Raw genomic sequence first — 115,343 nt, 5'->3', positions numbered from 1 at the left:
CGACTCACCGGTGGTGGTGGCCGAGGTGTAGAGCTGGCCGATCTCGACGGGCTTGAGTTCGCGCCCGTAGAGCTGCACGTCGCGGACCCGGCCCGCGAACCAGTTGACCGAGGCGCCGGCGGCCTTGCCCCTGCCGATCGCCACGCCCGTGGTGCTGGCCATCGGCGTGGGGTCGGTCACCAGAGTGCAGTTGAGGCAGATGCCGCTGACCTCGACGTCGTTGACGTACAGGCTCATGTTGCCGAGCGCGTCCATGATGCCGACCAGGTGGGTCCAGGTGCCGGCGGTGGCCGGAGTGGGGTCGCTGGCGACGTAGTTGGTGGCCGTACTGGTGTCGTTGCTCGCGCGCACGAACGCCCAGGACTTCGTGGTGTGGTTGTACTCCAGCTGGAAGGCGCTGTTCTGGGCGCCCTGCTGGCTGACGACCGTGAAGTCCTTCGTGGTGCTGGTGGCGCTCAGGTAGGCCCACGCCGAGACGGAGAAGGCCTTGGTGGTGTCCACGACGGGTGTGCCGCTGGTGAGGACAGCGCCGGAAGTGCCGTTGAACGAGGTGTAGTTGCTGCCGGGCGGGCCCCAGGAGGTGCCCGTGGACGGCGTGCCGGTGAAACCGTTGCCCGAGGAGTCGGCGGCTGTGACCGCGCCCGCGTCGAGCGGCCAGTAGCCGGTCGGCCCCGTGGTGTCGGTCCGTACGGACTGGGCGATCCGGTTCCCGGCGGCGTCGTAGGAGTAGCCGATCTGCCGGGTCTGCCCGCCGCCGGTGAGGATGCGGGACAACACGTTGTCGTCCGGGTCGAAGGTGTTGACGGTGATCCGGTTGACGCCGGACGGGTCGACCACGGTCTTGGCGGTCCGGTCGGCGGCGTCCACGGTGTACTGGGTCTGCTTGAGGCAGGCCGTGCCGGACCAGACGTCGCACTCCCAGGTCATGTTGCCGGCGGGATCGTAGTCGTAGGCCTTGGTGGTGGTCGCGACGGACGTGCCGGAGGCGTCGGTCTGGGACTGGAGCAGGTTGTCGTCGAAGTAGCTGTAGGCGGTGGTCCGGCCCATGGAGTCGGTGACGGACGCGAGCCGCCCCGCCGGGTCGTAGGCCCGGGACTCCACGACCAGGTCGGTCGGGTCGGAGGGGGCGGTCGGGTCGCCGGTCCAGCCGAGCAGGGTGGTGGTGAGCAGCCGGCCGGTCGGCGAGTAGGCGTAGCGGTAGGTGGTGCCAGCCGGGTTCGTCTCGGTCGTCCTGCGGCCGAAGCTGTCGTACGTGTACGCGGTGACCTGGCCGGCCGGGTCGGTGGCGGTCTTGACGCGGTCGTTGTCGTCGTAGACGTAGGCGGTGGCGCGGGTGGCGTCGTGGCCGGTGGTGTCTGCGGTCGACGTGCCGGTCAGGTCGCCGTCCGCGTCGTACGTGTAGGTCGTCTTCGGGGTGTGGGTGACGCCCCTGACCGCGTCGGTGGTCGCCGGACCGGTCTCGGTGAGGGTCCGGCCCAGCGCGTCGTAGGTGTACGTGGTCTGCACGCCGCCGACCGGCGCGCCGGAGGAGCTGAACGTCACCGGGTAGGCGTCGGAGCTGACCGCCTTGGTGGTGAGGTGGCCGAGGAAGTCGTTCAGGTAGTAGGTGACCTGGCCGGACGGGTCCGTCTCGCTGCAGACCTTCCCGAGGTGGTCGGTGCCGCAGTAGTGGTAGCGGGTGACCTTGCCGCTCGGGTCGGTGACCGTGGCGAGCATCCCGTACACCTCGGTGTACGCCACGCCGATGTTGTCCGTGAAGCTCTCGTTGTCGTTGTAGTACGTGTATCTGGTCTTGCGGCCGCTCGGGTAGTCCGGTGTCGGGGGCGTGGTGACGGAGGCCAGGGCGCCGAACGGGGTGTAGGTGTAGGCCGTCCGGTAGGCCGGGTTGGCGGTGCCGGTCGCGCCGGAGCGGGCGTCGGCCGCGTAGAGGACCTTGCCGTTGAGCGGGTCCATCGGGTCGGCCGCGTTGGTGTGGTAGCTGAAGTACGACGTCTGGCAGGAGTTCACCTGGCGGCAGGTCGTCGTCGCCAGGACGTTGCCGTACGCGTCATGCTGACGGCTGGTCGAGTGCCCGTCCGGGTCGGTGACGGCGTCCTGGAAGCCGAGGGAGTCGTAGGCGTACGTCGTCCGGCCGCCGCCCGCGTCGGTGACGGCGGTGGTGCGGTTCCCGTTCGACGGGTCGAAGGTGTACGTCTCGGTGTGCTGCGCGGGGTCGGTGACCGTCAGCGTGGTCGACGGCATGAGCATGGTGGCCGAGCCCCTGGCCGTGTACAGGCCGAGCGGGGCCTCCACGCTGCTCTGGCCGAGGTCGGTCTGGTAGATGCCGACCTGGCCGATCTCGCCGTTGAAGTACCCCTGCGCGTTGGCCGGCGGCTTCGGCCAGGAGCCGGCGACGTATCCGGCGCCGACGCTCACCGTGGTCTCGCCCCAGGTCTTGACCTGGCCCGCGATGGACTTGCCGGTGCGCGTGGCCTGGCTCTGTCCGTCGAGCCACAGGGTCTGGCCGGTGCCGCTCGCGGTCATCACGACCAGGTGCCAGTTGCCGTCGTTGACGGCCGCCTTGGAGGCCATCGGGGAGAGGCTGCCGTCCCAGAACTGCCCGTGCAGCAGACCGTCCGTGCCGATGTAGAGGGCCGGGGTGTAGCTGGTGGGCACCGAGCCGATCGGGGCGTTCTGGTACGAGAGGAGGACGCCGCCCGCCTGCTTGGTGTTGAACCATAGGGCGACGGAGGCGTTTCCGCTGCTGTCGTCGAGGGCTCCGGTGGGCAGCGACAGGGAGGAGTCGGTGCCGTTGAAGCCGGCCGCGGTGTCCCCGCCGGGGCCGAAGACGCCGGGTTCGCCGAGCATGACGTCGTTGTAGATGCCGTCGGACGCACCGCCGGCCGAGTTGTCGACGCCGTACTGGTCGGCGGCGGTGAGGCCGGACGACTCGGTCATCGGGTAGTCGTGGGCGGGCCGGGTGCCGCGGACGGCGCCGTAGTAGTAGTCGTTGCTGCCAGTGGTGACCGGGGTGGCCAGCTGGTAGGTGCCGCCGTCGGCGTCGGTGACGGAGGAGGCGCGGTCGGTCAGCGGGTCGTAGCCGACGGCGAGCGCGGTCTTGCCGGAGGGCAGGGTGGTGCCGGTCAGTTCGCGGGAGGCGAGGGTGGCGGAGGCGTACTCCTGCTGCACGGCGGGCAGGCCGAGCGGGTGCTGGAGGAAGGAGACGTCCTCGATCTGGCCGTTGAACCAGCCCAGGGCGTTGCCCGAGGGGACCGACGGCCAGGATCCGGCGAGTTCGCCGGCGCCGACGGTGGTGTAGGGCCAGGCACCGAAGCTGATGGTGGTGCCGGTGAGGGTGGCGACCTTGGCGCCGTCCAGATACAGGGTCTGGTCGGTACGGGCGCCGGACAGCACCGCGTAGTGCCACTTGCCGTCGTTCACGGCGTTGGGCGAGGCCATCGGCGCGGCGTGTCCGTTCCAGAACTCGGCGTGGAGCTTGCCGTCGGTTCCGACGTACATCGAGGGGACGTAGCCGGAGGTGACGGCGGTACCGGGTTTTCCGCTCTGGTACGAGAAGAGCGTCCCGCCCGCCTGCGTGGTCTTGAACCACATGCCGACCGCGAGGTTGCTGGCGTTGGCCGGCAGGTTGTCGGGCAGCGCCAGGTAGGAGCTGGTGCCGTTGAAGGAGGCCGCGGTGGCGGGGGTGCCGGCGAGCGGGCCCGCCTGGCCGAACGTGACGTTGGCGGCGGTGGCGTCGGTGGTGCCCTCGTTCGCGACGACACCGTCCTTGGCGGTGGCCGAGCCGGTCGCGTCGCCGAGCCGCCAGTAGTCCGTGGGGTTGGAGTCCAGGACCGTCGAGGCGAAGTGCGACCCGGAGGCGGCGCCGGAGGTGTAGCTGTACTGGGTGCAGGCCGTCGCGGTGGAGCTGCTGCTGGCGGGCGGGCAGACCGAGGTGAGGTCGCCGGCGGCATCGTAGCCGTACGTCCAGGGGTTGCGGGTGGTCGCGAACAGGCCCGGCTTGGAGGTGACCTTGTCGACGTGCGGGACGTTCTTGACGGTGCCGTCGGAAGCGGTGACCTGCTGGACGTCCCAGGTGAGCTGGAGTGTGACACTCATGTCGCCCGGGTTGTGGTCGCCGTTGTCGTAGCCGTTGTCCTGGTTGAGCAGGTAACCGAACGCAGTCGGCTCCTCGGGCTTGACGGTGCTGCCGTCCGGAAGGGTGAGGGTGACCGTCTGCCACACGACGTCCAGGCCGTGACCGTTGCGGTTGCCGTACTGGGTCAGACCCCAGTAGGTCTGGCCGGTGACGGGATCGGTGACCTGGTTCTGGAAGAAGTACCGCGTGCCCGACTTCTCCGTCAGCATGAAGCCGGAGGTGCCGTACCCGGACGCCGGTGCGGACAGGACGGCGTAGTCGCCGGCCGGCGGGCTGTAGGTGCCGTCGCCGTTGGCGCCGAACCGTTCCTGGCGTCCGTCCGCCAGGGTGATCACGACGTTGCCGGAACCGTCCGCGTCCTCGGTGGCGCGCATGTCCAGCAACGACGACCAGCCCGCGCCGAACGCCTTGAAGGCACCGGGGTCGAGGCTGTTGTAGGTGCGCTGGACGCTGAGCGTCGGGCCGTCGGACGGGCCTGGGATGGTCGCGTCGGTGGTCTGCGTCGAGTAGTCGCCGAGCTGCGGGTCCACGCCCTTGACGGTGGCGTCGTACGGGGCCGCGCCGAGGTGTGCGGTGACCAGCGGCTGGGGTGCGGCCGGGATGGTGAAGTAGTCGGGCGCGGACCACAGCGAGGCGGCGTTGCCGTCACTGACCTGGGCGGTCCAGTAGAACGTCTTGCCGTAGGCGAGCTTGCCCGCCGGGACGGTCCACACCGACGTGGTCAGCGACCCCGAACTGGCCAGGGCGGTCGTCGAGCCGTTGGCGTAGACGTTGAACGAGTAACTGAGCCCGGTACCCGGGTAGTTGTCCGCGTCGTGTGCGGTCACGGCCAGCGTCGGGGTGAGACTGAACACCGAGCCGTTGTTGCCGGGCGTGAAGGTGTCGACGATCGGCGGGTTGTTGACGACCGGCAGGGAGTAACAGGTCTGCGGGACCCCGTAGGTGGAGAACAGCGTCCCGTTGTAGGACATGTCCCAGCAGATCAGATACGTCTTGCCGGCGGTGAGCGCGGGAATGGACGCGGTCACGGTGACCGGCTTGTTCGGTGCGACCGTCGAGGGCATCGCGGCCGGGGTCGCGGCGGGGCTGGTGAGCAGGGTGCGGGTGGTGCCGGAGACGGTGTAGAGCTGGTACGAGAGCTTGTAGCCGTTGGTCGGGGTCCAGGTCGCCGTACCGCGGTTCTGCACGGTGACCTTGCCCCAGCCGGGCTGGTTGTTCCACGGCGAGGCGTAGCTGACCTCGGAGTAGGAGGCCCCGGCGCCGTTCGGCGTGTACTCGATGGCCAGGTAGGGGTCGTCGGCGTAGAACTCCTTGGCCGCCGCCGCGGTGGACGCCGCGCTGAGCCGCAGACCGTAGTTGGGCGCCCAGCCGTGCGCCCAGTTCATCACCGTCTTGGTGTCGAGGCTGATGCCCTCCCACTGGCGGCCGTTGGAGCAGTCGGTGCCGGCCGCGAAGGAGGCGGTGCCGATCTGCGCGCCGGCCGCCGGCCCCGGGTAGGTGTCGATCTTCGCCGGGTCCCAGGAGGCGGAGACGGGGGCGACGTTCACCGCCTCGGCCGAGCAGGCGCCGGTGGTGTCCAGGCCGGAGTACTCGGTGTCCAGCCAGAGCGTCGAGTTGACGACGTAGTCGTTGGCGAACTGCGTGCCGAAGCCGCTGAACTGGAGGAAGGAGTCGTAGTCGTGACTCTGGTACTTCCCGACGTACAGCTGCCCGTTGCCGTGGAAGTTCTGGGTGACGCCGGACTCGACGTAGGTCGAGGAGGAGGCGTTGCCCTGGCCGGTCGGGTTGCCCGCGGCGGCCGCGGTCCGGTAGGAGGCCGCGTCGGCCGTTCCCGGGGTGACCGTGCCGGTGGCGCCGGCGGGGATGCGTGCCCAGGTGCCGTCGGACTTGCGGTAGTTGACCGCGCGGGTGTGGACCTGCGCGGTGTAGGTCCCGTCGGCGTTCTTGAAGACGGTCGTGGTGGCGGTGTCGAGCTTGGGCTGCTCCACGCTGGTGGACGCGACAAAGCCCCGATGCTTCTTCGCCGCCGGTGCGGCGACGGGCTTCGGGGCTTTGTGGATCCGGCTGCCGGAGTTCACCGGGGCGCTCTTCGCGCCGTGGGCCTTGTACGCTCCCACCGCGCCCTTGACCTGGCCGGGCCGGGAGTTGGGCAGCACGGTTCTGGCTCTGCTGCTGGTCGCCGAGGCCGGGACCGCGTGCTTCTTGCCCGCCGCGGTGCCGGTCTGCTGTCCCGGAGTGGCCGGGGTGGCCGCCGTTCCCGGTAACGCCTGGGCCGCCTGACCGCCCTGCACCCCGACCAGCGCGGCGACCGCCACGAACGCCGTCGCTCTCAGTGCCGTCGGCACATGCCGGACGGATCTCCACAAGCGGCCCATCATCGTTGCCCCCCAGCGATGCCCAACATCCAACTCCGGACAGCCGGATCTTCTATCAGCGGGACGACGGCCCGGGACAGCCATATAACCCGGGCCATTGGCGTCAAAGACCGGCATTGCGCACCAAGGTTGACCAGTACATTGCAAGCGCTTGTAGCTTTCCTGGCCAATTCCCGCCCCACTCTTTCCAGTTGGCGAGTAAGGCTGCTCTCACAGGACATCAGAGGGGCTGCGGGGGCAGATGAGACCGGGATCGTCGGGGGCTTTACGCGCCTGCGCATACGCCGCCCTGCCGCTGCTGCTCCTCGTGGCCGCCGCACCTCCGGCCGCCGCACGGCAGTCCGCCGCACCCACCCCGCTCAGCGCCGAATGGCCGCTGGACGGGCAGCACTTCGACGCCTCCCGGGTCTGGCGGCTCAGCCAGGGGGCCGGCGTCACGGTCGCGGTGGTCGACACCGGGGTGAACGCCCGGCACCCCGATCTGGCGGGCCGGGTCCTGCCCGGAACCGATGTCACCCAGCAGGCAGCCGACGGCCGGGTAGACCTCTCGGCCGACTCGCACGGCACCTCGGTCGCCGGAGTCATCGCGGGCTCCGGCGGCACGGGCAAGGGCATGGCCGGGCTGGCCCCCCGGGCGACCGTGCTCCCCGTCCGGGTGAGCGCCGACAACGCCGCGGATCCGCTCGCCCTGGCCCGGGGCATCGTCTACGCCGCCGACCACGGCGCAGCGGTCATCAACATCTCCATGGTGACCACCGACCCCGACCCGCAGATCCGCGACGCCGTCGCCTACGCCCGCCGCCATGACATCGTCGTGGTCGCGGCGGCGGGCAACAGCGGCCGGGCGGGAAACCCGGTGACCTATCCGGCCGCGTTCCCCGGCGTGGTCGCCGTCTCCGGCACCACCCGGGCCGGCGGCTTCTGGACCTCCGGCGAGTCCGGTTCCTACATCGCGCTGGCGGCCCCGGCGGTGGACATCTACTCCACGAGGAACAGCGGCGGCTACCTCACCAAGGACGGCACCAGTTATTCGGCTCCCTATGTCTCCGCGGCCGCCGCGCTGCTGCGGGCCGCGTACCCGTCGGAGAGCGCCGGGCAGATCATCGCCCGGCTCGTCGGCACCGCCGACCGCCCCGGCGGGGGTTCCGGCCGTGACGACCGCTTCGGCTACGGCATCGTCGACCCTCTGAAGGCCCTGGACGCGCCGGCACCTGCCGCCGGCGCCGATCCGCTGCTCACCGCCGCCGGGGACGGCGCGCCGAAGGCGGCCGACACGACGGGCGGCGTTCCCGGCGGAACCGTCGCGGTCATCGGCGTCGTGGCGGGGCTGATCGCCGCGGGGGCGGGTGGCCTGTTCGTCCGCCGCCGCTCCCGTCGTCGTACGTGATCCACAGGAGGAACCCCATCAGCATGCGGCTCCCGGCTCTCTGCGCGCGGCCCGTCCACCGCTTCACCGGTCTCGTACGCGGCCACCCGGTCATCGCGGCGGCCACGGCCGCCGTCCTCCTGGCGGCCCTGTCGCTCACCGCGCTGCTCGCCGGGGGCCGGAGCGCCCAGCCCCGGGCCGCCAACGTCTCCCGCAACTTCCGCGCCTGTCTGCTCGTCTCGCCCGCGGGCGCCACGGACGCCCGGCTCAGCCAGGCGTCCTGGCAGGGCATGCAGGACGCGGCGCGCTCCGGCGGGGTCAACGCCCAGCGGTTCGAGGCTCCCACCATCGACGCCAAGGCCGCGCTGCCGTACATCAACGGCGCCGTGCAGCATCACTGCGGGCTGATCGTCACCGTCGGCGCCGGCATGAGACCCGCGACCGAGGCGGCGGCCCGCGCCAACCCGCACCAGGAGTTCGTGATCGTCGGCGCCACCTCGGCGCGCCCGCACGTCTCGGCCATCGCCGCGCCCGACGACCCCGGGAAGGACCAGGCCGGAAGGGAAGTGGCGGACAAGGTCAGCGCCTTCATCGCCGCCCGGCGCTGACCGCTCGGAGCCGGTCGGGGAGCGTGACGCCCCGCCATGGGACGTGACCGGCCCGGGGCACCCCCGGACCGGTCACTCCATGCGCGTCAGAGACCGCGAGGCACGGGGCCGGGTGACGTCAGCTCGTCGTGACGGTCGGCTCGGCGGCCTGCTTGGGCTCCGGCTGCGCGGGGGCCACGACCGGTTCCGCCGCCATCTGCACCGACGTCGGCTCCACGGGCGCCGCCGCGGCTGCCTCGTCGGTCTTCATGGCCTTCGCCTCGCTCTTCAGGATGCGCATCGACTTGCCCAGGGCCCGGGCGGTGTCCGGCAGCTTCCGGGAGCCGAAGAGCACGATGAAGACGATCGCGACGATCAGCAGGTGCCAGGGTTCGAGTCCGTTGCGGAGCATGACCGCCCCCTCCCATTCTCACGTTGTTCCGTGCCGACGAAGAGTGCTTCACGCGACTCGGCCGGGCAGCGACGATTGCTACATTGCGCAACTGTACAACCCGCTTGGGAAACAGTGGCCGAACCCGGCCCTACGACTGTGCCGGGTGGCGCCGGTCGTGGCGTGCCCGCGCCGCCCGCAGCGCCAGGGCGTACAGCCCCAGGACCGCGGCGAGCAGTGCGTGGTAGGCGATCGGCAGCCCCGTCATGCCCACGGCCGCGCCCAGGGGGCCGGGCGGCAGCAGCAGGCCGACGGCGGCGAGCGCGGCGGCGGCCCGGCCGACGGGCCCGGAACGGCTGCCGCCCCGCAGCAGGAACATCACCAGGGCCTGCGTGAGCAGGTTCTCGGTGAACCAGGCCGAGTGGAAGACGGCCTGGTCGTCGAGGGCGTCCGGGCCGCGCAGGGCGAGCGCGAGAACGCCGAAGGTGGCGAGGTCGGCGATCGCGTTGAGCACCCCGAAGCCGGTGATGAACCGCAGGAAGGCACGCGGCCGCAGCACGGTCGGGCGGCGCAGGACCTCAGGTCCGGGGCGGTCGTGGGCGAAGGCGAGCTGGGCGGCGTCGAAGCAGAGGTTCTGGGCGAGCACCTGGACCGGGAGCATCGGCAGGAAAGGAAGGAGCAGTCCCGCGCAGAGCATCGCGATGACATTGCCCAGGTTCGAGGAGAGCGTGACCCTCAGATACGAGGCGATGTTGGCGCCGCTGTGCCGGCCGGCGGTGACGGCGTGCCCGATGGCGCCGAGATCCTTCTCGGCGAGCACCACGTCGGCGGTCTCGCGGGCGAGGTCCACGGCGCCGCGGGGCGCGATCCCGACATCGGCCGCGCGCAGGGCGGGGATGTCGTTGACCCCGTCCCCGAGAAACCCGACGGTGTGCCCGGCGGCACGCAGCCCGGCGACGATCCGGGCCTTGTCCTCGGGGGTGCAGCGGGCGACGACGACAGGGCCGCGGACCGGCCCGGCGCCCACCGGCTCCGGCACGCCCGCCGCCGGACCGGCCCCGGCGACCGCCCCGTGCTCCCCCCGGCGCGGCGGGTCCGCCGGACCCCGGACGTCGGCCGCCACTGCCACATCGACGGCTCCCAGCCCCAGGTCCCGGCAGGCCCGCGCGGCGGTGGCCGGATGGTCGCCGGTCAGGATCCGGATCGTGATGCCTAGGCCGGTCAGGTCGCGCAGGGCTTCGGCGGCGCCGGGGGCGACGGCGTCGCGGAAGGTGACCAGGCCGTGGAAGGTGAGGCCGTGTTCGTCGGCCGCGGTGTAGGGGCGGGTGCGGGCCGGGAGCCGGGCGGTGGCGACGGCCAGGACCCGCAGCCCGGCTCCTGCCTCGCGGGCGGCGAGGGCGAGGAGACGCTCGCGTTCGGCGGAGCCGAGGGCGCAGCGGCGCAGGACGTCCTCGGCGGCTCCCTTGGTCACCAGGACATGGGTGCCGAGGGCGCCGGCGACGACGGCGGTGGCGGTGCGCCGCTCGGGGTCGAAGGGGACGGCGCCGATGCCGTCGTACTCCTCCCCCACCGGTCCGGCGGCCGTGAGCAGGGCCTCGTCGAGGGCGTCGGGGGCGGGCAGGTCGGCGAGTTGCAGGGTCCACCAGGCGCCGACGGCCGCCCAGCGCAGCACCTCGGGGTCGTCGGCGCCGTCGGGTCCGAGGGCGCGTTCGACGACGGGCCGGTCCTGGGTGAGGGTGCCGGTCTTGTCGATGCAGAGCACGTCGACGGCGCCCAGGTCGTGCAGCGCGGGCAGCCGCCGTACGACGACCTGGTGGGCGCGGGCCAGCAGCGCGGCGCCCCGGGCCAGGCAGGTGGTGACGATCACCGGCAGCATCTCAGGGGTGAGCCCGACGGCGACCGCGACCGCGAAGGGCAGCGTCTCCAGTCCGCGGCCGCGCAGGGCGGCGTTGGCCATGAGGACCAGCGGCGGAGTGAGCAGCATGAACCGGACGAGCACCCAGGAGATCCCGTGCACGGACCGGTCGAAGGCGCTCGGCTCCCGCGGCGGGGCCGCGCCCTGGGCGACGGCGAACCGGGTCCGCTCCCCTGTCTCCACGACCACCGCGGTGGCGCTGCCCGAGGCGACCCCGCTGCCCTGGAAACAGAGGTACGGCTCCTGGAAGGGCCCTGGGTCCGGACGCGGAGCCGCGGTGGGGACCTCGACGGCGGCCTTGGCGACGGGCGCCGACTCGCCGGTGAGCACGGCCTGGTGCACGGTCAGCCCACGGGCGCGCAGCAGCCGTACGTCGGCCGGGACCAGGTCGCCGGGGCCGAGCCGGACGACATCGCCCGGCACCAGTTCGGCGACCGGGACCTCCCGGGCCCGCGGCTCCGCGTCCGGGCCGGCCCGGCGCAGCACGGTGGCGGTGCCGGCGACGAGGGCGCGCAGGGCTGCCAGCGAGCGGTCGGCACGGTGTTCGCCGGCGGCGCGCAGTCCGCAGCTGACCGCGACCAGGGCCAGGATCACGACGGCCGTCCCCCAGGAGGCGACGAGGGCGGAGACCAGACCGAGGGTGAGGAGGACGGCGGTGAAGGGGTCGCGCAGGGCACGGGCGCCGCGCAGCGGCCAGGAGGCGGTGTGCGGGCGGGGCGGGGTGTTCTCGCCGAGGTCGGCGAGGCGGGCCGCGGCCCCGGCCTCGGTCAGCCCGCGCGGTCCCGTGTCCAGCCGGCGCAGCACCTGCAGCGAGGTGGCGGCCTCGCCCTCAGAGACCATGGAGCCGTCGGGGGGCCGGTAGCCCGGCACCGGTCGTGCGGGCGGTGAGGCGGCCGACGAGCAGGCGTACGACGTCGACGACGTCGGGGTCGTCGACCAGGTACACCTGGCGGCGGCCCTCCCGGCGGGAGCGGACGAGGCCGGCGAGCTTCAGCTTGGTGAGGTGCTGGCTGACGGCGGGCAGCGCGCCGCCGACCCGCTCGGCGAGGCCCGTGACATCGCTCTCGCCCTGGGCCAGCGCCCAGACGATGTGCAGCCGGGCGGGCGAGGCGAGCAGCCCGAAGGCCGCGGCCGCCTCCGTGAGCACGTCCGCGGTGGGGTCCTCGTGGCCGCTGCCGGGCACCGTCGTGGTCCTCCTGTCCACCGCGTCGAGGGGACCCGTCGCGGATCGGTCCGAAGCGACCCGTCGCGGGTCGCAGGACAGTTTAGGACGCGGGAACTTATCGGCCACCGCGCAAGTTTCTACGGTGTTGTAGAAGTAATTTCTTGGCAAGCAGGTCTCTTACCGACCGAGGAGTGAGTGCGCATGGCCCTGTGGGACCGCATCAAGGAGTCCGCGACGCAGATGCAGACCCAGCTCGTTTCGAAGAAGAACGACCTGAAGAGCGGTGCGTTCCGCGACGCGAGCATGGCGATGTGCGCGCTCGTGGCCGCCGCCGACGGCACGATCGACCCGGCCGAGCGCCAGCGGGTCGCCCAACTCATCTCGACCAACGAGGTGTTGCAGAACTTCCCGGCGGACGACCTGCGCCGCCGCTTCGAGGAGAACCTCGACAAGCTGACCACGGACTTCGCCTTCGGCAAGGTGAGCGTGCTCCAGGAGGTCGCGAAGGCGAAGAAGAAGCCGGCCGAGGCGCGTGCCGTCATCCAGATCGGCATCGTGATCGGCGGCGCGGACGGCGACTTCGACAAGACCGAGCAGGCCGTGGTCCGCGAGGCCTGCTACACCCTGGACCTGCCGCCGCACGAGTTCGACCTCTGACCCCTCACATCCGCCGGCTCGCGGCCCAGCAGAGTGCGGTGAGGGCCGTGGCCGCGGCACAGGCCGCCGCCGCCGAACCGTCCAGATAGGCACTGCCCAGCACCGCCACTCCCAGCGTCGCCCCCAGTTGCTGTACGGCGTTCAGCGCACCCGCCGCCGAGCCGACCTCCTGGGGGCGCAAGGGCTTGAGGGCCAGCGTGAAGAAGGCGGGGGTGAACAGGCCCGCGCCCAGGCCGACCAGGGCCAGCGCGGGCAGGAGCGGCCAGGGGTAGTGGGCGGTGGTGGTGGCGGTGGCGTAGACGGCCGCGGCGGCCGTCAGGCCGATCAGCACCAGGGCCAGACCGTACGGCATCATGCGGCGCCGGGCACCACGGCGACCCGACAGCCATGACGACACCGCCAGACCGATCGACCACGGCGTCAGGCTCAGGCCTGCCGTCAGTACGCCCTGGCCCGCCTCCAGCTGGAGCTGGAGGACCACCACGGTCATCAGGCCGTTCGTCACCGCGAAGAACGTCGTCGAGGCGGCGAGGGCGGGCGGGAAGCCGCGGTGGGTGAAGAGGGTGGGTTCCAGGAGAGGCGCGGCCGTGCGGCGCTGGTGCAGTGCGAAGGCGGTCAGGGTCAGCAGGCCGAGCGCGAGCAATGCCCAGTCGTGCGGCGGGAGTTCGATGAGGTCCGTGCCGATCAGGGGGTAGACGAGCAGCCCCGTGCCGGTCGCCGCGAGTGCCGTGCCCGGCCAGTCGAGGGCGGGGCGGTGCGGGGCGCGGTCCTCCAGGAGCCTGGGAGACAGGGCGAGGACGACCAGGGCCACGGGGACGTTCACCAGGAAGGCGGCCCGCCAGGAGGAACCGAACAGGTCGGCGTGGGTGAGGACACCGCCGAGGACCGGGCCGCAGACGGCCGCGAGGCCCATCACCGGGCCGATGGTGCCCAGCGCCCGGGCCAGCTCCTCGCCCTCGAACATCGCCTTGATCAGTCCGATGGTCTGCGGAATGATCACGGCCGCCGCCGCGCCCTGCACCGCGCGGAAGGCGATCAGCAGGCCCGCGGTCGAGGCGAGTGCGCAGGCGACGGAGGCCGTGGTGAAGAGCGCGACGCCGAGGACGAAGAGGCGTCGGCGGCCCGCGATGTCGCCGAGCCGCCCGCCGGTGATCAGCAGGACCGCGAAGGGCAGGGTGTACGCCGTGCTGAACCACTGGACGTCGGAGAGGGAGCCGCCGAGGCCGCCGTGCACGGCGGGGGCGGCGACCTGGACGATCGTCGCGTCCAGGAGGTTCATCGCCTCGGCGAGGAGGAGGGCGAGGAGGGCGGGCCATCGCCAGGGGCGGGGGGCCGGGGTGGTGGGGGTGTGCGTGGATGTGGTTGTCATGGGGGCAGCGTGCGTATCGCGAAGCGGGGGCCGACGGTTCTGGATGGGAAGTGGAGGTTTTCTTCCATCGGCAGCGGTGTTCATGACGGAATCACACGCGTTGAGCCATGGCCGCGGGTGCGTTGGGGCTGATCGCGCCCGCGCGGCGGAGCCGCGGATTTGATACAGCCCCGCGCCCCCGGGAAAGGTCGGCTGCTCAGACGTCGGCCAGCAGTGGCAGTAGCTCCATTGCTGTCGTCACGTCACCTGTCAAGGCGCGGTCGTCCATGTCCCCCGGCAGAGCTGCCGCAGCCACCCTGTACGCGGGCACCGTCGGCTCGACCGGGCCCAGCCGCAACGCTCGTACCGCCGCCACCAGTTCGCAGGCCAGTACCACCGGGTAGGCCTCGGCCGCCCGTTCCGCCTGTTTCGCCGCCTGGCCCGCGAAGCTCGCCGCCTCCTCCAGGCCGTGGGAGAGGACGGTGTGGCCCGCGGATACCGGGGCGGCGCTGGAACGGAGCTCAGCGAGGGCCGAGTTGGCCGTGTACTCCAGGATCATCGTGCCGGAGCTGCTCGCCGGGCCCGCGGTCAGGAAGGCCGGCAGGCCCGTGAGGTCGGCGCGGGTCAGGGCCTGGAGGCGGGCGGCGGAGAGCTGGGCGGTCTGGAGCAGGGCGAGGTCGAGGCCGTCCAGGGCCAGGGCGAGCGGGGCCGCGAAGAAGCCGCCGTGGTGGTAGAGGTTGCCGTCGGGGGCCAGGACGGGGTTCTCGGTGGGACAGTTGATCTCCGTCTCGATGATGTGGCGGAGTCTGTCGGCTGCCTCCAGGGCCGCGCCGTGGACCTGGGGGAAGGCGCGGAAGCCGTAGGGGTCCTGGATTCGGCGTCCGGTGGTGAGCGGGCGGTCGGGCATCGCCAGGAGGCGTCGCACCTCCGCCGCCGCCCTGGCCGGTCCGGGGTAGGGGCGCAGGGCGTGCACCTCGGGGGCGTAGGCCTCCGGGGAGCCGGAGACGGCGGCCAGGGAGAGGGCGGCCACCGCGTGGGTGGCCCGCAGCAGCACGTCCAGGTCGTGGCAGGCCAGGGCGGCCCGGCCCAGGGCGAGGGCGTTGCTGCTGAGCAGGGCGAGCGAGTCGCCGGGGTGGAGGGTGACCGGGACGGGCAGTTCGGCGTCGGGGGACGCCGTGAGCCAGGGGCGTTCACCGATCAGGGTCAGGCCCGTCTGGGCCAGGGCGGTGAGGTCGCCGGTGCCGACACCGCCGTACTCGTTGACGGCGGGGTGCACGCCGAGGCGCAGGGCGTCGGTCAGCGCGGTGACGACGGATGGGTGGATGCCGGAGCCGGCGGCGAGCAGCTGGTTGGCGCGGACGGCCAGCAGCGCGCGGGCCTGCCGGGCCGGCAGCAGCGGGCCGGCGCCACCGGCGTGGCTGCGCAGCAGGCGCAGGGTGTGGCCGGCCGCGTCGGACGGGTCGACGACGACGGAGCGGTGGGCGCCCACACCGGTGCCGCGGCCGTACCAACGCCCCTGCGCGGCGAGGCGGTCGGCACTCTCGTGGGCCCGGCGGACCCGGTCGAGCGCCGCGGACGGTACGACGGGGCCGGCAACGGCGTCGGCGAGCCGGACGAGTCCGGTCAGGCCGAGGCCGTTGCCGTCGAGTACGACACGGTCCAAGGAAGGTCCAGGGAGGATCCGTGGAGGGCCGGACACGGGTCAGCTGGAGAGGCCGACCTTCTTCAGCCAGGCCTGGGCGACGTCCAGCGGGTCCTTGTTGCCCGACTGCACCTGGGTGTCCAGGTCCAGCAGGGCCGCGGTGTCGAGCTTGGCGGAGACGGCGTTGAGGGCGTCGGTGGCCGTCTGGTTCAGGGCGCTCTTGTAGACCAGGGGCTGGACGTTCTCGAAGCCGAAGAGGTTCTCCGGGTCCTGGAGGACGACGAACTTCTCCTTGGTGATGGTCGGGTCCGTGCTGAAGATGTCGCCGGCCTGCACCGCGTTCTTCTTCAGGGCGGCCTCGGTGAGCGGGCCGCCCGCGTCGAGCGCCTTGAAGGACTTGAACTCCAGGCCGTACACGGACTTCAGGCCGACCAGGCCCTGCTGGCGGGTCTGGAACTCCGGCGAGGCGCCGATCACCAGGTCCTTGGCGATCGTCTTCAGGTCGGCTATCGAGGACTTCTCGGTGAGGTTGTACTTGGCGGCGGTCGCCGCGTTGACCGTCACCGTGTCCTTGTCCTGCGCGTCCGCCGGGTCCAGCAGCGTCAGCTTGGAGTCGAGCTTGGCCTCGATGGCCTTGGTGGTCTCGTCGACGGTCTTCGGGGCCGCCTTCGGGTCCAGGTAGGCGAGCAGGGCGCCGTTGTACTCCGGCAGGACCGAGATCGAACCGTTCTTGAGCAGACCGTAGGTGGTCTCGCGGCTGCCGATGTTCGACTTGTAAGTGACCTTGACGCCCTTGGCCTTGAGTGCTTCGCCGTAGATGTCGGCGATCAGGATGCTCTCGGCGAAGTTGTTGGAGCCGACGACGACGGTGTCACCGCTCGCCTTGCTGTCCGACAGCGGGTCGGACTTGCTGTCGTCGGAGGAGGAACAGCCCGCCAGCAGGGCCGTCGTCGCGGCGAGCGCGACGGCTGCCACGCCTCGGTATGTCCGGATTGACCTGCTGGGAAGGGTGTTGGAAGTCACGGTTGCCGTTCCGGGAGCTGTGGGAAGGGGGGGTGCTGCGAACCACTCCGCACGATCCAATCCAGCCGGTTCTCGGTCAGTCAAGTATCTCCGGGTCACTGATTGGCTTCAATCCGTGGCCAGTTGTGGACGGAGAGCGGTCTCTTTGTAACGGATTCTTGATAAAGAGCAAGCGGAACCGAGCTTCAAGGACGCTGTAGTCTCACCGCAGTTGATATCGGTCACAGCGGTGCACGGGGCCCGCTACTCGGTGTCGTTCCGCAACAGCTCGGGGTGAAGACGCCCCCCAGACCAGACACCCTCATGAAGGAGGCCCGGTGTCCACGAACCAGGTGGACGCGCCCGTCCGGCCCGCCCAGGCGCGGGGCGGGATACGGGGTTTCGCCGACCGTTGGCCCTTCCGGCGCAAGCTCAACCTGCTGGTCGGTGTGCCGCTCGCCGTCATCGCCGTACTGCTGGCGTATGTCTTCACCGACCTGGTGCAGCAGTCCACCAGCGCGGAGGACGCGGCGCAGACGGTCCGGGACAGCGCGCAGGTGGCAGGCCTCGTGGACAAGGTCGAGGCGGAGCACCAGCAGGCGATCCTGCTCTCCGCGCGGTACGAGTCGGGCGACGCCAAGCCCTCGGCGGCCGCCTACCGCAAGGCCCAGGACGCGGTCAACTCCCAGGTCACGAAGGTCCGTGAGAGCTTCGGCGACCGGCTGCCGGGCACCGAGGCGGATGCCCTGCGGCAGGTCGAGGGCCTGTCCAGCCTGCGGGAGTCGGTCGAGCAGGCCTACCTTCCGGCCGACAACATCGACCCGGCGTACAGCAACGCGTCCAACGACCTGATCGACGGCCTCGGACTGGACCGCGACACCGACCTCGCCTCCACCTTCACCGGCAACCTGCTGGACTCGCTGCTGCGCGCGGACGCCGCCCACGGCGCCTTCGAGACCAACGTGCTCGCGGCGACCACCGGCGACACCAACGCCCTGATCGAGTTCACCAGCGCGGTCGGCGCCTACGACCTCTACCAGCACCAGGCCGACCGGTTCACCCGGTTCGCCACCGAGGGGCAGGCCCGGCAGCTGGCCGACATCGAGCACACCAAGGCCCAGAGCACCATCGCCGAGTCCTTCGCCGAGCTGCAGATCGATCCGACCAAGCTGGATGCCGGCAGCCAGGACGAGATCCGGCTGGCCGTCAAGGACGCGCTCAGCGACTACCCGGCCTACCTCGACCAGGCCGCCGCCCGGCTGACCATCACCACCTCGCTCATCGGCCAGATCGCCGACCGGGCCGACACCGCCGCGGACTCGGCCAAGTGGCGCGCGATCTACCTGCTGAACGCCTCGCTGCTCGGCTTCGTCCTCTGGATCACCCTCGCGGCGCTGGTCCGCCGCTCGGTGATCCGCCCGGTGCAGGCCCTGACCGGGGTCGCGCACGAGGTCGCCGAGGTGGCGGGCCGCGAACTCGCCCGCGTCGCCGACGACGACGCCGAGGACTCCGGTCCGCCCCGGCTGCGGGACATGCCGGTCACCGCCCGCGACGAGATCGGTGACCTGGCCGAGGCGTTCAACCAGGTGCAGACCACCGCCGCGGCTCTGCTCGAACGCCAGGTGCTCAGCCGCCGCAACACCGCCGAGATGTTCGGCAACGTCGGCCGCCGCGTCAGCAACCTGACCACCCGCCAGCTCGCCTTCATCGACGCGGTCGAGCGGGCCGAGACCGACCCGGCCCTCCTCGAACGCCTCTACTCCATCGACCACATCGCCGTCCGCCTGCGCCGCAACGCGGACAGCCTGATGCTGCTGGCCGGCATCCGCGAGACCGTGCTGGCCGCGGGCCCGACCCCGGTGTCCAACGTCGTCCGGGCCGCGCTCGGCCAGATCGAGGGGTACCAGCGGGTACGGCTGTACGCGGGCACGGACGCCATGATCGAGCCGGACATCATCGGCGACCTCACGCTGATGGTGGCCGAACTCCTGGAGAACGCGGTGTCGTTCTCACCGGCCGGCAGCCCCGTCGAGGTCACCGTCCGCTCCAGCGACGCGGGCGCGCACATCGTTGTCACCGACCACGGTCTCGGCATGAGCGCCGAGCGGCTGGCCGAGGAGAACCAGCGGCTGATCCGCCGTGAGCGCCTCGACCTGGTGCCGACCAAGGTGCTCGGCCTCTTCGTGGTGGGTGCGCTGGCCCGGCGCTGGGAGATCGGCGTCGAGCTGACCCGGACCCCGGGCGGCGGTGTCACCGCCGAAGTGACGCTGCCCGCTCGCCTGTTGCTGACGATGAGCGCGGTGGCGGACACCTCCGGCACCCCGGTCGCCGTGGAAGCCGCGGCACCAGCGGCACCGGTGGCGGCCGCCGAGCCGACCGGCCCGACCCCCGCCGTCACGGTGCCGGCCGCCGCGGAACCGGAGAGCCCGCTCCCCCGCCGGCTGCCGCGCCGCGAGCCGGCCGCCGAGCCCGCCGCCGAGCAGCCGCGCATCCCGGCGGCCCGTTCCGGCGAGCCCCTGGCCGACCCCGACCAGGATTCCGGCGACGGGCCCCGCCCACTGCGCCGCCGGGTACGCGGCGCGACCCTCCGCACCACCGTCGGCGCCGCCCAGAGCCTCGCCCAGGCGCCGCGCACCCGCGACGCCGAGGCCGAACGGGACGCGCTGGACGAGTTCGAGGCGGCGGTGGAGCGCGCCCGGCGCGAGAGCGACACCGGAAGCCACGAGCGGCCCAGGCCGCACATCGACCCCACGCACCCCCCGCAGGACCAGAACCACCTTCCGGAAGGAGCCGAGCAGTGAGCACGTCGACAGGTGACACCCCGACGGGCGGCGTCACGCCGACCGACCTGCAGGCGGCCGCAGCCGACTTCACCTGGCTGCTGAACCGCTTCGCCACCGAGACCGCAGGCGTGGTCGACGCGATCGCCGTGTCCTCCGACGGTCTGCTGATCGCGGTCTCGGAACTGCGTGAGCGCGCCCACTCCGAACGGCTGGCCGCGATCGTCTCCGGCATCACCAGCCTGGCCGCCGGCGCCTCCGGCAACTACGGCCTGGGCGGCCTCAACAAGGTCATCATCGACCTGGAGGGCGGCCATGTGATCGTCTCCGCGATCGGCAGCGGCGCCGTGCTCGGCGTGGTCGCCGACAAGGAGGCCAAGCTCGGCAACATCGCCTACGAGATGACGCTGTTCGCGAACCGCGCGGGCGCGGCGCTCAGTCCGCAGCTCGTCCTGGAACTGAAGAACAGCGTCGGCGTCCCACAGACGCGCTGACCGGCACCGCCGGTCGGCACGCCGAGAAGGCCGAGAGAGGAAGACACAGCCATGGCGGACGGCACCCCGCCCCCGGGCCCGGACCCGGTCGGCCCCGCCCCCGCCGTACGGCCGTTCCTGGTCACCGCAGGCCGGGTGGCGGACAGCGCCTCCGGACCGGCGATGCCCGTCGAGACCCAGGTGGTGGCCACCGCCGCCGGGCTCGCCGTGCTGGACCGGCTCTCCTTCGAGCAGCACGACATCGTCGCCGCGTGCCGGATTCCGCAGTCGCTCGCGGAACTGGCGGCCCGGCTGCGGCTGCACCTGAACGTGGTACGGGTGCTGGCCGAAGACCTGCGCGAGGCCGGGCAGCTGACGGTGCACGTGCCCGACTTCGAGGCCACCCACGACTCGTCCGTCCTGCGCAGGGTTATCGATGGCCTGCGGGCCATCCCCGACTCCCGAGGGGTACTCCGTGACACCGACTGACTCGCTGACCCGGGGCGCCGGGCGTACGGCCGTCCGGCCGCCGCTGCCGGTGAAAATGGTCATCGCGGGCGGTTTCGGCGTGGGCAAGACCACCGCCGTCGGCTCGATCTCGGAGATCGAGCCGCTGACCACCGAGGCGTCGATCACCGAGGTCGCGGCGGGTGTGGACGACCTCACGCTCACCCCGCGCAAGACGACCACGACCGTGGCGATGGACTTCGGCTGCATCACCATCGACCCGACGCTGAAGCTGTATCTGTTCGGCACGCCCGGGCAGGAGCGCTTCGGCTTCATGTGGGACGACATCGTGGAGGGCGCGCTCGGCGGGCTCGTCATCGTTGACACGCGTCGCCTCGACGACTGCTATGCCGCCGTCGACTACTTCGAGCACAAGGGGATTCCGTTCGCCGTCGCGATCAACGCGTTCGACGGCCGCGTCGAGCACACGCTGGACGAGGTGCGGTGGGCGCTGGATGTCGCCGACGGTACGCCGCTGGTCGTCTTCGACGCGCGTGAACGGGGTTCTGTTCGGGATGCGCTGCTTGTCGTCCTGGAACTGGCGCTGGCGCGGAGTGGCGGGTAGTCGCGGCTGTGGGGAACTGCGGACCGGTTGTGGCTGGTCGCGCAGTTCCCCGCGCCCCTACGGGGCGCTAACTCCGCCGTACGCCGGGAGAGACCGTCAGTCTCTGTACCGCCCAGAAGATGCCCAGCGTGGCCAGGGCCATCGCCGCCACCAGGGTCGCGCCGCCCACGACCTTCTCGTAGTTCTTCTGGTAGAGGCCGTCGATGATGTAGCGGCCGAGGCCGCCCAGGCTGACGTACGCCGCGATGGTCGCCGTCGAGACGATCTGGATGGCCGCCGAGCGCAGGCCGCTGAGTACCAGCGGGAGGGCGACCGGGAGTTCGACCTGGAAGAGGATGCGGGTCTCCGGCATGCCCATGCCCCGGGCCGCGTCCACCGGGGACGGATCGACCGAGCGCATCGCCTCGTACGTCGTGACCAGGATCGGCGGTACGGCGAGGATCACCAGCGGGATCATCACCGGCAGCATGCCGAAGCCGAGCCAGATGAACATCAGGACCAGCAGACCGAAGCTGGGCAGCGCCCGGCCGGCCGTGGCGATCAGGGCGAGGGTGTTGCCGCCCCGGCCGTAGTGGCCGGTGATCAGGCCGATGGGCAGGCCGATGACCGCCGCGTAGGCGAGGGCCTCCAGGGAGTACTGGATGTGTTCCCAGAGGCGGGTGGGGATGCCGTCGTAGCCGTGCCAGTGCGAGCTGTCGCTGAAGAAGGCGTGGACGAAGTTGAGGACGTTCACCGGGCGCTCTCCTTCGGCATCCAGGGCGTCAGCACACGGCGTACGAGGACGAGAGCGGCGTCGGCCAGGATGGCCAGCACGGCCGTGGTCACGACCGAGTTCACCGCCAGTTCGGGGCGGTGGTAGATGTTCGCGTCGTTGAGCAGGTTGCCGAGGGCGCCCTGGTTGCCGATCAGCATGCCGACGCTGACGAGGGAGATGCTGGAGACGGTGGCGACGCGCAGGCCCGCGAAGATCGCGGGGACGGCGATCGGCAACTGCACCTGGAAGTAGCGCCGTACGGGGCCGAGGCCCATGGCGGTCGCGGCGGCCAGGGTCTCCGCCGGGACCGAGCGGACGCCGTCCACGATCGCCGGGACCAGGACCACCAGGCTGTACACCGCGAGCGGGATCATCACCGTCGTCTCGGTCTGGCCCGTGTAGTCGATGAGGACGACGAAGAAGGCCAGCGAGGGGATCGCGTACAGGATCGTGGTCACGCCCAGCACCGGCGGGTACAGCCAGCGGAAGCGCACGCAGAGCTGGGCGATGGGCAGGGACACCAGCAGACCGGCCAGGACCGGGACGAGGGCCTCGCGCAGGTGGAGGCCGATCAGCCCGAAGTAGGTGTTCTGGAGGTCGCTCGGGATGTCGAAGAAGCCGCTCATCCCCCGACCCTCGCGTCGTCGCGGCCCTCGGCGTGGGCGGTGCGGATCGCGGCGCCGATGACCTGCTGGGAGACGACGCCGACGGCGCGTCCCTCGCCGTCCACGGCCACGGCCCAGCCGGTCGGCGAGAGGACGGAACCGTCGAGGGCGGCGCGCAGCGAGTCCTTGCCGGGCACGAACGGCCGCCCGTACGGGACGAGTTGCTCCGGCTGGATCGAGCCGGCGGTGAGGGTCCGCGGCTCGCCCCAGCCGAGCGGTCTGCCGTCCAGGTCCGTCACCAGGAGATAGGGAGTGTCCGCCGAGGAGCGCGCGGCGAGCTTGCCGGCGTCGGCGTCGATCGCGACGATCGGGGTCCGCTGCAGCTCAAGGCCCGCGGACGGGAAGAAGGACAGCCGCCGGATGCCCCGGTCGGCGCCGAGGAAGTCCTCGACGAAGGCGTCCGCCGGGTCGGTGAGCAGTTCGGCCGGCGGGGCGAACTGGGCGAGGTGGCCGCCCGTGCGCATCACGGCGACCATCGTGCCCAGCTTGATCGCCTCGTCGATGTCATGGGTGACGAAGACGATGGTCTTGCCCAACTCGTCCTGGATACGCAGGAGTTCGTCCTGCAGTCCCTTGCGGACCACCGGGTCGACGGCGGAGAAAGGCTCGTCCATCAGCAGCACCGGCGGGTCGGCGGCGAGCGCCCGGGCCACGCCGACGCGCTGCTGCTGGCCGCCGGAGAGCTGGTACGGATAGCGCTTGGCGAGCGCCGAGTCGAGCCCCACCCGCTCCATCAGCTCGGCCGCCCGGGCCCGCGCCTTCTGCTTGTTCCAGCCGAGCAGCCGGGGCACGGTGGCGATGTTGTCGATGATGGTGCGGTGCTGGAAGAGACCGGCGTTCTGGATGACGTAACCCATCGACCGGCGCAGGGTGTTGACCGGCTGCGCCTGGATGTCGGCGCCGTCGAGGAGGATGCGGCCCTCGCTGGGCTCCACCATCCGGTTGATCATCCGCAGGGTCGTGGTCTTGCCGCAGCCGGAGGGGCCGACGAAGACGGTGATCGAGCGATCCGGTATCTCCAGGGAGAGCCGGTCGACGGCGACCGTACCGTCCGGGTACCGCTTGGTGACTGAATCTATCCGTATCAAAACGCCGAATGCCCTTCGGGTTTGGCAGAGAGTGCCCGGTAGTCGACCACGGTCGCCGTGGCGCAGGCCGTTGCGGACAGAGTCTAAACCGCAAGTGTTTCAGTACTTTGGCGACTGACTGATCCTCTTCAGTTTGTGACCTGCCGACGTCACACTGTGCGGCACCTGTGAGTTCCCTGATTCTCATTCCCCGCTCAGTGAAGCCTCAGGACCGCCCAAGACAGCACCCCGATCGTCATGGTCATGAACGAAACGAACGCGGGAGGCGTCCGGCGCCGATCGGTCGAGATCGTGGTGCCGGTCCACAACGAGGCCCATGTCCTCGCCGGCAGCATCGGCCGTCTCCACGCATACCTCGAAGACTCCTTCCCGTTCCCGTTCCGTATCACGATCGCGGACAACGCGAGCACGGACGCCACCTGGGCGGTGGCGACCGGCCTGACCCTGCGCCTGCCGCACGTGCACGCCCGGCGGCTTGAGCAGAAGGGCCGGGGCCGCGCCCTGCAGCACGTGTGGAGCCGGTCCACCGCGGACGTCGTCGCGTACATGGACGTCGACCTGTCGACAGGGCTCGAAGGCTTCCTGCCGCTGGTCGCCCCGCTCCTGTCCGGGCACAGCGACCTCGCCGTCGGCAGCCGGCTGCACCGGCAGGCCGCCGTGGTGCGCGGCCCGAAGCGGGAGTTCGTCTCGCGCTCCTACAACCTGCTGCTGAAAGCAGGGCTCGGGGCGCGCTTCTCGGACGCGCAGTGCGGCTTCAAGGCCGTGCGCACCGAGGTCTTCCGGGCGCTCGCCCCGCACATCGAGGACACCGCCTGGTTCTTCGACACCGAACTGCTGGTGCTCGCCCAGCGCAACCGCCTCCGGGTCCACGAGGTACCGGTCGACTGGGTCGACGACCCCGACAGCCGGGTCGACATCGTCCGCACCGCCGTCGACGACCTCAAGGGCATGGGCCGCATGTTCAAGGCCACCGTCACCGGCCGCACCCGCGTCCACGACGTACCCCGCCGCACCACCGTCCCCCAGAACGTCACGGCCCTGCCCACCGGGGCAGTCACCGCCGTCGAGCCCATGGAGTACGCGTCATGACGACCCTCGCCCCGCCTCCCACCCCGGTCCAGGACGGCCGGCACCGGGCCGCCACCCCGCCGGTCTCCCGTGCCAGAAGGCTGTTCATGGGCGCCCCCGAGGATCCGCGCTGGGCCCGCCCGGCCCTGTGGGCGATCCTGCTGCTGGCCACCGCCCTGTACGCCTGGAACCTCTCCTCCCTCACCGGCAACTCCTTCTACGACGCGGCGGTCTACTCCGGCACCAAGAGCTGGAAGGCGTTCTTCTTCGGCGCCCTGGACGCGGGCAGCTTCATCACCGTCGACAAACCCCCCTTCGCCCTGTGGGTGATGGGCCTGTCCGCCCGTGTCTTCGGGTACGGCACCTGGCAGTTGGCGCTGCCGATGGTCGCCGTCGGCGTCGGCTCGGTCGCGCTGCTGTACCGGCTGGTGAAGCGGGACTTCGGAGTCGTGGCCGGCACGATCGCCGCCCTCGTCCTGACTCTCACGCCGATCACCGTCGCCATCAACCGCGACACCAACCCGGACCCCATCCTGGTCCTCCTGATGCTGCTCGGCGCGGCCGCGCTGCTCAAGGCCGTGCGCTCGGGCAGGTTGATGCCGCTGGTCTGGTCGGCGGTCGCCGTCGGCTTCGCGTTCAACACCAAGATGATGCAGGCGTACGTCGTCCTGCCCGCCTTCTTCCTGGTCTATCTGTGGGCCACGAACGCGTCGCTGGGCAGGCGCATCCGCAACCTGGCCGTCGCCACCGTCGCGTTGATCGTGAGCAGCGCCTGGTGGATGGTGATCGTCGACCTGATCCCGGCCTCCTCACGGCCCTACATCGGCGGCTCCACCGACAACACGGTCTGGGACCTGGTCATCGGCTACAACGGCTTCGGCCGGATCTTCGGGGCGAGCTCCTCGGTGGGCTCGCAGGGCAACGGCGCGAGCTTCGGCGGCAGTTCGGGTCTGTACCGGATGTTCAACGACATCATGGGCGGCCAGATCTCCTGGCTGATCCCGTTCGCCGCGATCGCCCTGGCCGGCGGCCTGGTACTGCGCGGCAGGGCGCCGCGCACCGACGCGAAGCGCGCCGCGCTGATGCTCTGGGGCGGCTGGTTCGTCCTGCACTTCCTGACCTTCTCGCTCGCCGAGGGCACCTTCCACCCGTACTACGTCACCGCCATGGCGCCGGGGATCGCCGCCCTGGCCGGCGCGGGCGGGGTCATGCTCCACAAGGCCTTCCGTGAAGGTTCTGCGGCGATGGGGGTCCCCCCGCACGAGCGCATTCGGGCGTGGGGGTGGAGTTGGGTGCTCCCGGCGGCCATCGGCGTCAGCACGGTCTGGGCGGTCGTGCTGCTCCAGCGGGTCTCCGGTTCCGGCACGGTGTACACGGTCGCCGAGGTGGTGGCCGCGCTGGGCGGTGCGCTGGCGGTGGCCGGGCTGCTGGTCGGGCGGTTCACGCGGCGGCACAGGCTGATGGGCGTCGCGGCGGTGGCGGCGGTCGTCGCCCTGCTGGCCGGTCCGGCCGCCTACTCCGTCTCGGCGGCCACGACCGCGAGCTCCAACGGCACCAACCCGACGGCCGGGCCCAGCACCGGGGGCGGCATGGGCGGCGGCGGGCAGCGCCCCAGCGGCAGCGCGCCGAGCGGGACCACCGGCGGCACCGCCCCGAGCGGTTCCGGCGGGCAGTCCACGGCGCAGCCGCCGACCGGCGGCAACTCCTCCTCGGGTCAGGGCTCCTCGTCCTCGTCGAAGACCGCCCAGGGACAGACGGGCGGCGGTATGGGCGGCACCCAGGTCAGCTCCGCGATGATCACGTACCTCAAGAAGCACCAGGACGGCGCCACGTGGCTGGTCGCGGTGGCCACCGACCAGACCGCGTCCTCGATCATCCTGGAGTCCGGCCAGCCGGTGATCTCCATGGGTGGCTGGTCCGGCAGCGACGACGCGATGACCCTGGCGAAGCTCAAGAGCCTGGTGAAGGCCGGCAAGCTGCACTACATCGTGGTCAGCAGCGACGGCGGCCAGGGCACCGACTCCGGGATCGCGACCTGGGTGAAGAAGCACGGGACGGCGGTGAGCGCGTACAGCGGCCTTTACCGCCTGGACGCGTCCGACGTCAGCTGACCCCCTCTCCCCCGAAAGCGGGCGGGCCGCCGGTATCCCCTACCGGCGGCCCGCCCGTATCCGGATGTCGTGGTGATGGGATCCGGGCGGCCTGATCGAGGTCCTCAAGGCCCTCGGCAACCCCGCCCGGCTGCAGTGGCTGAAGGATCCCGGCACACACTTCGGCGCGTACGAGCCGATCGCGGACCACCGGAGGGTCGGCGTGTGCGTCACGCACATCCCGGCGAAGTCCGGACTCGCCCAGTCGACGGTCTCCAGCTACCGGAGCACGCGCGAACGGGCCGGACTCGTGACGCCCCACCCGGGTGGGCGAGTTCACCCACTACCGGCGCGACGAAGAGCGGCCGGCGCGGCCGCCAGGGGCAATCGGAGCCATCCTCTGATCGACGCCACCCGCTGATCGACGAACGGCGGCCCTGGCGGTGGTCGCGGAGTCCGTCGCGCGCATCGCGGCGGATCTCTGCTCCCCCGGTCGTCCGGCCCCGGCCCGCCGCGGCGGGTCAGGCGGCTGCCGGCGACTCCCCCGCGACCGGGAATCCCGCCGTCCGCAGCACCTGCCTCCCGGCGTCCACGGCGAACACCTCGCAGCCCTCACGCGCGGCCGCCCAGCCGACGCCCTCGGCGCCCATCGCGAACGCGGCCGTGGCCACCGAGTCCGCCACGGTCAGCGAGGAGGCGACGACCGTCAGGCTGAGCAGCCCGGTCGCCGGACGTCCGGTGCGGCCGTCGATGATGTGGTCGCCGCGCTCGTAGCGGGCGGAGGTGGCGACCGCCCCGTCGGTGAGTTCCAGGACCGTGCACAGTCGGTCGGCGTGCTCGGGGTGGCGTATCCCCACCCGCCAGGGTCCGCCGGAGGCGACCACGTCACCACCGGCGTTCAGCACGAACCGCTTCGCCCCGGCCGCCGACAGCAGCCGCGCCGCCCGCTGCACCGACCAGCCCTTGACCACCGCGCACGGGTCGAGGCCCCGTCCCGGCAGCCTCGCGTCGAACGCGCCCCCGGTCGCCAGCCGGTACTCCTCGCACAGCGCGAGCACCTCGGCGAGGTCCGGGCTCAGGTCGGACTCGGCGAGTTCACCCCGGTCCAGGCGGCAGACCTCGCTGTCCGGCCGGAACGGGCTGAACCGCTCGTCGACCTCGCGCAGCCAGGCGAAGACGGCGTCCGCGGCCCCGGCGAAATCCCCCTCGTCGTCGACCCGGAGGGAGACCGGGAAGCCCATGACGTGTTCGACTCGGTGCACGCTCAGCCCTTCGCGTCGATCGCCGCCTGGAGGGACTCCTTGTAGGCGCCGCTGGTGATCGTCGCGCCGGACACCGTGTCGATGTCGGCGCTCTGTGCCTTCAGTGTCTCCGATACCAGCACCGGCACGGCGGCCGTCGTCTGCGGATGGTCCGGCTGCTGGAGCATCGTCACCGCGGAGATCCTGTCACCGGAGAAGGTGACCTGGACCTGTACCGGGCCCTTGTCCGTGTTGACGGTGGTGCCCTTGACGACCGTGCCCGAAGCGGTGCCCGACGCGCTGGTCGAGGCGGCCGACGGGGTGGGGGCGGGCTCGGCGGCGACGGACGTCGCGGCGCCGGTCGCCGGTTCGTAGCGCCAGACGGGCACCAGGCCCGCGATGCTCAGGACGACGACAGGTATGGCTCGCTTCACGGTGCCTCTCTCATCCCGCCAGGCTGAAACGCTCGAAGTGGATCTGCGGCTTGGGCACGCCCAGGTCGCCCAGGGTGCGCAGCACCGCGTTCATCATCGGCGGCGGCCCGCACAGGAAGACGTCCCGGTCGCCGATGTCCGGCACCAGCCGGACCAGCTCGCGCGGGGCCAGCTTGTCGGGGACGGGCGGGCCGGTGACCAGGTGGAGTTCGGCGCCCTTGGCGACGGCGAGGTCACGGAGTTCGTCGTAGAGGACGGCGTCCCGGTCGGTGCCGACGCGGTAGATGACGATCGCGTGGCCTTCGAGGTCCTCAAGGAGGGCGCGGATGGGGGTGACGCCGACGCCGCCAGCGATGAGCAGGGCCTCGGGCTTCTGCCGGTGCAGGGTGGTGAAGGCGCCGTAGGGGCCCTCGGCGAAGACGCGGGTGCCGGGCTTGAGGTGGCGCAGGCCGGCGCTGCCGACGCCGGCGGCCTTGGCGGTCAGGCGCAGGGTGCGGCCGTCGGGGGCGGCGGAGAGGGAGAAGGGGTTGGCCTGCCACCAGCGGTCCCTGGTCAGGAACCGCCACAGGAAGAACTGGCCGGCCCTGGCGCCCAGCCGGTCGAGGTCGCGGCCGGTGATGTACACGGAGACGACGTCGTCGGACTCGGGGACGACCGCCGAGACCCGGAACCGGTGCCGGTGGTTGCGCCACACGGGCAGGACCAGGCGGCCCAGGGCCACCGCGCCGAGCGCCACGACCCACACCGCGTACCAGTACGCCTTCGCGGCGGACGACGACGTGAAGGTCGTACCGACGGCGACCTGGTGGCTGAACGCGAGCACCACGGCCACGTACGTGTACAGGTGGATGAAGTGCCAGGTCTCGTAGGCGAGGCGGCGGCGCGCGTAGCGGGCCGAGACGGCGCCGACCACGACGATGATGCCCAGCGCGACGACCGCACGGAGCACTCCCTCGGTCGTCTCGGCGAGGTCGACGAGCTCGCCGACCGGGCCGACACCCGCGCCGTCGGCGTAGCCGAAGCTGATGAAGACGGCGTGCGCGAGGAGCGTCCAGAGCAGGGCGAAGCCGGTCCAGCGGTGCCAGGAGGTCAGCCGGTCCATGCCGATCCGGCGGTCCAGCCACGGCAGCCGGGCCACCAGCACCAGCTGGAAGGCCATGACGAGGGCGCCGTAGAGGCCGAAGAAGCGGCCGATGACGATCAGGGCGTTGGAGGCGAAGCCCGTCTGGGCGAAGAAGCAGGCGACCACGGCCGCGTTCACGGCGAGCACGGCGTACAGGCCCGTGCGGGCCACCACCCTGGGGCGTGTCGCCGTGGGGGGCGCAGGGGGTGATTGGACGGTCGTCACGGGTCGGCAGCTCCTTGATCGGGTCCTGGGAGTCGAGCTTCGCCCGCGCCTGCTGTCGTTTTCCTGTCGGACCGCTTTCAACTGGTTATCGATGTGTTCTCTGTGTGAGCACGGCTCTGGCGCCCACCGGCGCGTACCGCACTATGAGCGGGTGGAAAAAGTACGACTCCTCGTCGTGGACGACGACCCGCCGATCGCCGACCTGGTCGCGACGGTCGCACGGTACGAGGGCTGGGAGGCGGTCACCGCGTACTCCGGTGAGGACGCGCTGGCCCGGGCCGCCGAGTTCCGGCCGGACATCGTCGTGCTCGACCTGATGCTGCCCGACCTCGACGGCTTCGGCGTGCTCGACCGGCTGCGGCACTCCGGGACGATGGTGCCGGTGGTGTTCCTCACGGCCCGCGACGGGATCGCCGACCGGGTCGCGGGGCTGACCCGGGGCGGGGACGACTACCTGGTCAAGCCGTTCGCGGTGGAGGAGCTGATGGCCCGGCTGCGGACCGTGCTGCGGCGCAGCGCCGGGCCCGGTTTCCAGCGCTCGGTGCTCCGGGTCGCCGACCTGACCATCGACGAGGACACCCGCGAGGTCCGCCGCGGCGACCGGCTGCTCTCCCTGACCCCCACCGAGTTCGAGGTGCTGCGCTACCTGATGCGCAAGTCGCCGACCGTGCTCACCAAGGCGCAGATCCTCGACCACGTCTGGGAGTACGGCTTCGGCGGCCGTTCGAACGTGGTGGAGCTGGTCGTCAGCCGGCTGCGCCGCAAGATGGACGAGGCCGGCGGGGAGTCACTGATCCACACGGTGCGCGGCTTCGGGTACGTGATCCGGCAGCAGGCGGCGGAGTGATCGGCCGGCTGCCGCACTCGTACCGGACCATGCGTCTGGGCACCCGGCTGGCACTGGGCCTCGGGGCGCTGGCGCTGGTGGTGTTCGCGGTCGTCGGCACCGCCCTGACGACCTACATGCGCGACTATCTCTCGGCCCAGCTCGACGACCAGCTCGGCCTCGCCCAGACCGCCCAGTCGAAGAGCATCGAGCAGAACGGCACCCTCCAGGGCAAGAAGTACTACCGCTGGTACTACGCCGTGTACGACGTCTCGAACGGGGCCCCGGTGCTGCGCAAGCCCGAGGAGACCGGTGACCTGCCCAAGGACATCGGCGACCTCACCTCGGTGGCGAAGGCGCAGATCGCCGCGGGCACGGAGGTGCTGCGCACCGAGGACCTGACCGGCGAGGGCGAGTACCGGCTGCGCGGCTGCGAGGTGGAGCCGGGCGTGGTGCTGGTCAGCGGGGCACCGACGGACAGCATCGACGACACGGTACGACAGCTGGTCACGGTCCAGGTGGTCGCCTTCGGGCTGGCGCTGCTGGCGCTGGTGGTGTTCGGCCGCCGGCTGCTGCGGCACGGCCTCGAACCGCTGAGCGACATGGCGCACACGGCTCATGGCATCGCCTCGCACAACCTGACGGAGTCGGCGGCCCGGCTGCCGCTGCGCGCGGCGAAACGGGGTGGCGGGCCGGAGGTCGAGGAGCTGCGCACCGCCTTCAACACGATGCTCGAACACATCGACCACTCCCTCGCCGTGCGCGCCGAGGCCGAACAGCGGCTGCGCCGCTTCGTCGCGGACGCCTCGCACGAGCTGCGCACCCCGCTGATGTCGGTACGCGGCTACGCCGACCTCTTCCAGTACGCCGCCGCCAACGAGCCCGGGGAACGCGACCGCCATCTGGCCCGGCTGCGCGCGGAAGCCGCCCGGATGGGCGTCCTCCTCGACGACCTGCTGCTCCTCGCCCGCCTCGACGCGGCCGAGGTGGAGACCCCGCTGCGCCGTGAGGACGCCGACCTGACCGAGCTGGTCCGCGACGCCGCCGACGCCTTCCGCGCGGCCCGCGCCGGCCATCCCCTGACGGTGACCGCCGGGCCGGAGCCGGTCCCGGTCCGCATCGATCCGGTCCGGATCCGGCAGGTGCTGGACAACCTCCTCACCAACGCGGCGGTCCACACCCCCGTCGGCACCCCGGTGTCCGTGACGGTCGCCGTGACCGCCGGCTCGGCGTCGGTGAGCGTCACCGACCACGGTCCCGGCATCCCGGCCGCCGACCGCGCCCGGGTCTTCGACCGCTTCTACCGCGTGGACAAGGCCCGCAGCCGCGACCGCGGCGGCAGCGGGCTCGGCCTGTCGGTGGCCAGGGCGCTGGTGGAGGCGCACGGCGGGACCATCGGCCTGGGCGACGACCCCACGGCCGGCACGGTGTTCACGCTGACGCTGCCCAGCACGCCGGCCGCCGCCCGCACCGCCGGCTAGCTCTCGGCCGCCGCCTCCTCGGCCGCGGAGCCGAACCCGCCGTGCCGGGTGTGCGGGCGCGCCGCCAGCACCGCGACGTCGTCCTCGGCGTGCCGGGCGTCGAGGCGGGTGACGATGGACTCCAGGAGGCTGTCTACGCCGGTGGCGGGGGTGAAGCGGAGGTCGGTGAGGCGGTGCAGGGAGCGGTCGATGTCCTCGTCGCGGTGTTCCACCAGGCCGTCGGTGAAGAGCACCAGCGCCTCGTCGGGTTCGAGCCGGTGGGTGGCCGACTCGTAGCCGCCGAGGCCGGTGCCCAGGGGCGGGCCGACGGGGACCCGCAGGAGCGCGGTGCGGCCGGCACCCGTGATCAGCGCGGGCGGCAGATGGCCCGCGCTGGCCAGGGTGACCTGACCGCGGCCGGGGTCGACACGCACGAGCAGGCAGCTGGCGGGCCTTCGGTCCGCCTCGGTGGCGGCGATGTCGTCCATCTGGCGCAGCACCCGGTGCGGCGGCAGCTCGGAGGAGGCGATGTAGCGCAGCGAGGACCGGTACGCGTTCATGTCGACGGCGGCCTCCAGGCCGTGGCCCATCACGTCGCCGACGACGAGCAGCGTGCGCCCGAAGTGCAGGCGTACGGTCTCGCACCAGTCGCCGCCGACCAGTACCCGCCCGCCGGCCGGGAGGTAGCGGATCGCCACGTCCAGGTTCGGGTGCGGCCGGCCCGGCTCCGCGAGCAGGGCGCGTTGCAGGTCACCGGCGGTGCGGCTGACCTGGTCGAATTCGCGGGCGTTCCGGATGTGGGAGGCGGCGCGTTCGGCGAGGAGGGCGAGCAGTTCGGCCTCCGCACGGCCGAAGGCTCTGCCCTCGCGGGCGCAGACCAGGACGCCGTACTGGTCCGCGCCGCTGGTCAGGGGCGCGCACAGGGCGGGGCGGGTGCGGTTGCCGGCCGGGCGGGACAGCCAGGGGTCGGCCCAGTGGTCGGTGGCCGGGGTCCCGGCGTCCCTGGCCACCGCCGCGGCCCAGCGGGCGTCGGGCAGCAGGTCGGCGTCGCCCGCGATCGACTCGTAGCCGGAGACGGTGTCGCCGGCGCGCCGCATCACGGCCGCGCCGCCGCCGGTCAGCTGTATCGCCGCCCGGGTCAGTTCCCTGCAGGTGGTGGACTCGTCAAGGCTGGTGCCGATGCCGGCCGCGGCCGTGCGCAACGCCCTGAGCGGCATGGCGGGGCCGGCGCTAGCGGCGGGCCCGTCCGGTCCACCCGCGCCGTCGCCGGACGCGGGTCCACGGCGGGACCGGATCCATCGCGCGACACCCAACACCCTCACAGAATCTCAAACAGCACCGCTCCGGGCACGGACACGCCCCAACGCGCGCCGGAGACCGTGCCTGCCGCAGTCATGACAGTCACGGCCGGTCAGTCCGTCACAGCGCCCATTCGGCCGTGCCCGCTGGGCGGGCACGGCCGGACGGCGGCTCCGGGGCGGGAGTTCTCCTCGTGCCGGACCCGCCGTGTCTGGTCAGGCGGATGCGGGCCGCCCTTCTGCCGTGATGCCGAGTGCCGCCGTCTGTTCGTCCTTACCTCGCAGGGTGACCACGCTGAGGAGGCAGCAGACGAGGGCCGCGACGCCGCAGACCACGTAGCCGACGGCGTAGCCGTTGCCGAGGGCCTCCAGGGCGAGGGGCGCCGCGCCGCCGGGCGGTGAGGAGGCGGGGACGGAGTTGACGGCGAGCGGTCCGCCCTCGGCGGCGACCTGCCCCGCCGCCGCCTTGACCTGGGCGGTGAGGCCGGAGTCGGCGAGCTTGCGGGTGAACTCGTCGGCGGCCCGGCTGAGGGCGACCGCCCCGATGACGGCCGGGCCGAGGGTGAACCCGAAGTCACGCAGCAGACTGGTCGACGCGCTGGCCATGCCCGCGTAGTGGACCTCCACGGTGTTGACGGCGGTCGCGGTGATGGAGGAGACGGTGAGGGCGAATCCGATGCCGACCAGGCCGATGGGGAGAATCAGCGAGGTCAGGGCGCGGTCGTGGACCGGGAGGCCCGCCGCGACGAAGTCGCCGGCCGCCATCAGGGCCAGGCCCGCGCCCAGCACCCAGCGGGCGCTGACCTTCTCCAGGAGCCGGGAGATCAGCGGCAGCAACAGCAGGGTCCACGAGTTGAGCAGGATGAACGCGAACGAGCCGCGCAGCGGGCTCTGGTGCTGGATCGGACCGAGCCGGATGCTGGTCGCGTAGGCCGTGCCCAGGTAGCTGAACATGCCGACGACGGCGACGAACGAGGCGACCGCGAAGGCCCGGTTGCGGAACAGTTCGAGGCGGAGCAGCGGCGCGGCCGCCCGGCTCTCGGCGACGACGAAGAGGGCGATGAAGACCGCCGCGACCACGTACGCGATCACCACCGGCGGCGCGGTCCAGCCGTCCGACGGCCCCTGGATCACCGCGTACAGCAGGGCGAACATGCCGACGCCGATGGTGATCTGGCCGGCGAGGTCGAGGGAGCGGCCCTCGGGGGCGCTGGAGTTCTGCGCCAGCAGCCCGCTGAGCAGGGTGCTGACCACGGCGAGCCCGGTGACGACGACGAAGGCCCAGCGCCAGGAGCCGTAGTTGCCGGTGATGCCGCCGAGCACGGGCGCGATGAACCCGCCGCTGGAGAGGGCGGCGGCCCAGACGGTGATCGTACGGGCGCGGTCCCGGGCCGTGTGCGTGCCGGCGGCGATCACGGCGAGCGAGGTCGGGAACAGCGCCGCCGCGCCGAGACCGGCGACGGCCTGGCCGACCCAGAGCATGTGGATGCCGGTGCTGGCCGCGGCCAGTGCCTCACCGGCGACGAGCAGGGCACCGCCGCCGACCAGCAGCCGCTTGCGTCCGAAGAGGTCTCCGAGGACGCCGAAGGTCAGCTCCAGCACGGTGACGGGCAGCAGGAACGCGTCCGAGATCCACGTGAGCTGCGAGCCGACGGGGTGCAGGTCCTCCTGGAACAGTCCGTTCAGGGTGGCCGGCATGGCGAGGGCGATCTGTGCCAGGCAGACCGCGAAGCAGCCGGCGACGAGGGTGCCGACGGGCAGCCCGCCGGACGGCTTGCGGAGGGTCGTGGGATCAGGTTGCGAGCGCGTTTCTGTGGACACGAGTGCTCCCCTTTGAGCGGTCTTTCGGGAGATGCGGCGGGACGCAGCGGGAGAAGGCTGGATGCCGCGAAATGTAGGGCAGTTTTTTCACGTCGGTCAATAGACTGCCCAATATTGGGGGGGAGCGCAGACGACAGCACCCCGCCGCCCGAGTGGGCGGCGGGGTGCGGGGGGCGGCGCGGCGGTGCGGCGGCTCAGCTCTCGTCGGCGGTCAGCCGCAGCGAGATCGAGTTGATGCAGTACCGCTGGTCGGTCGGGGTCGCATACCCCTCACCTTCGAACACGTGCCCGAGATGCGAGCCGCAGCGCGCACACCGCACCTCGGTCCGCACCATCCCGTGCGCGCGGTCCTCGACCAGCTCGACCGCGTCGGTGTCCTTCGGGTCGTAGAAGCTCGGCCACCCGCAGTGGGACTCGAACTTCGTGCCGGAGGTGAACAGCTCGGCACCACAGGCGCGACAGGAGTAGACGCCCTTGGTCCTGGTGTCGGTGTACTCACCCCTGAAGGCCGGCTCGGTCGCCGCCTGACGCAGCACGGCGTACTCGGCCGGCGACAGCTCCGCCCGCCACTGCTCGTCCGGCTTCTCGACGTCGTACGACATGACTCTCAGCCCCTCACTTCGCCAGGCGTTCCAGGATCCTCGGGCCCAGGTCGGTCACGTCGCCCGCGCCCATGGTGAGAACCAGATCACCGGGCTTCGTCATTCCCGCGACCACGGCGGGGACCTCGTCCTGGTCGTGCACGGCGGTGACGTCGGCGCCCGCGGCCCGCGCCGCCTCGATGATCAGCTCGCTGGTGACGCCGGGGATCGGGTCCTCGCGGGCCGGGTAGATGTCGAGGACCACCGACGCGTCCGCGAGGGCCAGCGCGTCGCCCATCTCCTTGCCGAGCTCCTGGGTCCGGGAGAAGAGGTGCGGCTGGAAGACGACCAGGATCCGGGCGTCCCCGGCGGCGGCGCGCATCGCCTCCAGGTCGGCGGTCATCTCGGTCGGGTGGTGGGCGTAGGAGTCGATGACCTGGACGCCGGCCGCCTCGCCCTTGAGCTGGAGGCGCCGCTTGACCCCGGTGTACGCGGCCAGGGCGGGGGCGAGTTCGGCGGCCGGGACCCCCAGGGCCACGCCGGCGGCGAGCGCGGCCACCGCGTTGTGCGCGTAGTGCCGGCCGGGCACCGACACCGTGAACGTCAGCTCGGCCCCGCCCAGCGCGACGGTGACCTCGCTCTTCAGGCCCTGCGGTACGACGGACAGCACCCGGACGTCGGCGTCCGCGGCCTCGCCGTACGTCACCGTCCGCACCTTCCCGGCCACCCGCCGGGTCAGCTCGCGCGCGCCCTCGTGGTCGGCGTTGACCACCAGCGTGCCGCCGGGCACGATGCGGCCGGCGAAGGTCTCGAAGGACTCGTGGATCTCGTCCATCGAGGCGTAGTTGGCGTGGTGGTCCAGCTCCACGTTGAGGACGATGGCGACCTCGGGCGCGTACTTGTGGAAGCTCCGGTCCGATTCGTCCGCCTCGGCGACGAAGATCTCCCCTTCGCCGTGCAGGGCGTTCGAGCCGGGGGCGTCGAGATCGCCGCCGATGGCGTACGAGGGGTTCCGCCCCAGCGCGGTCAGGGAGACCGCGAGCATGGACGTGGTGGTGGTCTTGCCGTGCGTGCCGGCGACCGCGATCGGGCGCAGGCCGTCCATCAGCGCGGCGAGGGCGTCCGAGCGGTGCACCACCGGGATACCCAGCTCGGCCGCGCGGGCCAGCTCGGGGTTGTCCTTGCGGATCGCCGACGACACGACGACACAGCTGGCGTCGTCGGCGAGGTGCCCGGCCGCGTGCCCGATGTGCACGGTGACACCGAGGGCCCGCAGCGCCTCGGCGGTCTCCGACTCCTTGGCGTCACTCCCCGCCACCGCGGCGCCGCGCTGGGCGAGGATCTTGGCGATCCCCGACATCCCGGCGCCGCCGATCCCGATGAAGTGCGGACGCTCCATGGCGGAAGGAAGGCCGGCTGCCATGTGTTTCTCCCAGAGACGGTGACGTGCGAAAGCCTGCCCAGCCTATGTGCTGGAGCACCGGGCGCCTTGCAAGGGGCGCTCACCGGCGCCGGCCGGGCGCCGCCCGCGGCAGGGTTGAACGGCACGGCTGGTCAGCGCCCCATAAGGCGCGGGGAACTGCGCGACCAGCCACAACGCATCCGCGGTCGCGAACGCACCGCACCCCCTACGGCGCCTACGCCTTGCTGTGGGAGAACAGCTTCAGCACCGGCACCCCCACCTTGTGCCGAGCCCGGGACGCCCAGTCCCGATGGAAGAACTCCTCCACATAGTGCGGATCGGTCAGCACGATCACCTCGTCCGCGCCCACCTCTTCCACCAGCTTGCGCAGCGCGTCCAGCGGGTGGTCCTCCACCATCCGCCCCTCCGCCGTGCTCCCCGCCGCCCGCAGGGCCGTCAGGGACACGTCCAGCGCCTGCTCGGCCGGGCCCTTCGCCGCATCCCCCTCCGGGGTCTCCCGCTCGCGCGCGGCCTCGTCGAGTTCGCCGAGTGCGATGTCGTCGATGGCCCGCAGCAGGCGGTCAGCCTGGTCGCCGCGCGGCTGGAGCAGCACATGGAAGCCGACCTGCTCGTCCCCGTGCAAGGTGGTGACGAACTCCACGTCGGCGGACGTCAGGGCCTTCTCGATCATCAGAACGCTTGTGAACACCAGGCGCCTCTTCTCCTTAGAGGATCGCATCGACCCTCTGTCCTCCGTGGGGCCCAGCACCCCTGCGGAAACCATCCTGCCCCGCGATCGCACGGGTACTGCCGGATTCAGTGTGCCCGCCGAAAGCTAAGCGGAACGGGATATTCCGCTGATCTCAGGACCGGCGGTAGCGGCCGAACAGGAATCCGTCCTCTTCCAGAAGGGACACTAGTTCGAAGCGCCGGGGTACGGCGACACCGGGTCCCCCGGCGATCCGCTGCGCGCCTCCCGCGGTGAGCAGCGGGGAGACGGTCAGGCACAGCTCGTCGAGGACGCCGGCCGCGATGAACTGCCCGAGCAGCCGGGGGCCGCCCTCGGTGAGCAGCCGGGTGTGGCCGAGCCCGGCGAGGGCGCGGACCACGCGGGCGGGGTCGACGCCGACGCCGTCACCTGCGATCACCACCCGGGCGCCGGCCTTCTCGGCGGCGGCGACCCGGTCGGGCGCGGCGGCCGCGCCGGTGAGGATCAGCGTGGGCACGAGCGGCGAGGTGAACAGCGGGAGCGAGAAGTCGAGGTCGAGGCTCGCGGTGACGACGGCGACCGCGGCGACCTGGGCCTGGCCGGCCGCGGCCCGGGCGCCCGCGAACTCCGCCCGCTCACGGGCCGGCCGGTACCCCTCCTGCCGTACCGTTTCCGCACCCACGACGACGACGTCCGCGAGCCCCCGCAGGGTGCCGAAGATCCGCATGTCGGCCCCGCCGGAGATGGGCTGCGACCGCCCGTCGTGCTGACCGGCCCCGTCGAGCGTGGCGACCATGTTGGCCCGCAGCCAGGCCTCTTGCCCGGCGGACTCGGGATAGGCGTAGGCGAGGGCCAGCTCGGCAAGGCTCCACTCCCCGTCCACCGGCTCCTGCCGGGTGACGGGGGAGGCGCCCGCGTTCAGGGCCGTGCCGCTCTCCGCCTCGGCGGAACCGTCGGCGACCCGGGCTGTTGTTCGTTCGGTCACAGGGAACAGGCGTCGCATGTCGTGCAGTGTGGCACGGCAACTAGCATGGGTAACCGTGTCGTCTTCTCCCGCCGCATCCGAGGTCAGCCCCATAGCCGACGCGGCCCCGCTGTCGCTGTGCGCCCGTTCGCCGCACGTCCCCGCGGACCGGCTGGTCGCCGAGATGGTGCCGCCACCCCGGTTCGACTCGGTCCGCTTCGCCACCTACATCCCGGACCCGAACCAGCCGAGCCAGACCGAGGCCGTGCGGGTCCTGGAAGGGTTCGCCGGCGGTCTCGGCGGGGCGCACGCGGTGGCCGGCGGCAAGCGCGGCTTCCTCGGCTTCGGGAGGGCCAGGGCGCCCAAGGCCCCGGCCGGTCCGCGCGGGGTCTATCTCGACGGCGGGTACGGCGTCGGCAAGACCCACCTGCTGGCCTCGCTCTGGCACGCCACCCCGGCGGAGCCCGCACTGAAGGCGTTCGGCACCTTCGTGGAGCTGACCAACCTGGTCGGCGCCCTCGGCTTCCAGCAGACCGTGCAGACCCTCTCCGGCCACCGCCTGCTGTGCATCGACGAGTTCGAGCTGGACGACCCCGGCGACACCGTCCTGGTGTCGACCCTGCTGGGCCGGCTGGTGAACGCCGGTGTCGCACTCGCCGCCACCTCCAACACCCTGCCCGGCAAGCTCGGCGAGGGCCGGTTCGCGGCCGCCGACTTCCTGCGTGAGATCCAGGGCCTGTCGGCCCATTTCCGCACCCAGCGCATCGACGGCGAGGACTACCGCCACCGCGGCCTGCCCGAGGCGCCTGCGCCGTACTCCGAGGAGCAGGTGACCAAGGCGGCGTACGCCACCCCGGGCGCCTCCCTCGACACCTTCCCGCAGCTGCTCGACCACCTGGCCAAGGTGCACCCCAGCCGGTACGGCGCGCTGACCGACGGCCTGAGCGCCGTCTGCCTGACGGACGTGCAGCCGGTGCCCGACCAGTCGACCGCGCTGCGGCTCGTGGTCCTCGCGGACCGGCTCTACGACCGCGAGGTCCCGGTCCTGGCCTCCGGACTGCCCTTCGACAAGCTGTTCAGCGAGGAGATGCTGAACGGCGGCTACCGGAAGAAGTACTTCCGCGCGATATCCCGGCTCACCGCCCTGGCCAGGGACGCGAAGGGGCTCGTGGACGCCGGGTAGGCGCTGGCGACGGTTCTCTAAGTGCTCAAGCTCTTCGGGTCAAGAGCTTGATCAGGCCACCCCACCGGCACTTTTCACGCTCTCTTCGGCTCGCAACGCCGAGTTAACCCTGCAAACAACTTTGCAGGGTTAACGTGTTTCTTGACCAACCATTGACCCGTGCTTGGTGCACACGAGAGGCGTGAACTGCCGCGAGGAGGGCTCATGTTCCGAGGTACGACGGCCCGGACCGTGCTCTCGCTCCTCGCCGCCGCCCTGCTCGCCGTCCAGTTCTTCGCGCCTGCGGCAACCTTCGCAGCCGCGCACACTCCCAGTCATGTCGAGGCCAAAGCCCAGGCCGGGCCGGAGTCCTCCGCGAAGGCCGTGCGCGCCGGCTCGGTCACCTTCCACGACCACGGCCGCTGCGGTGAGCCGCCCAGCCCGCCGCAGAGCGTGGACCGCCATCGCAGCGCCACCGCCGGCTGGGCCGACGACCGTCCGCCCACCGCGCGGCACACCGAGGCCATACGCACCGCGGCGCCTTCCGCAGCCGGGCACCACCGCACGTCAAGAGCGTCCAGAGCCCACTCACCGGCCACGCTGCAGGTCTTCCGCTGCTGACCGGACCGGCTCCGCCCCGGCTCCAGTCCCCCACCACCCCACACACATCCCCCCACCCCCGTCGTGCAAGCCCGACGCGCCGCTGTAGCGCGCCAGGAGGAGTCCACACACATGCAGCCCCTCATCGACAACGCCCGTACCTTCGGACAGCGCCCTGAGGAGTTCGCCAGGCTCGCCGAAGGCCAGTCCCCGCAGGTGCTCTTCATCACCTGCTCCGACTCCCGGGTCGTCCCGGCCCTGATCACCGGCGCCCGCCCGGGCGAGCTCTTCGAGCTGCGCACCGCGGGCAACATCGTCCCGCCGTACGCCTCGGCCCACCCCACCAGCGAGGCGGCCACCATCGAGTACGCCGTGGAGGTGCTCGGCGTCCGCGACATCGTCGTCTGCGGGCACTCGCACTGCGGTGCCGTCGGCGCCCTCGTGCGCGGCGACGACCTGACCGCCGTACCCGCCGTACGGGACTGGCTGGCCAGCGCCGAGCCGCGCCCGAGCGGGGCGGCCGAGGACCCGGCCGTCACCGAGGGCGTGCAGAACCACGTGCTCGCCCAGCTGCTGCGGCTGCGCTCGTACCCCTTCATCGACAGGAAGCTGGCGGAGGGCGAACTGACCCTGCGCGGCTGGTACTACGAGGTCCACACCGGTGCCGTGCGTGAACACCGCGGCGACACCGACACCTTCGAGGCCCTGTGAGCGCCGCGATGACCAAGTTCCCCTACATACGCCAGGACTTCGCCGCCTCCCTCGTCGTCTTCCTGGTCGCGCTCCCGCTCTGCGTGGGCGTGGCCGTGGCCTCCGGTGTCCCGGCCGAACTCGGCCTGGTCACCGGCATCGTGGGCGGTCTCGTCACCGGAATGCTGCGGGGCAGCAGCCTCCAGGTGTCGGGGCCGGCCGCCGGCCTGACCGTGCTCGTCTTCGAGGCGGTGCGGGAGTTCGGGCTGCCGCTGCTCGGGGTGATCGTGCTGGCCACCGGCGTCCTGCAGATCACCATGGGCGTCCTGAGGCTGGGGCGCTATTTCCGGGCCATCTCGGTCTCCGTGGTCGAGGGCATGCTGGCCGGAATCGGTCTGGTGCTGATCGCCGGCCAGCTGTACCCGGCGCTCGCCGCCAAGGCTCCCGAGTCGGGCCCCGGCAAGATAGCCGGGCTTCCCGGGGCGTTCCTGGACGCCCTCGGGGACGGCGGGGCGCTGGCCTCGCTCGCCCTCGGCGCGGGCACGATCGCGGTCCTGGTGCTGTGGAAGCACGCCCCGGCGAAGGCGCGGACGGTCCCCGGGCCGCTGGCCGCCGTCGGCCTCGCCACCCTGGCCGCGTTCCTCCTGAGCCTCCCGGTGGCCACCGTCGAGGTGCACGGGTTGCTGGAGTCCGTCCAGCCGCCACCGCTCGCCGCCTTCGGTGAACTGGCGAGTGCCGGGGTGATCGGCACGATCGTCGCGTTCACGCTGATCGCGTCCGCCGAGTCGCTGTTCAGCGCGGCGGCCGTGGACCGGCTGCACGACGGTCCGCGCACCGAGTACGACCGGGAACTGGTCGCCCAGGGCGCGGGCAACGCGCTCTGCGGGGCGCTCGGCGCGCTGCCGATGACCGCGGTGATCGTGCGCAGCGCCGCCAACGTCCAGGCGGGTGCCCGTACCAAGGCGTCCCGGGTGCTGCACGGCGTCTGGCTGCTGCTGTTCGCGGCGCTGCTGCCGGGAGTGCTGGGCTACATCCCGATCCCGGCGCTCGCCGGGATCCTGGTCCACTCGGGCGCCAAGCTGATCCCGGTGCGCGCGCTGGCCGTGCTGTGGCGTGAGCACCGGGGCGAGGCCCTCATCCTCGTCGTCACGGCGGTGTCGATCGTCGCGGTGAGCATGTTCGAGGGCGTGCTGATCGGGCTCGCCCTGTCGATCGTCAAGACGGCCTGGGAGGCCTCGCACCTCAAACTGGAGGTCGTCGACAAGGGCTCGGGGCCGATCGACGCCCACCTGTCGGGCAACGCGACCTTCCTGCGGCTGCCGAAGATCCTCGACGGCCTGGAGGCGCTGCCCCAGGACCGCCCGATCCGGGTGGACCTGTCCGGGCTGCACCACCTCGATCACGCCTGCCGGACCGCGCTGGAGAACTGGGCCGAACGGCACAGCGACGCGGGCACCGAGCCGGTGAAGGTCACGGCCGCCTGAACCGGCGGCCGCCCCGGGCCGGGATGCCGACGCCCCTCGGCACCCCGGCCCGGACCTGCTTCCCGGGGGCCGTGGCCCCGACCCTCCCACCGGGCATATCGTTGCAGCAACAGACAAATCGGACCTCTCTGTCTGGGGGTCGTGATGGTTCAGGAACTGCTGGTCGCGGTGGTGGCGGCGCTGTGCGCCGGCGCGCTGTACCTGGCCGCCGGCGCGCGAGTCGTCAAGCAGTACGAACACGGCGTGCTCTTCCGGCTCGGGCGGGTCGCCGGTGACGTACGGACACCCGGCTTCAATCTGGTGATCCCGTTCGTGGACCGGCTGTGCAAGGTCAACTTGCAGATCGTCACGCTGCCGATCCCCGCCCAGGAGGGCATCACCCGCGACAACGTCACCGTGCGGGTGGACGCGGTCGTCTACTTCCGGGTGGTCGACGCGGTGAGCGCGCTGGTCAAGGTCGAGGACTACAAGTTCGCCGTCTCGCAGATGGCCCAGACCTCGCTGCGTTCCATCATCGGCAAGAGCGACCTGGACGACCTGCTCTCCAACCGCGAGCAGCTCAACCAGGGCCTGGAGCTGATGATCGACAGCCCGGCCGTGGGCTGGGGCGTACAGGTGGACCGGGTCGAGATCAAGGACGTGTCCCTGCCGGACACCATGAAACGCTCGATGGCCCGCCAGGCCGAGGCCGACCGGGAGCGCCGGGCCCGGATCATCAACGCCGACGCCGAGCTCCAGGCCTCCAGGAAGCTGGCCGAGGCGGCCCAGCAGATGGCGGACACCCCGTCGGCCCTGCAACTGCGGCTGCTGCAGACGATCGTCGCGGTGGCCGCCGAGAAGAACTCCACGCTGGTGCTGCCGTTCCCCGTGGAGCTGCTGCGGTTCCTGGAGCGGGCCGGCGGGCCACCGCCGCCACCGAACGGTGACACCCCGGCCGGCATCACCGAGACCACCGTGCGGGGAGGGCCGCCGCCCGGGTGATCCGGCGCCGTACCGCCCGCCGCGCCACCCCGGAAAATCGGACATACCGACCTACGTTCATACGGTGATCCGACTAGCACGCCGTCTGACCGGTACGACCGCCCTATGCGTCGCCCTGGGCGCCGCGCTCGCCGCCTGTGGCACCACCGAGGCCCCCCACCCCGGCCCCCCGGCCCCCGCCAGGCCCTCCTCCTCCGCCACCCCGCCGCCCACGCTCACCCCCGGCCCCGGCGGCGCGGCACCCGTCTTCATGAACGGCCCGCGCACCCTGGGCAAGACCGTCGCCTTCACCTTCGATGCCGACATGACCGCCGACCAGGGGCCGCGCGCGGCGGCGGGCGAGCACTTCGACAACCCGGCGCTGATCGCGACCCTGCGCAGGCTGAAGGTGCCGGCCACGATCTTCATGACCGGCCGGTGGGCCGACGAGTACCCGGCCCAGGCCCGCTCCCTCGGCCGCGACCCGCAGTTCGAGGTCGCCAACCACTCCTACAGCCACTACGCGTTCACCGGCGACTGCTACGGCCTGCCGACCGTCGCCGCCGCCGACATGAAGTCGGACGTGGAGCGCGCCTACTCCGCGCTGCTGCGCGCCGGGGTACCGCACCCGATGCCCTACTTCCGCTTCCCCGGCGGTTGTTACGACAAGCAGGCGCTGCGCGCGGTCGGCGCGCTCGGGGTCACCGCGGTGCAGTGGGACGTGGTGAGCGGGGACGCGTTCGCCACGGACGCCGACGCGGTGGCCAAGCAGGTGCTGGACGGGGTGAAGCCCGGTTCCGTGGTGGTCATGCACTGCACCCGCAGCGCCGCGCCGACCACCGAGCAGGTGGTCCGGACCGTCGTACCGGAACTGCGCAAGCGGGGCTTCCGGTTCGTGAAGGTGTCCGAGCTGATCGGTCAGACGCCCGGGCACCGGTGACCGTCCTGATCCCCGATTAAGAGGACGCTCCGCTCGAACGAAGTGGAGAGTGGGGGGAGACAGGGAGCGCAGCGGACCGCCTGTTCAGGATGAGCGGCGGCCGTTGAGGGCGCAGGCCGTGGTGAAGGCCGCGGCGGTGAGCAGGGCCGCCGCGGCCAGGGGCAGCGGTGACACCGGGATCCGGCCGGACTCCGAGCCGGTGACCAGGCCGCTGACCGCCGCGTGCGCCGGGGAGCCCCCGACCACCATGGCGAGCAGCGCGGCCAGCAGCATCGTGGGCACCGCCCGGCCCGGCGAGCGCAGCAGCGGCCGGTTGGTGAGTGCGCCGACGGCGCTGCCGAGCAGCGCGCAGGCGAGGGTGGCGAGGAGACCGGCGGCTCCGGCCCGGACGGGTGACACGGGGAACCGGTGGTCGTTGGTGGCATGCTGGCTGATCACCGTCACGACCAGGGTGGCCACCGTCCCGAGCAGGGCCGCGGCCGTGAGGGCGGTGAGCAGGGCGGCCAGGTGGGCCCTGGCCGGACCGCGCGCCGCGCTGACACAGGCGCGGGCGGCCGCCGGTTCGCCCGTGACACAGATCCGTACCAGCCAGGCGGCCACCGGAAGCAGCGCGGCGGCCGTGTAGCCGAGCGAGTCCAGCACCGGCTGACCGCTCTGCACGCCCACGCCCAGGAACACCGCGTAAAGGATCACCGGGGGCAGCCAGCGCTGGGAGCGCAGGAGGAGAGCGGTCTGGTAGCGCAGGAGTGCGGTCATGGGCGGTCTTTCTCGTCCGGTGGGACGTCCGAGGGCTCCGAGGGGCTGACGGAGACCACGTGCCAGGGCGGTTGGGCCGTGAGGAGGGCACGCAGGACCACGTCCGAGTGGGACGCGGGAACCGTAAGACGGTAGGTGCCGGGGGTCGGTTCCTCGGCCGAGGCCGCCGTACGGGTGGCGTCGGCGGGCAGCCGGCCGCCGGCCGGGCCCCGGACGGTGACCACGGTGAGCGGACCGATGGGTGAAGCCGCCTGCGCGGTCCGGGGGTTGAGGGTGCCGTCGACGACCTGGTGGATCGTGGCGGGCGCGCCCGCCAGCCGCCGGGGATCGTGGTCGACGAACACCACGGCGCCGCCGGCGGCGGTCCGCTCGGCGACGGCCCGCTCCAGCTCGGCGCGGGCCTCGGCGTCCAGACCGGTCCAGGCCTCGTCCAGGACGAGGAGCTGGGGGTCGGCGAGGAGCGCCTGGGCGACCGCGACCTTCTGGCTGGTGCCCTTGGAGAGCTGGGCCATGGGCGTGGCCGCGTAGGCGGCGGCGCCGAACCGCTCCAGCCAGTTCGCTGCGCGGGCGGCGGCCGACCGGCGGGAGAGGCCGTGGACGGTGCCGAGATGGGTGAGGTAGCCGGAGGGGGTGAAGGGGAGAGCCGAGGGGAAGCGCTCGGGTACGTACGCGGTGCGGGGGCGGCCGGTGATCCGGCCCTCGGTGGGAGTGTCGATGCCGGCGACGAGGCGGAGCAGGGTGGACTTGCCGGTGCCGTTGGCTCCTTCCACGCGGGTGAGGGAGCCAGGGGTGATGGTGAGGTCGACGCCTCTTAACACCCAGGGGCCGCGTATGCCGTAGCGGCGGCCTACGCGGGCCAGTTCAAGATCACGGTGCATGAGGACATTGTCGTGCGGAATCGGGTGGTGGGTTGCGGAGCTGTGCGGGCTGCGGGCCGGTGGGGGCTGTTCGCGCCCACGCGGCGGAGCCGCAGAACGGGCACAGCCCCGCGCCCCTTAGGGTGTTCATGTGAGCGCTCCTTTCCAGGTCTCGGCGAACAGCCGTGACGAAGCACCCCAGTTTGTGCTGCCCCTTGTCGTGCGGATAGAGAAGTCGGCTCCACCTGCCCGGACCGACGCCCTTGAGACGGCCGCTCGGGCTGTCCTGACCATGCTCAGTGATGAGCGGGCACTGGGGGACGGCGAGTGGGCGCAGGCCGTTCGGGACTGGGAGGACGCTCGGATCCGGAAGGTCGTGCGGCGGGCTCGGGGGGCCGAGTGGCGGCGGGCCGGGGAGTTGCCCGGGATCACCCTCACGGGGAAGTCGGCCGAGGTACGGGTGTTTCCGCCGGTTCCCCTGGACGGGTGGCCCAGGGAGCTGGCCAAGTTGCAGGTGTCCGGGACCGAGTTGGACGATCCGGAACCGCCCGTGGGTGCCGACCGGTCCGCGCCCGTGCTCTGGCTGAACCCGGAGCTGGAGATGTCGGCGGGGAAGGCGATGGCGCAGGCCGGGCACGGGGCCCAACTGGCCTGGTGGGCGCTGTCGCAGGAGGAGCGGGAGGCATGGCGCGAGGCCGGCTTCCCGCTCGCCGTGCGGAGCGCCGATCCGGACGAGTGGCGTGAACTGACGGGCAGCGGGCTGCCGTTGGTGCGGGACGCCGGGTTCACCGAGATCGCGCCGGGCAGCTGCACGGTCGTCGCGGACCATCCCGCACTGCGTTGACCTGCTGATTTTTAACCAACCTGACGAACTTTGCCGTTTGTTTGAACACCGTTGCCCTGCCACCCGTACGTCCTGGCACTGAACCAGCGACACGGGGAGGCATCCCTTGCGGCGTTTCAACGGTACGGCCCTGATAGTGGCGGCCCTCGCCGCCACCCTCGGCGCGCTCGCCTATCCCGTGTGGTCGTACGCCGACCGCTCCGGCACCGGGCAGGCGAACGTGGCGGCGGGGACCGTGGCCACCCAGTGGGGCCCGCTGACCGCCGCCGACCGGGATCTGATCGTGCGGGTGCGGCTGGCCGGGCTGTGGGAGCTGCCGGCCGGGCAGCAGGCGGTCGAACGGGCGCCGAGCTCGGCGATCAAGGAGGCCGGCGACCATCTCATCGTCGGCCACTCCGACCTCGACAGGCGGGTCCGGATCGTCGCGGGGCAGCTGGGCGTCGAGCTGCCCAACGTGCCGAACGAGCAGCAGCAGGGCTGGCTCCAGGAGATGTCGGCGGCGACCGGCGCGGAGTACGAGTACAAGTTCGTGAACCTGCTGCGGGCCGCGCACGGCAAGATCTTCCCGGCGATCGGTGCGGTGCGGAACTCCACCCGCAACAGTCTGGTGCGGCAGCTGGCCTCCGACACCAACCAGACCGTGCTCGACCACATCACGATCCTGGAGAAGACCGGCAAGGTCGACTTCGAGGCCATCGCCAACGAGGTCGCCGACTCGACCTCGGCCAGCCCGACCGGTCCCGCGGTGCCGGCCCCGGGGGTGGTGGTGCCCTCCGCGCCGGCCGCGCAGGCCAGCGGCAACGTGCGCACCACGTCCCGGCCCTCCCCCGGCGCGCCGGGCACGGTGAACACCGCGCGCCCGGACCCGGTGGACTCCCTGGGCGTGCTCGGCGGATAGCCGGCCCCACAGCTCCCCGGGGCGCGGGCGCGAACCTCAAATGTTGCTCTGAAGCGGCAGGCAACGCGGTTCGCGGACGCGCCCCGGGGCCATACCCCCGTCATTCGGAGCAGGAGGGGGACGACCATGACCTTGGAGCGGCTGGGGACGGGCATCGGCTGGCGGCCGGAGATCGCGGACGCCGTGGAGCGCATGCCGGGGATCGACTGGGTCGAGGTCGTGGCCGAGAACACCTGTCCGGGCCACCTCCCCGAGTCGCTGCGGCGGCTGCGCGAGCGCGGGGTCACCGTGGTACCGCACGGCGTCTCGCTGGGCCTCGGCGGCGCGGACCGTCCGGACGAGGACCGGCTCACCGCGCTCGCCGAGCGGGTGGCGGCGCTGGGCTCGCCGCTGGTCACCGAGCACATCGCGTTCGTCCGCGCGGGCGGCCCGCGCACGGCGTCGCCCGTCCTGGAAGCGGGCCACCTGCTCCCGGTCCCCCGCACCCGGGACGCCCTGGACGTGCTCTGCGAGAACATCCGCATCGCCCAGGCCGCGCTGCCCGTGCCGCTCGCCGTCGAGAACATCGCCGCGCTCATCTCGTGGCCGGGCGAGGAGATGACCGAGGGGCAGTTCCTGTACGACCTCGCCGACCGCACCGGGGTACGGCTGCTGATCGACGTGGCCAACCTGCACACCAACCACGTCAACCGGCGGGAGGACCCGGCCAAGGCCCTCTCCGAACTCCCCGTCGAGGCGATCGCCTACGTCCATGTCGCGGGCGGCTTCGAGCGGGACGGCGTCTGGCACGACAGCCACGCCCATCCGGTGCCCCCGGCGGTCCTGGACATCCTTACCGGCCTGGCGTCCCGGGTCGCGCCGCCGGGGGTGCTGCTGGAGCGTGACGAGAACTTCCCGGAACCGGCCGAGCTGGAGCGGGAGGTGGCGGCGATCCGGGCGGCGGTCGCGGCGGGCAGTGCGGCGGGCGGCGGCCAGTGGGAGCCCTCGCCGGCGGCTACCACGACCGCGGTGCCCGAGGCGACCCGGCAGCGGGTCGGGCTCGCGCAGACCGCGGTGCTGTCGTCGCTGGTCGCGGGGACACCGGTGCCGGAGGGGTTCGACCGGGTGCGGATGGGGGTGCAGGCGCGGGCGCTGGCGGCGAAACGGGCGGACGTGGTGGCGAAGGTGGCGCCGGAACTGCCGGAGATTCTGGGGGCGGGGTACCGGGCGGCGTTCCTGGCGTATGCGCAGGAGCGGCCGATGGCGGGGGGTTACCGGCGGGACGCGCTGGAGTTCGCGGCGGCGCTGCTGCGGGCGGGGCGGCCGGGAGGCGGGGCCTCGCGTCGGCGGCTGGAGCGGTGGTGGCTGGAGCGGGCGGGGGCGGCACCTCGGCGGTCGCCGGCGCGGAGGGTGCTGCTGCGGCGGGGTTAGCGGCGGAGCCGGGGGGACGCTCACCGGCGCTGGAAGGGGTCCCCCCAGCCCTCGGCCGGGGCCCCCAGCGCCCACCCGTGCCGCCCTGCGGCACGCCTGCCCGCAGCTGTGGAGCTGACGCGAGCTGAAGCGCCCCGTCAGGGGCGCGGGGCTGTGTTCATATGCGGCTCCGCCGCGCGGGCGCGACCAGCCCCCACCGGCCCGCGGCCGACACACGGCCCCGCACCGCGCTGCCACGTCCGTCACACACCACGGCCACTTTCCGCACCCGTCGGTAATATGCCAACCCCGCACCCAACCGGCGTGCGGTGCTGGAGGCACTATGCGACCCCGACCACCCGTTCAGGGACGAGGCATATTCAGCGGTACCGGGCTGATCATCGTCTGTCTCGCGGCGACCCTCGCCGCCCTGGTGTTCCCGATCTGGTCGTACGCCGACCGTTCCGACCCCACCGGCTCGGTGACCGTGCTCAGCGCCCGGACCGTGTCGACGGCGTACGGCCCGCTGTCCGCGCAGGACCGGGACTTCATCGTCAAGGTCCGCCTCGCCGGGCTCTGGGAGCTGCCGGCCGGGGAGATGGCGGAGCAGAAGGGCACCACGGCGGCCGTACGGACGGCCGGGCAGCACCTCGTCGACGGGCACATCTCCCTCGACGCCCACGTCCGCACCGTCGCCACCCAGCTCGGCGTGCCGATCCCGAACTCGCCGAACACCCAGCAGCAGCAGTGGCTCGCCACGCTGAGCGCCGCGCAGGGGCAGGACTTCGACCGGGAGTTCGCGAACATCGTGCGGCTGGCCCACGGCCGGGTCTTCTCCCTGGTCGCCCAGGTACGCGCCGCCACCCAGAACACCCTGGTCCGCGATCTCGCCGACGACGCCAACAGCACCGTCCTGGACCACATCAAGGTCCTGGAGGCGACGGGCTACGTCGACTTCGCCACGCTGGCCCAGCAGTTGGCGACCACGCCCGCCCCCGTGGCCTCACCGCCCGTCGTCGCCCCGGCGGACGCGACCCCGGTCGCGCCGGGGCCGGCATCGGCCCCGTCGCCGTCCTCGACGTACTCGCTGCCGCCCGCCACCGCCAGCCCGGAGCCGACCTCCCAGACCCCCTGACCTGCACGGGAAGCGGAACGTCACATACCGACAACACTCGGTCCGGAATGTGAACAGGGCATGGCGGTGGCCAGGCCCCTGGCATAGAAACATGTCATGTTCTGGGTCCTTCTCCTGCTCCTGGCCTGGGCCGTCGCCGGCACCGCCTGCACCCGGCTGTGCCTGGCCGCCGTACGGACGGCGGCCGCCGACGCGGCCGCGGGCCGAGGGCACGATCTGACGCTGTACGAGGCCGCGTTCCTGTCCGGCGGGCCGGCGCGGGTCGCCGATCTGACGCTGGTGTCCATGGCCCGGCAGCGGCGGCTGCTGCTCGCCCACACCGGCTGGGCGACCGTCGTGGACCCGCGCGGGCGCGACGAGATGGAGCGGTCGGTGATAGGGGCCATCGGGCCCGAGGGGCAGTCGCGGATAGCGCCGGTGCGCTCGGCGGCGGCCGACACGGACGCCGTGCGCAGTCTCGGTGAGGGACTGGTGCGGGCGGGCCTGGCGGTACCCGACGCGGCGGCGCGGACGACGGTCGCCTCCGGTGTCCGCCAGGTCCGGGCCGCCGCGCTGGCGGTCTTCGGGCTCGGCGTCGTCGCGCTCACGCTGCCCGCTCCGACCGAGATGCCGCGCGACCTGGTCGCCGTCTGGTTCGCGCTGCCCCTCACCCTGACGCTGAGCTGTCTGGCCATCGCCCGGGTCGAGGTGCACCCGTACTCGCGCTGGGCCTCCCCGGCCGGACAGCGGCTGCTGGGCGTGCTGCACCGGCGGGCGAACCGGGCGGCCGACGACCAGTCGCTGCTGGCCTCCGTCGCCGTACGCGGCATCCGCGCGATCGGCGAACCGGAGCTGCGTGCGGCCTTCGCACACCGGGACCAACCCCCGCGGGAGTGAGCGGGGGCGCATCGGGGGCATTGCGCCGACACCGGCCCGGTGGTGCTTGCCTTCACCGACGACCGGTCGAAACATCCCTTTTATTGCTGCCGTGCAGTCGCTGCGGTGCCGTTGCCGCCACGCCACCGCAGCCGTTGCACCGAAGGGATACGCCATGAGAGCCCCCGCCCTGTACTCGGCAGCCGGGTCCCTGATCCTGACCACCCTGGCCGCCGCCCCGGCCGGGAGCGCACCCCGCGTCCCGGACGCGGCGGCGGCCGAACTGCGCGGCACCGCCGTGGCCGCCGCGCGGGCGCGCGCGGCGGGCATCGACTTCGGCCGGTGCGCCACCGACCTGGAGGCGCCGGCCGGCTTCCGGTGCGGCACGGTGAGCGTTCCGCTGGACTACGCGCACCCGGACGGCAAGCAGATCAGGCTGACCGTCAGCCGGGTGGCCGCCACCCACAAGGACCCGCACAACAGCAAGCGCAAGGTGCCCCGGCAGGGCGTCCTGGTCTACAACCCGGGCGGCCCCGGCGCCTCCGGGATGCTCTTCCCGATGATCGGTGTGCTGCCCGAGTGGAAGCGCATCGCCGCCGCCTACGACCTGGTCGGCTACGCACCGCGTGGCGTCGACCGCTCCGCACCGCTGTCCTGCGTCGACCCCAAGCACTTCTTCAAGGCGCCGTCGCAGGCGCCGACGCACCCCTCCGAGTCGTACAAGAAGGCACGGATCAAGGAGGCGAAGGCGTACGCGCGGGGCTGCCTCAAGCGCTCGGGGAGCAGGCTCCGCCACTACACCTCGCTCAACAACGCCCGTGACCTGGACGTGCTGCGCGCGGCGCTCGGCGAGAACCGGCTGACCTTCATGGGCGCCTCGTACGGCACCTACTTCGGCGCGCTGTACGCGACCCTCTTCCCCTCGCACGTACGGCGGATGGTGCTGGACTCCGCGGTGAACCCGGACCCGGAGCGGATCTGGTACCGGGACAACCTGGAGCAGTCGGCCGCGTTCGAGGGCCGCTGGGCGGACTTCCGGGAGTGGATCGCCGAGCACGACGACGTGTACGGGCTCGGCGGCACGGCCGCGAAGGTGCAGGCGAGTTACGACAAGGCCGTCAGGCGGCTGACCAAGAAGGCGGCCGGCGGGAAGGTCGGGCCGGGGCAGTTGCAGGGCGCGTTCCTGTCGGCCGGGTACTACGACGACTTCTGGCCGAGCCGCGCGGACGCGCTGTCGAGGTTCCTGAGGGGAGACGCCAAGCCGCTGGTCCGGCTGGCGGCGCCGGCGGCGGAGTCGGCCGCCGAGGCGGAGAACGGCAACGCGGTCTACACGGCCGTCGAGTGCAACGACGCGCCCTGGCCGACGAAGTGGAAGACCTGGGACCGGGACAACACCCGGCTGGCGCGCGTGGCGCCCTTCGAGACCTGGGACAACGCCTTCATGAACCTGCCGTGCGCCTACTGGCCGGTGCCCCGGCAGCAGGCCCTCGACGTGCGGACGGGCCCCGGTGAGCTGCCGCCGACGCTCATCCTCCAGGCCGAGCGGGACGCGGCCACGCCGTACGCGGGCGCGCTGGAGATGAACCGGCGCCTGGCCGACTCGGTGCTGGTGACCGAGCGGGACGCGGGCACGCACGGCATCGGCGGCGGCCCCAACAAGTGCGTGAACGGCTACCTGGAGGCCTACCTGCTGGAAGGCAGGCTCCCGAAGCGGCGCGCCTCCTGCGCGGGGCACCCGGAGCCGAAGCCGGCGGCGCCGGCCGACCACACCCGGCGGAAGAACCTGCGGGACTCCCTGAAGGGCAAGGCCGACCAGCGCTGACGACCGTCAGGCGAGGCCCGCGACCAGCTCCGCGATGTCCTTGCGGCGCCCCGTGTAGAACGGGACCTCCTCGCGGACGTGGCGGCGGGCCTCGGAGCCGCGCAGGTGGCGCATGAGGTCGACGATGCGGTACAGCTCGTCGGCCTCGAAGGCCAGCACCCACTCGTAGTCGCCGAGCGAGAACGAGGCGACCGTGTTGGCGCGCACGTCCGGGTAGCCGCGGGCCATCTTGCCGTGGTCGGCGAGCATCCGGCGGCGGTCCTCGTCGGGCAGCAGGTACCACTCGTAGGACCGCACGAACGGGTACACGCTGACGTAGTTGCGCGGGGTCTCGTCGGCGAGGAACGCCGGGATGTGCGAGCGGTTGAACTCGGCGGGGCGGTGCAGCGCCATGTTCGACCAGACCGGCTCCAGGGCGCGGCCCAGCCTGGTGCGGCGGAAGAGGTTGTACGCCTCCTGGAGCTGGTCGCTGGTCTCGGCGTGCCACCAGATCATCAGGTCGGCGTCGGCGCGCAGCCCGGAGACGTCATAGGTGCCGCGGACGGTCACGTCCTTGGCGGCGAGCTGGTCGAACAGCTCCTGGACCTCGTCGGCGTAGCCCGCGCGGTCCTCGGGCAGCACGTCCTTCAGCTTGAAGACGGACCACAGGGTGTAGCGGATGACCTCGTTGAGGTCCCTGGCCAGCTTGCCCTTGTTCGGGATCCTGCCGGACTCGGTGGTGGGGGCGTCGTCACTCATGGTCCCTATTCTCCCGCTCCGCCGTGCAGACTCTGCACCGGGTTGGCCGTCAGCTCCGCGACACCGCTGAGGTCGCCCGCCAGCTGGTCGACCGCCGCGTACGCGCTCGCGACGCAGGCGGGGATGCCCACCCCGTCGTACTGCGCCCCGCACACCGCGAGGCCGGGGAGCTTGGCGACGTGCTCGCGGACGCGGGCCACGCGCGCGTGGTGACCGACCGGGTACTGGGGCAGGCCGTCGGTCCAGCGGGTGACGCGGGTGGCGACGGGGGCCGCGTCGAGACCGGTGGCCGCGCGCAGGTCGCGCCGGGACAGCTCCACGAGGTCGGCGTCCTCACGGCCGAGTACCGCGGTCTCGCCGTACCGGCCGACCGAGGTGCGCAGGACGACGACGTCCGGGTCTTCCTCGGCGATCCAGCCCCACTTCTGGGAGGCGAAGGTGGAGGCCTTGATGGTGCGGCCGTCGACGGGCGGGACGAGGAAGCCGCTGCCCTCGGGAAGGGCGAGGCCGACGCGGCGGTAGGCGAGGGTGATCAGGGCCATCGAGGCGTACTCGACGGCGGCCAGCTCGGCCGCGGCGGCGGGGGCCTCGGCGCGCAGCAGCCCCGCGGCGACGGGCGCGGGGACGGCGACGATCACGGCGTCCGCGTGCAGCACCCGGTCACCGGCGACGACCCGCCAGACGGTGCGCGCGTCGGCGGCGGCCGGCGAGGGGCCGGGTCCGCCGGTCCGGGAGCCGTCACGGGCGGCTGCGTCCGCGCGGTCGGCCGGCACCCTGCGCAGTTCCGTCACGGGTGCGCCGGTGACGATCTCGCCGCCGCGGGCCCGGACCGACTCGGCCACCGCGAGGGGCAGGGTGCCGACGCCGCCCTCGATGCCCATGAAGACCGGTCCGGTCTGCTGGTCGGCCGCCGCCTTGGCCTGGATCTCGCGGACGGCCTCGGTGAGCGAGGTGTGGGTCCTGGCGGCCTGGTAGAGCTGCGGGACCGCCGAGCGCAGCGAGATGCGGTAGGCGTCGCCCGCGTAGACCCCGCCGAGCAGGGGCTCGACCAGCCGGTCGACGACCTCGCGGCCCAGCCGGGCGGCCACGTACTCCCCCACCGCCACGTCGTCGCCGATCTCGGTGCGGGGCAGGTCGGCGTCGCGCTCGATACGGGCGAGGCCCTCCTGGGAGAGCACCCCGGACAGTGCGGCGGCGGTGCCGGGGACGCCCATGACATGGCCCTTGGGCATGGGGCGCAGGGCATCCCGGGTCCAGATCGAGGCGGTGGCGGTGGCCGGCGGCTGCAGCCGGCCGGCGAGGCCCGCCTCGCGCGCGAGGGCGACCGCCTCGGGCCGGCGGGCCAGCATCGACTCGGCGCCCAGGTCGACGCGCACGCCCGCGAGCTCGCCGGGCAGCAGCTTGCCGCCGACTCTCCCCGAGGCCTCCAGCACGGTCACGCGCGCGCCGCGCTGCAGCAGCCGGTGTGCCGCGGCCAGCCCCGCGATCCCGGCTCCGATGACGACGACCCGACCCGTGCCCGTACCCGTTGCGCTCATGCCCTCACTCTCTCAGACCTCACTGACACTCCCGCCGGGGCCCGGTGACCCCTACGCGTCCGGACCGTGACCGCATCGGGACCGTCGCCGGCAAACGTCCGGCCCCGCCCCGGCGTCGAAGGAGCGTCAGTCATCACGACCCTCGGGGGGAACCATGCGCCATCCCGTACGACCCGCCTTCGCCGGCCTCCTGCTCGCCGCCGCCCTCGTCCTCACCGGCTGCGGTGCGAGCGACACCTCCGACGGCGGCTCCGCCAGCGACGCGAAGGCCGGCGCGAACGGCGCGGCGCAGGAGGCGGCGGGCTCGGCGGGCGCCAAGGACAGCGGCAGCGGGGTCACCAGGACGGCACCCGACCTCACCGCGAACCGGATCATCCGCACCGCCTCCCTCACCGTGCAGGTCAAGGACGTCCCCAAGGCCCTCGACTCGGCCCGCAGCACGGCCGAGGACGCCGGCGGCTACGTCGGCAACGAGACCACCAGCCGGGACTCGGAGGGCCGCGAACACACCCGCGTGGTCCTGCGGGTCCCCACCGAGAAGTACGACGCGGTGCTCACCGGCCTCCAGGGGGCGGGCAAGCTGATCGACCGCACCGCGAAGGCGCAGGACGTCACCGACCAGGTGGTCGACGTGGACAGCCGGATCAGGTCGCAGCGGGCCAGCGTGGCCCGGGTCCGCGAGCTGATGGACCGGGCGGCCAAGCTCAGTGACGTGGTCACCCTGGAAGGGGAGTTGAGCAGCCGGGAGGCCGACCTGGAGGCACTGCTCGCCCAGCAGGCGTCCCTGAAGGACCGCACCAGCATGGCCACGATCACGCTTTCCCTCACGCAGACGCCCGTCGCGAAGACCACGAAGGACGACAGCCCGGGGTTCGTGGACGCCCTGTCCGGCGGCTGGCACGTCTTCGTCACCATGCTGCGCTGGATCGCCCTGGCCGTGGGCGCGGCCCTGCCGTTCGCGGCCCTGGCGGCCGCACTCGCGCTGCTGTGGTGGAAGCTCGCCCGTCGGCGCCGTGCCGCCACCCGGCCCGGCAGTGAGACCTGAGCGAGCCCGAAATGACCGCGCCCCGTAGCGTGTTCGCATGAGCATGAACGGTGGGCGCGAACGACTGGTGGTGATCGGCGGTGACGCCGCGGGCATGTCCGCGGCGTCCCAGGCACGCCGGCTGCGGGGACCGGACGAACTGGAGATCGTGGCCTTCGAGCGCGGCCACTTCACCTCCTACTCGGCGTGCGGGATCCCGTACTGGATCGGAGGGGCCGTCGACGAACGGGACCAGCTGGTCGCCCGTTCGCCCGAGGAGCACCGCGCCCGCGCGATCGACCTCCGGATGCGCACCGAGGTCACGGAGATCGACGTGGCCGGGAAGCGGGTACGCGCGCGTGACGTCGATTCCGGCGCCGAGTCCTGGACGTCGTACGACAAACTCGTCATCGGGACCGGCGCCCGCCCGATCCGGCCCGACATGCCCGGCGGGGACGCACCCGGGGTGCACGGGGTGCAGACCCTGGACGACGGCCAGGCCCTCCTCGACACGCTGGCACACACGCGTGGCCGCCGTGCCGTGGTGGTGGGCGCCGGTTACATCGGCGTCGAGATGGCCGAGGCACTGATCAACCGGGGCTACGAGGTGACGGTCGTCAACCGCGGCAGCGAGCCGATGTCCACGCTCGACCCCGACATGGGCCGCCAGGTGCACGAGGCCATGGAGGGCCTTGGCATCACCATGGTGAACGACACCGAGGTCACCAAGCTGCTCACCGGCCAGGACGGCAGGGTGCGCGCGGTGGCCACGGAGGACGCCGAGTACCCGGCGGACGTGGTGGTCCTGGGCATCGGCGTCCGCCCGGAGACCGGCCTGGCCCAGGCGGCGGGCCTGCCCGTCGGCCGCCACGGCGGCCTGCTGACCGATCTCGCGATGCGGGTGCGCGGTCACGAGGACATCTGGGCCGGCGGCGACTGCGTGGAGGTCCTGAACCTGGTCTCGGGCCAGGAGCAGTACATCCCGCTGGGCACCCACGCCAACAAGCACGGCCAGGTCATCGGCACCAACGTGGGGGGCGGCTACGCCACGTTCCCGGGGGTGGTCGGCACGGCGGTGAGCAAGGTCTGCGACCTGGAGATCGCCCGCACCGGCCTGCGCGAGAAGGACGCCCTCCGGGTGGGCCTCCGGTTCGAGACGGTCACCATAGAGTCCACGAGCCGCGCCGGCTACTACCCCGGCGCCGACCCCATGACGGTCAAGATGATCGCGGAACGCCGCACGGGCCGCCTCCTCGGCGTCCAGATCGTCGGCCGCGAGGGCGCGGGCAAACGCGTCGACATCGCGGCGGTCGCCCTCACGGCGAACATGACGGTGGAACAGATGACAGCCCTGGACCTGGGCTACGCACCACCGTTCTCACCGGTGTGGGACCCCGTCCTGGTCGCGGCGAGGAAAGCAGCAGCAAAGGTGCGAACTTCCTGAGATACGCCAGGGGCGCCTACCTAAGGGGCGCGCGGCGTAGCCGATCTGCGGCTCCGCCGCGGGGCGCGACCAGCCACAGCGCATCCGCGCCCCGCAACGGCGATCAAGCCGTCCCGCTGATCCTCGGCAACGAAGTGACCCCGGCCCCTCCCGGCGCAGCCGCGGCGGCAGGCTGCTCGGCCCCCTGCCGCGCATGCGCCGCCGCCGGCCGCGTCGACCGCAGCCGGTTGCTCACCGCCTCGTCCAGCGTCACCGGCCGCTGCATCTGCGCGGCGAGCCGCCCCGCCTCCTGACCGAGCCGTGCCACGTCCTCCCAGGGAAGCCGTACGACCAGGGAGAGTTCCGCCTCACCGTCGGGGAGCGCCTGCATGGGAGGGAATGCCTGAGGAGTAACCCGCTCGTTCATCGCCTGTTCCTCACGTCGCCTGAACCTCACGTCGGTCGCAAGGACATACGCACGCGCGCGTGCCGGCGTTCACCGGGACTCCCCGCGCATCGAGCGCCCCCTGCCTGGGCACTAGTCAGCTGTGGTCATCCCCGTTCATGACGTGAACCCGGTGCGTCGCACGCCGTACGTGACGTACGCGCTGATCGCCGCGAACGTACTCGTCTTCCTCTTCATGCCCGGCATAGCCGGCTCCGTGGCCGGCGGCAGCGACCTGGCGCAGCTGTGTCATCTGCAGGCGTTCATGGACCATTACGCTGCGGTCCCCCGGGAGCTGATCCACCATCAGATGCCGCAGGTGGTCCCGACCGGCCAGGTGGGCATCGGCCGGAACGGCCCCGGCTGCGTGGTCGGCGCGCCCGGCTACCACAAGTCGCCGGCGCTGTCGGTGTTCACGGCGATGTTCCTGCACGGCAGCTGGCTGCACCTGCTGGGCAACATGCTGTTCCTGCTGATCTTCGGCAACAACGTCGAGGACCGGATGGGCCACATCCGTTTCTTCCTCTTCTACGTCTTCTGCGGCTACGCGGCCGGCTACGGCTTCGCGCTCCTCAACGCCTCGTCGGGCGACCCGCTGATCGGCGCGTCCGGCGCGATCGCCGGGGTCCTGGGCGCGTACCTGGTCCTCTACCCGAGGGCCAGGGTCTGGGTACTCGTCCCGTTCCTGGTCTTCCTGCCGTTGCGGCTGCCGGCCTGGCTGGTGCTGGGCTTCTGGTTCGTGCTCCAGGCCGTCTACTCGTCCGGTGAGGGCGTCTCCGACGCCGGGACCGTGGCGTACGCGGCACACATCGTCGGCTTCCTGGTGGGCATGGTGCTCGCCTGGCCGCTCAAACCGGGCACACCCCCGCCGCCGGAGCCGCGCGGCCTGCTGTTCGGCAGGCGGGCCCGGCCCCGGCACGGCTGGTAGCAGCGGACCGGGTCAGCGCGCGGTCTCGGTGTGCACGAACTCGGCGAGCCGGGTCAGCGCGTCCGGGTCGGTGGACGGCATCACGCCGTGGCCCAGGTTGAAGACATGGCCTTCGAGACCGGCGGCCGCGTCGAGCACCTCGCGCGCCTTGGTCTCCACCGCGTCCTTGCCGGCGAACAGGACGGCCGGGTCGAGGTTGCCCTGGAGCGCCTTGCCGGGGCCGATCCGGCGGGCGGCCTCGTCGAGCGGGACCCGGTAGTCGACGCCGACGACGTCCGCGCCGGCCTCGCTCATGAGCTTCAGCAGTTCACCGGTGCCGACACCGAAGTGGATGCGCGGGACGCCGTATCCGGCGACGGCGTCGAAGACCTTCGCGGACGCGGGCAGCACCGAGCGGCGGTAGTCGGCGGGGGCCAGCGCCCCGGCCCAGGAGTCGAAGAGCTGGACGGCGGAGGCGCCGGCCTCGATCTGCACCTTGAGGAACACGGCCGTGATGTCGGCGAGGCGGTCGAGCAGGTCGGCCCAGAGCTCCGGGTCGCCGTACATCATCGCCTTGGCGTTCTCGTAGGTGCGCGAGGGGCCGCCCTCGATGAGGTAGCTCGCGAGGGTGAACGGGGCGCCGGCGAAGCCGATCAGCGGGGTCGGGCCGAGCTCGGCGGTGAGCAGGCCGACCGCCTCGGTGACGTAGGAGACGTCCTCGGGGGTGAGGTCGCGGAGCCGGGCGAGGTCGGCGCGGGTGCGGATCGGGTGCGCGACGACCGGGCCGACGCCGGGCTTGATGTCGAGGTCGATGCCGATGGCCTTGAGCGGGACGACGATGTCGCTGAAGTAGATCGCCGCGTCCACGCCGTGCCGGCGGACGGGCTGGAGGGTGATCTCGGCGACCAGCTCGGGCCGCGTGCACGACTCCAGCATCGGGACGCCCTCGCGCACCTTGTGGTACTCCGGCAGCGAGCGGCCGGCCTGTCGCATGAACCACACGGGGGTGTGCGGCACGGGCTCACGCCTGCACGCCTTCAGGAAGGCACTGTCGTACGTCGCTGTCGGCTGCTGGCCCGCGGGGCTTCCGTTCGCACTCACGACGGCAAGTCTCGCACGCCCCGGAAGCCGGTATCGCGGCGCCCTTACATGGTCCTTAGGTGGTGTCTCTCCCTGCGCGAAGACGTCGTTCCCCTTACTCTTCCCCGCATGGCTGCGGCTCAGGGACGACTGTCGGACGGCGCTGGCGGGATGGGCGAGGGGAAGGACAACGGGGAGGACGAAGGACATACCGGGAGTACGGCGCCACCGGTACCACCGGCCTTCCGGGCCGCGGTCGACGCGCTGCGCGGTGCCCGGCTGCGGCCGCAGGTCGAGGTGGAGCCGACGCCCGCCCCACAGCGGCTCGCCCCGTTCGCGTACGCCGTGGAGGCGGCCGTGGTCGACGGCGACCAGGATCTCGCCGACGGGCGTCTGGTGCTGCTGCACGACCCGGCCGGGCACGACGCCTGGCACGGCACGTTCCGGCTGGTCACGCTGGTGCGCGCGGAGCTGGAGCCGGAGATGGCGGCCGATCCGCTGCTGCCCGACGTCTGCTGGGCGTGGCTGACCGGCGCTCTCCAGGCGCGCGGCCTGTCGTACGGCGAGCCGAGCGGGACCGTGACGCGCGCCAGTTCGCACTACTTCGGCGGGCTGTCCGCGCGTCCCGCCGCCTCGCAGATCGAGATCCGGGCCTCCTGGACGCCCCGGGAGGGCCGCTCCGGCGCTCCCGACACCGCGGCCCACCTCGCCTCCTGGTGCGACCTGCTGGCGCAGGTGGCGGGCCTGCCGCCGGCCGTCCCCGGCGACGCCTCGGTGGTCACGCTGCCGCAGCGCCGCGACCCGCAGGCGCGCTGAACCCGTTCCTTCGTCGACCGGGGCCCCGTCCACCCGGGCCCCGTCGACTCACCCTCCATTGACCATCTCTTTGTCGATACGGCCACTTTCTGTCTCGTACGGCAACGGCCCGAACCGATTCGATCTTCGGATGATCGATCGCGTGTCCGAATTGCACGTATTGTTACTCACCAGATCGTGATCATTCTCTAAAGGCGGACGGGTTTGGTGCCGAAGACGACTGTGACCTTGAAAGCACGGTTCGTCCCGGCTTCATCCCCACAAGCCGGCCCCGTCCCCCACCCAGGAGGCCTGGTGTCCGTTCTCCTAGAGCAGCCCGCAAGCCTGGTCGCCTACCGCCCGAACAAGCCCACCGCCATGGTGGTCGTGGCCGACCCGCGCGTCCGCTCCACCGTCACCCGCCACCTGTGGGCGCTCGGCGTACGCGATGTCATCGAGGCCTCGTCCATCGCGGAGGCTCGTCCCCGCATCGGCAACCCCCGCGACATCTGCGTCGCAGACGTCCACCTCCCCGACGGCTCCGGCCTGACCCTCCTGTCCGAGACCCGCGCGGCGGGCTGGCCCAACGGCCTGGCCCTGTCCGCCGCCGACGACATCGGCGCCGTGCGCAACGCCCTGGCCGGCGGTGTCAAGGGCTACGTCGTCACCGGCACCCGCACCAACATCGGGCTCCCCACCCGACCCGGTGCCGCCCCCATCGGCGCCGCCGCCCGTATGCACCGCCGCCCCCCGGGTGCCCCGAGCCACCCGGGCGGCTACCGCGAGCTCTCCGGCCGTGAGGTCGAGGTGCTCCGGCTGGTCGCGGAGGGCCAGTCGAACAAGGCGATCGGCGTCTCGATGGGACTGTCCGCCCTCACCGTCAAGAGCCACCTCGCCCGCATCGCCCGCAAGCTGGGCACGGGCGACCGCGCCGGGATGGTCGCCGTCGCCCTGCGCACCGGCATCATCCACTGACCGAACGATCGCCGGTCACCGACCGGTCATGCGTTCACCGATGTGACCGGGCCGTCCGATGGTCCGCCGTCGCGTCGTATCCCGTTGTCCCCCGTTCGTGCACCTGATCTTTCACCGGCCTGACTGGTTTACGACCCTCCGGCGCCCGTCGACGGAACGTTCCGTCGACGGGCGCCGTCCACACACAGATACCCTTGACATGTGACCGACGCCCAAGACACCGCAGCAGACAGTTCACTGCGCACCACCGGGGGCACCCCTCCGGACGACGCCGGATCTTCTGTGACGGAGGCGCCGATCCCCTTGCTGGAGCCCCGCGAGGGCATTCCGCCGGTGGTCGTGGACGAGGCCGCGCTGGCCCGCGTGATCGCCGCCTTCGCCGCCGGCTCCGGCCCCGTCGCCGTCGACGCCGAGCGGGCCTCCGGTTACCGCTACGGCCAGCGCGCCTACCTCGTCCAGCTGCGCCGGGAAGGCGCCGGGACCGCACTGATCGACCCCGTCGCCTGCCCCGACCTGTCCGGCCTCGGCGAGGCGCTCACCGGCGTCGAGTGGGTGCTGCACGCGGCCACCCAGGACCTGCCCTGCCTGCGCGAGATAGGCATGACACCCAGCAGCCTCTTCGACACCGAGCTGGCCGGGCGGCTCGCCGGGTTCCCCCGGGTCGGACTGGGCGCGATGGTCGAGGGCGTCCTCGGCTTCGTGCTGGAGAAGGGCCACTCCGCCGTGGACTGGTCGACCCGGCCGCTGCCCGAGCCCTGGCTGCGGTACGCCGCGCTGGACGTCGAACTGCTCGTGGACCTGCGGGACGCCCTGGAGAAGGAGCTGGACCGGCAGGGGAAGCTGGAGTGGGCGCGGCAGGAGTTCGACGCGATCGCGGCCGCACCGCCGGCCGAGCCGCGAAAGGACCCCTGGCGCCGGACGTCGGGGATGCACAAGGTGCGCCGGCGCCGGCAGCTGGCGGTGGTGCGGGAGCTGTGGCAGACCCGGGACCGGATCGCGCAGAAGCGGGACGTGTCGCCGGGCAAGGTGCTCGGCGACGCGGCGATCGTGGAGGCGGCGCTGGCGCTGCCGGCCAATGCGCACGCCCTCGCGGGCCTGAACGGCTACGGCCACCGGATGGGCCGCCGGCAGCTGGAGCAGTGGCAGGCCGCGGTGGACCGCGCCAAGGCGCTGCCGGACGCCGCGCTGCCGCAGCCCGGGCAGCCGGTGACGGGACCGCCGCCGCCCCGGGCGTGGGCCGACAAGGACCCCGCCGCGGCGGCTCGCCTGTCGGCGGCCCGGGCCGCGGTGTCGGCACTGGCCGAACGGCTCACCATGCCGCAGGAGAACCTGATCGCGCCGGACACCGTGCGCCGGATCTGCTGGGAGCCGCCGAAGGCGGTCGACGCGGAGACCGTGGGGGCGGCGCTGGTGGGATACGGCGCGCGGCCCTGGCAGGTGGAGCAGGTGACACCGGTGCTGGTGGCGGCGCTGTCCGCCTAGGCGGACACCCGCTCGCTCACTCCGGGCCTTCTTCGACCTGGTCGGCCGGTTCGACCTGGTCGGCCGGGCCTTCGAGGAACGCGGTGTAGAGATCCCTGCCCCGGTTCACGGAGAGGTCGAGCTCGGGCAGGAGGTCCGGGACCGCGATCGCGGTCACGAGGTTGCGGTACATGCGCGAGATCCGCGCTTCGACATTTCCCAGGTGCCGGTCGACGGTGTTGGAGATGAGCACCGCTCCGGCCCAGTTCCCCGCGATCTGGTAGGCCTGCTGCTCCGCATCGACGAAGGGTTTCAGCTCTCCGCGTCGCCGCGCCTCGGTGAGCTGCCCGGTATTGAAAACGATCCAGTCCGGCCAGGGAGTTCCATAGGTTTCCGGCGCATTGCTGTGGAACGAAAGTTTCAAGGCGGCCTGAAGGGCGTTCTCGTGGGAGATCCGGTAGGCCAGGATCATCCCGATGTCGACCACTTCCTGGAGCATGAACCGCTGTTCCCGCAGACCGTCCATGGTCAGCGTGTTCTGCATGATGGCCGTCGCCACTTCGATCTTTCCGCCCGGGAAATGCCGATAGAAGGCACCCTTGCTGGTCCGTGCGGCGGTGATGAGGTCACCGACCGAGGTTCCTTCGTAGCTGTCCCTCACGAAAAGCGCGCCGGCGGTGTCGAGAATTCGCTGCCTGGTGTCGATGGCGCGCTGCTGCTGACGTCGCGGCCTGCGCGGGTTGCTCATTCGATCTCGCCTTCGAGGCCCATGTCACGGATTCATGCCCACGCATCGATCAGCCTCCCGATACTACCGCGAAGATCGGACCGGGCGAGGGGCTCGCGCGTAAGGGCCTCTATGGCATGCCGGTACTGACCGGTCTCGCTGTCCGTCACGGAGGACAACGCCGTCAGCCCAGGCTGCTTGACGTCCTCTGGCCCTGGTTCCAGACTGGACGTCGACAGAACAGACCGCTTGGTCCCTTCTGAAGAGACCGTTTGGTCCGAACGAGCCCGCACCGGGACGGGCGAACAGAACGGCCATCGACACCCCGACCGCACCGCCGTCCTCGTCAGCGGTTCCCGCGCCCGCCGGAGGCCTCCGGCCGGCCCCGGCGCGACAGTGCCCTTTCAGACACTTTCGCCGGCGGCGCGACGAGCCGGACCGTGGCTCTGCCTCCACCCTGCCCCCACCCGCCGACCCCGCACAGGAGCCCCGCGCCATGACCAGCGTCCCGTCCTCCGCCGTCGCGGCCGTGCTCCGGGCCGATCCCGCCGCCGGTGCCGCGGCGGTGGTCGCCCCGTACGACGGTAAGGGCGGGTATCCGCAGGCCTTCGCACGGCATGGCTGGCGGACCGTGGCCGTCCTTCCGGAGCGCCGGCTGCGCCCGCCCGCGTACCGGAACGCGCCGCCGCCCGTCGGGTACGGCGACACGGTCGTGCACCGGGGACTGCGGCAGACGGTCAAGGCGCTGCGGGCGCTGGGGGTGTCGGCCGTCGTCGCGGGCGGCGCCGGGGGCATCGAGCTGGCCGAGCGGATCGCCTGGCAGCTCGGTCTTCCGGGCGCCGATCCGGCGTCCTCGGCGCTGCGGTACGACCGCGGTGCCCAGGCGGCCCGGCTGGCCCGGGTGGGGATGCCGGTGCTGCGGGGCGTCCGCACCGCACGGCTGGCCGACGCCGTGGCCTGGGCCCGGTCGTACCCCGCGGCCGGCTACCTGCTCGCCCCGGCGGCCGCCGGAACCCCGGTCGACGCGGTGGAGTGCGCGGACGAACGCCGGATCGGCGCGGCCTGGCCGGCGCTGTGGCAGGCGGCCGCCCAGCACTCCGGGAGCCCGCACCTGGTGCTGACCGAACTGCCCGGTCGCCGCCGGTACACGGTCGACACCGTCACCCGCCCGGGCCCGGACGGACGGCCCGAGCACGTCGTCACCGGCCTGCGGGCGGACGTGACCGCCGGTCCGCGTCCGCCGAGCGGCCCGCCGGCCGCGGCCCTCGCGCGCTACACGGCCCGGGTGCTCGACGCGCTCGGCGTGGTGTGCGGCCCGGCCACCATGCAACTCGCGTACGGCGACGACGGCACGGTGGGCGACGGGCCGCGGCTGGTCTGCGCGCTCGCGGCGCCGGTCATGACGCCGGCCGACGAAGCACCGCGGACGCCGGCCGGCCGCCACCGGCCGGCGTGCGTGCCGGCCCCCCGGACCGCACCCGACAGCCCCTGCCTGTACGGCCGTTCATGACCCGGCGGCCGGCCGCCGCCCGTGCACGCACCCCGTCACCCGAGAGGAACCCCCGTGCCCACATCACCCGCACTCCGGTCCCGCCCCGCCCGCACCCGGCGCCTGCTCACGGGCAACGCCCGCATCCTGGAGTTCGGCGTACCGCGGACCGGTCCTCGTCCGGCAGATCCGGGAACTACTGCCGGCCCTCGACGCCTCCCGGGGCAGGGGCCCGCCGTTGGCCCCATGCCCCGAGTCACCTCGTCGCGCCTCGCATGAAGCCGTTGTAGATGAAGCGCTGCAGGCACAGGAAGACGATCAGCGTCGGCAGGATGACCAGGATCGCGCCCGCCGAGATGATCTCCCAGTGCGCTCCGTAGGGGCCGCGGAAGCGGAAGAGGGACGTCGAGATGACACCGAGGTTCTGGGACGGCATGTAGAGGAACGGGATGTAGAAGTCGTTGTAGACCGCGATCCCCTTCACGATCACCACGGTCGCGATCGCCGGTTTCAGCAGCGGCAGGATGATTCTGAGGTAGATGGTGAACGCGTTCGCGCCGTCCAGGCGGGCCGATTCGTCCAGGGAGACCGGGATCGAGCGGACGAACTGCAGGAAGATGTAGATCGAGACGATGTCCGTGCCCATGTAGAGGGCGATCGGCGCCCACCGGGTGTCGAAGAGGCCGAAGCTGTTGACGATCTGGAAGGTGGCCACCTGGGTGGTCACCCCGGGGACCAGCGCGGCCAGCAGGAAGAGCCCGACGACGAGTCTCCGGAAGGGGAAGGTGAACCGGTCGATCGCGTAGGCCGTCATCGAGCCGATCAGGACCGTCCCGCCGATCGAGAAGACCACGATGAAGAGCGTGTTGCCGAAGGCCCGGAGCATGCCGCCGTCCCGGAAGGCGGTCACGTAGTTGTGGAGGTTCAGCAGGTCGTGGGGCGGCGTCAGCGCCCCGCTGCCGTCCGCCATCTCGCCCGACGACTTCAGCGAGGTCAGCAGGACCACGGAGAGCGGGAGCAGCACCACGAGCGCGGCCGCGACGAGGGAGAGGTAGACCAGCGCGCGGGTCACCCGTCGGCGTGTCATACGAGGTCCACCCTCTCGTCGGGCACCAGCCGCCGTTGCAGCCACGTCACCGCCAGCACGATCAGCAGCAGGACGACCGCCGCCGCCGAGGCGAGCCCCGTCTTGTTGTACTGGAAGGCCAGTTTCACGGTCTGGGTCACGAAGGTCTCCGTGCCGGTCGCACCGCCGGTCATGATGTACGGCACCTCGAAGACCGACAGCGAGCCGGAGACCGAGAGGATCACGGTGAGCGTGACGACCGGCCGGATGCCCGGCGCGATGATGTGGCGGAACTGCTGCCGGCGGTTCGCCCCGTCCAGTTCGGCCGCCTCGTACAGCTCCCCGGGGATGGACTGGATCGCGCCCAGGAAGAGCACGAAGTTCAGGCCCAGGTAGCGCCAGACCGAGACGCCGGCCAGGGAGACGTTCGCCGACACCGGGGTGCCCAGCCAGGCGTGGCCGGTGTGCACGCCGAACAGGGCGAGGACGGAGTCGAGCGTGCCGCCGTCCTGGAAGAAGTAGAGGAAGACGAATCCGATCGCCACCCCGTTGATCAGGGACGGGAAGAACAGCACCCCCTTGAAGAAGTTCCGGAACCGGATGTCGAAGCTGAGGACGGTCGCGAAGTAGAGGGCGAGGACGATCTGGACGGCCGAGGCCGCCAGGTAGTACCCGCTGACCAGGAAGACCTCGAACAGGTCGGGGCGGGTGAAGATCTCCGCGTAGTTGTGGGCGCCGGTGTAGTGGAGTTCGGGGCTGACGCCGTCCCAGTCGGTGAAGCTGTACGCCAGCATGTTCACGATCGGCGCGTAGGTGAAGGTGGCCAGGAGAGCGAGCGGGGCGAGCAGGAAGAGCCACGGGGTGAGGGGCCGCCGGGCCCGGCGGGGCGCGGGCGCGGCGGGTGCCTGGGCGAGTCGCGCGGCCGGGACGTTCTTCGCCGTGGTGTACGTCATGACGTCCCCGCGGTCTTCTCCGCCGCGGTCCACTTGCTGCCGAGGTCGTCCAGGAAGCCGTCCAGGGTGCCGCCGCGGGCGCCCCGGGCGAGGTCGACGAGCTTCTGGCGGTAGTCGGGGGCGTTGATGCCGACCTCGGAGGCGGAGTCGATGAGCTTGACCCGGGCGCCGGCCGTGTCGTCCAGCTCGATCAGCTTCACTCCGGCGTCCGAGTACGGCTTGAGGACGGCGGGCAGGGCCGCGCCCTTCAGCGGGGAGATCGCCAGGTTGTCCCTGTCGTAGCCGGACTTGTCGGTGAACCAGTCGATCCAGGCGCGGGCCGCCGCCTTGTGCGCGGAGTGGATGTTGACGGCCTGGTTGTAGTCGGGGCCGACGACCGCGCAGAACTTCCCGTCGGTCTGGGCCGGGAAGGGCATGAAGCCGATGTCGTCGGGGTTCACGCCGGCCTTCTTCGCCGCGTCCTGGAACTGGACGATCGCCCAGGTGCCGAGCCACTGGGTGGCGATCTTCCCCTTGGCGAGCTGGGCCTTGGAGGCTTCCCAGTTGGTGGTGGTCGGGTCGTTCTCGGCGAGACCGTCGTGGACTATGTCGTACAGCGTTGTGTCGCCCACCCGCAGATCGGATCCCGCCGCCCAGGGATCCCCCTCGGCCAGCTTGGTGGTGGCCTGCGGATCGCAGTGCACCGAGCCGTTCACGAACGTCCACGACGTCAGCGGCCACTGGGCGGCGTAGTTGGTGTAGTAGGGGGTCGCGCCGGTCTTCGCCTTGATCGCCTTGAGGTCGGCGATGAACTCGGCCGGGGTGGTGGGCCAATCGGTCACCCCGGCCTGCTTCCAGACCCGCTTGTTGTAGACGAAGCCCGGCATCACGCCGATCGGGCTCTGCCCGTAGACCTTGCCGTCGACCGTGGTGAAGCCGGTGAAACGGTACTTCTTGGAGAGCTCGGTCTCGGTGCCGAGGGAGGCGAAGAACTTCGGGTAGTCGCTCTTCTTGATGACCCCGGGGATCATCAGGACGTCACCGTAGTTCTTGGTGTTCATCCGGATCTTGACTTCGGTCTCGTAGTTGGTGAGTGCCTGGAACTCGACCTTCACCTTCGGATAGACCTTGTTGAACGCGGCCGCGTACCTCTTCATCGTGCCGTCCTGCACCAGGTCGGTCCGCTGGGTGAGGACCGTGATGGTCCCGGTCACCTTCGAGGGGTCGGTCGGCGCCTTGGCGTCCGCGGCTTTCGTCGAGCCGCCGGTACCGGTGCAGCCGGCGAGGAGCAGCGCGGTTCCGGTGGCCAGGGCGGCGAGCGTTCGGCGGTTCATGTGCATCAGCTCCGTTCAGGGGACGGACGAGCACGTGCGACGGTTGGCTGATTCGGCACTCTGACAGCGCTTTCCTCAACCGGTAAAGTCCCAATCCCGCCAAGGATGCGGACAGTACGCCCAGGCACTGGAGTAAACCGGTTTAGGGAGTGCGCATGCTGGAGGTCACGCCGTTCGGCGAGGGATGGGAACTGGAGCACGCGGGCGGCCGGCTGCCCGCCGCCGTACCGGGATGTGTGCACACCGACCTGCTCGCCGCCGGGGTGATCCCGGACCCCTTCCTCGGGCGGAACGAGACCGGGGTGGCCTGGGTCGGCCGGCGGGAGTGGACGTACACGACCGAGCTGGACGCGGCCTCCGGACACGAGCGGACCGACCTGGTCTTCGACGGTCTCGACACCGCCGCCGAGATCGCCCTGGACGGTCGGCTCCTCGGCCGGACAAGGAACATGCACCGCTCGTACCGCTTCGACGTGACCGGGCTGCGCGGGCGGCTCGCGGTGCGGTTCGCCTCCGCGTACACCGAGGCGGCCGCGGTGCGCGACCGGCTGGGCGAGCGGCCCGCCGCCTACGCCGAGCCGTACCAGTACATCAGGAAGATGGCCTGTTCCTTCGGCTGGGACTGGGGTCCGACGCTGGTGACGGCCGGGATCTGGCGGCCGGTACGACTCGAACACTGGTCGACGGCCCGGCTCGGCCGCGTCCGTCCGGTGGTGACGGTCCAGCAGACCGTGGGAACCGTCGAACTGCACATCGACGTGGAGCGCACCCGGTCCGAGGCCGGCCTGCACGTCGAGGTGCGGGTGGGCGGGCAGACGGCGCGGGCCTCGATCGAGGGCACGAGCGGGGTGGTACGGGTCCAGGTGCCGGACGTACGGCTGTGGTGGCCGCGCGGCTATGGCGAACAGCCACTGTACGACGTCGAGTTGACCCTGTTGCACGGGGACGGGGTGCTCGACTCGTGGCGCCGGCGGGTCGGCTTCCGGACCGTGCGGCTGGACCGGCGGCCCGACGAGCACGGCAGCGGGTTCACCTTGGTGGTGAACGGGGAACGGCTGTTCGCGCGAGGTGTCAACTGGATCCCGGACGACGTGTTCCCGTCCCGGGTGAGGAGGGACCGGTACCGGCAGCGGCTCGGGCGGGCAGCCGAGGCCGGGGTGGACCTCGTGCGGGTCTGGGGCGGCGGGATCTACGAGAGCGAGGACTTCTACGACGCCTGTGACGAGCTGGGGCTGCTGGTCTGGCAGGACTTCCCGTTCGCGTGCGCGGCCTACCCGGAGGAGCAGCCGCTGCGCGGCGAGGTGGCGGCGGAGGCCCGGGAGAACGTCGTACGGCTGATGCCGCATCCCTCGCTGGTGCTGTGGAACGGCAACAACGAGAACCTGTGGGGGTTCCGGGACTGGGGGTGGGAGGAGCGGCTGGCCGGGGAGTCCTGGGGCGAGGGCTACTACCTGGGGCTGTTGCCGCGAGTGGTGGCGGAGCTGGATCCGACCCGGCCGTACACGGCGGGCAGTCCGTGGTCCGGTTCGTGGGAGCGGCACCCCAACGATCCGGCGTACGGCACGCACCACTCCTGGGAGGTGTGGAACCGGGCGGACTACGCCGAGTACCGCTCGCAAGTGCCGCGTTTCGTGGCCGAGTTCGGCTGGCAGGCGCCGCCCGCGTACGCCACGCTGCGGCGGGCGCTGCCGGGTGAGACGCTCACGGCGGACTCCCCCGGCATGCTGCACCACCAGAAGGCGGACGACGGGAACGGGAAGCTGCGGCGCGGCCTGGAACGCCACTTCGCCTTTCCCGAGGGGGACTTCGACCGGTGGCACTACCTGACGCAGGTCAACCAGGCGCGGGCCGTGGCCGCCGGTGTCGAACACTGGCGCGCGCACTGGCCGGTGTGCGCGGGCACGGTCCTCTGGCAGCTCAACGACTGCTGGCCGGTCACCTCCTGGGCCGCGATCGACGGGGACGGGCGGGAGAAGCCGCTCTGGCACGAGTTGCGGCGGCTGTACGCGGACCGGCTGCTGAGCCTGCAAGTGCGGGGGCGGGGGCTGGTGTTGGCCGCCGTGAACCAGGGGGCGGAGGTGTGGAGCGGCGCGGTGACGTTGCGCCGGATGACCGTCGACGGGGTGGTGGTCGGGGGTGCGGAGGTGGCACTGGAGGCCGGGGCGCGGGCGGTCGCGGTGGTCGGCGTACCGGAGGAACTGCGGCCGGACGCGCCGAAGGAGTTCCTGGTCGCCGACGGCGGGGGGCTGCGGGCCCTGTACTTCCCGGCCCCGGACCGCGACATTCCCTACCTGGAGCCGGAGTTCGAGGTGACCGTGGCGCCGGGGACGGTCACGGTCACGGCCCGCACCCTGGTACGGGACCTCCTTCTCCAGGCCGACCGGCTGGATGCGGCCGCGCGGGCCGACCGGGGACTGGTCACGCTGCTTCCCGGGGAACGGGTCACGATCGGGGTGACCGGCTGGAAGACTCCGGACGTGGCCGCCGCCCGGGCCGCCCTGTACTGCGTGGAGCCCTCCCGATGACAGCACCCCGCGTCACCATCAAGGACGTCGCCGCGCGCGCGGGCGTGTCCAAAGGGGCCGTGTCGCTCGCCTTCAACCACAAGCCGGGGCTGGCGGAGGCGACCCGGGACCGGATCTTCGCGGCGGCGCGGGAGCTGGGGTGGGCGCCGAACACCACGGCGCGCTCCCTGGCGGGGGCCCGGGTGGACGTGGTCGGCCTCGCGATCTGCCGCCCCGCCCGGATGCTCGGGCTCGAACCCTTCTACATGGAGTTCATCTCGGGCGTGGAGAGCGTGCTGACCGAGCGCTCCTGCTCACTGCTGCTGCGGCTGGTGCGGAGCGTGGAGGAGGAGGCCGGGCTGCTGGAGTCCTGGTGGCAGGGGCGGCACATCGGCGGGGCGATCCTCGTCGACTTCCGGGCGGACGATCCCCGGGTGGGGGCGGCGCGGCGGCTGGGGCTGCCGGTGGTGGCGGTGGGGCATCCCTCGCTGACGGGCGGGCTGACATCCGTGTGGACGGAGGACGGTGACGCTGTCGCGGAGGCCGTGCGGTATCTGGCGGCGCTGGGACACCGGCGGATCGCCCGGGTGGGGGGTGCGGCCGCGCTGGGGCACACGGAGATGCGGGCGACCGCGTTCGCCGCGGCCGCGTCGGCGTCGGGGCTGGCGGGGGCGGCGCAGGTGACGACCGACTACTCGGGGGAGGCGGGGGCGCGGGCGACCCGGTCGCTGCTGACCGCTGCCGCGGGGGATCGGCCGACGGCGATCATGTACGACAACGACATCATGGCGGTGGCGGGGCTTTCGGTGGCGGCCGAGATGGGGTTGTCGGTGCCGGGGGATGTTTCGTTGCTGGCGTGGGACGACTCGCAGTTGTGCCGGCTGACGCATCCGACGTTGTCGGCGATGAGCCATGACGTGCAGGGGTTCGGGGCGGAGGTGGCGCGGACGTTGTTCGGGGAGGTCGGGTCGCATGCGGTGGCTACTCCGGTACTGACTCCTAGAGGATCCACTGCGCCGCCTCGATGAATCACCGTGGGGGGGTGCGGGGCCGTTGTGGCTGGTCGCCCCCGCGCGGCGGAGCCGCATGTCGACATAGCCCCGCGCCCCTGAAGGGGCGCTCCCGACCGGCGCTTCAGATGTGACCTTCGCCGCTCCCCCCGTCAGGGGTGGGCAGTCACGTTACTCATAAGTAGCATGGTGACTGAGCGCGTGCTCAGCGCATCGCAGCAGTGCCATCCCGCACCCTGGAGGAGAGCCAATCGTGCCTCGTACCGTCAGGGATGTCGTCTTCGTCGACGGCGTCCGCACCCCGTTCGGCAAGGCGGGCCCGAAGGGCATCTACCACGAGACCCGTGCCGACGACCTCGTCGTGAAGGCGATCCGGGAGCTGCTGCGCCGCAACCCCGGACTGGACACCAAGAAGATCGACGAGGTCGCCGTCGCCGCGACCACGCAGATCGGTGACCAGGGCCTGACCATCGGCCGTACCGCGGGCATCCTCGCGGGCCTGCCGACCTCCGTGCCCGGCTACTCCATCGACCGTATGTGCGCCGGCGCCCTGACCGCCGTCACCACGGTCGCCGGTTCCGTCGCCTTCGGCGCGTACGACGTCGCCATCGCCGGCGGTGTCGAGCACATGGGCCGCCACCCGATGGGCGAGGGCGTGGACCCGAACCCGCGGTTCGTCAGCGAGAAGCTGGTGGACGAGTCGGCGCTGTTCATGGGCATGACCGCCGAGAACCTGCACGACCGCTACCCGCAGATCACCAAGCTGCGCGCCGACGAGTACGCGGTGCGTTCGCAGGAGAAGGCCGCCAAGGCGTACGCCAACGGCAAGATCCAGGCCGACCTGGTGCCGATCTCGGTGCGCCGGACGAACCCCGAGGGCGGCGAGACCGGCTGGGGTCTGGTCACCGCGGACGAGCCGATGCGGCCGGGGACGACCCTGGAGAACCTCTCCGGGCTCAAGACGCCGTTCCGGGTGCACGGGAGGGTCACCGCCGGCAACGCGGCCGGTCTGAACGACGGCGCGACCGCCTCGATCATCGCCTCCGAGGACTTCGCCCGCGAGAACAACCTGCCGGTGAAGATGCGGCTCGTGTCGTACGCCTTCGCGGGCGTCGAGCCCGAGGTCATGGGCTACGGCCCGATCCCGGCCACCGAGAAGGCCCTCGCGCAGGCGGGGCTGTCCATCTCCGACATCGGTCTGTTCGAGATCAACGAGGCCTTCGCCGTGCAGGTGCTGGCCTTCCTCGACCACTACGGCATCGCGGACGACGACGAGCGCGTCAACCAGTACGGCGGCGCCATCGCCTTCGGTCACCCGCTGGCCTCCTCGGGCGTGCGTCTGATGACGCAGCTGGCCCGCCAGTTCGAGGAGCAGCCGAACGTCCGCTACGGCCTGACCACCATGTGCGTCGGCTTCGGCATGGGCGCGACGGTCATCTGGGAGAACCCGCACTTCGAGGGGGACAAGTGAGCACCACCGCCGAGCTTCTGAAGCAGGCCTCGGACCTGTTCCCCGACGAGGTCGTGACGTCGGCGCACGTACGCCACTTCGACCTGCCGTCCGGAGCCGGCCGCTTCGCGCTGATCACCCTGGACAACGGCCTGGACCACACCAAGCCGACCACCTTCGGCCCGGCCTCGCTGGCGAACCTCAACACCGCCGTCGACCAGGTGGAGAAGGAGGCCGCCGAGGGCACGATCGTCGGTGTCGGTATCACCGGCAAGCCGTTCATCTTCGCCGTCGGCGCGGACCTCAAGGGTGTCGAGCTCCTCAAGGAGCACGAGCACGCGCTGGCCATCGGCAAGGGCGGCCACGAGGTCTTCAAGCGCCTCGCGGGGCTGGCGGTGCCGACCTTCGCGTACTACAACGGTGCCGCCATGGGCGGTGGCGTCGAGGTCGGTCTGCACTGCACGTACCGGACCGTGTCCAAGGCCATCCCGGCGTTCTCGCTGCCCGAGGTCTTCCTGGGCCTGGTCCCGGGCTGGGGCGGCTGCGCGCTGCTGCCGAACCTGATCGGCGCCGACAAGGCCGTCTCGGTGATCATCGAGAACAGCCTCAACCAGAACAAGCAGCTCAAGGGTCAGCAGGTCTTCGACCTCGGCATCGCCGACGCCCTCTTCGAGGGTGCCGACTTCCTGGAGCAGTCGCTGATCTGGACCGCCCAGGTGCTGAAGGGCGACATCGAGGTCGAGCGTCCCGTGATCGACCGCGGCGAGGCCTGGGACCAGGCCGTCGCGCGTGGCCGCTTCATCGCGGACTCCAAGGTGCACGGCGCCGCCCCGGCCGCCTACCGCGCCCTGGACATCATCGCCACCGCCAAGAACGGCGACCTCCAGCAGGGCTACGACGCCGAGGACCTGGCGCTCGCCGACCTGATCATGGGCGGTGAACTGCGCGCCGGCATCTACGCGTTCAACCTGGTGCAGAAGCGCGGCAAGCGCCCGGCGGGCGCGCCCGACAAGAACCTGGCGCGTCCGGTCACCAAGGTGGGCGTCGTGGGCGCCGGTCTCATGGCCTCCCAGCTCGCCCTGCTCTTCCTGCGCCGCCTGGAGGTGCCGGTCGTGCTGACCGACATCGACCAGGAGCGCGTCGACAAGGGCGTGGGCTATGTCCACGCGGAGATCGAGAAGCTGCTCGGCAAGGGCCGTATCAACCAGGACAAGGCCAACCGCCTCAAGGCCCTGGTCACCGGTGTGCTGGACAAGGCCGAGGGCTTCTCCGACGCGGACTTCATCATCGAGGCCGTGTTCGAGGAGATCGGTGTCAAGCAGCAGGTGTTCGCGGAGGTCGAGGCGGTCGCCCCGGCGCACGCGATCCTCGCCACCAACACCTCCTCCCTCTCGGTGACCGAGATGGCGTCGAAGCTCCAGCACCCCGAGCGGGTCGTGGGCTTCCACTTCTTCAACCCGGTCGCGGTCCTCCCGCTGCTGGAGATCGTGCGCGGCGAGCAGACCGACGACGCCTCGCTGGCCACGGCGTTCGCCGTCGCCAAGAAGCTGAAGAAGACCGCGGTGCTGGTCAAGGACGCCCCGGCGTTCGTCGTGAACCGCATCCTCACCCGCTTCATGGGCGAGATCCAGAACGTCATCGACGAGGGCACCCCGGTCGAGGTCGCGGAGAAGGCGGTCGAGCCGCTGGGTCTGCCGATGTCGCCGCTCGTCCTCCTTGAGCTGGTCGGTCCGGCCATCGGTCTGCACGTCTCGGAGACCCTCAACCGGGCCTTCCCGGACCGCTTCACGGTCTCCCCGAACCTCGCGGCCGTCGTCAAGGCGGGCAAGCGCGGCTTCTACGTGTACGACAGCGGGAAGCCGGAGCTGGACCCCGAGGTCGCCGCGCTGCTCAAGCAGGGCGACTCCGTCCTCAGCGAGGAGCAGGTCCGCGACCGTGTCCTGGACGCCGTCGCCCAGGAGATCGGGCTCATGCTCGACGAGGGTGTCGTCGCCGAGGCCCAGGACGTCGACCTCTGCCTGATCACGGGCGCCGGCTGGCCCTTCCACCTGGGCGGCATCACGCCGTACCTGGACCGCGAGGGCGTCTCGGAGCGTGTGAACGGCAAGAAGTTCCTGGCCCCGGGCGTGGCATCGGTCCCCGCGTAACGGCCACAGCAGAGTGAAGGGGCCCTCCGCACCACGCGGAGGGCCCCTTTTCCCCTGTGTACAGAGGTCAGAACGCGCGCCAGGCCTCAAGTGCCAGACCCGGCTCGTCCTTGCGGCGGGTGAGCAGGAACTCGCCGGTGGACGGCGACAGGCTCGCCGCGGTCACCCGGCCCTCCTCGTCCGTGGTCAGGGCGACCTGGGCGTCGGCGGGGAGTTGCGGCCCCGACTCGGTCCACCAGGCGCCCGCCCGCTCGTCCTGGGTCGGATACGCGGCGAAGGCCACCCGGCCGCTCGCCGAGCGCTGGGCGAGCAGGGTGCAGTCGTACCCGTCGAGTTCGCAGCGGACCGCGGCGACCGGGCCGGGCCCGGCGGAGGACAGCAGGGTGTGCGGCTTGCCGCCCGGACGCCAGGCGCAGAGGTCGCCGGACTCGTCGGCGTAGTAGAGGGTGGTGCTGTCGGCCGAGGTGGCGAGGGCGGTGAGGGTGCCCGGCCGGACCGGGGTCTCCAGCGCCTCAAGCAGCACGGGCGGCTTACCGGGCTCCTCCTGGCGCCAGTACACGATCCCGCCGGGCACGGCCGCGTACACCTCGACACGCCCCGACTCGCCGGTCACCGCCGCGAGGCCGTCCTCGACCAGCCGCCCCTTCAGGTCCCGCCACGGCTCCCAGCCGCCCTTCTCCTTCTGGGCGACCATGCTCAGCCCGCGCCCCCGGTTGCGGACGAAGACATGGGCGCGGCCCGCCGCGTCCACGGCGACGGCGGGTGTGCCGGTGGCGTCGCTCTTCTTGCTCGGGTGGCCGATCGACTGCCAGTCCAGGGCGGCCAGATGGGGACGGTAGTGCGTGGAGTGGACGAGACCCGACTCACCCTTCACGGTGGGCCGCCAGGCGACCAGGTGCGCGTATCCGTCGGCTCCCCGCCCCACTGCGAAGCCGGGATGCAGCCGCTGGTCGCCGCCAACTTTCCGGGGTGCGCCCCAGGGGCTGCCGGGGCCGCGCTCGGCGCGGCACAGCACGGCGTCGCCCGACGGCAGATAGACACTGAGCCGGCCGTCACGGCCGCGGAGGAGCCAGTCGCCGTTCACCGCTTCACTCTAAGCGGGGCCGTTCGCAGCAGTGGAGCGGCCCCGGGCATGCGAGGCTTGGGGTATGGAGGACGAAGCTTCCCTGCTGGTGATCGTCGACGGCGCGAACGTCGTCGGAGCGCGGCCGGACGGCTGGTGGCGGGACCGCAAGGGGGCCGCCGAGCGGCTCCGCGACCGGCTCGCCGAGCGGGGGCTGCCCGGCCGCCCGACGCCGGTGGAGCTGGTGCTCGTCGTCGAGGGCGCGGCCCGCGGGGTGGCGTCGGTGCCCGGGGTGCGGGTGGAGTCGGCACCCGGCAGCGGCGACGACCGGATCGTGGAGCTGGCCGCCGAGGCACCCGGCCGGCCCCGGCTCGTCGTCACCGCCGACCGTGAACTGCGCAGCAGGGTGACCGAGTTGGGCGCCGAGGTGATCGGGCCCAGCGCCCTGCTGCACTGAGCCGGGCGCCCCGCTGGAGCTGCCGTGCGGCGCCGTCGGCCTAGTTCCCCGGCACCCTGACATAGAGCACCGCCCCGTCCACCTCGCCCGCCTGCTCGTAGCCTGCCGTGAGCAGCCGCCGCAGGCTCGGGACGCGGTCGGGCCCGTACGGCTTGCCGCGGGAGTCGTCGATCACCAGGGCCGGCGCCCGCTCGGCCATTTCCGCGCGGAAGACCGGCCAGGTGCCGGCGACGGCGTACTTCTCGCCGACCTGCGGGCCGTCCCGGCCGCCGCTGAAGTTGGTGAGGAGGCCGGCGGTGAGGTAGCGGGTGGCCGGGGCGCGGTCGGCGAGCCAGTACGTCTCCGGGTGTATCCCCCAGACCAGGACCCGGTCGCCGGGTGCGGTACGGCGGTCGAGGGTGAGCGCCAGCCGCTGTGCGTGCGCCAGTTCGGGCCGGGGGGCCAGGACGCCCCAGGTCAGGAAGAGGACGCAGGCACAGGCCGAGGCGAGCACGGCGGCCGGGGCCCGTTCCCGCGGCAGGACCTGCAGCGCGGCCGTGGCCAACAGTGCCAGCGGTGGGGTGAGTTGCAGGAAGTAGTGGCCGAAGAAGTGGAAGCCGAGGGTGACGGCCACCGCCGACGCCGCCAGCCACAGCCACAGGTCGCCTGCGCCGGTGCGGGCGATGCGCAGGGCCCGCACGATGGGCGGGAGCAGACCGGCCGAGGCCACGGCGAGGATCGCGGTGTTGGTCAGCGCCCGTGCCAGGACATGGAGTTCGGAGCCGGTGAAGGAGGCGTAGGCGCCGGAGCCGGTGACCGTCCAGAAGGCGAAACCGGCCGGGTCGGTGGCCAGGGCGGCGCCGAGCACGGGCAGGGCGGCGCCGCCCGCCAGCCTGAGCAGGCCCGCGCGCGGGCCGCCGTACCGGTTCAGGAGACAGAGCACCGGCAGCAGGACCGCTCCGCCGGTCTGCTTGGTGAGGAAGGCGCAGGCGACGGCCGCCCCGGCCGCGCCCCAGCGGCGGCGGTCGGCGCACCACATCGCGGCGGCCGTGCAGGGCAGCATGAACACCTCGAAGGTGGCCGCCTGCGCGTCCTCGGGGTTGAGCCCGACCGAGACCAGCAGGTACAGCGCCCCGGCGGTGCGGCCCGCGCGGTCGCCCCAGCGGCGCCGGGCGATCGACGCGAGCAGGACGGCGGTGGCGAGCTGGGCCAGTACGGCAAGGACCCGGACCGGGGTGAGCGACCCGGACCCGAAGACCGCGAACGTCCCCTCGTACAGCCACGGCAGCAGTGGCGGCTTGCGGTCCACGACCGTCTCGTACAGCTGCCCGCCGCGCGCCAGCAGGCGTGCCTGTACGGCGAGGTAGCCCTCGTCCGGGTTCCACAGCGGCCTGCGGAAGGACGGCACCCGGGTGACGCAGGCCAGGGCGGCGAGCAGCGGCAGCAGCCGCGCCCAGTACCCCTTCCCTGCGACTACGGACCGTGGTGGGGCGAGGGGCGCGAGAAGCATGGGGAGCACGCTATCCGGCCCCGCAGTCCCACCCGGACGGGACATACGGGGCCGGAGCGGCGAGCCTGCCGGTCACGGAGCGTCGGCGGGGGCCCGTTCGGCCTGGGCGAGGCGGCTGTGCGAGCGGCCGTAGAGGAAGTAGACGACGAAGCCGATGACCATCCAGATGGCGAACCGCAGCCAGGTCTCGGCGGGCAGGTTGAGCATCAGCCACAGCGAGGCCAGCACGGACAGGATCGGCAGCACCGGCACCCAGGGGGTGCGGAAGGACCGCTCCAGGTCCGGCCGGGTGTTGCGCAGGATGATCACACTGATCGCGACGACGATGAACGCGAAGAGCGTGCCGATGTTCACCAGTTCGGCGAGTTCGCTCAGACTGGTGAAGCCGGCGACGATCGCGATGACGACGCCCAGCAGGATGGTCGGCCGGTACGGGGTGCGGAACCTCGGATGGGTGTGCGAGAAGAAGCGGGGCAGCAGGCCGTCCCGGCTCATCGCGAAGAACACCCGGGACTGGCCGAGCAGCAGGATCATGCAGACGGTGGTCAGGCCGACGGCGGCGCCGAAGCTGATCAGGCCGGCGAACCAGGGGTGCCCGGTGGCCTTGAACGCGTCGGCCAGCGGGGCGTCCACGGACAGCTCGCTGTACTTCTGCATGCCGGTCACCACGATGGCCACGGCCACGTACAGCGCGGTGCAGATGATGAGGGAGCCGATGATGCCGCGCGGCACGTCCCGCTGGGGGTTGCGGGTCTCCTCGGCGGCGGTGGCGACGACGTCGAAGCCGATGAAGGCGAAGAAGACGACGGAGGCGGCGGTGAAGATGCCCATCACGCCGAAGTTGGAGGGTGCCCAGCCGAACATCAGCTGGATCAGCGGGGCCTTGAGGTTGCCGCCGGCCGGCACCGGCTCCTTGGCCGGGATGAAGGGGCTGTAGTTGCCGCTGTGGATGAAGAAGGCGCCCGCGATGATGACGACCAGGACGACGGCCACCTTGATGGCGACGACGACCGAGGTGACCCGGGCGGAGAGCTTCATGCCGACGACGAGGATCGCGGTGAGGACGAGGACCAGGGCGGCGGCGAGGATGTCGAAGCCGAAGCCGTGGGCGCCGTCGCGGCCGCTGAGGTACTCGGGCAGGTGCCAGCCGGCGTTGTCGAGCAGCGAGTGGATGTACCCCGACCAGCCGACGGCGACCACCGCCGTGCCCAGCGCCAGCTCCAGCACCAGGTCCCAGCCGATGATCCAGGCGGGGAACTCACCGAGGGAGGCGTACGAGAAGGTGTACGCCGAACCGGCGACGGGGACTGTGGAGGCGAACTCCGCGTAGCACAGGGCGGCGAGGCCGCAGACGACACCGGCCGCGACGAAGGACAGTGCCACGGCGGGTCCCGCGTTGTTCTTGGCGGCCGTGCCGGTCAGGACGAAGATGCCGGTGCCGATGATGACACCCACGCCGAAGACCGTGAGGTCCAGGGCCGACAGCGACTTCTTGAGCGCGTGCTCCGGTTCCTCGGTGTCCTTGATGGACTGTTCGACGTTCTTGGTCCTGAAGAGGGTACTGCTCACGTGCCTACCTCCCACGTTTGTCGTCCTCGACATGATCGAGAGGGCCGGGGGTGCGTATGCCCCGGCAAAGGCAGGTTCACGCAGATGGGTCGGTCTCGCCACCGGAGGGGTGTGGGAGACCGACCCATCGGGGTGGTTCGGAATGCGTCGGGGGCTGCGCGCCCGGTGGGGGCCGGCCGCGCAGTTCCCCGCGCCCCTGGCTGGGGCGCGCCCCAGCCAGGGGCGCTTCAGATCAATCCCTCGCCGGCTCGACCGAACCGACATCCGTCGGCTCGCCGTCCAGCTTGGCCACCAGGCCCGTGACCTGACGGGCGATGTCCGGGGCCGTCAGGCCGATCTCCGTCATGACCTCGGCCCGTGACGCGTGGTCCAGGAAGCGGGGCGGGATGCCGAAGTCGCGGAGGGGGACGTCCACGCCCGCGTCCCGCAGGGCCTGGGCGACGGCGGAGCCGACGCCGCCGACGCGGACGTTGTCCTCCACCGTGACGACCACCCGGTGCCGCTCGGCCAGCGGGGCCATCGCCTCGTCGACCGGCTTCACCCAGCGCGGGTCCACCACCGTGGTGGAGATGCCCTGCTTGTCGAGGAGGCCGGCGATCTCCAGGCACATGGGGGCGAGGGCGCCCACCGAGACCAGGAGGACGTCCGGGGTGCCGGTGCCGGGCTCGCGCAGCACGTCCATGCCTCCCACCTTGCCGACGGCGGGTACGGCGGGGCCGACCGCGCCCTTGGAGAAGCGGACGACCGTCGGTGCGTCGTCGACCTCGACGGCCTCGCGGAGCTGGGCGCGGACCTGGTCGGCGTCGCGCGGGGCGGCGAGCCGCAGGCCGGGGACGACCTGGAGGATCGACATGTCCCACATGCCGTTGTGGGAGGCGCCGTCGGTGCCGGTGACGCCGGCCCGGTCCAGGACGAAGGTCACCCCGCAGCGGTGCAGGGCCACGTCCATCAGCACCTGGTCGAAGGCGCGGTTGAGGAAGGTGGCGTACACGGCGAAGACGGGGTGCAGGCCGGCCGTGGCGAGGCCCGCCGCGGAGACGGCGCCGTGCTGCTCGGCGATGCCGACGTCGTAGATGCGGTCCGGGAAGGTGTCCGCGAACTTCTTCAGGCCGACCGGCTGGAGCATGGCCGCCGTGATGGCGACGATGTCCTCGCGCTCCTTGCCGAGCTCGACCATCTCGTCGCCGAAGACGGAGGTCCAGTCGGCGCCGGAGGCCTTGACCGGCAGGCCGGTGTCGGGGTGGATGGGGCCGATGCCGTGGAAGCGGTCGGCCTCGTCCTGGAGGGCGGGCTGGTAGCCACGGCCCTTCTCGGTGAGGCAGTGCACGATGACCGGGCCGCCGAACCGTTTGGCCCGCGCGAGGGCCGACTCCAGGGCCTCGATGTCGTGGCCGTCGATCGGGCCGACGTACTTCAGGCCGAGGTCCTCGAACATGCCCTGCGGGGCGATGAAGTCCTTCAGCCCCTTCTTGGCGCCGTGCAGGGTGTCGTAGAGCGGCCTGCCGACGACCGGGGTGCGCTCCAGCAGGTCCTTGCCCCGGGCCAGGAAGCGCTCGTAGCCGTCGGTGGTGCGCAGGGTGGCCAGGTGGTTGGCGAGGCCGCCGATGGTCGGGGCGTACGAGCGCTCGTTGTCGTTGACGACGATGACCAGCGGGCGGTCCTTGGCGTCGGCGATGTTGTTGAGCGCCTCCCAGGCCATGCCGCCGGTGAGGGCGCCGTCACCGATCACGGCGACCACATGGCTGTCGCGTTCGAGCAGCTGGTTGCCCTTGGCGATGCCGTCGGCCCAGCCGAGCACCGTGGAGGCGTGGCTGTTCTCGATGACGTCGTGCTCGGACTCGGCCTGCGAGGGGTAGCCGGACAGGCCGCCCTTCTGCTTGAGCCTGGAGAAGTCCTGACGGCCGGTGAGCAGCTTGTGCACGTAGGACTGGTGGCCGGTGTCCCACAGCACCTTGTCCTTCGGGGAGTCGAAGACGCGGTGCAGGGCGATGGTGAGCTCGACCACGCCCAGGTTGGGACCGAGGTGTCCGCCGGTCTTGGAGACCGCGTCCACGAGGAAGCTCCGGATCTCCTCTGCCAGCTGGACCAGCTCCTCGGGGCTGAGCCGGTCCAGATCGCGCGGTCCCCTGATACGGGTCAGCAGCGGCACCCGTGCCTCCTTGCAGTAGAGCTGATCGAGCTGTTGCCGGGCTTGTCGAGTCTAATGTTCCGACCGGGCGGAACGACTCCGGCCCTTGGGTCATGGGTCACGCGATCGGCTGTACCCATCATGAGCCCCACCTATGACACGACTGTGCCCGGCACAGTCCAGTGCCGGGCACAGTCGGAAACCTAGGGGCGCTGGGGGTCCCCCCGGCCGAAGGCTGGGGGAGGAACTGCGCGATCAACCACGACGGCGGGAAAGCCACCCGCGCACCGCACCCCCCACGGCGCTAGCCGCGCCCCGCCGCCTTCTGGCTCTTGCGGGAGACGGAGTCGATGACGACCGCACCCAGCAGAACGCCACCGGTGATCATGTACTGGATCGACGTGTTCATGTTCAGCAGGTCGAGGCCGGTCTGGATGGACTGGATGACCAGCATGCCCAGGAGGGCGGACCAGACGGTACCGCGGCCACCGAACAGCGACGTACCACCGATGACCGCCGCCGCGATGGCGAGCATCAGGGTGTTGCCGCCACCGGCGTTGAGCGTCGCGCTCGCCGTCTGACCGGCGAAGAACATACCGCCGATCGCCGCGAAGCCACCGGAGATCGCGAACACGGTGATCCGGACCATCGGCACGCTGATACCCGCACGGCGGGCCGCCTCGATGCCGCCACCGACCGCGAAGACCTTGCGGCCGTACGTCGTACGACGCAGCACGAAGTCGACGATGACCAGCGAGGCCAGGAATATCACCAGCGCGTTGGAGACGCCGGCCGCGTTGTTCAGCACGGCGGCCGCGACGAAGGACGCGATCGCGAGCAGCGCCACGCGGACGATGATCTCGCTGGTGGGCCGGAACGGCACGCCCGCCGCCCGGCGCCGGCGCTGCTCGTTGAACTGGCCCAGGGCCGACAGCACGACGCCGAGGCCGGCCAGCAGGTAGGCGCCGATGATGGCCTGGTCCATGAAGAAGGAGGACTGGCCGAGGAGGTGGACCGGGCCGGAGTCGGCCGGGATGTTGATCGTGCCGCTGTCGCCGAGCAGCCACAGCATCAGACCGTTCCAGCCGAGGAAGCCGGCCAGGGTGACCACGAACGCGGGTACGCCGATCTTGGCGAAGAACCAGCCGTGCAGCGCGCCGATGCCGATACCGGTGATGATCGTGAGGATCAGGGCCAGCCACTGGTTCATCCCGTGGTTGACCACGAAGACGGCGAACACCGTGGAGGCCAGACCGCTCACCGAACCGACGGAGAGGTCGATCTCGCCGAGCAGCAGCACGAACACCAGGCCGATGGCGAGCATGCCGGTGGCCGAGAGGAAGTAGCTGATGTTGGAGAGGTTGTCCGCGCTGAGGAACAGGCTGTTCTTCACCTGGAAGATGGTCCAGATGATGATCAGGCCGATGACCACCGGCAGCGAGCCCAGCTCACCGCCCCGCACCCGGCGCTTGAACTCCGTGAGGTAGCCCTTGAAGCCCTCTTCACGGACCAGCAGACGCGGGTCGACGACCGTGACCGGCGCGGCCGTGGGGTCGTCGGCGGGGGCCACCGTGGTCGCGGCCTCGGCCGCCTCGACCTTGTCGAGCTGGGGCGACTCGTCGCCCTTCACGGTCTTGTTCGACGTCTCGCTCACTTTGCCGCCTCCGGGGTGCGACGCTCCGAACGACGGGTCACGGCGTTGTCCGTGGCACCCGTGATCGCCGCGATGATCTCTTCCTGGCTGGTGCTCTTCACGGGGAAGAAACCATTGTTCTTACCCAGACGCAGCACGGCGACGGTGTCCGCGACCGCCTTCACGTCGGCCATGTTGTGGCTGATGAGAATGACGGCGAGGTTCCGCTCGCGCAGCCGCTCGACCAGGTCGAGGACCTGCGCGGTCTGCTCGACGCCGAGGGCGGCGGTGGGCTCGTCGAGGATGACGACCTTGGGGTCGCCGATCAGGGCGCGGGCGATGGCCACGACCTGACGCTGACCGCCGGAGAGGCTGGCGATCGGGATACGCACGCTCGGGATCCGGATGGAGAGCGTGCTCAGCAGCTCGCGGGCCTGCTTCTCCATCGTCACCTCGTCGATGACGCCGCGGTGCAGCAGCTCACGGCCGAGGAAGAGGTTGCCGACCACGTCGAGGTTGTCGCAGAGGGCGAGGTCCTGGTAGACCGTCGCGACGCCGAGACCCTGGGCGTCGTGCGGCTTGTTGATGCTGACCGGGTTGCCGTCCCACTCGATGACGCCCTCATCGATGGGGTGTACACCAGCGATCGTCTTGACCAGGGTCGACTTTCCTGCGCCGTTGTCGCCCACCAGGGCGACCACTTCTCCGGCGTGGACCTCCAGTTCGACGTCGGTGAGGGCCTGGACCGCACCGAATCGCTTGGAGACTCCGCGCAACGCCAGCACGGGCGTAGCGGACACGTGAACCATCTCCTTCGCCGCCTGACCGGCGGGGATGCCGCGCTTGGTGAACAGGCGCGGAGGGTCGTGCGGTACCTCGGGTTGTCTTCGGTGTACGCACGCGGTTTACAAGATGAACATGCGCGAATCCGCTGCGCTTGGCAACGGGTCCGTCCGACGCCCGCTCCGGCAGCGGGGTATGAAGGCCGGAGCGGGCGTCGGAGGAGTTTCGCGGGACCGCCGGACGGACCGGGCCCTTACGGAAGGGCCGGGGTGCGCCGGGCGGCCGGGGCCCGGGTGTCGTACTGCGATCACCCGGGCGCTGGCCGCCGGAGCCGTGCGGCTCCGGTACCGGACTACTGCAGGCCGGCGGCCTTGCAGGCCTTGGCGAACTCGCTGGTGCAGATGTCGGAGACGGTGTAGAGACCGTCCTTGATCACCGTGTCCTTGATGTTGGCCTTGGTGACCGACACCGGGGTCAGCAGCTGCGAGGGCACCTTGTTGCCGGAGCCGCTGGTCTGCGTGGTGGTGGCGAGCGAGGAGATGCTCTTGCCCTCCAGCAGGTCCACCGCGATCGTGGCGGCGGCGTCGGCCTCCGGCTTGAACGCCTTGTAGACGGTGGAGGACTGGGTGCCGGCGACGATGCGCTGGATGCCCGCGAGCTCCGCGTCCTGGCCCGTCAGCGGGATGCCGCTGATGCCGGCGCCCTTGAGGGTGGTGGCGATACCACCGGCCATGCCGTCGTTGGCGGAGTAGACGCCCGCGATGTTCTTGGCACCGAGCTGGGTGATGGCCGCCTTCACCTTCTGCGCGGCGACCGTGTCCTTCCACAGACCGGACTGCTCGTAGGCGATGTCGACCTTGCCGTCGAGGGCCTCGTGCGCGCCCTTCTTGAACTGGGCGGCGTTCGGGTCGGCGTCGTCACCGTTGATCATGACGATCTTGGACTTGGTGGTCGCCTTGGAGCCGAGCGCGGTGAGGAGGGCCTGGCCCTGCAGCTGGCCGACCTTGACGTTGTCGAAGGAGACGTAGGCCGAGACGTTGCCCTGGGCGAGGCGGTCGTAGGCGACGACCTTGATGCCCTTGGCCACGGCGGCGTCGATGGAGGACTTGATGGCCGCGGAGTCCTGGGCGGAGATCACGATGACCTTCACGCCCTTGGTGACCATGCTGCTGACCTGCTGGGCCTGCTTGGCGGCGTCACCGGCAGCGTTCGCGTACTCGACCTTGCAGTCGGCACACAGCGAGCTGACCTGCTGCTCGAAGTACGGCTTGTCGAACTTCTCGTAGCGCGCGGTCACGCTGTCGGGGAGCAGCAGGCCGATGGTCTTGCTACCACCGGAGGAGCTGCTGCTCGACGAGTCGCTCTTCTTGTCATCGCCGGCCTTGCCACAGGCGGCGAGCGACAGCGCCATGGAAACAGCGGCGGTGCCGATCACGACTCTACGCATCGTTGCGTTCATTTGGGGGTGCCTCCCTGACAGGGCCGCAACGCTGCGGCCGAGGTGGCTGGAAGTCAACTCGGCCGTGACTTCGACGTCAAGAAGTAAATACTTAACGAGATGGCAACGGCGCCATTCGTTCTCTAAGTGAAGGCAGGTGCAACAGCGGGCACCAAGCCATCCAAAAGGGTCGAATCGCCCATCTCGCTGAGTGCGAGAGCGAGCGCTCCGAGCACCTCCGCGCGGCCGCCGAGCGCCCCCGGAAGCACCGAGAGCTGGCGGGCCGCGCTGGGGATCGCATAGCGGCTCACGGACTCCCTGATGGGCCCCAGGACCAGCTCTCCGGCCTCGGCGAGATCGCCGCCGAGGACCACCCGGCTCGGGTTGAGCAGGTTGCAGAGGTTGGCCACACCGCTGCCGATGTGCCGGCCGACGTCGCCGATCACCCGGCGACAGCCCGGGTCGCCGTCCCGGGCCAGCCGTACGACGCCTTCCATGGTCAGGTCGGTGCCGTGACTGGGCTGGAGCAGCGGCAGCACGTAGCGGGCCGACGCGAAGGTCTCCAGGCAGCCGCGGTTGCCGCAGCGGCAGACCGGGCCGGACTCGTCGAGCGTGATGTGTCCGATTTCGCCGGCCGTGCCGCCAGGGCCCCGGTAGATCTTCCCGTTGATCACCAGGCCGGCGCCGACACCGCTGGCGACCTTGATGTAAGCAAGATCACGTACACCCTTGCCGCTTCCCCAGACCAGCTCGCCGAGGGCGCCGAGGTTGGCGTCGTTGTCCACGTGCACGGGGACGCCGAGGCGCAGCCGGAGCTCCTCCGCGGGTCTCGCGCCGATCCAGCCGGGCAGGATGGCGCTGGAGCCGAGGGTGCCGGACTCCACGTCGATCGGCCCGGGGACGCCGACGCCCACGCCGGCGATCTTCGAGCGGTCCACGCCGGTCGCCGCGATCAGGCGGTTGACCAGCTCCTCCGCCCGGTCGAAGCCCTGGCTGGACGACGCGTCCACGTCGAGCGGCTCGGACTCCTCGGCCAGCACCTGGTGGGCGAGGTTCCCGATCGCCACGCGCAGGTGGGTGTGGCCGAAGTCGACCCCGATGACGATGCCGGCGTCACCGCTCAGACTCACGCTGCGGGCCCTGCGGCCGCCCGCCGACGTGGGCGTGACCTCGACCGTTCCGCCGTCCTTGAGCTCGCGCACGATGTTGGAGACCGTCGCAGCCGACAGGCCGGTCGTGCGCGCGATCTCCGCCTGGGTGAGCGATCCGGCCAGACGTACGGCCCGTACGACACGTTCCAGGTTGGCTCGGTGCAGCGACGACTGCGACCCCGGAGTCTCCATCGACCCATCCACTCCTGCCATCGGAGGCGGCCACGGCGCCGCCCACGTGACCCAGATCACCTCACCGAGACCGGGTCACTTACAAGTTATGAACTCCAAGCTCTGCTGAACGGGTTACCGCCGTCAAGTCCTTGACAGAAATCGTTGGCGGTTCGGAGGTCGCCTGACAGTCATGCTTTCGACATGTCCAGGCCACTGGTCAGCAGGTGAAGGAGGGCGTGAGCAGGGCTTCGTGGTCGGGTGCGGGTGCGTCGTGGATGGTCGCGCAGTTCCTCGCGCCTCTTTGGGTTGGCAAACGCTTCGTTACTTCAAAGCTCCCGCCGTCAGACCCGCCACCACCTGGCGCTGGAAGATGATGTACGCCGCCAGGACCGGGAGCATCGCCATCACCAGGCCGGCGAAGAGGCCGGACCAGTCGCCCTTGTAGCCCTGGCTGACCGCGAGCTGGACCAGGCCCTGGGTGAGGACGTGTTTGTCGGGGTCCGTGTTGAGGACCGTCGGGAGCATGTACTGGTTCCACTGGCCGAGGAAGTTGAAGATCCCCACGCTGATCAGGCCGGGCTTCGCCATCGGCAACATGATCTGGAAGAACGTCCGGGTGTGGGAGGCGCCGTCGACGAAGGCCGCCTCGGCCACGGAGGTGGGCAGCGTGCGGAAGAAGGCCGTGAGGAAGAACACCGTGAACGGCAGCGAGTAGGCGATGTAGACCAGGATGAGGCCGTGGAGCGTGTTCAGCAGGCCCATGTTGTTCACGACGTAGAACAGCGGGACCAGCGCGAGCATGATCGGGAAGCTCATGCCGCCGATGAAGAGGTAGTAGATGAAGCGGTTGCCCGGGAAGTCGAAGCGGGCCAGGACGTAGGCCGCCATGGAGCCGAGGACCAGGGTGCCGATGAGTGAGCCGCCGACCACCAGGACGGTGTTCAGGAAGTAGTCGCTCATGTTGGCGTCGGTCCAGGCGCGCGCCCAGTTCTCGAAGTGGAGCCTGTCCGGGAGCGCCCACGGCGAGCTGAAGATGGACCGGTCGTCCTTGAAGGACGTCATCACCGCCCACAGCAGTGGCGTGACCACCATGAACGCCCAGATGACCAGGATGCCGTGGGAGAAGACGTTGAGGACCCCGCCCTCGCGCTTCGACCGGGTCGGCTCGGGCTCGGGGGGCTCGGTCTTGGTGACAGTGACGTCGGTCTCGGTCGTCGTCATCGCTTCAGTACTCCAGCCGCTCGCGACGGCCCAGCCGCATCACGATCGCCGCGAAGGCGAGCGTGACGACCAGCAGGGCGACGCCGATGGTGGTGGCGTAGGCGGCCTGACCGTCCCGGAACGCCTTCTGGTACACGTACAGGACCATCACGGTCGTCGAGTAGTCGGGACCGCCCGGCCCGGTCGTCATGATCTGTACGACCGCGAACGACTCCGCGCCGAGCGCGAGGATGCCCATGTAGACCCAGCCGGACTGCACGGTGTCCCACAGCAGCGGCAGGGTGAGGCGGAAGAAGGTGGTGGCGCGGCCGGCGCCGTCGAGGAGCGCGGCCTCGTAGAGGTCCGTCGGGATCGAGGCCATGCCCGCCGAGAAGAGGACCACGAAGAAGCCGACCGTGGACCAGACCAGGACGGCCATCACACACCACAGGGCGAGGTTCGGGTCACCCAGCCAGAGCGGCTGGATATTGTCCAGACCAATTCCGCGGAGCAGTGAGTTGATCGCGCCGCTGTCGGGGTTGTAGGCGAAGGCGAACAGCAGCGAGACGATCGCGATCGACAGCACCTGCGGGAAGAAATAGACGATCTTGTAGAAAGAAGAGCCCCGGACTCCGGATATGACCGGGCCGCCCCTCCTTCTCCGGCCCCCGACATTGATCATGAAGGCGAAGAACAGCGCGAGGCTGATCGTCACCAGCGGCAGCACGACCGCGAACATCAAGCTGTGCTGCAAGGACTTCCAGAAGATGTCGTCGTGCAGCATCCTCCGGTAATTGTCCAGGCCGACCATCTTGAATTCGGGGCTCAGGCCGGTCCAGTCCGTGAACGAGTAGTAGATGGACTGGACGAACGGCCACACCACGAAGAGCGCGTACAGTCCGAGGGGCAACGCCAGAAACCCCACAATGAACCGGTACTTGCCGTGCTGCATCGCCACTCCGGTGCCGTGAGGGTGAGTGTTACTGGTGCTTGTAGTGCTTGATCGAGGTGTCCTTGGCGGTCTCGTCGGCGAAGCCCTGGATCTTCTTGATGGCCTCCGCCGGGGTGAGCCGGCCGGCCATCATCTCGCCGAGGCCGGAGACTCCGATCTTCTCCTTCTGCAGCTGCACGTACCAGTCCTGGAGCCGCGGGTTGACCACGTTCGACCCGGCCAGCTTCAGCGCGGCCACGCCGGAGGTGAGACCCGGGGTGAGGGTGATGCCGTCGGTGCCGCCGTTGTACGCGGTCAGCGACTTCACCTTGGCCGTGAAGTTCTTGGAGGAGGCCTCGCTGAGCATGATGCGCAGCTGCTCCATGCCGCCCTGGGCGTTCGCGGCCTTGGCGGGGACGATGAACGGCTCGCCGCCGGAGGCCCAGATGGTGCCGAACGGCATCTTGTCGTTCTTGTCGATGCCGGTGGGCGCGGAGACGGCGAGGTTGAAGTCGGAGGGGATGACGTTCGCCGACTCGTTCTCCACCCAGGAGCCGTTCGGGATGAACAGCGCCTTGCCCTGGGCCCAGGCGGTCTGCGACTGGATGTGGTCGAGGCCGGGGGTGCCCTTGAGGATGTAGCCCTTCTTGTAGAGCTCGTAGTACGCCTCGAAACACGCCTTGACGGCCGGGTGTTTCCAGGCGTTCGGCTCCAGGTTGTCGATCGCGTTCAGGACCTCGACGCCGCCGACCTTGCCGATCATCGGGTAGAGCGAGAAGGGGATGTAGTAGGGGTACTTGCCCGCGTAGGTCCAGCCGGCCATGCCCTTCTTCTTGGCCTTCTCGCAGACCGCGATCATCTGGTCCCAGGTCTGCGGGTACTCGGCGTCGAGCGAGTCCAGGGCCTTCTGCGAGTACCAGACGCCGTACACCGTGTACGCGTAGTACATGATCCAGACCGGGTCGCCGTCGAACTGCCCCATCTCCACGATGCCGGGGCGCAGCGTGTCGCGGACCTTCTTGTTGGGGTCGTCGTACGACGGCGCGTCGAGCAGCGGGGTGAGGTCGGCCAGCTGGTTCTTGCCGACGAGCACACCCATGTCCATCTGCTCGGCGCCCGAGTTGTCGATGAGGTCGGGCGGGGTGCCCTGGTTGAAGCGCGGCTGGAGGGTGGACTGGATCTTCTGGGTGGCGGAGAACTTGACCTTGGCCTTCGGGAAGTCCTTCTGGTAGATCTTCACCGCGTCCTGGGCGTACTCCTTGCCGAAACCGCCGTCGAAGAGGACGAATTCCATCTGCGCGGTCTCGTTCACACCCAGGGGGTTCTTGGCCGTCTTCTTGCCGGCCTTGTCCTTGGACTGGCCGCCGCCGCCACTGCTGGCGCAGGCGGAGAGAAAACCGGCGGTGGGGACCGAAATCAGGCCGAGCGCGGCGGACCGCTTGATCAGATCGCGGCGGCCGACACCCTCGGAACCGTGGTTCGCTGCGGACGTGGATCCCATGCTCAAGTCCTCGCCTTCTCCAGGACTCAGGCGGTGAACCGGATCCTCCCCGGCACCGCGGTCGGGTAGTGCTGGGTCGTGCAGGAAGTCATGCGGGAAACGCCGACAGGTATAGTCCACTTCCGGTCGGCGGGGCAAGATCGAATGCAAGGTTGGCCATGGGTCTTTTCCTAGTTGAGACCTGTCGGAAATATGAGCGATCTCTGTACGCCTTGCCGGAAAAAGAGCCGACATAGCCCCCTGAATGCCGCACTCAACACCCTTGACATCACCGGCTACTTGACCACCTACTGGTTCCTGTGCCACGCAGCTGACAACGTTGTCTCATGTGGCAGGGAGGGTACCCGTTGTGATGCAGCGGAGAACGCAGCGAAGAACAGGACACGGATCTGGTACGGCGGTCGTGATCGCGGCCGCCGTAGTCATGACCCTGGGCTCCCAGGGGGCCGCGGTGGCCCTGCCGGCCAAGGCACCGGCCGCCGCGACACAGTTCGCATCCTCGTTCGAGTCTGGCGATCCGTCACCGGACTGGACCGACACCGTCGACACCGACCCGAGCGGCGCTCCGCGCGCCTCCGGGGTGGACGGCGGCTACAGCACCGGCATCCCCGGCAATGTCACCGACCATGTGACCGACGTGCGGGCGAGCGGCGAGAACACCGGCGCCGGCGAGGTCAAGGAGAACCTCGTCGACGGGGAGTCCGGCACGAAGTGGCTCACCTTCGAGCCCACCGGCTGGGTCGAGTTCGACTTCGACAAGCCCGTCAAACTGGTGACGTACGCCCTCACCTCGGCGAACGACTACGACGAGCGCGACCCCGAGGACTGGACCCTCCAGGGTTCGACGGACGGCAAGGACTGGAAGACCGTCGACACCCGCACCGACGAATCCTTCTCGGAGCGGTTCCAGACCAAGTCGTACGACCTCGCCGCGCCCGCCGAGTACCAGCACTTCCGGCTGGACGTCACGCGGAACAACGGCGCCCCGGACATCCTGCAGCTCGCGGACGTGCAGTTCTCCACGGGCGGCAGCGGCCGGCCGGTGCCCCAGGACATGCTCTCGCTGGTCGACAAGGGTCCGAGCGGCTCGCCGACCGCGAAGGCACGGGCCGGGTTCACCGGAACGCACGCGCTGCGCTACGCCGGACGGCACACGGCGAGCGGCCGGGCGTACTCGTACAACAAGGTCTTCGACGTGAACGTGAAGGTCGGCCGGGACACCCGGCTGGCATACCGGATCTTCCCGTCGATGGCCGACGGCGACCTCGACTACGACGCCACGAACGTGGCCGTGGACCTGGCCTTCACGGACGGCACCTATCTGAGCGGCCTCGGGGCCGTCGACCAGCACGGGTTCGGGTTGTCGCCGCGCGGGCAGGGCGCGTCGAAGGCGCTGTACGTCAACCAGTGGAACAACGTGTCGTCGGTGATCGGTTCGGTGGCGGCCGGGAAGACGGTGGACCGGATCCTGGTCGGCTACGACTCCCCCGCCGGGCCGGCGAAGTTCCGCGGCTGGATCGACGACGTGTCCCTGAAGCCGGTGGCCCCCGAGAAGCCCAGGGCACATCTGTCCGACTACGCGCTGACCACCCGTGGCACCAACTCCAGCGGCAGCTTCTCGCGCGGCAACAACTTCCCTGCGACGGCCCTGCCGCACGGCTTCAACTTCTGGACGCCGGTGACCAACGCGTCCTCGGAGAGCTGGCTGTACGAGTACGCACGTGCCAACAACGCCGACAACCTGCCGACGATCCAGGCGTTCAGCGCGAGCCATGAGCCGAGCCCCTGGATGGGCGACCGGCAGACCTTCCAGCTGATGCCGTCCGTCGCCGCCGGCACCCCGGACACCGGCCGGGAGGCCCGCGAACTGGCCTTCCGGCACGAGAACGAGACCGCGCGGCCGTACTACTACGGGGTCCGGTTCGAGAACGGCCTCAAGGCGGAGATGACACCGACCGACCACGCGGCCGCGCTGCGCTTCACCTACCCGGGCGACGACGCGAGCGTGATCTTCGACAACGTGACCGAGCAGGCGGGTCTGACCCTGGACAAGGAGCACGGGATCGTCACCGGTTACTCGGACGTGAAGTCCGGGCTGTCGACGGGCGCGACCCGGCTCTTCGTCTACGGCGTCTTCGACAAGCAGGTGACCGGCGGCGACTCCAGCGGGGTCAAGGGCTACCTCCGCTTCGACGCGGGCTCCGACCACACCGTCACGCTCCGCCTGGCCACCTCGCTGATCAGCGTCGACCAGGCGAAGGACAACCTGCGTCAGGAGATCCCGGACGGCACCTCCTTCGACACGGTGAAGGCGCGGGCCCAGCAGGTCTGGGACAGGCTGCTGGGCAAGGTGGAGGTCGAGGGCGCCACGGCCGACCAGCTGACCACCCTCTACTCCAGCATGTACCGGCTGTACCTGTACCCCGACTCCGGCTTCGAGAAGGTCGGTTCGACGTACCAGTACGCCTCCCCGTTCTCGCCGATGACCAGCCAGGACACCCCGACGCACACCGGCGCGAAGATCGTGGACGGCAAGGTGTACGTCAACAACGGCTTCTGGGACACGTATCGCACGACATGGCCCGCCTATTCACTCCTGACACCCGGTCAGGCGGGCGAGATGGTCGACGGGTTCGTGCAGCAGTACAAGGACGGCGGCTGGACCTCGCGCTGGTCCTCCCCCGGGTACGCCGACCTGATGACCGGCACCTCCTCGGACGTGGCGTTCGCGGACGCCTACGTCAAGGGCGTGAAGTTCGACGCGAAGGCGGCGTACGAGGCGGCGCTGAAGAACGCCACGGTCGTACCGCCCTCCTCCGGCGTCGGCCGCAAGGGCATGGCCACCTCCCCCTTCCTCGGCTACACCAGCGACGACACCCGCGAGGGCCTGTCCTGGGCGATGGAGGGATACGTCAACGACTACGGCATCGCCGAGATGGGCAAGGCGCTCTACAGGAAGACCGGCGAGAAGCGCTACAAGGACGAGTCCGACTACTTCCTCAACCGCGCCCAGGACTACGTGAACCTCTTCGACTCCAAGGCCGGTTTCTTCCAGGGCAAGGACGCCCAGGGCGACTGGAGGGTGGACTCCTCGGCGTACGACCCGCGGGTGTGGGGCTACGACTACACCGAGACCAACGGCTGGGGTTACGCCTTCACCGCCCCGCAGGACAGCCGGGGCCTCGCCAACCTGTACGGCGGCCGGTCCGGTCTCGCCGACAAGCTCGACGAGTTCTTCGCGACGCCCGAGACGGCCTCCCCCGACTTCGTCGGCTCGTACGGCGGGGTCATCCACGAGATGACCGAGGCACGGGACGTCCGGATGGGCATGTACGGCCACTCCAACCAGGTCGCCCACCACGTCATCTACATGTACGACGCGGCCGGCGAGCCCTGGAAGGCGCAGGCCTACGCCCGTGAGGCACTCTCCCGGCTCTACCTCGGCAGCGAGATCGGCCAGGGCTACCACGGCGACGAGGACAACGGCGAGCAGTCCGCCTGGTACCTCTTCTCCGCCCTCGGCTTCTACCCGCTGGTGATGGGCAGCGGCGACTACACGATCGGCTCCCCGCTGTTCAAGAAGGCGACGGTCCATCTGGAGAACGGCCACGACCTGGTGATCAGGGCCCCGCAGAACAGCACGCGCAACGTCTACGTGCAGGGTGTCCGGGTCAACGGCCGTGACTGGACGTCGACTTCGCTGCCGCACTCCCTCATCTCCAAGGGCGGGGTCATCGACTTCACCATGGGCCCGAAGCCGTCGGCCTGGGGCACCGGGAAGGACGCCGCCCCGGTCTCGATCACCAAGGACGACAAGGTCCCGACCCCGCGCGCGGACGTCCTGAAGGCCGACGGCTCCCTGTTCGACAACACCTCCGCGACACAGGAGACGGTGACGTCGGTGGACCTGCCGGTGACCCGGTCGGCCAAGGGGATCCAGTACACGCTCACCTCACCGTCGGACCACACCAGGGCACCGACGGGCTGGACCCTTCAGGCATCGGCGGACGGCACCGACTGGCGGACCGTGGACCGCCGTTCCGGCGAGTCCTTCACCTGGGATCTCCAGACCCGGGCCTTCACGATCCAGAAACCCGGCGCGTACCCGCACTACCGGCTCGTCCTGGACAGTGCGTCGACCCTGGCCGAGGTGGAGTTGCTGGCCTGAGACGGCGGCACGGAGAGGGGGCGGACCCGTCCGGGTCCGCCCCTGTGCCGTCCGGGGGAGGGTGCCGGGCGCGGCGACGGTGAGGACGACCGGCTGCGAGAAGGAGGAGCCGGCGAAGGTCACCGTCACCCGCACGTCGTACCGGCCCTGAGGGGCGTCGGGGGCAGTGGCGAGGGTGATCCGCTGGAAGCCGTCGGTCATGGTGCCCTCGGCCGGGGCGGCCCTGACCCCGTCGGGGGTCTCGACGCGGAAGCGGACCTCCGGGCCGGCGCCGCCGGTCAGGGAGAGCGCCCGGATGTCGGCCTTCGTGCCGTCGCCGGGGGCGATCGTCGCGGCCGTGGGGCCGACGCCGATCTGGTACGGCTGCTCGCCCTGGCGGAAGGACGGGGGCGCGGCGGAGGCGCCCCAGGCGCGGTTCGGGGTGGTGGAGAGGGTGTAGTCGAGCCGGCCGCCGTCGCGGACGAAGGAGCTGTCGAGCCAAGGGCGGTCGCCGGTACGGCCGTTGACTGTCAGTGCCTGGATGTAGGGGGCGGCGGCGGCCGCTCCCGCCGCGTGGATCGAGATGTCGTTCCCGCCCGGGCGGTCGATCTCCACGCGCGCGAACAGGGGCGAGGCGAGGACGAGTTCGGCGCGGGGAAGGTGTTGCCGCCGTTGCTGCTGCCGATCAGCGGATCGACGTACGCCGTGGGGTCCTCGACCAGTCGGGGGAATGCGCTCGCGGGCGCCGCGAGGGCGGGGGTGGCACCACCGCCGGCCGCGAGTACCGCGGCCAGCAGCGCGAAGACGGGTCGAAAACGCATGAGGCGGCCCTTCCTCCTCCGGACGGGCCGCGCATCACAGGTCGCACAAGCCGCGGGGACAGTAACGTGCGCCACCGGTACCACGGGAGACCGCGCCTGCCTGGGACGGCACCGCCCCGGTTCACCCGGTCGGGCGACCCGAAGTGGGTTGACATCGTTGTCGGTTGAGGCGGTAAAGTCATGTACAGACCATCAGACAACGTTGTCGCTCTTCGTGACCCGACACAGACCGCCCAGCCGGCAGGCAAGAGGCACTTCGAGCTACTCCCACCCGGACAGGCCGCCCACCCCCCTCGCCTGCCCGGCTCGCGGACCCGGTGCGCACCGACACCGGGTCCGCCCAGAGCGGGTCGCGTACGTCAACCGACCTGGCACGGCAGGCCGGTTGCGCTGTCCCCGCCGTCGCCCTGGACGACGTACCCGAACGTCGTGCTCTGTCCGGGACTGAGCGAGCCGTTCCAGTCGGCGTCGTGGACCATCACGTCCTGTCCGCTGTAGGTGGCGTTGCCGTTCCAGAGGCTGGCCACCGACTGGCCGCCCGGGAGCGTCCAGTCGACCATCCAGCCGAGCATCGGGACGTCACCGCTGTTGGTGACGGTGACCTCGGACTGGTAGCCGCCGGGCCAGCTGTTGGTCGTGGTCCGGGTGGCGGTGCAGGTGCCGGGCGGGGGCTGGGTGGGGTCGCCCGGGTCGTGGATGCCGGTGACCTCGCCGTTGCCGCCGTCGAAGACGACGTCGGAGCAGGAGTAGAAGGTCTCGGTGCTGTCCGAGCGCTGCCACACCATGTAGATGATGTGCCGCCCGGTCTTGTTCGCCGGAAGCTGCCCGGTCCAGGAGTAGTTGGCCTCGACCGTGCCCGGGGTGCCGTTCAGCGGCGGGTGGTCGACGGTCAGGAACGGCTGGTCCTCGATGTCGTCCCAGGTGAGCGGCTGGGTCGGGTCGTAGCCGTCCTTGGTGATGTAGACGTAGAACCAACCCGGGTGTGCCGCCCACGCGTTGTAGGAGAAGTCGACGGTGGCACCGGAGGTGAGGTGGGTGACCGGCCAGTCGTCGCGAGGCAGGTCGAAACCGGTGAAGTTGGGGTTGCCGCCGCTGCACAGCGAGCCGTCCGGCACGAAGCCCCGGGTGCGGCCGGCGCCGTCCGAGCGCAGCACCGAGAACCAGTTGTAGAACGGCGTTGTCCCGCTGACCTGCTGGGCCGCCTTGCAGGCCGGGTTGACGGGCTTGATCTCCCCGGTGTCGGTGAGCGCGTCCTGCCAGCACAGGAAGGTACGGCTGCCGGGTTTCATGGGGGTGCCGTGTGCCTGCGCCGGCGCCCCTGCCGCCAGGATCAGAGCAAGGGCGGGCACGGTGGTCAGGAGGGCGAGCAGGGCGAGGAAGAGGGCCCGGCCTCGGGTGGGGAGGGGTAATCGGGGCAGGCGGGACCCGGATTGGCTCGTTGTCATATACATGACAGATCAACCTCTGTTGGGGTGAACGGTCGTGCGCGGGTCATGGAGATGAGCGCGGGGCGGAAGCGGCCCCGTCACCACGGCGGGTTCCGGTCCGCCGAGATGATATGGGAGCGCTCCCACCCTGCTCTCCTGTGAAGCTAGCGCGGACGGAGGCGGGTGTAAACGGCCCGGCATGGCTTCACTGCTTCGAGTGGCGATACCTTCGTACAGAGGATCACGACGCGTAACCGCGTCCACACTCTCGCCCATGGGAGCGGTGATGACGACACGCCAGCAGGGACCGGCCAACGAGGACAACTGGATGTTCCCGCCTGCTGACGGCTGGACCTTCGACCAGGTCAAAAATCTGGAGCTGCCCTTCGACTGGGAACTCGTGGACGGAGTGATCGTGGCCCGCGGGCAGACCAACGTCTGGCACAACGCCGTACGGGACGGCATCGCCGATGCCCTCAAGGCGGCCCTGGCGCAGCCCTACCGGGTCCTGAACGAACAATGCGTCATGCTGGACGACCGGAACATCGTCAAACCCGACGTGATTGTCTTCGACCCTCGAAAGCTGAACTTCTTCGAGGCGGAGTGCATTCCAACGGCTCACCTCACCCTCGTGGTCGAGGTCGTCTCGCCCGGCTCCCGCCGCGACGACCGCGTGAGCAAGCCCGCGCAGTTCGCCGCGGCGAAGGTCCCGTGCTACTGGCGAGTCGAGCTCAGCAGGGACCAGAAACTGGCGGTGCATGAGTACTGGCTGAACGCGGACACCCTGTCGTACATCCCAGCCCCCCTGCACCCGGTGCACCACGGCAAGCTCATCACCGAACTGCCGTTCCCGGTCGAGATCGACCTCGACGCCCTCGTCGGGTTCTGACCGCAGCGGAATTCGACGGACCCGCTCAGACGGGTGCCGTGCGGGCGACGGGCGCCGTTCCCGTCGGTGGGAGGTCGGTGACCGGGAGTTCCAGGGTGAACTCCGTGCGGCCCGGGGCGCTCTGTACGTCGATGCGGCCGCCGTGGGCCGTGGTGATGGCCGAGGCGATCGCCAGGCCCAGCCCCGAGCCGCCCTCCAGGACTCCGGCGCGGGTACGGGAGCTGTCGGCCCGGGTGAAGCGTTCGAAGACCGTCGGGAGGAGAGCGGGCGGGATGCCGGGGCCGTCGTCGCGGACCCGGACCACGCAGGTGCTGGCGGTGGACTCGACGGTCGCGGTCACGGTCGTGCCCGCGGGGGTGTGCACCCGTGCGTTGGCCAGCAGGTTGGCCACCACCTGGTGCAGGCGGGCCTCGTCGCCCAGCACCAGCGCGGGGCCGTCGAGTCCGAGTTCCAGCTGCCAGACATGACCGGCCCCGGCCGCCCGCGCGTCCCACACCGCCTCCGCGACCAGCGCGGCCATGTCCACCTCGGCCGCCTGCAGCGGGCGGCCCTCGTCGAGGCGGGCCAGGAGCAGCAGGTCCTCCACCAGGCTGCGCATCCGGGCCGACTCGGCGTTGACCCGGCGCCAGGCCAGGTCCGGTTCGATGCGGTCCGTGCCGCGGTTCATCAGCTCGGCGTACCCGGCGATCGAGGCGAGCGGGGTGCGCAGTTCGTGGCTGGCGTCGGCCAGGAACCGCCGCATGCGCTCCTCGCTGCGGCGCACCTGTTCCTCGCTGCGCTGGCGTTCCGCCAGGGACGACTCGACGTGGTCGATCATCCGGTTCAGGGCGGCACCGACCTGGCCGGCCTCGCTGCCGGGGTCGGTGTCCCGTTCGGGCACCCGGGTCAGGCCGGTCACCTGGCCCCGGCCGAGCGGCGCGTGGGAGACCTCGACGGCGGTGGCGGCGACCCGGCCGAGGGGGCGCAGCTGGCGTCGTATCACCACCGCGCAGACACAGCCGGCGGCCGTGAGGCCGACGACGGCGACCGCGGTCTCGACCGCGACCAGGCCGCTGATGGTGTCCAGTACGTCGTCCATGGGAAGGCCGGTCAGGACCCGGATACCGCTCGCGTCGAGGGCGGCGACCCGGTAGGTGCCGAGGCCGGGTACCACGCGGGTGTGGGTGGAGCCGTCCGGCGCGATGCCCTGGAGGGCGTCGGTCTGGGCGGTGGTGAGCGAGCGCGGGGGCGCGTCGTGGCCGACCACGGCCGCGCTGAGGATGTCGCCCTTGGCGTCGATGCGGGCGGCGAGCATGCCGGCCGGCTGGCCGCCCTCGTTGAGGAAGGTCAGATCGCGGGTCAGCTCCGGGTGCAGGGCGGCCCCGCCCGCGTTGCGCTCCACCGCGTCGTTCACCCGGTTGTCCAGGTTGCCCAGCAGATAGGCGCGTTGGGCGAACACCGTGGTCAGGGCCATGGCGGCGCACACGCAGACCAGGACGGCGGTGATGAAGACGAGCAGCCGCGTGCGCAGCGACCGGCTCCGCGGCCGGGCGGTCATCTGCCGACCTCCACGGGCCGTACGACGTATCCCATGCCGCGCACGGTGTGGATCATCGGGGCCCGGCCCCGGTCGATCTTGCGGCGCAGGCTGGAGATGTAGACCTCGACGAGGTTGCCGCCGCCGTCGAAGGAGGTGCTCCAGACGTGGTCGAGGATCTGGGCCTTGCTGAGCACCTGGCGCGGATGGTCCAGCAGCAGGCTGAGCAGGTCGAACTCCTTGGCGGTGAGCCTGATCGGGGTGCCGGCCCGCTGTACCTCGCGGGACTCGCCGGTCAGCACCAGGTCGCCGAGGACGCGTACGGAGTCGTCGGCGGGCGGCCGTTCGGTGCCGGCCCGGCGCAGCAGTCCGCGCAGCCGCAGCACGACCTCCTCCAGGGAGAAGGGCTTGGTGACGTAGTCGTCGGCCCCGGCCTCCAGGCCGTCGATACGGTGTTCGATGGCGTCGCGGGCGGTGAGCATCAGGACGGGGAGCCTCGGCATCTCGTAGCGGAGTCTGCGCAGCACCTGGAGGCCGTCGAGGTCGGGCAGCATCCCGTCGAGCACCACCGCGTGCGGGGCGCAGCCGCGGGCCAGCCGCAGGGCGGTCTGCCCGTCGAGCGCGGGGTAGGGGCGCCAGCCCGCGTCGGCGACGGCGGCGGAGAGCAGCTCGGTGAGACCGGGCTCGTCGTCGACGATCAAAACGCGGACTCGGCCGGTTCGGGCCCCTGCGGTGGCGGACATGTAGCAAGTCTGTGCCGGTTCGCTGAGGGAACCCTGTGTTCCGGCTGAGCTTTGACGATGTCACGTGCGGGCAATGTCCGCGGGGAACGCGAAGGGCCGCGCCCCGGCTGACCGGGGACGCGGGCCTCACAGGCCCCTGCCGCCTACTTGCGGATCAGGCTGCGCAGCACGTACTGAGACATGCTTCGATCGCCGTTCTTAACCCTATTCACCGCCGCCGTTTGACCTCACTCTCGACCAGCCACACAAACGCCTGGTCAGAGGCGTGCCGAGGGATACAGACGGCCGCTCCGGGTGGGTACGCGCCTGGCAATCCGGTCGATCGACTCGCAGATCACCGCATCGAAACGCCGGTCCGGACGGTTCGCCTCCCACAACAGATCCCCGATACCGCCATCCCGCGGGACAGGGATCTCCATCCGGGCAGCGATGACCGCGCCTTCCGGCAGGGCCCCTCGGCACACCCGAAGCTGTCTCGGCAGCGACAACGTCGGATCCTGCTGATCGAACGTCGAAACTGCAGCCTGACGCCCACCGCACCCCGACCGGGAGCGCCGGTCACCCCTCCCGATCCTCCAACCAGCCGCGTTCCTGGGCCAGCAGGGCTATCTGGAAGCGGGTCCGTGCGCCCAGTTTTCGGCCCAGCTCGCTGATATGCGTCTGTACGGTCCGGCGGCTGAGCCGCAGGGAGCGCGCGATGGCGTCGTCCTTCATTCCGGCGGACATCAGGCGAAGGATGTCCCGCGTCCGACTGTGGAGGGCGCCGTCCTGTCTTTCGGCGCTCACCGGGGGCGAGGCGGGCCGGCCTTCCAGCGAGAGCGGCACCGCGCGCTCCCACACGCTCTCGAAGAGGGCGGTCAGCACTTCCAGGAGTGTCGAGGAGTGGACGACGAGCGAGCCCGCCGCGGGATCGTCCCTCCGCAGCGGCATGATCGCCGCCGCGCCGTCGAAGATGACCAGTTTCATGGGTAATCCGGGCAGGAGCCGCAGTTCCCCTTCCGGAGCCGCGCCCCCGAGGGCCGTCTCCAGGCATTCGTCGTCGGCGATACCGGCGCTGTCGTACACGGACCGGAGCCGGACACCGGGGCGGACCGTGGCGCCCGCGGCGGTGGAAGCGTCGGTGGGCGTGATCCGCGAGGTCACATACGGCGGCTTCGCGAAATGCAGCACCTCGTGCCGGCTGCCTCTCAGAAGGTGCGCATAGCGGGCGCCGACTTGTTCGTTGCTCTCGACGACCTCGAAGAGATCCGAGGCGATCTGCTGGCCCGGGGCTGTGCGGTACACCTCCTGGAGCTGTTCCGCGTACAGCTCGGCCCTGGCCAACTCCTGTCGCCTACGGGCCAGTAGGGCACCCAGCGAGGAGCGGGGCGGGCTGGCGCTCCAGCGCGAGGGCCGTTCCCCGACGTGTACGGCGAGGAGTTCGGCTTCCAGGGAGCGCAGGACGGTCCGGGCCGTCGCGACCGGCAGTCCGATTCCCGCCGCGACCGCGTCCTCTTCCGCACCCGGATGGCTGACCAGGAATTCCAGGGCCTGCCGGGCCGGAGCGCCCAGGCCGGTGCCTGCCCACAGCGCGTCCGAGGACGACACGTCCGACACGTCCATCAGTGACTCCCCGGAAGATCGGAACGAGGTTCACCGCGATGCTACGCAAGTGCGCAACTGCGCGGGCCCGCAAGCGGGGGATCTTGCCAGGCGCGACTGCCGAGGTCAGGATGATCACAGGTCACCGGCGCGGTGATCTCCGCCTTCAGCTCATGTTCCGGCCCCCGACTCCCGTGGCCTCCGCAGGGTGCGCACAGCGATCCCCGGACGCCTGCAGCCGACCGAGAATCATCACCTTCCAGAAATGGCCCCCGCGCTTCTTCGAGCGGTGGGCCGAATTGGCGTGGGAATTCGATTTCCGACCCCGGGCCGGAGTTTCCGCTTTGCGGGGCATTGGACTTATGACATGTACATGTAACATGGATTTTATTGTCATTCGCGCCCCGAGGCATGCCAATTGATTGCGGCGAATGCGGCGACCCGCATTCGCCGTCGACCGGGAACCGCGTACGAGTCGACCCATGCTGGGCAAAGTGGGGAGTAACGTTTTGCGCACCTCGCCAAGAACCGGTTCAGCTTTACGCCGTAGAGCCGCCGCCTGTCTGACCGTCCTGAGCGCTGCCGCGATGACGGTCGTGGGCATGCAGATACCGGCCCACGCGACGGCACCGTCCACCATCTCGGCCTCGTCGGCTGCGTCGGCCCCGTCGGGCAAGAAGAAGGCCGACCTCGACCCCTCCTGCTCCACCCCCAAGGAGGGCGAGGCCACCTGCTTCGCCCTGCGCCGGACCGACACCAAGGCCGTCAAGGGGCTGCTGGCCCCCTCCGTCGACCCCGGCGGCTACGGCGCCGCCGACCTGCGGAGCGCCTACAACCTTCCCGCCGACGGCGGGGCGGGCCAGACCATCGCCATCGTGGACGCCTACGACGACCCCAGCGCCGAGGCCGACCTGGCGGTCTACCGCGAGCAGTACGGGCTGTCCGCCTGCACCACGGCCAACGGCTGCTTCACCAAGGTCGACCAGCGCGGCGGCACCGACTACCCGGCCCCCGACTCCGGATGGGCCGGCGAGATCTCCCTCGACCTGGACATGGTCTCCGCCGCCGCGCCGAACGCGCACATCCTGCTCGTCGAGGCGGACCAGCCGAGCTTCGACGACCTCGGAGCGTCCGTCGACGAGGCGGTCGCGCTCGGCGCCAAGTACGTCTCCAACTCCTACGGCACCAACTACAGCAGCACGCCGGGCAGCGGAGAGGCCCCGGACGAGACGACGTACGACACCCACTACAACCACCCCGGTGTCGCCGTGGTCGCCTCCTCGGGCGACAGCGACTACGGGGTGGCCTACCCCGCCGTCTCCCCGTACGTGACGTCCGTCGGCGGTACCTCACTGGTCCGGGACTCCGGCACCGCCCGCGGCTGGTCCGAGTCGGTCTGGAACCGCAACGGCCTCGGCCCGGGGTCCGGTTGCTCCCTCTACGAGCCCAAGCCGGCCTTCCAGACGGACACCGGATGCGACATGCGCACCGTCGCCGACGTCGCCGCCGTGGCGGACCCGGCCACCGGTGTCGCGGTCTACCAGACCTACGGCGGTGGCGGCTGGCAGGTGTACGGGGGCACCAGCGCCGCCTCTCCGATCATCGCCGCCGTGTACGCGGACGCCGGGACCCCCGTCGCGGGCACGTACCCCAACTCCTATCCGTACGCCTCCGGAACCGGCCTCAATGACGTGACCGCCGGCGACAACGGCACCTGCACTCCCGCGTACCTGTGCACCGCCGGTGCCGGCTACGACGGCCCCACCGGCCTGGGCACGCCCGACGGACTCGCGGCGTTCCGCAGCGGTCCGCACGGAAAGGTCTCCGGCACCGTCACCGACGCCGGTACCGGCAAGCCGGTCGCCGGAGCCACCGTCACCACCCAGGGCGGCGGCACCGCGCACACCGATGCCGACGGGGCCTACTCGCTCGTCCTGCCGGTCGGCAGCTACGACATCACCGTCGAAGCCTACGGCTACGCCACCGGCACCGCCTCCGGCGTGTCCGTCGCCGACGGCGACACCCTGACCAAGAACTTCGCCCTGACCCCGGTCCCCAGCCGGACCGTCTCCGGCAAGGTCACCGACGGCTCCGGCCACGGCTGGCCGCTGTACGCCAAGATCACGGCGGACGGTGTTCCGGGCGGCCCGGTGTGGACCGACCCCCTCACCGGTGCCTTCGACCTGAAGCTGCCCCAGGGCCACGACTACACCCTGCACGTGGACAGCGCCTACCCCGGCTACACGTCGCTCACCAGGAAGATCACCGTCGCGGACGCCGACCTGAGCCTGAACGCCGCGGTGCCGGTCGACCCCTGGGCGGCCGCCCAGCCCGCCGGTTACTCGGTGCGGGACGAAGGCACCACCGAGCCGTTCGACTCGACCGACTCCGCCCCGGAGGGCTGGAGTGTGGTCAACGCCGACGGGACGACCGGCGGCTGGACCTTCGACGACCCGGGCTCGCGAGGCAACACCACCGGCGGCGACGGCGGGTTCGCCATCGTCGACAGCGACCACTACGGCGGCGGGGTACACCAGGACACGCAACTGCTCAGCCCCGTGTACGACTTCACGGGCGACTCCGCACCGGAGATCGCCTTCGCCGACGACTACTGGGCCATCGGGGGCCAGAGCGCGGACGTCGACGCGACCACCGACGGCGGCACCACCTGGACCACCGTCTGGTCCGCCACCGGCACCACCTTCGGCGCGCAGAAGGTCGAACTCCCTCTGACCGACTACGCCGGCAAGGCATCGGTGCAGCTGCGCTTCCACTTCACCGGCTCGTTCGGCTGGTGGTGGAAGGTTGACAACGTTTTCATCGGCCAGCGCAAGGTCACGCTGCTCCCCGGTGGTCTGCTCACGGGCACGGTGACGGATGCCAACACCTCCGCCGGGCTGGTCGGCGCCACCGTGACGAGCAAGGACGACGACAAGCAGAGCACCGTGACCCTGGCCACCCCCGACGACCCGGCCCTGGGCGACGGCGTCTACGCCCTGTTCTCCTCCCTCGGCAGCCACGGCTTCACCGCGGCGAAGCCGCACTACACCGGGCTCGACAAGACGGTGAAGGTACGGGCCGACAGCGCGGTCGGCGCGGACTTCGCCCTCGGCGCCGGGCAGCTGACCCTGGACAAGACCTCGGTCACCGCGTCGGTCGGCTGGGGCGAGCAGACCACCAAGACCCTGACGGTCAAGAACACCGGCACGGCCGCCGCCACCGTCAAGCTGGGCGAACAGCCCGGTGGGTTCACCATCGCGTCCGCGGGCGGCGCCCCGCTGAAACTGGTCAAGGGCACGTACTCCCCGCTGTCGAGCAAGGCCACCGCGTCCGCCGCGGGCAGCACCCCGAAGGTGGTCCCGGGAGCCGCGGGTGACGCCTGGGCGGCGGCCCCCGACCTGCCGGTGAAGCTGATGGACAACGCCGTGGCCACCGACGACGGGAAGGTCTACTCCGCCTTCGGCTTCAACGGCAGCGCCGACACCAAGGACATGTACGTCCTCGACCCGGTCGCCGGCACCTGGACCAAGCTGGCCGCCGCGGCGGACACCCGGGAGGATCCCGCCCACGGGTTCATCGACGGCAGGTTCTACGCCGTCGGCGGCTGGGGACCCAGCGGCGACCCCGACTCCAAGCTGGAGATCTACGATCCGGGAAGCAACAGCTGGACCACCGGCGCCGCCTCGCCCAAGCCCTACGCCGGCTCCGGCAACGCCGTGCTCGACGGGAAGCTCTACGTCGTGGGCGGCTGCGCGGCGGAATCCTGCGGCAGCAAGGATGTCACCGCCTACGATCCGGCCGACGACACCTGGTCCACGGTGGCCGACTACCCGGAGCCGATCTCCTGGAGTTCCTGCGCCGGCATCGGCGGCAAGCTCTACTGCGGCGGCGGTCTGAGCGGCACCAGCGAGGTCAAGCACTCCTACGTCTACGACCCCGCCACCAACGCCTGGTCACAGGTCGCCGACCTGCCCGTCACCCTCTGGGGCTCCGCGTACACCGCAGCCAACGGCCTGCTCGTCACGGGCGGTGGCGTCACCGGGAACAGCATCACCAACCAGGCCTTCGCCTTCGACCCGCAGGCCGGCACCTGGACCGCGCTCCCCAACGCCGACACCGCCAGCTACCGCGGCGGAGGCGCGCTCGGCTTCTTCAAGGTCGGCGGCGGCGTCGCGCTGGCGACCCCCACGACGACGGTGGAGGTGCTGCCGGGCTACGACCAAGGGGAATCGGGCGACGTCAGCTGGCTGAGCGAGAGCGAGCAGCAGCTCACCCTTCAGCCCGGTAAGAGTGCGAAGGTGAAGATCACCCTGGACGCCTCCGTGGCCGAGGTGACCCAGCCGGGAGACTTCACCGCCAAGCTGTCCTTCAGCTCCGACACTCCGTACTCCCTGCCCAGGCTTCCGGTGCAGATGCAGGTGGCTCCGCCCGCCACCTGGGGCAAGATCACCGGAACGGTACTGGGCGTCACCGGCGACGGCGGCACCGCGCCGATCGCCGGGGCCACCGTCCAGATCGACACCTGGGCCACGAGCTACACGCTGACGACCGACGCCCACGGCGGATACGCGCTGTGGCTCGACGTCCGCAACAACCCGCTCGAGGTCATCGTCGCCAAGGACGGCTTCCAGCCGACCGTCGCGACGGTGACGATCAAGAAGAAGTCCACTGTCACCAAGAACTTCACCCTCAAGAGAAAGTAGGACCGGCCGAAAGCCAGGGTGGGCGACCCGGAACGGGGTCGCCCACCCTGGCTCCAGCCAGCCCGTGGGCTGGCCGCAGCCCCCAGGCGTCCTGCCCACCAATCGATCAAACAGGAGCGCACAAATTCACACATATGACATGTTCATGAAGTACGATCCCCTCTGATCGTTTCCCTTCTGTCCATGAAGGTCTGGGAGGACCCAGATGATCAAGGTAAGACTGTTCCATGCCCGACTGACGGCGTTAACCGCCCTGTTCGGCATCCTGATGACACTGGTCTGGGCACTCCCCCAGTCCGCCACCGCCACCACCAAGGCCGCCGCCACCAAGGCCGCCGCCGACACCCCCTCGACGGCCTCGACCGTGCCGACGCATCCCCTCTGCGCAAGACCCGACAAGCCCAACGAAATGGCCTGCTTCGCGGTCGCCCGCGACGATGTCCGGCAGACCGGCAAAGGGCTCCAACCCCTGCTGGCCCCCGCCGGGTTGGGCCCCGCCGACCTCCAGAGCGCCTACGACCTGCCGTCCGACGCGGCCGGAGCCGGGGCCACGGTGGCCATCGTCGACGCCTACGACAACCCCAACGCCGAGGCCGACCTGGCCGTCTACCGCTCCCAGTTCGGCCTACCGCCCTGCACCACCGCGAGCGGCTGCTTCCGCAAGACCGACCAGCGCGGCGGCACCGACTACCCACAGCCCGACGCGGGCTGGTCCGGCGAGATCGCCCTCGACCTCGACATGGTCAGCGCCGCCTGCCCGCTCTGCCACATCCTGCTGGTCGAGGCGGACGACCCGTCCATCGACAACCTCGGCGAGACGGAGAACACGGCGGTCGCGCTCGGCGCCACGTACGTCTCCAACAGCTGGGGCGGGAGCGAGAGCGCGATCGGCGACCTGCCCGGCGACGCCTACTACAGGCACCCGGGCGTGGCGATCACCTTCAGCACCGGTGACCTCGGCTACGGCACCAGCTACCCGGCCTCGCTGCCGTACGTCACGGCGGTCGGCGGGACCTCGCTGAGCCGGGACAGCGGGTCGACCCGGGGCTGGACCGAGTCCGCGTGGACCGGCGCGGGCAGCGGCTGCTCGGCCTACTACCCCAAGCCGTCCTTCCAGACCGACCGGGGCTGCGCCGGCCGCGCCGTCGCGGACGTGTCGGCCGTCGCCGACCCGGCGACCGGGGTCAGCGTCTACAACACGTACGAGGACCGCGGCTGGGGCGTCTACGGGGGCACCAGTGCGTCGGCCCCGATCATCGCCGCCACCTACGCGCTCGCTGGAACGCCGGGCGCGAAGTCCTACCCCAACGCCTACCCGTACGCTCACACCGGCGCTCCCGACGACGCGCTGAACGGCGCTCTGAACGATGTGACCTCCGGCACCAACGGCACCTGCGCCACCGCCGACCTGTGCACCGCAGGCCCCGGCTGGGACGGCCCCACCGGCCTCGGCACCCCGAACGGCACCGCCGCCTTCACCACCGGCCCGTACGGCATGCTGACCGGCAAGGTCACCGACCCCGACACCGGCGACCCGGTCGCCGGGGTGCGGATCACGGCCGGCGCGAACGCCACGACGACCGGCGCCGACGGCACCTACGACATGACGCTCCCGGCGGGCACGTACGACGTGACGGCCGCGAAGTTCGGCTACGGCAGCGCCGGGCCGGCCGCCGTCGAGGTCGGCGACGGCGCGAGCGCGACCCGGGACTTCACCCTCACCGCCCAGCCCCTGGTCACCGTCAGCGGGCGGATCCGGGACGGCTCCGGGCACGGCTGGCCGCTCTCCGCGGGCATCCAGGTCACCGACGAGCCGTCCACCCGGACGTACACCGACCCGGCGACCGGCCGCTACACCCTCAAGCTGCCCGCCAACAGCACCTACACCCTCCAGGTCGATCCGGTCCACTCCGGCTACCAGGTCAGCACGTCCGACCTGACGGTGGGGGCCACGGCCGGCCGCAAGGACTTCGACGTCCCGGTCGACGCCGCCGCCTGCGTGGCACCCGGCTACCGGCAGAAGTTCACCGAGGGCACCGAGACCTTCGACGGCACGGGGGCGCCCGACGGGTGGAGCGTCACCGGCAGCGGCCACACCTGGCGCTTCGACGACCCGGCCGGGCGGGGCAACCTCACCGGCGGCTCGGGCGGCTTCGCCATCGCCGACAGCGGCTACTTCGCCGACGGGCAGCACACCTCCCTGGTCTCCCCGGTCCTCGACCTGACCGGCCACGACACACCCGCGGTCCGCTTCGACACCTTCTACAGGAAGTTCTCCGACGCCTCCAAGGCCGACGTCGACCTCAGCGTCGACGGCGGCACGACCTGGTCCACGGTCTGGCACCGCGACACCGTCTCCGCCGGCCCCGGGACGGAGAGCATCGCCCTCCCGGCCGCGGCCGGGAAGTCCGCCGTCCGGGTGCGGTTCCGCTACACCGGCGACAACGCCTACTACTGGCAGGTCGACGACGTCGCCTTCGGCGGCATGACCTGCGCGCCGGTGCCGGGCGGCCTGCTTTACGGGACGGTGACGGACCGCAACACCGGCCGGCAGGTGAGCGGTGCGACGGTGAGCGGCAAGGCCGGCGCCACAGTGACCACGGCGGGCGACGGTACGTACGTACGCTTCGTGCCGCGGACGGGCCGTCAGCAGGTCGCCGTGAGCGCCGAGCACTACACCACGGCGACGAAGAAGGTGAGCGTCAAGGCCGACCACGCCACCCGCCTCGACGCGGCGCTGCGCGCCGGACGGCTGGCGATCAGCCCGGCGGCGGTCGACAGGACCGTACGCAAGGGGAAGGCCACCACCGCAAAGGTCACCCTGCGCAACACCGGCTCGGCCCCGCTCGCCGTCAGCCTCACCGAGCGGTCGGGGGACATCCCGACGGCGACGACCGCCGACGCCACGGCCCCGCAGTACGTCCCCGGTGACTACAGCCCCGACCGGCTGACGAAGGCGAAATCCACGGCCACGGAAACGGCCACGGCGGTGACCTCCGCCGCCTCGGGCTGGACCTCCGTCACCGACTACCCCACCCCCGTCATGGACAACGCCGTCGCCACCGGCCCGGACGGCCGCGTCTACTCGGTCGGCGGCATCGACGGCACCTCCGTCCTGTCCGGCGGCTACGTCTACGATCCCGTCACCGCCGCCTGGACGGCGCTCCCCGGCGGTCCCGCCACCCCCCGCGAGGCACCCCAGTCCGCCTTCCTGAACGGCAAGTTGTACGTCACCGGCGGCTGGACGGCGGACGGCGCCACCGTGCCCACCACCGACGTCTACGACCCGCAGCACCACACCTGGTCCACCGCCGCCCCGGCGCCCGCCGGGTACGCGGCAGCGGCCTCCGCCACGCTCGACGGCAAGTGGTACCTGGTCGGCGGCTGCGGATCGGGCTACTGCAGCGGCACCACCGCCATGCGGGTCTACGACCCGGCCACCGACACCTGGGCCGCCGCCGCCCCCTACCCCGAGGCCGTCTCCTGGCTCGGCTGCGGCGCCGTCTCGGGCACCCTGTACTGCGCGGGCGGCGTCACCGCGGTCGAGGGCACGCGGCACGGCTACGCGTACGACCCGGCCACCGCCGCCTGGACCCCGATCACCGACCTCCCCACCGACCTGTGGGCCTCGGCCGCCACCACCGCCGACGGCCGCTTCCTCCTCTCCGGCGGGGCCAGCGACCTCCTCTCCGCCGTCACCAGCGCCGGCTACGCCTACGACCCGGCCGCCCGCACCTGGACGGCCCTGCCCGCCGCCGCCACGCCCCTCTACCGGGCCGGCGGCGCCTGCGGGTTCTACCGGGTCGGGGGCGCGCCGAGCGTCTTCGACGCCCGTGCGAACGTCGAGCGGTTGCCGGGCCTCGACAGCTGCGTCCCGGCAACCGACGTCCGCTGGCTCTCCGCCGCCCCCGTCACCCATACGCTCGCCCCGGGCCAGCGCCTGAGCGTCACCGTCCGGCTGGACGCGGGCGTGACCGCGGTGGACGTGGCCGGGACCTACACGGCCGCGCTCGCGGTCGGCACCGACACGCCGTACACGTACCCGGTCGTGCCGGTGCGGATGACCGTGCGGAACGGGTAGATCCAGGCACTGGACCGTTCCCAGCCGGTGCTGCCGATGATGCCGGGTGTCCCGCAGCGGGTCACCCACGACTACGTGCGCGCAGGAACCACGAGGCTGTTCGCCGCGCTGGACGCGATCCGCCCGTCCGGTCTCCTGGATCCGGTGCCCGCCTGGCGGCGCTCGTTCGCCACACGCTCGCAAGGACAGAAGAACCCCGCACCTGGTATCAGGTGCGGGGTTCTTCGTCGTCGTAGGATGCGCAGCTACGCTCCGGGAACAGATCGCGTGCGATCATGGTCGCAGGCGCGTCTTCCGCCCCCTCGAGCGCGAGTGCCCCGCCCCCGCGAGACGCAGGGGCAGGGCGCTCGTTCACGTCAGGTCAAGAACCGACAAGTTGGCGAAGCACGTACTGCATGATGCCGCCGTTGCGGTAGTAGTCGGCCTCACCGGGGGTGTCGATCCGGACGACCGCGTCGAACTCGACGCCCGTGTCGGTGGTGACCTTGACCGTGCGCGGGGTGGTGCCGTTGTTGAGCTCCTCGACACCGGTGAAGGAGAAGGTCTCCTCGCCGGTCAGGCCGAGGGACTCGGCGGTGGCGCCCTCCGGGAACTGCAGCGGGAGGACGCCCATGCCGATCAGGTTCGAGCGGTGGATGCGCTCGTACGACTCGGCGATGACGGCCTTGACGCCGAGCAGCGCGGTGCCCTTGGCGGCCCAGTCGCGGGACGAGCCGGAGCCGTACTCCTTGCCGGCCAGGACGACCAGCGGGATGCCCTGCTCGATGTAGTTGCGGGAGGCGTCGTAGATGAACGACACCGGCGCGTCGGCCTGGGTGAAGTCGCGGGTGTAGCCGCCTTCCGTCCCCGGCGCGATCTGGTTGCGCAGGCGGATGTTGGCGAACGTGCCGCGGATCATGACCTCGTGGTTGCCTCGGCGGGAGCCGTAGGAGTTGAAGTCACGACGCTCCACACCGTGCTCGGTGAGGTACTTGCCGGCCGGGGTGTCGGCCTTGATGGCACCGGCGGGCGAGATGTGGTCGGTGGTGACCGAGTCGCCCAGCTTGGCGAGGACGCGGGCGCCGGCGATGTCGGTGACCGGGGCCGGCTCGTGCTGCATGCCCTCGAAGTACGGGGGCTTGCGGACGTAGGTCGACTCGGCGTCCCACTCGAAGGTGTTGCCGGTCGGGACCGGGAGGGACTGCCACTGGGAGTCGCCGGCGAAGACGTCGGCGTAGGACTTGTTGAACATGTCCTCGCCGATGGCGTTGGCGACGACGTCGTTGACCTCGGCCTCGGTCGGCCAGATGTCCGACAGGTAGACCGGCTTGCCGTCCTGGTCGGTGCCGAGGGCGTCCTTGGTGATGTCCACCTTCATGGAGCCGGCGAGGGCGTACGCGACGACCAGCGGCGGGGAGGCCAGGTAGTTCATCTTGACGTCGGGGTTGATACGGCCCTCGAAGTTCCGGTTGCCGGAGAGGACCGCGGTGACCGCGAGGTCGTGGTCGTTGACGGCCTTGGAGACCTCCTCCGGCAGCGGGCCGGAGTTGCCGATGCAGGTGGTGCAGCCGTAACCGACCAGGTTGAAGCCGACCTTGTCGAGGTAGGGGGTCAGGCCCGCCTTGTCGAAGTAGTCGGTGACGACCTTGGAACCCGGGGCGAGGGTGGTCTTGACCCAGGGCTTGCGGGTCAGGCCCTTCTCGACCGCCTTCTTGGCCACCAGGGCGGCGGCGACCATGACGTACGGGTTGGAGGTGTTGGTGCAGGAGGTGATCGCGGCGACGGTGACCGCGCCGTGGTCCAGCTCGTAGGTGGTGCCGTCGGGGGCCGTCACCTGGACCGGGTTGCTGGGAACGCCGTTGGCGGTGGCCGGGGCGTCGGAGGCCGGGAAGGACTCCTTGCCCGCCTCGTCGGCGGTGTCCACGTAGTTGCGGACGTCCGTCTTGAACTGCTCGGCGGCGTTGGCGAGGACGATACGGTCCTGCGGGCGCTTCGGGCCGGCGATGGAGGGGACGACCGTGGAGAGGTCGAGCTCCAGCTTCTCGGAGAAGTCGGGCTCGGCCTTCGGGTCCAGCCAGAGGCCCTGCTCCTTGGCGTACGCCTCGACGAGCGCGACCTGCTGGTCGCTGCGGCCGGTCAGGCGCAGGTAGTTCAGGGTCTCGTCGTCGATCGGGAAGATCGCGGCGGTGGAGCCGAACTCCGGGGACATGTTGCCGATGGTGGCGCGGTTGGCGAGGCTCGTGGCCGCCACACCCTCGCCGTAGAACTCGACGAACTTGCCGACCACACCGTGCTTGCGGAGCATCTCGGTGATGGTGAGGACGAGGTCGGTGGCGGTCGTGCCCGGCTTCAGCTCACCGGTCAGCTTGAAGCCGACGACGCGCGGGATGAGCATGGAGACCGGCTGGCCGAGCATGGCGGCCTCGGCCTCGATGCCACCGACGCCCCAGCCGAGCACGCCGAGGCCGTTGACCATGGTGGTGTGCGAGTCGGTGCCGACCAGGGTGTCCGGGTAGGCCTGGCCGTTACGGACCATGACGGTGCGGGCCAGGTGCTCGATGTTCACCTGGTGGACGATGCCGGTGCCCGGGGGGACGACCTTGAACTCGTCGAACGCGGTCTGGCCCCAGCGCAGGAACTGGTAGCGCTCCCTGTTGCGGCCGTACTCCAGCTCGACGTTCTGCTTGAAGGCGTCGTTGGTGCCGAACTTGTCGGCGATGACGGAGTGGTCGATGACCAGTTCGGCCGGGGCCAGCGGGTTGATCTTCGCCGGGTCGCCGCCGAGCTCCTTGACGGCCTCACGCATGGTCGCGAGGTCCACGACACACGGAACGCCGGTGAAGTCCTGCATGATCACGCGAGCCGGCGTGAACTGGATCTCCTGGCTGGGCTGGGCCTGGGAGTCCCAGCCGCCGAGCGCGCGGATGTGGTCGGCGGTGATGTTCGCACCGTCCTCCGTGCGGAGCAGGTTCTCCAGCAGCACCTTCAGGCTGTACGGAAGGCGAGCCGAGCCTTCCACCTTGTCCAGCCGGAAGATCTCGTACGACTCGTCGCCCACCTGCAGCGTGCTGCGGGCGTCGAAGCTGTTCGCCGACACGACAGTCTCCTTCATTGATGTGCGCGTACCACCGTCAATCGTGCCGCCACGCCGACTTGGCCGATCCAGTTAGGTCAGACTAAGTTAGGCATGCCTTACTGGTGTGGCGGCAACGGTGCGCCTAGGCAGATATCTCGATGTCGAGATAACTCTAGTACACGGGCGCGGGTTGGTCATGCCCGGACCCGCTGTGCGGTGCGCCGCCGCCTGAGACGTCCGCGGGACCGCCGGGCCGGGGCCGAGGCGTCCTGGCCGGGCTGAGGGCGCCGCGTCGGGGTAGCCGAAGGTCCATCGGCAAGCCTCACGGCGAGGTGGAAGGAGACACCATGCCCCTCACGTTCCGCAAGAGTTTCCGGATCCTGCCCGGTGTGCGTCTGAACATCAACCGGCACTCCTGGTCCATCACGACAGGCGGCGAGCACGGGCCGCGCCACACGCACAGCAGTACGGGACGGCGCACGACGTCGATCGACCTGCCGGGCCCCTTCGGGTGGCGGCGCACCACCAGGGCCCGGCGCCGGTGACGGCCGGGGCGGCGGCGAAGGTGGTGTCGTCATCACCCGGGCGCCGCCGTCCGCCCCCCCCCAACGGAGGTGCGGGGAACCCGCACGGCGGATCGTCGGCGCGTCGGAAAACATGCCAGAGCGCATCAACTCGGGTATCCCGCAAGACGAAGCCCAAGTGCATGCCCGTCAGGCCGCCGCCCGCCCCCAGGCAGCCGCCGATGGCGACCCCGGTGGCCGCGGCC

General features: G+C 71.2%; 85 protein-coding genes and 2 pseudogenes (1 of these 87 only partly in view). 41 read left to right on the top strand and 46 right to left on the bottom strand.

Features of this window, described 5'->3' with window-relative positions; genetic code table 11:
- Positions 1 to 6,501: the 5' portion of a LamG-like jellyroll fold domain-containing protein gene (locus OHB00_RS38370; protein ID WP_406441884.1), read on the bottom strand. It extends 4,458 nt beyond the left edge of the window; 6,501 of the gene's 10,959 nt are visible here — the first part of the coding sequence; its start codon is at positions 6,499 to 6,501; the stop codon falls past the left edge of the window.
- A gap of 250 nt (positions 6,502 to 6,751) precedes the next feature.
- On the opposite strand from OHB00_RS38370, the gene mycP reads away from it, so the two are divergent.
- Positions 6,752 to 7,897 (top strand): type VII secretion-associated serine protease mycosin, encoded by a 1,146-nt coding sequence (gene mycP, locus OHB00_RS38365; protein WP_406441882.1) that lies wholly within the window; start codon positions 6,752 to 6,754, stop codon positions 7,895 to 7,897.
- A gap of 23 nt (positions 7,898 to 7,920) precedes the next feature.
- Positions 7,921 to 8,484 (top strand): hypothetical protein, encoded by a 564-nt coding sequence (locus tag OHB00_RS38360; RefSeq protein WP_406441880.1) that lies wholly within the window; start codon positions 7,921 to 7,923, stop codon positions 8,482 to 8,484.
- 118 nt (positions 8,485 to 8,602) lie between these two features.
- On the opposite strand, the gene tatA is transcribed toward OHB00_RS38360, so the two are convergent.
- The 3 genes from tatA to OHB00_RS38345 form a co-directional block, all read right to left on the bottom strand.
- Positions 8,603 to 8,875: a Sec-independent protein translocase subunit TatA gene (tatA, locus tag OHB00_RS38355; protein WP_406441879.1), complete on the bottom strand. Its 273-nt coding sequence runs from the start codon at positions 8,873 to 8,875 to the stop codon at positions 8,603 to 8,605.
- Positions 8,876 to 9,005: 130 nt separating this feature from the next.
- Entirely contained in the window at positions 9,006 to 11,609 is a 2,604-nt protein-coding gene (locus OHB00_RS38350) for an HAD-IC family P-type ATPase (protein WP_406441877.1), read from the bottom strand.
- Positions 11,599 to 11,973 (bottom strand): ArsR/SmtB family transcription factor, encoded by a 375-nt coding sequence (locus tag OHB00_RS38345; RefSeq protein WP_406441875.1) that lies wholly within the window; start codon positions 11,971 to 11,973, stop codon positions 11,599 to 11,601. Before OHB00_RS38345 ends, OHB00_RS38350 begins: the two co-directional genes overlap by 11 nt.
- Before the next feature lie 162 nt (positions 11,974 to 12,135).
- On the opposite strand from OHB00_RS38345, the gene OHB00_RS38340 reads away from it, so the two are divergent.
- A complete protein-coding gene (locus OHB00_RS38340) occupies positions 12,136 to 12,591 on the top strand; it encodes a tellurite resistance TerB family protein (RefSeq protein ID WP_406441873.1) in 456 nt (151 codons plus the stop codon).
- Between the two features lie 4 nt (positions 12,592 to 12,595).
- On the opposite strand, the gene OHB00_RS38335 is transcribed toward OHB00_RS38340, so the two are convergent.
- The 3 genes from OHB00_RS38335 to OHB00_RS38325 all read right to left on the bottom strand — a co-directional run bounded on the left by OHB00_RS38335 (position 12,596) and on the right by OHB00_RS38325 (position 16,604).
- Complete coding sequence (locus tag OHB00_RS38335) at positions 12,596 to 13,960, bottom strand: MFS transporter (RefSeq protein ID WP_406441871.1); 1,365 nt, start codon at positions 13,958 to 13,960, stop codon at positions 12,596 to 12,598.
- Between the two features lie 196 nt (positions 13,961 to 14,156).
- Positions 14,157 to 15,602 (bottom strand): aromatic amino acid lyase, encoded by a 1,446-nt coding sequence (locus OHB00_RS38330; protein ID WP_406441869.1) that lies wholly within the window; start codon positions 15,600 to 15,602, stop codon positions 14,157 to 14,159.
- Positions 15,603 to 15,641: 39 nt separating this feature from the next.
- A complete protein-coding gene (locus OHB00_RS38325) occupies positions 15,642 to 16,604 on the bottom strand; it encodes an ABC transporter substrate-binding protein (RefSeq protein WP_406441867.1) in 963 nt (320 codons plus the stop codon).
- Between the two features lie 317 nt (positions 16,605 to 16,921).
- Here OHB00_RS38325 and OHB00_RS38320 point away from each other — a divergent pair, with 317 nt between their 5' ends.
- The 4 genes from OHB00_RS38320 to OHB00_RS38305 are packed head-to-tail and all read left to right on the top strand — an operon-like array spanning position 16,922 to position 20,908.
- A complete protein-coding gene (locus OHB00_RS38320) occupies positions 16,922 to 19,384 on the top strand; it encodes an ATP-binding protein (RefSeq protein ID WP_406441866.1) in 2,463 nt (820 codons plus the stop codon).
- On the top strand, positions 19,381 to 19,857 hold the full coding sequence (locus OHB00_RS38315) for a roadblock/LC7 domain-containing protein (RefSeq protein ID WP_351712298.1): 477 nt from the start codon (positions 19,381 to 19,383) through the stop codon (positions 19,855 to 19,857). The genes OHB00_RS38320 and OHB00_RS38315 overlap by 4 nt, the downstream gene beginning before the upstream one ends.
- A gap of 51 nt (positions 19,858 to 19,908) precedes the next feature.
- Positions 19,909 to 20,325 carry a DUF742 domain-containing protein gene (locus OHB00_RS38310; RefSeq protein ID WP_089104679.1) on the top strand — a complete coding sequence of 139 codons (417 nt, stop codon included), beginning with the start codon at positions 19,909 to 19,911 and terminating at the stop codon, positions 20,323 to 20,325.
- The gene (locus OHB00_RS38305; RefSeq protein WP_406441864.1) at positions 20,312 to 20,908 is read left to right on the top strand and encodes a GTP-binding protein; all 597 of its coding nucleotides are present in this window, start codon (positions 20,312 to 20,314) and stop codon (positions 20,906 to 20,908) included. Before OHB00_RS38310 ends, OHB00_RS38305 begins: the two co-directional genes overlap by 14 nt.
- A gap of 67 nt (positions 20,909 to 20,975) precedes the next feature.
- On the opposite strand, the gene OHB00_RS38300 is transcribed toward OHB00_RS38305, so the two are convergent.
- From OHB00_RS38300 to OHB00_RS38290, 3 genes are read right to left on the bottom strand one after another with little or no spacing between them, the layout of a single operon-like run.
- Positions 20,976 to 21,641, bottom strand: coding sequence for an ABC transporter permease (locus tag OHB00_RS38300; RefSeq protein WP_406441862.1), 666 nt, complete (start codon positions 21,639 to 21,641; stop codon positions 20,976 to 20,978).
- Complete coding sequence (locus OHB00_RS38295; protein WP_406441860.1) at positions 21,638 to 22,288, bottom strand: ABC transporter permease; 651 nt, start codon at positions 22,286 to 22,288, stop codon at positions 21,638 to 21,640. The genes OHB00_RS38300 and OHB00_RS38295 overlap by 4 nt, the downstream gene beginning before the upstream one ends.
- The gene (locus OHB00_RS38290) at positions 22,285 to 23,415 is read right to left on the bottom strand and encodes an ABC transporter ATP-binding protein (protein WP_406441859.1); all 1,131 of its coding nucleotides are present in this window, start codon (positions 23,413 to 23,415) and stop codon (positions 22,285 to 22,287) included. Before OHB00_RS38290 ends, OHB00_RS38295 begins: the two co-directional genes overlap by 4 nt.
- A 243-nt stretch (positions 23,416 to 23,658) precedes the next feature.
- Here OHB00_RS38290 and OHB00_RS38285 point away from each other — a divergent pair, with 243 nt between their 5' ends.
- Positions 23,659 to 24,504 carry a glycosyltransferase gene (locus OHB00_RS38285; RefSeq protein ID WP_406441858.1) on the top strand — a complete coding sequence of 282 codons (846 nt, stop codon included), beginning with the start codon at positions 23,659 to 23,661 and terminating at the stop codon, positions 24,502 to 24,504.
- The gene (locus tag OHB00_RS38280) at positions 24,501 to 26,594 is read left to right on the top strand and encodes an ArnT family glycosyltransferase (protein ID WP_406441856.1); all 2,094 of its coding nucleotides are present in this window, start codon (positions 24,501 to 24,503) and stop codon (positions 26,592 to 26,594) included. The genes OHB00_RS38285 and OHB00_RS38280 overlap by 4 nt, the downstream gene beginning before the upstream one ends.
- Before the next feature lie 500 nt (positions 26,595 to 27,094).
- Here the strand turns inward: OHB00_RS38280 and OHB00_RS38275 are convergent, their stop codons facing one another.
- The 3 genes from OHB00_RS38275 to OHB00_RS38265 are packed head-to-tail and all read right to left on the bottom strand — an operon-like array spanning position 27,095 to position 29,596.
- Positions 27,095 to 27,835, bottom strand: a complete 741-nt coding sequence (locus OHB00_RS38275) for an FAD:protein FMN transferase (protein ID WP_406441854.1) — start codon at positions 27,833 to 27,835, stop codon at positions 27,095 to 27,097.
- Between the two features lie 2 nt (positions 27,836 to 27,837).
- Entirely contained in the window at positions 27,838 to 28,248 is a 411-nt protein-coding gene (locus OHB00_RS38270) for an FMN-binding protein (RefSeq protein WP_406441852.1), read from the bottom strand.
- Between the two features lie 10 nt (positions 28,249 to 28,258).
- Positions 28,259 to 29,596, bottom strand: coding sequence for a ferric reductase-like transmembrane domain-containing protein (locus OHB00_RS38265; protein ID WP_406441850.1), 1,338 nt, complete (start codon positions 29,594 to 29,596; stop codon positions 28,259 to 28,261).
- A 151-nt stretch (positions 29,597 to 29,747) separates the two neighbouring features.
- Between OHB00_RS38265 and OHB00_RS38260 the strand changes: the two genes are divergently transcribed.
- Together OHB00_RS38260 and OHB00_RS38255 are read left to right on the top strand one after the other, a co-directional pair.
- Positions 29,748 to 30,443, top strand: a complete 696-nt coding sequence (locus OHB00_RS38260; RefSeq protein ID WP_406441848.1) for a response regulator transcription factor — start codon at positions 29,748 to 29,750, stop codon at positions 30,441 to 30,443.
- Positions 30,440 to 31,903 carry an ATP-binding protein gene (locus OHB00_RS38255; RefSeq protein WP_406441846.1) on the top strand — a complete coding sequence of 488 codons (1,464 nt, stop codon included), beginning with the start codon at positions 30,440 to 30,442 and terminating at the stop codon, positions 31,901 to 31,903. The genes OHB00_RS38260 and OHB00_RS38255 overlap by 4 nt, the downstream gene beginning before the upstream one ends.
- On the opposite strand, the gene OHB00_RS38250 is transcribed toward OHB00_RS38255, so the two are convergent.
- The 6 genes from OHB00_RS38250 to OHB00_RS38225 all read right to left on the bottom strand — a co-directional run bounded on the left by OHB00_RS38250 (position 31,900) and on the right by OHB00_RS38225 (position 38,696).
- Positions 31,900 to 33,099, bottom strand: a complete 1,200-nt coding sequence (locus OHB00_RS38250) for a PP2C family protein-serine/threonine phosphatase (protein WP_406441844.1) — start codon at positions 33,097 to 33,099, stop codon at positions 31,900 to 31,902. The two genes, OHB00_RS38255 and OHB00_RS38250, sit on opposite strands and share 4 nt — an antisense overlap.
- Positions 33,100 to 33,396: 297 nt before the next feature.
- Positions 33,397 to 35,001, bottom strand: a complete 1,605-nt coding sequence (locus OHB00_RS38245) for an MFS transporter (protein ID WP_406441842.1) — start codon at positions 34,999 to 35,001, stop codon at positions 33,397 to 33,399.
- Positions 35,002 to 35,195: 194 nt separating this feature from the next.
- Positions 35,196 to 35,603, bottom strand: a complete 408-nt coding sequence (gene msrB, locus OHB00_RS38240) for a peptide-methionine (R)-S-oxide reductase MsrB (protein WP_406441840.1) — start codon at positions 35,601 to 35,603, stop codon at positions 35,196 to 35,198.
- A 13-nt stretch (positions 35,604 to 35,616) separates the two neighbouring features.
- The gene (gene murC, locus OHB00_RS38235) at positions 35,617 to 37,005 is read right to left on the bottom strand and encodes a UDP-N-acetylmuramate--L-alanine ligase (RefSeq protein WP_406441838.1); all 1,389 of its coding nucleotides are present in this window, start codon (positions 37,003 to 37,005) and stop codon (positions 35,617 to 35,619) included.
- A gap of 214 nt (positions 37,006 to 37,219) precedes the next feature.
- Entirely contained in the window at positions 37,220 to 37,693 is a 474-nt protein-coding gene (locus OHB00_RS38230) for an indole-3-glycerol phosphate synthase (RefSeq protein WP_406441836.1), read from the bottom strand.
- 154 nt (positions 37,694 to 37,847) lie between these two features.
- Entirely contained in the window at positions 37,848 to 38,696 is an 849-nt protein-coding gene (locus tag OHB00_RS38225) for a pyrimidine reductase family protein (protein ID WP_406441835.1), read from the bottom strand.
- Positions 38,697 to 38,733: 37 nt separating this feature from the next.
- On the opposite strand from OHB00_RS38225, the gene zapE reads away from it, so the two are divergent.
- The 6 genes from zapE to OHB00_RS38195 all read left to right on the top strand — a co-directional run bounded on the left by zapE (position 38,734) and on the right by OHB00_RS38195 (position 44,493).
- A complete protein-coding gene (gene zapE / locus OHB00_RS38220) occupies positions 38,734 to 39,840 on the top strand; it encodes a cell division protein ZapE (RefSeq protein ID WP_406441833.1) in 1,107 nt (368 codons plus the stop codon).
- Between the two features lie 204 nt (positions 39,841 to 40,044).
- The gene (locus OHB00_RS38215) at positions 40,045 to 40,440 is read left to right on the top strand and encodes a hypothetical protein (protein WP_406441832.1); all 396 of its coding nucleotides are present in this window, start codon (positions 40,045 to 40,047) and stop codon (positions 40,438 to 40,440) included.
- 111 nt (positions 40,441 to 40,551) lie between these two features.
- Complete coding sequence (locus tag OHB00_RS38210; RefSeq protein WP_406441831.1) at positions 40,552 to 41,130, top strand: carbonic anhydrase; 579 nt, start codon at positions 40,552 to 40,554, stop codon at positions 41,128 to 41,130.
- Between the two features lie 8 nt (positions 41,131 to 41,138).
- Positions 41,139 to 42,593, top strand: coding sequence for a SulP family inorganic anion transporter (locus OHB00_RS38205; RefSeq protein ID WP_406441829.1), 1,455 nt, complete (start codon positions 41,139 to 41,141; stop codon positions 42,591 to 42,593).
- A gap of 144 nt (positions 42,594 to 42,737) precedes the next feature.
- Entirely contained in the window at positions 42,738 to 43,574 is an 837-nt protein-coding gene (locus OHB00_RS38200; RefSeq protein WP_406441827.1) for a slipin family protein, read from the top strand.
- A 64-nt stretch (positions 43,575 to 43,638) separates the two neighbouring features.
- Complete coding sequence (locus tag OHB00_RS38195; protein ID WP_406441825.1) at positions 43,639 to 44,493, top strand: polysaccharide deacetylase family protein; 855 nt, start codon at positions 43,639 to 43,641, stop codon at positions 44,491 to 44,493.
- An 84-nt stretch (positions 44,494 to 44,577) separates the two neighbouring features.
- Here OHB00_RS38195 and OHB00_RS38190 read toward each other — a convergent pair whose 3' ends face one another.
- Complete coding sequence (locus OHB00_RS38190) at positions 44,578 to 45,249, bottom strand: ABC transporter (protein ID WP_406441823.1); 672 nt, start codon at positions 45,247 to 45,249, stop codon at positions 44,578 to 44,580.
- Positions 45,246 to 46,127 carry an ATP-binding cassette domain-containing protein gene (locus OHB00_RS38185; protein WP_406441822.1) on the bottom strand — a complete coding sequence of 294 codons (882 nt, stop codon included), beginning with the start codon at positions 46,125 to 46,127 and terminating at the stop codon, positions 45,246 to 45,248. Before OHB00_RS38185 ends, OHB00_RS38190 begins: the two co-directional genes overlap by 4 nt.
- Positions 46,128 to 46,257: 130 nt before the next feature.
- Between OHB00_RS38185 and OHB00_RS38180 the strand changes: the two genes are divergently transcribed.
- From OHB00_RS38180 to OHB00_RS38155, 6 genes are all read left to right on the top strand, one after another.
- A complete protein-coding gene (locus OHB00_RS38180; RefSeq protein ID WP_406441820.1) occupies positions 46,258 to 46,950 on the top strand; it encodes a peptidyl-tRNA hydrolase in 693 nt (230 codons plus the stop codon).
- Between the two features lie 106 nt (positions 46,951 to 47,056).
- Positions 47,057 to 47,848: a DUF4142 domain-containing protein gene (locus OHB00_RS38175; protein ID WP_406441818.1), complete on the top strand. Its 792-nt coding sequence runs from the start codon at positions 47,057 to 47,059 to the stop codon at positions 47,846 to 47,848.
- A 126-nt stretch (positions 47,849 to 47,974) separates the two neighbouring features.
- Complete coding sequence (locus tag OHB00_RS38170; protein ID WP_406441816.1) at positions 47,975 to 49,258, top strand: DUF692 domain-containing protein; 1,284 nt, start codon at positions 47,975 to 47,977, stop codon at positions 49,256 to 49,258.
- Positions 49,259 to 49,580: 322 nt separating this feature from the next.
- Positions 49,581 to 50,372 carry a DUF4142 domain-containing protein gene (locus OHB00_RS38165; protein ID WP_406441814.1) on the top strand — a complete coding sequence of 264 codons (792 nt, stop codon included), beginning with the start codon at positions 49,581 to 49,583 and terminating at the stop codon, positions 50,370 to 50,372.
- A 96-nt stretch (positions 50,373 to 50,468) separates the two neighbouring features.
- Complete coding sequence (locus OHB00_RS38160; protein ID WP_406441812.1) at positions 50,469 to 51,248, top strand: TIGR04222 domain-containing membrane protein; 780 nt, start codon at positions 50,469 to 50,471, stop codon at positions 51,246 to 51,248.
- Between the two features lie 154 nt (positions 51,249 to 51,402).
- Positions 51,403 to 53,049 carry an alpha/beta hydrolase gene (locus OHB00_RS38155; RefSeq protein WP_406441810.1) on the top strand — a complete coding sequence of 549 codons (1,647 nt, stop codon included), beginning with the start codon at positions 51,403 to 51,405 and terminating at the stop codon, positions 53,047 to 53,049.
- Between the two features lie 6 nt (positions 53,050 to 53,055).
- On the opposite strand, the gene hemQ is transcribed toward OHB00_RS38155, so the two are convergent.
- Entirely contained in the window at positions 53,056 to 53,787 is a 732-nt protein-coding gene (hemQ, locus tag OHB00_RS38150; protein WP_406441809.1) for a hydrogen peroxide-dependent heme synthase, read from the bottom strand.
- Between the two features lie 5 nt (positions 53,788 to 53,792).
- Positions 53,793 to 55,325 carry a protoporphyrinogen oxidase gene (gene hemG, locus OHB00_RS38145; RefSeq protein ID WP_406441807.1) on the bottom strand — a complete coding sequence of 511 codons (1,533 nt, stop codon included), beginning with the start codon at positions 55,323 to 55,325 and terminating at the stop codon, positions 53,793 to 53,795.
- A gap of 154 nt (positions 55,326 to 55,479) precedes the next feature.
- Between hemG and OHB00_RS38140 the strand changes: the two genes are divergently transcribed.
- Positions 55,480 to 56,370: a DUF4349 domain-containing protein gene (locus OHB00_RS38140; protein WP_406441805.1), complete on the top strand. Its 891-nt coding sequence runs from the start codon at positions 55,480 to 55,482 to the stop codon at positions 56,368 to 56,370.
- 37 nt (positions 56,371 to 56,407) lie between these two features.
- Positions 56,408 to 57,793: an FAD-dependent oxidoreductase gene (locus OHB00_RS38135; RefSeq protein ID WP_406441803.1), complete on the top strand. Its 1,386-nt coding sequence runs from the start codon at positions 56,408 to 56,410 to the stop codon at positions 57,791 to 57,793.
- A gap of 103 nt (positions 57,794 to 57,896) precedes the next feature.
- Here the strand turns inward: OHB00_RS38135 and OHB00_RS38130 are convergent, their stop codons facing one another.
- On the bottom strand, positions 57,897 to 58,199 hold the full coding sequence (locus tag OHB00_RS38130) for a hypothetical protein (protein ID WP_406441801.1): 303 nt from the start codon (positions 58,197 to 58,199) through the stop codon (positions 57,897 to 57,899).
- 121 nt (positions 58,200 to 58,320) lie between these two features.
- On the opposite strand from OHB00_RS38130, the gene OHB00_RS38125 reads away from it, so the two are divergent.
- The gene (locus OHB00_RS38125) at positions 58,321 to 59,145 is read left to right on the top strand and encodes a rhomboid family intramembrane serine protease (RefSeq protein WP_406441798.1); all 825 of its coding nucleotides are present in this window, start codon (positions 58,321 to 58,323) and stop codon (positions 59,143 to 59,145) included.
- Between the two features lie 12 nt (positions 59,146 to 59,157).
- On the opposite strand, the gene hemE is transcribed toward OHB00_RS38125, so the two are convergent.
- Complete coding sequence (gene hemE / locus OHB00_RS38120) at positions 59,158 to 60,225, bottom strand: uroporphyrinogen decarboxylase (RefSeq protein ID WP_406441796.1); 1,068 nt, start codon at positions 60,223 to 60,225, stop codon at positions 59,158 to 59,160.
- 108 nt (positions 60,226 to 60,333) lie between these two features.
- Between hemE and OHB00_RS38115 the strand changes: the two genes are divergently transcribed.
- The 3 genes from OHB00_RS38115 to OHB00_RS38105 all read left to right on the top strand — a co-directional run bounded on the left by OHB00_RS38115 (position 60,334) and on the right by OHB00_RS38105 (position 63,456).
- Complete coding sequence (locus OHB00_RS38115) at positions 60,334 to 61,020, top strand: DUF3000 domain-containing protein (protein ID WP_406441794.1); 687 nt, start codon at positions 60,334 to 60,336, stop codon at positions 61,018 to 61,020.
- A gap of 294 nt (positions 61,021 to 61,314) precedes the next feature.
- Positions 61,315 to 61,974: a response regulator transcription factor gene (locus tag OHB00_RS38110; RefSeq protein WP_181808392.1), complete on the top strand. Its 660-nt coding sequence runs from the start codon at positions 61,315 to 61,317 to the stop codon at positions 61,972 to 61,974.
- A 201-nt stretch (positions 61,975 to 62,175) separates the two neighbouring features.
- A complete protein-coding gene (locus OHB00_RS38105) occupies positions 62,176 to 63,456 on the top strand; it encodes an HRDC domain-containing protein (RefSeq protein WP_406441792.1) in 1,281 nt (426 codons plus the stop codon).
- A gap of 16 nt (positions 63,457 to 63,472) precedes the next feature.
- On the opposite strand, the gene OHB00_RS38100 is transcribed toward OHB00_RS38105, so the two are convergent.
- Positions 63,473 to 64,183 carry a TetR family transcriptional regulator gene (locus OHB00_RS38100; protein WP_406441790.1) on the bottom strand — a complete coding sequence of 237 codons (711 nt, stop codon included), beginning with the start codon at positions 64,181 to 64,183 and terminating at the stop codon, positions 63,473 to 63,475.
- A gap of 475 nt (positions 64,184 to 64,658) precedes the next feature.
- On the opposite strand from OHB00_RS38100, the gene OHB00_RS38095 reads away from it, so the two are divergent.
- Complete coding sequence (locus tag OHB00_RS38095; RefSeq protein WP_406441788.1) at positions 64,659 to 65,672, top strand: hypothetical protein; 1,014 nt, start codon at positions 64,659 to 64,661, stop codon at positions 65,670 to 65,672.
- A 235-nt stretch (positions 65,673 to 65,907) separates the two neighbouring features.
- On the opposite strand, the gene OHB00_RS38090 is transcribed toward OHB00_RS38095, so the two are convergent.
- The 3 genes from OHB00_RS38090 to OHB00_RS38080 are packed head-to-tail and all read right to left on the bottom strand — an operon-like array spanning position 65,908 to position 68,983.
- Positions 65,908 to 66,738: a carbohydrate ABC transporter permease gene (locus OHB00_RS38090; protein WP_406441786.1), complete on the bottom strand. Its 831-nt coding sequence runs from the start codon at positions 66,736 to 66,738 to the stop codon at positions 65,908 to 65,910.
- Positions 66,735 to 67,670 carry a carbohydrate ABC transporter permease gene (locus tag OHB00_RS38085; RefSeq protein ID WP_406441784.1) on the bottom strand — a complete coding sequence of 312 codons (936 nt, stop codon included), beginning with the start codon at positions 67,668 to 67,670 and terminating at the stop codon, positions 66,735 to 66,737. Before OHB00_RS38085 ends, OHB00_RS38090 begins: the two co-directional genes overlap by 4 nt.
- Positions 67,667 to 68,983, bottom strand: a complete 1,317-nt coding sequence (locus OHB00_RS38080) for an extracellular solute-binding protein (RefSeq protein WP_406441782.1) — start codon at positions 68,981 to 68,983, stop codon at positions 67,667 to 67,669. The genes OHB00_RS38085 and OHB00_RS38080 overlap by 4 nt, the downstream gene beginning before the upstream one ends.
- A gap of 155 nt (positions 68,984 to 69,138) precedes the next feature.
- Here OHB00_RS38080 and OHB00_RS38075 point away from each other — a divergent pair, with 155 nt between their 5' ends.
- The 4 genes from OHB00_RS38075 (at position 69,139) to OHB00_RS38060 (ending at position 76,094) form a co-directional block, all read left to right on the top strand.
- Positions 69,139 to 71,508: a glycoside hydrolase family 2 protein gene (locus OHB00_RS38075; RefSeq protein WP_406441779.1), complete on the top strand. Its 2,370-nt coding sequence runs from the start codon at positions 69,139 to 69,141 to the stop codon at positions 71,506 to 71,508.
- Positions 71,505 to 72,515, top strand: coding sequence for a LacI family DNA-binding transcriptional regulator (locus OHB00_RS38070; RefSeq protein ID WP_406441777.1), 1,011 nt, complete (start codon positions 71,505 to 71,507; stop codon positions 72,513 to 72,515). The genes OHB00_RS38075 and OHB00_RS38070 overlap by 4 nt, the downstream gene beginning before the upstream one ends.
- Positions 72,516 to 72,750: 235 nt before the next feature.
- On the top strand, positions 72,751 to 73,968 hold the full coding sequence (locus OHB00_RS38065) for an acetyl-CoA C-acyltransferase (RefSeq protein WP_352359847.1): 1,218 nt from the start codon (positions 72,751 to 72,753) through the stop codon (positions 73,966 to 73,968).
- Positions 73,965 to 76,094: a 3-hydroxyacyl-CoA dehydrogenase NAD-binding domain-containing protein gene (locus tag OHB00_RS38060; protein ID WP_406441775.1), complete on the top strand. Its 2,130-nt coding sequence runs from the start codon at positions 73,965 to 73,967 to the stop codon at positions 76,092 to 76,094. Before OHB00_RS38065 ends, OHB00_RS38060 begins: the two co-directional genes overlap by 4 nt.
- Positions 76,095 to 76,161: 67 nt before the next feature.
- On the opposite strand, the gene OHB00_RS38055 is transcribed toward OHB00_RS38060, so the two are convergent.
- Complete coding sequence (locus OHB00_RS38055) at positions 76,162 to 77,178, bottom strand: hypothetical protein (RefSeq protein WP_406441773.1); 1,017 nt, start codon at positions 77,176 to 77,178, stop codon at positions 76,162 to 76,164.
- A 64-nt stretch (positions 77,179 to 77,242) separates the two neighbouring features.
- Here OHB00_RS38055 and OHB00_RS38050 point away from each other — a divergent pair, with 64 nt between their 5' ends.
- Positions 77,243 to 77,614: an NTP pyrophosphohydrolase gene (locus tag OHB00_RS38050; protein WP_406441771.1), complete on the top strand. Its 372-nt coding sequence runs from the start codon at positions 77,243 to 77,245 to the stop codon at positions 77,612 to 77,614.
- 40 nt (positions 77,615 to 77,654) lie between these two features.
- Here the strand turns inward: OHB00_RS38050 and OHB00_RS38045 are convergent, their stop codons facing one another.
- The 10 genes from OHB00_RS38045 to ngcE form a co-directional block, all read right to left on the bottom strand.
- Positions 77,655 to 79,103, bottom strand: a complete 1,449-nt coding sequence (locus OHB00_RS38045; RefSeq protein WP_406441769.1) for an ArnT family glycosyltransferase — start codon at positions 79,101 to 79,103, stop codon at positions 77,655 to 77,657.
- A gap of 72 nt (positions 79,104 to 79,175) precedes the next feature.
- Positions 79,176 to 80,672 (bottom strand): amino acid permease, encoded by a 1,497-nt coding sequence (locus OHB00_RS38040; RefSeq protein WP_406441767.1) that lies wholly within the window; start codon positions 80,670 to 80,672, stop codon positions 79,176 to 79,178.
- Positions 80,673 to 80,904: 232 nt separating this feature from the next.
- Positions 80,905 to 82,821, bottom strand: a complete 1,917-nt coding sequence (gene dxs, locus OHB00_RS38035; RefSeq protein WP_406441765.1) for a 1-deoxy-D-xylulose-5-phosphate synthase — start codon at positions 82,819 to 82,821, stop codon at positions 80,905 to 80,907.
- A gap of 283 nt (positions 82,822 to 83,104) precedes the next feature.
- Positions 83,105 to 84,454 carry a sugar ABC transporter permease gene (locus OHB00_RS38030; protein ID WP_406441763.1) on the bottom strand — a complete coding sequence of 450 codons (1,350 nt, stop codon included), beginning with the start codon at positions 84,452 to 84,454 and terminating at the stop codon, positions 83,105 to 83,107.
- Positions 84,451 to 85,242, bottom strand: a complete 792-nt coding sequence (locus tag OHB00_RS38025) for an ATP-binding cassette domain-containing protein (protein WP_181803054.1) — start codon at positions 85,240 to 85,242, stop codon at positions 84,451 to 84,453. Before OHB00_RS38025 ends, OHB00_RS38030 begins: the two co-directional genes overlap by 4 nt.
- A gap of 326 nt (positions 85,243 to 85,568) precedes the next feature.
- Positions 85,569 to 86,663 (bottom strand): sugar ABC transporter substrate-binding protein, encoded by a 1,095-nt coding sequence (locus tag OHB00_RS38020; RefSeq protein ID WP_406441761.1) that lies wholly within the window; start codon positions 86,661 to 86,663, stop codon positions 85,569 to 85,571.
- A 134-nt stretch (positions 86,664 to 86,797) separates the two neighbouring features.
- Complete coding sequence (locus tag OHB00_RS38015) at positions 86,798 to 87,997, bottom strand: ROK family transcriptional regulator (protein ID WP_406441759.1); 1,200 nt, start codon at positions 87,995 to 87,997, stop codon at positions 86,798 to 86,800.
- A gap of 303 nt (positions 87,998 to 88,300) precedes the next feature.
- Entirely contained in the window at positions 88,301 to 89,200 is a 900-nt protein-coding gene (locus OHB00_RS38010; protein ID WP_406441757.1) for a carbohydrate ABC transporter permease, read from the bottom strand.
- A 4-nt stretch (positions 89,201 to 89,204) separates the two neighbouring features.
- Positions 89,205 to 90,131, bottom strand: a complete 927-nt coding sequence (locus OHB00_RS38005; protein WP_406441755.1) for a carbohydrate ABC transporter permease — start codon at positions 90,129 to 90,131, stop codon at positions 89,205 to 89,207.
- 28 nt (positions 90,132 to 90,159) lie between these two features.
- Complete coding sequence (gene ngcE / locus OHB00_RS38000) at positions 90,160 to 91,611, bottom strand: N-acetylglucosamine/diacetylchitobiose ABC transporter substrate-binding protein (protein ID WP_406441753.1); 1,452 nt, start codon at positions 91,609 to 91,611, stop codon at positions 90,160 to 90,162.
- A 424-nt stretch (positions 91,612 to 92,035) separates the two neighbouring features.
- On the opposite strand from ngcE, the gene OHB00_RS37995 reads away from it, so the two are divergent.
- Complete coding sequence (locus OHB00_RS37995; RefSeq protein ID WP_406441752.1) at positions 92,036 to 95,779, top strand: GH92 family glycosyl hydrolase; 3,744 nt, start codon at positions 92,036 to 92,038, stop codon at positions 95,777 to 95,779.
- 57 nt (positions 95,780 to 95,836) lie between these two features.
- Here the strand turns inward: OHB00_RS37995 and OHB00_RS37990 are convergent.
- Both OHB00_RS37990 and OHB00_RS37985 read right to left on the bottom strand, forming a co-directional pair.
- Positions 95,837 to 96,412 (bottom strand): annotated as a pseudogene (locus OHB00_RS37990) (glycoside hydrolase domain-containing protein); the annotation flags it as partial.
- Between the two features lie 526 nt (positions 96,413 to 96,938).
- The gene (locus OHB00_RS37985; protein ID WP_406441750.1) at positions 96,939 to 98,024 is read right to left on the bottom strand and encodes a lytic polysaccharide monooxygenase; all 1,086 of its coding nucleotides are present in this window, start codon (positions 98,022 to 98,024) and stop codon (positions 96,939 to 96,941) included.
- Positions 98,025 to 98,292: 268 nt separating this feature from the next.
- Between OHB00_RS37985 and OHB00_RS37980 the strand changes: the two genes are divergently transcribed.
- Positions 98,293 to 98,895, top strand: a complete 603-nt coding sequence (locus tag OHB00_RS37980) for a Uma2 family endonuclease (protein WP_406441748.1) — start codon at positions 98,293 to 98,295, stop codon at positions 98,893 to 98,895.
- Positions 98,896 to 98,920: 25 nt separating this feature from the next.
- On the opposite strand, the gene OHB00_RS37975 is transcribed toward OHB00_RS37980, so the two are convergent.
- From OHB00_RS37975 to OHB00_RS37965, 3 genes are all read right to left on the bottom strand, one after another.
- Positions 98,921 to 100,432, bottom strand: coding sequence for an ATP-binding protein (locus OHB00_RS37975; protein WP_406441746.1), 1,512 nt, complete (start codon positions 100,430 to 100,432; stop codon positions 98,921 to 98,923).
- Positions 100,429 to 101,154, bottom strand: coding sequence for a response regulator transcription factor (locus OHB00_RS37970; RefSeq protein WP_406441744.1), 726 nt, complete (start codon positions 101,152 to 101,154; stop codon positions 100,429 to 100,431). Before OHB00_RS37970 ends, OHB00_RS37975 begins: the two co-directional genes overlap by 4 nt.
- 558 nt (positions 101,155 to 101,712) lie before the next feature.
- Entirely contained in the window at positions 101,713 to 102,756 is a 1,044-nt protein-coding gene (locus tag OHB00_RS37965; protein WP_406441742.1) for a LuxR C-terminal-related transcriptional regulator, read from the bottom strand.
- A 581-nt stretch (positions 102,757 to 103,337) separates the two neighbouring features.
- Between OHB00_RS37965 and OHB00_RS37960 the strand changes: the two genes are divergently transcribed.
- The 3 genes and pseudogenes from OHB00_RS37960 to OHB00_RS37950 form a co-directional block, all read left to right on the top strand.
- Entirely contained in the window at positions 103,338 to 107,438 is a 4,101-nt protein-coding gene (locus tag OHB00_RS37960; protein WP_406441740.1) for a carboxypeptidase regulatory-like domain-containing protein, read from the top strand.
- A gap of 205 nt (positions 107,439 to 107,643) precedes the next feature.
- Complete coding sequence (locus OHB00_RS37955) at positions 107,644 to 111,519, top strand: carboxypeptidase regulatory-like domain-containing protein (protein ID WP_406441739.1); 3,876 nt, start codon at positions 107,644 to 107,646, stop codon at positions 111,517 to 111,519.
- Positions 111,520 to 111,633: pseudogene (locus OHB00_RS37950) on the top strand (IS630 family transposase); the annotation flags it as partial.
- Between the two features lie 247 nt (positions 111,634 to 111,880).
- Here OHB00_RS37950 and acnA read toward each other — a convergent pair.
- Complete coding sequence (acnA, locus tag OHB00_RS37945) at positions 111,881 to 114,595, bottom strand: aconitate hydratase AcnA (protein ID WP_406441737.1); 2,715 nt, start codon at positions 114,593 to 114,595, stop codon at positions 111,881 to 111,883.
- Positions 114,596 to 114,921: 326 nt separating this feature from the next.
- On the opposite strand from acnA, the gene OHB00_RS37940 reads away from it, so the two are divergent.
- Positions 114,922 to 115,119 (top strand): DUF4236 domain-containing protein, encoded by a 198-nt coding sequence (locus tag OHB00_RS37940; RefSeq protein ID WP_406441735.1) that lies wholly within the window; start codon positions 114,922 to 114,924, stop codon positions 115,117 to 115,119.
- The last annotated feature ends 224 nt before the right edge of the window (positions 115,120 to 115,343 follow it).

This window comes from Streptomyces sp. NBC_00631 (genome assembly GCF_045206895.1).
Taxonomy (GTDB): Bacteria; Actinomycetota; Actinomycetes; order Streptomycetales; family Streptomycetaceae; genus Streptomyces.
This window is presented reverse-complemented; position numbering and strand designations above follow the sequence as displayed.

Bases quoted from the DNA above. Each gene is read 5' to 3' on its own strand.
- OHB00_RS37985 (WP_406441750.1), bottom strand. From the start codon at position 98,024: ATGACAACGAGCCAATCCGGGTCCCGCCTGCCCCGATTACCCCTCCCC.
- msrB (WP_406441840.1), bottom strand. From the start codon at position 35,603: ATGTCGTACGACGTCGAGAAGCCGGACGAGCAGTGGCGGGCGGAGCTG.
- OHB00_RS38070 (WP_406441777.1), top strand. From the start codon at position 71,505: ATGACAGCACCCCGCGTCACCATCAAGGACGTCGCCGCGCGCGCGGGC.
- OHB00_RS38210 (WP_406441831.1), top strand. From the start codon at position 40,552: ATGCAGCCCCTCATCGACAACGCCCGTACCTTCGGACAGCGCCCTGAG.
- OHB00_RS38185 (WP_406441822.1), bottom strand. From the start codon at position 46,127: ATGCACCGTGATCTTGAACTGGCCCGCGTAGGCCGCCGCTACGGCATA.
- OHB00_RS38200 (WP_406441827.1), top strand. From the start codon at position 42,738: ATGGTTCAGGAACTGCTGGTCGCGGTGGTGGCGGCGCTGTGCGCCGGC.
- OHB00_RS38350 (WP_406441877.1), bottom strand. From the start codon at position 11,609: ATGGTCTCTGAGGGCGAGGCCGCCACCTCGCTGCAGGTGCTGCGCCGG.
- OHB00_RS37965 (WP_406441742.1), bottom strand. From the start codon at position 102,756: ATGGACGTGTCGGACGTGTCGTCCTCGGACGCGCTGTGGGCAGGCACC.
- OHB00_RS37970 (WP_406441744.1), bottom strand. From the start codon at position 101,154: ATGTCCGCCACCGCAGGGGCCCGAACCGGCCGAGTCCGCGTTTTGATC.
- OHB00_RS38075 (WP_406441779.1), top strand. From the start codon at position 69,139: ATGCTGGAGGTCACGCCGTTCGGCGAGGGATGGGAACTGGAGCACGCG.
- OHB00_RS38165 (WP_406441814.1), top strand. From the start codon at position 49,581: ATGCGACCCCGACCACCCGTTCAGGGACGAGGCATATTCAGCGGTACC.
- OHB00_RS38140 (WP_406441805.1), top strand. From the start codon at position 55,480: ATGCGCCATCCCGTACGACCCGCCTTCGCCGGCCTCCTGCTCGCCGCC.
- OHB00_RS38335 (WP_406441871.1), bottom strand. From the start codon at position 13,960: ATGACAACCACATCCACGCACACCCCCACCACCCCGGCCCCCCGCCCC.
- OHB00_RS38170 (WP_406441816.1), top strand. From the start codon at position 47,975: ATGACCTTGGAGCGGCTGGGGACGGGCATCGGCTGGCGGCCGGAGATC.
- OHB00_RS38090 (WP_406441786.1), bottom strand. From the start codon at position 66,738: ATGACACGCCGACGGGTGACCCGCGCGCTGGTCTACCTCTCCCTCGTC.
- OHB00_RS38155 (WP_406441810.1), top strand. From the start codon at position 51,403: ATGAGAGCCCCCGCCCTGTACTCGGCAGCCGGGTCCCTGATCCTGACC.
- OHB00_RS38205 (WP_406441829.1), top strand. From the start codon at position 41,139: ATGACCAAGTTCCCCTACATACGCCAGGACTTCGCCGCCTCCCTCGTC.
- OHB00_RS38025 (WP_181803054.1), bottom strand. From the start codon at position 85,242: ATGGTTCACGTGTCCGCTACGCCCGTGCTGGCGTTGCGCGGAGTCTCC.
- OHB00_RS38085 (WP_406441784.1), bottom strand. From the start codon at position 67,670: ATGACGTACACCACGGCGAAGAACGTCCCGGCCGCGCGACTCGCCCAG.
- OHB00_RS37995 (WP_406441752.1), top strand. From the start codon at position 92,036: ATGACCCTGGGCTCCCAGGGGGCCGCGGTGGCCCTGCCGGCCAAGGCA.
- OHB00_RS38285 (WP_406441858.1), top strand. From the start codon at position 23,659: ATGAACGAAACGAACGCGGGAGGCGTCCGGCGCCGATCGGTCGAGATC.
- OHB00_RS37940 (WP_406441735.1), top strand. From the start codon at position 114,922: ATGCCCCTCACGTTCCGCAAGAGTTTCCGGATCCTGCCCGGTGTGCGT.
- OHB00_RS37980 (WP_406441748.1), top strand. From the start codon at position 98,293: ATGACGACACGCCAGCAGGGACCGGCCAACGAGGACAACTGGATGTTC.
- OHB00_RS37975 (WP_406441746.1), bottom strand. From the start codon at position 100,432: ATGACCGCCCGGCCGCGGAGCCGGTCGCTGCGCACGCGGCTGCTCGTC.
- hemQ (WP_406441809.1), bottom strand. From the start codon at position 53,787: ATGAGTGACGACGCCCCCACCACCGAGTCCGGCAGGATCCCGAACAAG.
- OHB00_RS38050 (WP_406441771.1), top strand. From the start codon at position 77,243: ATGGAGGACGAAGCTTCCCTGCTGGTGATCGTCGACGGCGCGAACGTC.
- OHB00_RS38160 (WP_406441812.1), top strand. From the start codon at position 50,469: ATGTTCTGGGTCCTTCTCCTGCTCCTGGCCTGGGCCGTCGCCGGCACC.
- OHB00_RS38100 (WP_406441790.1), bottom strand. From the start codon at position 64,183: ATGAGCAACCCGCGCAGGCCGCGACGTCAGCAGCAGCGCGCCATCGAC.
- OHB00_RS38135 (WP_406441803.1), top strand. From the start codon at position 56,408: ATGAGCATGAACGGTGGGCGCGAACGACTGGTGGTGATCGGCGGTGAC.
- murC (WP_406441838.1), bottom strand. From the start codon at position 37,005: ATGGCAGCCGGCCTTCCTTCCGCCATGGAGCGTCCGCACTTCATCGGG.
- OHB00_RS38130 (WP_406441801.1), bottom strand. From the start codon at position 58,199: ATGAACGAGCGGGTTACTCCTCAGGCATTCCCTCCCATGCAGGCGCTC.
- OHB00_RS38080 (WP_406441782.1), bottom strand. From the start codon at position 68,983: ATGAACCGCCGAACGCTCGCCGCCCTGGCCACCGGAACCGCGCTGCTC.
- OHB00_RS38360 (WP_406441880.1), top strand. From the start codon at position 7,921: ATGCGGCTCCCGGCTCTCTGCGCGCGGCCCGTCCACCGCTTCACCGGT.
- OHB00_RS37955 (WP_406441739.1), top strand. From the start codon at position 107,644: ATGATCAAGGTAAGACTGTTCCATGCCCGACTGACGGCGTTAACCGCC.
- OHB00_RS38295 (WP_406441860.1), bottom strand. From the start codon at position 22,288: ATGAGCGGCTTCTTCGACATCCCGAGCGACCTCCAGAACACCTACTTC.
- OHB00_RS38190 (WP_406441823.1), bottom strand. From the start codon at position 45,249: ATGACCGCACTCCTGCGCTACCAGACCGCTCTCCTCCTGCGCTCCCAG.
- OHB00_RS38015 (WP_406441759.1), bottom strand. From the start codon at position 87,997: ATGGAGACTCCGGGGTCGCAGTCGTCGCTGCACCGAGCCAACCTGGAA.
- OHB00_RS38020 (WP_406441761.1), bottom strand. From the start codon at position 86,663: ATGCGTAGAGTCGTGATCGGCACCGCCGCTGTTTCCATGGCGCTGTCG.
- tatA (WP_406441879.1), bottom strand. From the start codon at position 8,875: ATGCTCCGCAACGGACTCGAACCCTGGCACCTGCTGATCGTCGCGATC.
- OHB00_RS38115 (WP_406441794.1), top strand. From the start codon at position 60,334: ATGGCTGCGGCTCAGGGACGACTGTCGGACGGCGCTGGCGGGATGGGC.
- OHB00_RS38010 (WP_406441757.1), bottom strand. From the start codon at position 89,200: ATGACGACGACCGAGACCGACGTCACTGTCACCAAGACCGAGCCCCCC.
- ngcE (WP_406441753.1), bottom strand. From the start codon at position 91,611: ATGGGATCCACGTCCGCAGCGAACCACGGTTCCGAGGGTGTCGGCCGC.
- OHB00_RS38215 (WP_406441832.1), top strand. From the start codon at position 40,045: ATGTTCCGAGGTACGACGGCCCGGACCGTGCTCTCGCTCCTCGCCGCC.
- OHB00_RS38005 (WP_406441755.1), bottom strand. From the start codon at position 90,131: ATGCAGCACGGCAAGTACCGGTTCATTGTGGGGTTTCTGGCGTTGCCC.
- OHB00_RS38310 (WP_089104679.1), top strand. From the start codon at position 19,909: ATGGCGGACGGCACCCCGCCCCCGGGCCCGGACCCGGTCGGCCCCGCC.
- mycP (WP_406441882.1), top strand. From the start codon at position 6,752: ATGAGACCGGGATCGTCGGGGGCTTTACGCGCCTGCGCATACGCCGCC.
- OHB00_RS38250 (WP_406441844.1), bottom strand. From the start codon at position 33,099: ATGCCGCTCAGGGCGTTGCGCACGGCCGCGGCCGGCATCGGCACCAGC.
- OHB00_RS38280 (WP_406441856.1), top strand. From the start codon at position 24,501: ATGACGACCCTCGCCCCGCCTCCCACCCCGGTCCAGGACGGCCGGCAC.
- OHB00_RS37960 (WP_406441740.1), top strand. From the start codon at position 103,338: ATGCAGATACCGGCCCACGCGACGGCACCGTCCACCATCTCGGCCTCG.
- OHB00_RS38225 (WP_406441835.1), bottom strand. From the start codon at position 38,696: ATGCGACGCCTGTTCCCTGTGACCGAACGAACAACAGCCCGGGTCGCC.
- OHB00_RS38045 (WP_406441769.1), bottom strand. From the start codon at position 79,103: ATGCTTCTCGCGCCCCTCGCCCCACCACGGTCCGTAGTCGCAGGGAAG.
- OHB00_RS38340 (WP_406441873.1), top strand. From the start codon at position 12,136: ATGGCCCTGTGGGACCGCATCAAGGAGTCCGCGACGCAGATGCAGACC.
- OHB00_RS38095 (WP_406441788.1), top strand. From the start codon at position 64,659: ATGACCAGCGTCCCGTCCTCCGCCGTCGCGGCCGTGCTCCGGGCCGAT.
- hemG (WP_406441807.1), bottom strand. From the start codon at position 55,325: ATGAGCGCAACGGGTACGGGCACGGGTCGGGTCGTCGTCATCGGAGCC.